Source organism: Arthrobacter sp., assembly GCF_048266065.1.
Lineage (GTDB): Bacteria > Actinomycetota > Actinomycetes > Actinomycetales > Micrococcaceae > Arthrobacter_H.
The window spans coordinates 56,213-169,548 of record NZ_JBLXAH010000008.1; the positions used below are offsets into that span (position 1 = coordinate 56,213).

The 113,336-nt window shown below is 69.0% G+C and carries 105 protein-coding genes, 1 tRNA gene and 2 riboswitches (2 of these 108 running past the window's edge); of the genes, 55 read left to right on the plus strand and 51 right to left on the minus strand.

Going from position 1 to position 113,336, the window contains the following annotated elements; all coding sequences use genetic code 11:
• Positions 1–978 carry the 5' portion of an Nramp family divalent metal transporter gene (locus ACN0TP_RS13655; RefSeq protein WP_417219814.1) on the minus strand. Its footprint begins 267 nt before the window's first position, so 978 of the gene's 1,245 nt are visible here — the first part of the coding sequence; the start codon lies at positions 976–978; its stop codon lies off the left edge, out of view.
• Between the two features lie 106 nt (positions 979–1,084).
• Between ACN0TP_RS13655 and ACN0TP_RS13660 the strand changes: the two genes are divergently transcribed.
• Positions 1,085–2,197 carry a glutathione S-transferase family protein gene (locus ACN0TP_RS13660; protein ID WP_417219815.1) on the plus strand — a complete coding sequence of 371 codons (1,113 nt, stop codon included), beginning with the start codon at positions 1,085–1,087 and terminating at the stop codon, positions 2,195–2,197.
• 4 nt (positions 2,198–2,201) lie between these two features.
• Here the strand turns inward: ACN0TP_RS13660 and ACN0TP_RS13665 are convergent, their stop codons facing one another.
• A complete protein-coding gene (locus ACN0TP_RS13665) occupies positions 2,202–2,666 on the minus strand; it encodes a hypothetical protein (protein WP_417219817.1) in 465 nt (154 codons plus the stop codon).
• A 77-nt stretch (positions 2,667–2,743) separates the two neighbouring features.
• On the opposite strand from ACN0TP_RS13665, the gene ACN0TP_RS13670 reads away from it, so the two are divergent.
• From ACN0TP_RS13670 to ACN0TP_RS13680, 3 genes are read left to right on the plus strand one after another with little or no spacing between them, the layout of a single operon-like run.
• Entirely contained in the window at positions 2,744–3,787 is a 1,044-nt protein-coding gene (locus ACN0TP_RS13670) for an RNase H family protein (protein WP_417219818.1), read from the plus strand.
• A 37-nt stretch (positions 3,788–3,824) separates the two neighbouring features.
• Positions 3,825–4,970: a serine hydrolase domain-containing protein gene (locus tag ACN0TP_RS13675; protein WP_417219819.1), complete on the plus strand. Its 1,146-nt coding sequence runs from the start codon at positions 3,825–3,827 to the stop codon at positions 4,968–4,970.
• A gap of 39 nt (positions 4,971–5,009) precedes the next feature.
• A complete protein-coding gene (locus ACN0TP_RS13680) occupies positions 5,010–6,434 on the plus strand; it encodes an FAD-dependent oxidoreductase (RefSeq protein WP_417219820.1) in 1,425 nt (474 codons plus the stop codon).
• A 7-nt stretch (positions 6,435–6,441) separates the two neighbouring features.
• Here ACN0TP_RS13680 and ACN0TP_RS13685 read toward each other — a convergent pair whose 3' ends face one another.
• On the minus strand, positions 6,442–7,260 hold the full coding sequence (locus ACN0TP_RS13685) for an FAD:protein FMN transferase (RefSeq protein WP_417219822.1): 819 nt from the start codon (positions 7,258–7,260) through the stop codon (positions 6,442–6,444).
• A gap of 5 nt (positions 7,261–7,265) precedes the next feature.
• Positions 7,266–7,574 carry a hypothetical protein gene (locus tag ACN0TP_RS13690; RefSeq protein WP_417219824.1) on the minus strand — a complete coding sequence of 103 codons (309 nt, stop codon included), beginning with the start codon at positions 7,572–7,574 and terminating at the stop codon, positions 7,266–7,268.
• A gap of 166 nt (positions 7,575–7,740) precedes the next feature.
• Here ACN0TP_RS13690 and ACN0TP_RS13695 point away from each other — a divergent pair, with 166 nt between their 5' ends.
• Together ACN0TP_RS13695 and ACN0TP_RS13700 are read left to right on the plus strand one after the other, a co-directional pair.
• Positions 7,741–8,502 (plus strand): SGNH/GDSL hydrolase family protein, encoded by a 762-nt coding sequence (locus tag ACN0TP_RS13695; RefSeq protein ID WP_417219825.1) that lies wholly within the window; start codon positions 7,741–7,743, stop codon positions 8,500–8,502.
• A gap of 50 nt (positions 8,503–8,552) precedes the next feature.
• Positions 8,553–9,287 carry a VIT1/CCC1 transporter family protein gene (locus ACN0TP_RS13700; RefSeq protein WP_417219827.1) on the plus strand — a complete coding sequence of 245 codons (735 nt, stop codon included), beginning with the start codon at positions 8,553–8,555 and terminating at the stop codon, positions 9,285–9,287.
• Here ACN0TP_RS13700 and ACN0TP_RS13705 read toward each other — a convergent pair.
• The gene (locus ACN0TP_RS13705; RefSeq protein ID WP_417219828.1) at positions 9,284–10,765 is read right to left on the minus strand and encodes an amino acid permease; all 1,482 of its coding nucleotides are present in this window, start codon (positions 10,763–10,765) and stop codon (positions 9,284–9,286) included. The genes ACN0TP_RS13700 and ACN0TP_RS13705 overlap by 4 nt on opposite strands.
• Before the next feature lie 198 nt (positions 10,766–10,963).
• Positions 10,964–11,063: riboswitch (glycine riboswitch) on the plus strand.
• 167 nt (positions 11,064–11,230) lie between these two features.
• On the opposite strand from ACN0TP_RS13705, the gene gcvP reads away from it, so the two are divergent.
• From gcvP to ACN0TP_RS13740, 7 genes are all read left to right on the plus strand, one after another.
• Entirely contained in the window at positions 11,231–14,116 is a 2,886-nt protein-coding gene (gene gcvP / locus ACN0TP_RS13710) for an aminomethyl-transferring glycine dehydrogenase (protein WP_417219829.1), read from the plus strand.
• A 37-nt stretch (positions 14,117–14,153) separates the two neighbouring features.
• Positions 14,154–15,278 carry a glycine cleavage system aminomethyltransferase GcvT gene (gene gcvT, locus ACN0TP_RS13715; protein ID WP_417219831.1) on the plus strand — a complete coding sequence of 375 codons (1,125 nt, stop codon included), beginning with the start codon at positions 14,154–14,156 and terminating at the stop codon, positions 15,276–15,278.
• 40 nt (positions 15,279–15,318) lie between these two features.
• Positions 15,319–15,699, plus strand: coding sequence for a glycine cleavage system protein GcvH (gene gcvH, locus ACN0TP_RS13720; RefSeq protein ID WP_417219832.1), 381 nt, complete (start codon positions 15,319–15,321; stop codon positions 15,697–15,699).
• Positions 15,696–17,021, plus strand: a complete 1,326-nt coding sequence (glyA, locus tag ACN0TP_RS13725) for a serine hydroxymethyltransferase (RefSeq protein WP_417219833.1) — start codon at positions 15,696–15,698, stop codon at positions 17,019–17,021. Before gcvH ends, glyA begins: the two co-directional genes overlap by 4 nt.
• Before the next feature lie 167 nt (positions 17,022–17,188).
• Positions 17,189–18,598: an L-serine ammonia-lyase gene (locus ACN0TP_RS13730; RefSeq protein ID WP_417219834.1), complete on the plus strand. Its 1,410-nt coding sequence runs from the start codon at positions 17,189–17,191 to the stop codon at positions 18,596–18,598.
• Positions 18,592–19,128 carry a GNAT family N-acetyltransferase gene (locus tag ACN0TP_RS13735; RefSeq protein ID WP_417219835.1) on the plus strand — a complete coding sequence of 179 codons (537 nt, stop codon included), beginning with the start codon at positions 18,592–18,594 and terminating at the stop codon, positions 19,126–19,128. The genes ACN0TP_RS13730 and ACN0TP_RS13735 overlap by 7 nt, the downstream gene beginning before the upstream one ends.
• Before the next feature lie 233 nt (positions 19,129–19,361).
• Positions 19,362–20,510, plus strand: a complete 1,149-nt coding sequence (locus ACN0TP_RS13740; protein WP_417219837.1) for a hypothetical protein — start codon at positions 19,362–19,364, stop codon at positions 20,508–20,510.
• Positions 20,511–20,585: 75 nt separating this feature from the next.
• Here the strand turns inward: ACN0TP_RS13740 and ACN0TP_RS13745 are convergent, their stop codons facing one another.
• Both ACN0TP_RS13745 and ACN0TP_RS13750 read right to left on the minus strand, forming a co-directional pair.
• Positions 20,586–21,545, minus strand: coding sequence for a metal ABC transporter solute-binding protein, Zn/Mn family (locus ACN0TP_RS13745; protein WP_417219839.1), 960 nt, complete (start codon positions 21,543–21,545; stop codon positions 20,586–20,588).
• A 40-nt stretch (positions 21,546–21,585) separates the two neighbouring features.
• On the minus strand, positions 21,586–22,884 hold the full coding sequence (locus ACN0TP_RS13750) for a YibE/F family protein (protein WP_417219841.1): 1,299 nt from the start codon (positions 22,882–22,884) through the stop codon (positions 21,586–21,588).
• Positions 22,885–22,978: 94 nt separating this feature from the next.
• On the opposite strand from ACN0TP_RS13750, the gene ACN0TP_RS13755 reads away from it, so the two are divergent.
• A complete protein-coding gene (locus ACN0TP_RS13755) occupies positions 22,979–23,740 on the plus strand; it encodes a class I SAM-dependent methyltransferase (protein ID WP_417219842.1) in 762 nt (253 codons plus the stop codon).
• Here the strand turns inward: ACN0TP_RS13755 and ACN0TP_RS13760 are convergent.
• Complete coding sequence (locus tag ACN0TP_RS13760; protein WP_417219844.1) at positions 23,725–25,677, minus strand: acyl-CoA dehydrogenase family protein; 1,953 nt, start codon at positions 25,675–25,677, stop codon at positions 23,725–23,727. The two genes, ACN0TP_RS13755 and ACN0TP_RS13760, sit on opposite strands and share 16 nt — an antisense overlap.
• Before the next feature lie 190 nt (positions 25,678–25,867).
• On the opposite strand from ACN0TP_RS13760, the gene ACN0TP_RS13765 reads away from it, so the two are divergent.
• The 4 genes from ACN0TP_RS13765 (at position 25,868) to rpsN (ending at position 27,465) form a co-directional block, all read left to right on the plus strand.
• Complete coding sequence (locus tag ACN0TP_RS13765) at positions 25,868–26,341, plus strand: MarR family winged helix-turn-helix transcriptional regulator (protein WP_417219846.1); 474 nt, start codon at positions 25,868–25,870, stop codon at positions 26,339–26,341.
• A gap of 408 nt (positions 26,342–26,749) precedes the next feature.
• Positions 26,750–26,986, plus strand: coding sequence for a 50S ribosomal protein L28 (gene rpmB / locus ACN0TP_RS13770; protein WP_372697256.1), 237 nt, complete (start codon positions 26,750–26,752; stop codon positions 26,984–26,986).
• Between the two features lies 1 nt (position 26,987).
• Positions 26,988–27,155: a 50S ribosomal protein L33 gene (gene rpmG, locus ACN0TP_RS13775; protein WP_372697255.1), complete on the plus strand. Its 168-nt coding sequence runs from the start codon at positions 26,988–26,990 to the stop codon at positions 27,153–27,155.
• Between the two features lie 4 nt (positions 27,156–27,159).
• Positions 27,160–27,465 carry a 30S ribosomal protein S14 gene (gene rpsN, locus ACN0TP_RS13780; RefSeq protein WP_372697254.1) on the plus strand — a complete coding sequence of 102 codons (306 nt, stop codon included), beginning with the start codon at positions 27,160–27,162 and terminating at the stop codon, positions 27,463–27,465.
• Between the two features lie 85 nt (positions 27,466–27,550).
• Here the strand turns inward: rpsN and ACN0TP_RS13785 are convergent, their stop codons facing one another.
• Both ACN0TP_RS13785 and aztD read right to left on the minus strand, forming a co-directional pair.
• Positions 27,551–28,285, minus strand: coding sequence for a DUF1992 domain-containing protein (locus ACN0TP_RS13785; protein ID WP_417219847.1), 735 nt, complete (start codon positions 28,283–28,285; stop codon positions 27,551–27,553).
• 27 nt (positions 28,286–28,312) lie between these two features.
• Positions 28,313–29,641, minus strand: coding sequence for a zinc metallochaperone AztD (gene aztD / locus ACN0TP_RS13790; RefSeq protein WP_417219849.1), 1,329 nt, complete (start codon positions 29,639–29,641; stop codon positions 28,313–28,315).
• Positions 29,642–29,889: 248 nt separating this feature from the next.
• On the opposite strand from aztD, the gene ACN0TP_RS13795 reads away from it, so the two are divergent.
• The 7 genes from ACN0TP_RS13795 (at position 29,890) to ACN0TP_RS13825 (ending at position 38,089) form a co-directional block, all read left to right on the plus strand.
• A complete protein-coding gene (locus ACN0TP_RS13795; RefSeq protein WP_343901657.1) occupies positions 29,890–30,174 on the plus strand; it encodes an HU family DNA-binding protein in 285 nt (94 codons plus the stop codon).
• A gap of 169 nt (positions 30,175–30,343) precedes the next feature.
• A complete protein-coding gene (locus tag ACN0TP_RS13800; RefSeq protein WP_417219850.1) occupies positions 30,344–31,042 on the plus strand; it encodes a copper resistance CopC family protein in 699 nt (232 codons plus the stop codon).
• 83 nt (positions 31,043–31,125) lie between these two features.
• Entirely contained in the window at positions 31,126–33,279 is a 2,154-nt protein-coding gene (locus tag ACN0TP_RS13805) for a cytochrome c oxidase assembly protein (RefSeq protein ID WP_417219852.1), read from the plus strand.
• Positions 33,269–34,075 (plus strand): hypothetical protein, encoded by an 807-nt coding sequence (locus ACN0TP_RS13810; RefSeq protein WP_417219853.1) that lies wholly within the window; start codon positions 33,269–33,271, stop codon positions 34,073–34,075. Before ACN0TP_RS13805 ends, ACN0TP_RS13810 begins: the two co-directional genes overlap by 11 nt.
• Positions 34,076–34,177: 102 nt before the next feature.
• Positions 34,178–36,133 carry an NHL domain-containing thioredoxin family protein gene (locus tag ACN0TP_RS13815; RefSeq protein ID WP_417219854.1) on the plus strand — a complete coding sequence of 652 codons (1,956 nt, stop codon included), beginning with the start codon at positions 34,178–34,180 and terminating at the stop codon, positions 36,131–36,133.
• Positions 36,134–36,326: 193 nt separating this feature from the next.
• On the plus strand, positions 36,327–36,764 hold the full coding sequence (locus ACN0TP_RS13820; protein WP_417219856.1) for a MarR family winged helix-turn-helix transcriptional regulator: 438 nt from the start codon (positions 36,327–36,329) through the stop codon (positions 36,762–36,764).
• On the plus strand, positions 36,761–38,089 hold the full coding sequence (locus tag ACN0TP_RS13825) for an MFS transporter (protein WP_417219857.1): 1,329 nt from the start codon (positions 36,761–36,763) through the stop codon (positions 38,087–38,089). Before ACN0TP_RS13820 ends, ACN0TP_RS13825 begins: the two co-directional genes overlap by 4 nt.
• 6 nt (positions 38,090–38,095) lie before the next feature.
• On the opposite strand, the gene ACN0TP_RS13830 is transcribed toward ACN0TP_RS13825, so the two are convergent.
• The 11 genes from ACN0TP_RS13830 to ACN0TP_RS13880 form a co-directional block, all read right to left on the minus strand.
• The gene (locus ACN0TP_RS13830) at positions 38,096–39,088 is read right to left on the minus strand and encodes a hypothetical protein (RefSeq protein WP_417219858.1); all 993 of its coding nucleotides are present in this window, start codon (positions 39,086–39,088) and stop codon (positions 38,096–38,098) included.
• 63 nt (positions 39,089–39,151) lie between these two features.
• Complete coding sequence (locus ACN0TP_RS13835; RefSeq protein WP_417219860.1) at positions 39,152–40,708, minus strand: helicase HerA-like domain-containing protein; 1,557 nt, start codon at positions 40,706–40,708, stop codon at positions 39,152–39,154.
• 89 nt (positions 40,709–40,797) lie between these two features.
• Positions 40,798–41,562, minus strand: a complete 765-nt coding sequence (locus ACN0TP_RS13840; protein WP_417219862.1) for an amino acid ABC transporter ATP-binding protein — start codon at positions 41,560–41,562, stop codon at positions 40,798–40,800.
• Positions 41,549–42,214, minus strand: coding sequence for an amino acid ABC transporter permease (locus ACN0TP_RS13845; protein ID WP_417219864.1), 666 nt, complete (start codon positions 42,212–42,214; stop codon positions 41,549–41,551). Before ACN0TP_RS13845 ends, ACN0TP_RS13840 begins: the two co-directional genes overlap by 14 nt.
• Before the next feature lie 23 nt (positions 42,215–42,237).
• Entirely contained in the window at positions 42,238–43,056 is an 819-nt protein-coding gene (locus ACN0TP_RS13850) for an amino acid ABC transporter substrate-binding protein (protein WP_417219866.1), read from the minus strand.
• Between the two features lie 138 nt (positions 43,057–43,194).
• Positions 43,195–44,124, minus strand: coding sequence for an AEC family transporter (locus ACN0TP_RS13855; RefSeq protein WP_417219868.1), 930 nt, complete (start codon positions 44,122–44,124; stop codon positions 43,195–43,197).
• Between the two features lie 3 nt (positions 44,125–44,127).
• On the minus strand, positions 44,128–44,559 hold the full coding sequence (panD, locus tag ACN0TP_RS13860; RefSeq protein ID WP_417219869.1) for an aspartate 1-decarboxylase: 432 nt from the start codon (positions 44,557–44,559) through the stop codon (positions 44,128–44,130).
• A 58-nt stretch (positions 44,560–44,617) separates the two neighbouring features.
• A tRNA-Gly gene (locus ACN0TP_RS13865) sits at positions 44,618–44,688 on the minus strand.
• 94 nt (positions 44,689–44,782) lie between these two features.
• Positions 44,783–45,976: a cation:proton antiporter gene (locus tag ACN0TP_RS13870; RefSeq protein ID WP_417219871.1), complete on the minus strand. Its 1,194-nt coding sequence runs from the start codon at positions 45,974–45,976 to the stop codon at positions 44,783–44,785.
• A gap of 9 nt (positions 45,977–45,985) precedes the next feature.
• On the minus strand, positions 45,986–46,468 hold the full coding sequence (locus tag ACN0TP_RS13875) for a cation:proton antiporter regulatory subunit (protein ID WP_343901672.1): 483 nt from the start codon (positions 46,466–46,468) through the stop codon (positions 45,986–45,988).
• A gap of 111 nt (positions 46,469–46,579) precedes the next feature.
• The gene (locus tag ACN0TP_RS13880; RefSeq protein ID WP_417219872.1) at positions 46,580–47,065 is read right to left on the minus strand and encodes an SseB family protein; all 486 of its coding nucleotides are present in this window, start codon (positions 47,063–47,065) and stop codon (positions 46,580–46,582) included.
• Positions 47,066–47,196: 131 nt separating this feature from the next.
• Here ACN0TP_RS13880 and ACN0TP_RS13885 point away from each other — a divergent pair, with 131 nt between their 5' ends.
• Complete coding sequence (locus ACN0TP_RS13885) at positions 47,197–48,903, plus strand: fumarate hydratase (protein ID WP_417219873.1); 1,707 nt, start codon at positions 47,197–47,199, stop codon at positions 48,901–48,903.
• Positions 48,904–48,924: 21 nt separating this feature from the next.
• Here the strand turns inward: ACN0TP_RS13885 and ACN0TP_RS13890 are convergent, their stop codons facing one another.
• The gene (locus ACN0TP_RS13890; protein WP_417219875.1) at positions 48,925–49,881 is read right to left on the minus strand and encodes a D-alanyl-D-alanine carboxypeptidase family protein; all 957 of its coding nucleotides are present in this window, start codon (positions 49,879–49,881) and stop codon (positions 48,925–48,927) included.
• Between the two features lie 101 nt (positions 49,882–49,982).
• On the opposite strand from ACN0TP_RS13890, the gene dcd reads away from it, so the two are divergent.
• Positions 49,983–50,564: a dCTP deaminase gene (dcd, locus tag ACN0TP_RS13895; RefSeq protein WP_417219877.1), complete on the plus strand. Its 582-nt coding sequence runs from the start codon at positions 49,983–49,985 to the stop codon at positions 50,562–50,564.
• Positions 50,565–50,592: 28 nt separating this feature from the next.
• Here the strand turns inward: dcd and ACN0TP_RS13900 are convergent, their stop codons facing one another.
• Positions 50,593–51,360, minus strand: a complete 768-nt coding sequence (locus ACN0TP_RS13900; RefSeq protein WP_417219879.1) for an SDR family oxidoreductase — start codon at positions 51,358–51,360, stop codon at positions 50,593–50,595.
• A complete protein-coding gene (locus tag ACN0TP_RS13905) occupies positions 51,357–52,703 on the minus strand; it encodes an MFS transporter (RefSeq protein ID WP_417219881.1) in 1,347 nt (448 codons plus the stop codon). The genes ACN0TP_RS13900 and ACN0TP_RS13905 overlap by 4 nt, the downstream gene beginning before the upstream one ends.
• A gap of 149 nt (positions 52,704–52,852) precedes the next feature.
• On the opposite strand from ACN0TP_RS13905, the gene ACN0TP_RS13910 reads away from it, so the two are divergent.
• The 6 genes from ACN0TP_RS13910 to mnhG are packed head-to-tail and all read left to right on the plus strand — an operon-like array spanning position 52,853 to position 59,345.
• Positions 52,853–55,846: a Na+/H+ antiporter subunit A gene (locus ACN0TP_RS13910; RefSeq protein WP_417219882.1), complete on the plus strand. Its 2,994-nt coding sequence runs from the start codon at positions 52,853–52,855 to the stop codon at positions 55,844–55,846.
• On the plus strand, positions 55,843–56,415 hold the full coding sequence (locus tag ACN0TP_RS13915; RefSeq protein ID WP_417219884.1) for a Na(+)/H(+) antiporter subunit C: 573 nt from the start codon (positions 55,843–55,845) through the stop codon (positions 56,413–56,415). Before ACN0TP_RS13910 ends, ACN0TP_RS13915 begins: the two co-directional genes overlap by 4 nt.
• Positions 56,412–58,040 (plus strand): Na+/H+ antiporter subunit D, encoded by a 1,629-nt coding sequence (locus ACN0TP_RS13920; RefSeq protein ID WP_417219885.1) that lies wholly within the window; start codon positions 56,412–56,414, stop codon positions 58,038–58,040. The genes ACN0TP_RS13915 and ACN0TP_RS13920 overlap by 4 nt, the downstream gene beginning before the upstream one ends.
• Positions 58,037–58,684 carry a Na+/H+ antiporter subunit E gene (locus tag ACN0TP_RS13925; protein ID WP_417219886.1) on the plus strand — a complete coding sequence of 216 codons (648 nt, stop codon included), beginning with the start codon at positions 58,037–58,039 and terminating at the stop codon, positions 58,682–58,684. The genes ACN0TP_RS13920 and ACN0TP_RS13925 overlap by 4 nt, the downstream gene beginning before the upstream one ends.
• Entirely contained in the window at positions 58,681–58,950 is a 270-nt protein-coding gene (locus tag ACN0TP_RS13930) for a monovalent cation/H+ antiporter complex subunit F (RefSeq protein WP_417219887.1), read from the plus strand. The genes ACN0TP_RS13925 and ACN0TP_RS13930 overlap by 4 nt, the downstream gene beginning before the upstream one ends.
• Entirely contained in the window at positions 58,947–59,345 is a 399-nt protein-coding gene (gene mnhG / locus ACN0TP_RS13935) for a monovalent cation/H(+) antiporter subunit G (RefSeq protein ID WP_417219888.1), read from the plus strand. The genes ACN0TP_RS13930 and mnhG overlap by 4 nt, the downstream gene beginning before the upstream one ends.
• 8 nt (positions 59,346–59,353) lie before the next feature.
• Here the strand turns inward: mnhG and ACN0TP_RS13940 are convergent, their stop codons facing one another.
• Positions 59,354–59,623 (minus strand): DUF4235 domain-containing protein, encoded by a 270-nt coding sequence (locus ACN0TP_RS13940; RefSeq protein WP_417219889.1) that lies wholly within the window; start codon positions 59,621–59,623, stop codon positions 59,354–59,356.
• 68 nt (positions 59,624–59,691) lie between these two features.
• A riboswitch (TPP riboswitch) is annotated at positions 59,692–59,818 on the plus strand.
• Positions 59,819–59,872: 54 nt separating this feature from the next.
• Here ACN0TP_RS13940 and ACN0TP_RS13945 point away from each other — a divergent pair.
• Both ACN0TP_RS13945 and ACN0TP_RS13950 read left to right on the plus strand, forming a co-directional pair.
• Positions 59,873–60,493 carry an ECF transporter S component gene (locus tag ACN0TP_RS13945; protein WP_417219890.1) on the plus strand — a complete coding sequence of 207 codons (621 nt, stop codon included), beginning with the start codon at positions 59,873–59,875 and terminating at the stop codon, positions 60,491–60,493.
• 4 nt (positions 60,494–60,497) lie between these two features.
• On the plus strand, positions 60,498–62,936 hold the full coding sequence (locus ACN0TP_RS13950) for an ATP-binding cassette domain-containing protein (protein WP_417219891.1): 2,439 nt from the start codon (positions 60,498–60,500) through the stop codon (positions 62,934–62,936).
• Between the two features lie 15 nt (positions 62,937–62,951).
• Here ACN0TP_RS13950 and ACN0TP_RS13955 read toward each other — a convergent pair whose 3' ends face one another.
• Positions 62,952–64,205 (minus strand): SH3 domain-containing protein, encoded by a 1,254-nt coding sequence (locus ACN0TP_RS13955; RefSeq protein WP_417219892.1) that lies wholly within the window; start codon positions 64,203–64,205, stop codon positions 62,952–62,954.
• A gap of 25 nt (positions 64,206–64,230) precedes the next feature.
• Positions 64,231–65,106: an aminodeoxychorismate lyase gene (locus tag ACN0TP_RS13960; RefSeq protein WP_417219893.1), complete on the minus strand. Its 876-nt coding sequence runs from the start codon at positions 65,104–65,106 to the stop codon at positions 64,231–64,233.
• Positions 65,107–65,175: 69 nt separating this feature from the next.
• Between ACN0TP_RS13960 and cls the strand changes: the two genes are divergently transcribed.
• A complete protein-coding gene (gene cls, locus ACN0TP_RS13965; protein WP_417219894.1) occupies positions 65,176–66,669 on the plus strand; it encodes a cardiolipin synthase in 1,494 nt (497 codons plus the stop codon).
• A gap of 10 nt (positions 66,670–66,679) precedes the next feature.
• On the opposite strand, the gene ACN0TP_RS13970 is transcribed toward cls, so the two are convergent.
• The 6 genes from ACN0TP_RS13970 to ACN0TP_RS13995 form a co-directional block, all read right to left on the minus strand.
• Positions 66,680–67,921, minus strand: a complete 1,242-nt coding sequence (locus ACN0TP_RS13970) for an FAD-dependent monooxygenase (RefSeq protein WP_417219895.1) — start codon at positions 67,919–67,921, stop codon at positions 66,680–66,682.
• Positions 67,918–70,050, minus strand: coding sequence for a chorismate-binding protein (locus ACN0TP_RS13975; protein ID WP_417219896.1), 2,133 nt, complete (start codon positions 70,048–70,050; stop codon positions 67,918–67,920). Before ACN0TP_RS13975 ends, ACN0TP_RS13970 begins: the two co-directional genes overlap by 4 nt.
• Entirely contained in the window at positions 70,040–70,543 is a 504-nt protein-coding gene (locus ACN0TP_RS13980) for a low molecular weight protein-tyrosine-phosphatase (RefSeq protein WP_417219897.1), read from the minus strand. The genes ACN0TP_RS13975 and ACN0TP_RS13980 overlap by 11 nt, the downstream gene beginning before the upstream one ends.
• A 65-nt stretch (positions 70,544–70,608) precedes the next feature.
• Entirely contained in the window at positions 70,609–71,235 is a 627-nt protein-coding gene (locus ACN0TP_RS13985; RefSeq protein ID WP_417219898.1) for a LysE family transporter, read from the minus strand.
• 21 nt (positions 71,236–71,256) lie between these two features.
• Positions 71,257–72,087, minus strand: coding sequence for a methyltransferase domain-containing protein (locus ACN0TP_RS13990; protein WP_417219899.1), 831 nt, complete (start codon positions 72,085–72,087; stop codon positions 71,257–71,259).
• Positions 72,088–72,124: 37 nt separating this feature from the next.
• Complete coding sequence (locus ACN0TP_RS13995; protein ID WP_417219900.1) at positions 72,125–72,586, minus strand: MarR family winged helix-turn-helix transcriptional regulator; 462 nt, start codon at positions 72,584–72,586, stop codon at positions 72,125–72,127.
• Between the two features lie 33 nt (positions 72,587–72,619).
• Here ACN0TP_RS13995 and ACN0TP_RS14000 point away from each other — a divergent pair, with 33 nt between their 5' ends.
• The 7 genes from ACN0TP_RS14000 (at position 72,620) to ACN0TP_RS14030 (ending at position 82,059) form a co-directional block, all read left to right on the plus strand.
• Positions 72,620–74,815 (plus strand): MMPL family transporter, encoded by a 2,196-nt coding sequence (locus ACN0TP_RS14000; RefSeq protein WP_417219901.1) that lies wholly within the window; start codon positions 72,620–72,622, stop codon positions 74,813–74,815.
• A 265-nt stretch (positions 74,816–75,080) separates the two neighbouring features.
• The gene (locus tag ACN0TP_RS14005) at positions 75,081–76,790 is read left to right on the plus strand and encodes a DEAD/DEAH box helicase (RefSeq protein ID WP_417219903.1); all 1,710 of its coding nucleotides are present in this window, start codon (positions 75,081–75,083) and stop codon (positions 76,788–76,790) included.
• Between the two features lie 245 nt (positions 76,791–77,035).
• A complete protein-coding gene (dnaK, locus tag ACN0TP_RS14010; RefSeq protein ID WP_417219905.1) occupies positions 77,036–78,895 on the plus strand; it encodes a molecular chaperone DnaK in 1,860 nt (619 codons plus the stop codon).
• Positions 78,896–78,910: 15 nt separating this feature from the next.
• A complete protein-coding gene (gene grpE / locus ACN0TP_RS14015; RefSeq protein ID WP_417219907.1) occupies positions 78,911–79,540 on the plus strand; it encodes a nucleotide exchange factor GrpE in 630 nt (209 codons plus the stop codon).
• 87 nt (positions 79,541–79,627) lie between these two features.
• Positions 79,628–80,602: a DnaJ C-terminal domain-containing protein gene (locus ACN0TP_RS14020; protein WP_417219909.1), complete on the plus strand. Its 975-nt coding sequence runs from the start codon at positions 79,628–79,630 to the stop codon at positions 80,600–80,602.
• A gap of 61 nt (positions 80,603–80,663) precedes the next feature.
• Entirely contained in the window at positions 80,664–81,110 is a 447-nt protein-coding gene (locus ACN0TP_RS14025) for a heat shock protein transcriptional repressor HspR (RefSeq protein ID WP_417219910.1), read from the plus strand.
• A 10-nt stretch (positions 81,111–81,120) separates the two neighbouring features.
• Entirely contained in the window at positions 81,121–82,059 is a 939-nt protein-coding gene (locus tag ACN0TP_RS14030; RefSeq protein WP_417219911.1) for an alpha/beta hydrolase, read from the plus strand.
• A 62-nt stretch (positions 82,060–82,121) separates the two neighbouring features.
• Here ACN0TP_RS14030 and trmB read toward each other — a convergent pair whose 3' ends face one another.
• Positions 82,122–82,985, minus strand: a complete 864-nt coding sequence (gene trmB, locus ACN0TP_RS14035) for a tRNA (guanosine(46)-N7)-methyltransferase TrmB (protein WP_417219913.1) — start codon at positions 82,983–82,985, stop codon at positions 82,122–82,124.
• A gap of 34 nt (positions 82,986–83,019) precedes the next feature.
• Positions 83,020–84,525 carry a polysaccharide deacetylase family protein gene (locus tag ACN0TP_RS14040; protein WP_417219915.1) on the minus strand — a complete coding sequence of 502 codons (1,506 nt, stop codon included), beginning with the start codon at positions 84,523–84,525 and terminating at the stop codon, positions 83,020–83,022.
• Positions 84,526–84,685: 160 nt separating this feature from the next.
• On the opposite strand from ACN0TP_RS14040, the gene ACN0TP_RS14045 reads away from it, so the two are divergent.
• From ACN0TP_RS14045 to clpB, 3 genes are all read left to right on the plus strand, one after another.
• Positions 84,686–85,102 (plus strand): YccF domain-containing protein, encoded by a 417-nt coding sequence (locus tag ACN0TP_RS14045; protein ID WP_417219917.1) that lies wholly within the window; start codon positions 84,686–84,688, stop codon positions 85,100–85,102.
• 124 nt (positions 85,103–85,226) lie between these two features.
• Positions 85,227–85,682 (plus strand): VOC family protein, encoded by a 456-nt coding sequence (locus ACN0TP_RS14050; protein WP_417219919.1) that lies wholly within the window; start codon positions 85,227–85,229, stop codon positions 85,680–85,682.
• Positions 85,683–85,899: 217 nt separating this feature from the next.
• Positions 85,900–88,524, plus strand: a complete 2,625-nt coding sequence (gene clpB / locus ACN0TP_RS14055) for an ATP-dependent chaperone ClpB (protein WP_417219921.1) — start codon at positions 85,900–85,902, stop codon at positions 88,522–88,524.
• Here clpB and ACN0TP_RS14060 read toward each other — a convergent pair.
• Positions 88,521–89,108, minus strand: a complete 588-nt coding sequence (locus ACN0TP_RS14060; RefSeq protein WP_417219923.1) for a septum formation family protein — start codon at positions 89,106–89,108, stop codon at positions 88,521–88,523. The genes clpB and ACN0TP_RS14060 overlap by 4 nt on opposite strands.
• 196 nt (positions 89,109–89,304) lie before the next feature.
• On the opposite strand from ACN0TP_RS14060, the gene ACN0TP_RS14065 reads away from it, so the two are divergent.
• A complete protein-coding gene (locus tag ACN0TP_RS14065; protein ID WP_417219925.1) occupies positions 89,305–89,529 on the plus strand; it encodes a DUF3073 domain-containing protein in 225 nt (74 codons plus the stop codon).
• 113 nt (positions 89,530–89,642) lie between these two features.
• Complete coding sequence (locus ACN0TP_RS14070; RefSeq protein WP_417219926.1) at positions 89,643–90,569, plus strand: Sir2 family NAD-dependent protein deacetylase; 927 nt, start codon at positions 89,643–89,645, stop codon at positions 90,567–90,569.
• A gap of 61 nt (positions 90,570–90,630) precedes the next feature.
• Here ACN0TP_RS14070 and purM read toward each other — a convergent pair whose 3' ends face one another.
• From purM to ACN0TP_RS14100, 6 genes are read right to left on the minus strand one after another with little or no spacing between them, the layout of a single operon-like run.
• Positions 90,631–91,773, minus strand: coding sequence for a phosphoribosylformylglycinamidine cyclo-ligase (gene purM, locus ACN0TP_RS14075; RefSeq protein ID WP_417219928.1), 1,143 nt, complete (start codon positions 91,771–91,773; stop codon positions 90,631–90,633).
• Between the two features lie 11 nt (positions 91,774–91,784).
• Positions 91,785–93,335: an amidophosphoribosyltransferase gene (gene purF / locus ACN0TP_RS14080; protein WP_417219930.1), complete on the minus strand. Its 1,551-nt coding sequence runs from the start codon at positions 93,333–93,335 to the stop codon at positions 91,785–91,787.
• Positions 93,336–93,382: 47 nt separating this feature from the next.
• A complete protein-coding gene (locus tag ACN0TP_RS14085) occupies positions 93,383–93,712 on the minus strand; it encodes a hypothetical protein (protein WP_417219932.1) in 330 nt (109 codons plus the stop codon).
• Positions 93,713–93,715: 3 nt separating this feature from the next.
• Entirely contained in the window at positions 93,716–94,099 is a 384-nt protein-coding gene (locus tag ACN0TP_RS14090; RefSeq protein WP_417219934.1) for a sterol carrier family protein, read from the minus strand.
• Positions 94,100–94,102: 3 nt separating this feature from the next.
• The gene (locus ACN0TP_RS14095) at positions 94,103–95,101 is read right to left on the minus strand and encodes an asparaginase (protein ID WP_417219935.1); all 999 of its coding nucleotides are present in this window, start codon (positions 95,099–95,101) and stop codon (positions 94,103–94,105) included.
• 40 nt (positions 95,102–95,141) lie between these two features.
• A complete protein-coding gene (locus ACN0TP_RS14100) occupies positions 95,142–95,750 on the minus strand; it encodes a class I SAM-dependent methyltransferase (protein ID WP_417219936.1) in 609 nt (202 codons plus the stop codon).
• Positions 95,751–95,803: 53 nt separating this feature from the next.
• On the opposite strand from ACN0TP_RS14100, the gene purD reads away from it, so the two are divergent.
• Together purD and ACN0TP_RS14110 are read left to right on the plus strand one after the other, a co-directional pair.
• Entirely contained in the window at positions 95,804–97,090 is a 1,287-nt protein-coding gene (gene purD / locus ACN0TP_RS14105; protein WP_417219938.1) for a phosphoribosylamine--glycine ligase, read from the plus strand.
• The gene (locus tag ACN0TP_RS14110) at positions 97,090–97,995 is read left to right on the plus strand and encodes a phosphoribosylaminoimidazolesuccinocarboxamide synthase (RefSeq protein WP_417219940.1); all 906 of its coding nucleotides are present in this window, start codon (positions 97,090–97,092) and stop codon (positions 97,993–97,995) included. Before purD ends, ACN0TP_RS14110 begins: the two co-directional genes overlap by 1 nt.
• Positions 97,996–98,003: 8 nt before the next feature.
• On the opposite strand, the gene ACN0TP_RS14115 is transcribed toward ACN0TP_RS14110, so the two are convergent.
• Positions 98,004–99,248: a helix-turn-helix domain-containing protein gene (locus tag ACN0TP_RS14115; protein WP_417219942.1), complete on the minus strand. Its 1,245-nt coding sequence runs from the start codon at positions 99,246–99,248 to the stop codon at positions 98,004–98,006.
• Between the two features lie 109 nt (positions 99,249–99,357).
• On the opposite strand from ACN0TP_RS14115, the gene ACN0TP_RS14120 reads away from it, so the two are divergent.
• Positions 99,358–99,663, plus strand: a complete 306-nt coding sequence (locus ACN0TP_RS14120; RefSeq protein WP_417219944.1) for a hypothetical protein — start codon at positions 99,358–99,360, stop codon at positions 99,661–99,663.
• Positions 99,664–99,758: 95 nt separating this feature from the next.
• Here ACN0TP_RS14120 and ACN0TP_RS14125 read toward each other — a convergent pair whose 3' ends face one another.
• From ACN0TP_RS14125 to ACN0TP_RS14140, 4 genes are all read right to left on the minus strand, one after another.
• A complete protein-coding gene (locus tag ACN0TP_RS14125; RefSeq protein ID WP_417219946.1) occupies positions 99,759–101,567 on the minus strand; it encodes an ABC transporter ATP-binding protein in 1,809 nt (602 codons plus the stop codon).
• Entirely contained in the window at positions 101,564–103,411 is a 1,848-nt protein-coding gene (locus tag ACN0TP_RS14130; RefSeq protein WP_417219948.1) for an ABC transporter ATP-binding protein, read from the minus strand. The genes ACN0TP_RS14125 and ACN0TP_RS14130 overlap by 4 nt, the downstream gene beginning before the upstream one ends.
• A gap of 97 nt (positions 103,412–103,508) precedes the next feature.
• Positions 103,509–104,462, minus strand: a complete 954-nt coding sequence (locus ACN0TP_RS14135; protein WP_417219949.1) for a metallophosphoesterase — start codon at positions 104,460–104,462, stop codon at positions 103,509–103,511.
• A gap of 29 nt (positions 104,463–104,491) precedes the next feature.
• Positions 104,492–106,663, minus strand: a complete 2,172-nt coding sequence (locus ACN0TP_RS14140) for a transglycosylase domain-containing protein (protein ID WP_417219950.1) — start codon at positions 106,661–106,663, stop codon at positions 104,492–104,494.
• A gap of 37 nt (positions 106,664–106,700) precedes the next feature.
• On the opposite strand from ACN0TP_RS14140, the gene ACN0TP_RS14145 reads away from it, so the two are divergent.
• From ACN0TP_RS14145 to ACN0TP_RS14155, 3 genes are all read left to right on the plus strand, one after another.
• Positions 106,701–106,856 (plus strand): hypothetical protein, encoded by a 156-nt coding sequence (locus ACN0TP_RS14145; RefSeq protein ID WP_417219952.1) that lies wholly within the window; start codon positions 106,701–106,703, stop codon positions 106,854–106,856.
• Between the two features lie 18 nt (positions 106,857–106,874).
• Positions 106,875–107,354, plus strand: a complete 480-nt coding sequence (locus ACN0TP_RS14150) for a RidA family protein (RefSeq protein ID WP_417219954.1) — start codon at positions 106,875–106,877, stop codon at positions 107,352–107,354.
• Between the two features lie 82 nt (positions 107,355–107,436).
• Complete coding sequence (locus tag ACN0TP_RS14155; RefSeq protein WP_417219956.1) at positions 107,437–108,342, plus strand: NUDIX hydrolase; 906 nt, start codon at positions 107,437–107,439, stop codon at positions 108,340–108,342.
• 120 nt (positions 108,343–108,462) lie between these two features.
• On the opposite strand, the gene ACN0TP_RS14160 is transcribed toward ACN0TP_RS14155, so the two are convergent.
• Positions 108,463–109,140 (minus strand): Crp/Fnr family transcriptional regulator, encoded by a 678-nt coding sequence (locus tag ACN0TP_RS14160; protein ID WP_343900293.1) that lies wholly within the window; start codon positions 109,138–109,140, stop codon positions 108,463–108,465.
• A gap of 205 nt (positions 109,141–109,345) precedes the next feature.
• Here ACN0TP_RS14160 and ACN0TP_RS14165 point away from each other — a divergent pair, with 205 nt between their 5' ends.
• Complete coding sequence (locus tag ACN0TP_RS14165) at positions 109,346–110,533, plus strand: MarP family serine protease (protein WP_417219958.1); 1,188 nt, start codon at positions 109,346–109,348, stop codon at positions 110,531–110,533.
• 19 nt (positions 110,534–110,552) lie between these two features.
• Here the strand turns inward: ACN0TP_RS14165 and ACN0TP_RS14170 are convergent, their stop codons facing one another.
• The 3 genes from ACN0TP_RS14170 to acs all read right to left on the minus strand — a co-directional run.
• Positions 110,553–111,539 (minus strand): DUF2332 domain-containing protein, encoded by a 987-nt coding sequence (locus tag ACN0TP_RS14170; RefSeq protein ID WP_417219960.1) that lies wholly within the window; start codon positions 111,537–111,539, stop codon positions 110,553–110,555.
• Positions 111,540–111,546: 7 nt separating this feature from the next.
• Positions 111,547–112,008, minus strand: a complete 462-nt coding sequence (gene aroQ, locus ACN0TP_RS14175) for a type II 3-dehydroquinate dehydratase (protein WP_417219962.1) — start codon at positions 112,006–112,008, stop codon at positions 111,547–111,549.
• Positions 112,009–112,092: 84 nt separating this feature from the next.
• Positions 112,093–113,336 carry the 3' portion of an acetate--CoA ligase gene (gene acs / locus ACN0TP_RS14180; protein ID WP_417219964.1) on the minus strand. 739 nt of this gene lie beyond the right edge of the window, so only the last 1,244 of its 1,983 coding nucleotides appear in the window; its start codon lies off the right edge, out of view; its stop codon occupies positions 112,093–112,095.

Genomic DNA, 113,336 nt, shown 5'->3' on the forward strand with positions numbered 1-113,336 from the left:
CAGCAGGGGGATGCGCCGGTGCAGCAAACCGGACATGATCGCCGATCCGGCATAGCAGCCGACCGAGGTGGAGGCCAGGCCCGAGGCCAGCAGGCCCACGCCGAAGACGACGCCGATGAACGGTCCCAGGGCATCGACGATTGCCGCGTGTGCCCCCTGGATGGTGTCCGTGCCGTCGACTCCGCGCAGGCTGGAGGCCGCCAACAGGAGCATGGCGATGTTGACGGTTCCGGCGACCACCAGGGCCAGGACCACATCCCACCGGTTCGCGCGCAGCAGCCGATTCAGGCCCGACGGCGTGTGGTCGCCTCCGTGGCGGTCGCGGGAGAGCGAGGAGTGCAGGTAGATCGCGTGGGGCATGACAGTGGCCCCGAGCATTCCGGCCGCCAACAACACGGTGCCGGCGCCGTCGAACCGGGGGACGAGCCCGGTCGCTGCCGCGCCCCAGTCGGTGTTGCTGACGAACAGCCCGGCGACGAAGCCGATGGTGATCAGCACCAGCAGCGCCATGATGACCATTTCGAACGGACGCTGCCCGTGGCGGGATTGGACGGCCAACAGGACCATCGAGACGATGCCCACGATCAACCCGCCCAGGGGCAGCGGCAGTCCGAAGAGGATCTGCAGGGCGATGGCCCCGCCGATGACCTCGGCCAGGTCGGTGGCCATGGCGATCAGCTCCGCCTGGCCCCAGAAGGCCAGCCGTCCGGTGCGCGGCAGGCGGTCGCCCAGGACCTCGGGCAGTGACCTGCCGGTGACCAGCCCCAGTTTGGCGGAGAGGTACTGGATCATCACTGCCATGACGTTGGCGACCACCAGGACCCACACGAGCAGGTATCCGTGCTGGGCCCCCGCGGTCAGGTTGGCCGCGACATTGCCCGGGTCGACGTAGGCGATGGCCGCCACGAACGCCGGGCCGAGCAGCCAGATGAGGCGACGATGCGGGCGTCCCTGCCGCTCGATCAGCGTTGCCGTCATGGCCGTCCTCCGCTGTCGCCGTCAAAAAAGTTAAGTTCACTTAACTTAGCTCGACGGAACGTCATCGGGCAACCTCTCCGTGCGGCCACGGGGATACGCTGGGACCATGAGCGAGAACCAGTACTCCACCCGTGGCGCCTACGTGACGCCGGGCGCCGAATTCACCCGGGACACCAACTACATCGACGACCGCATCGTCGCCGATCCGGAGGCCATCCGCGCCTCCACCGCCGAACCCGGCGGATCGATCGGGAACCCCGATGCCGGCCTGGCCGAGGGTGCCCACACCTGGCCCGTGGAGGCCGGCCGCTATCGGCTCGTGGCCGCCCGCGCCTGCCCGTGGGCGAACCGGACATTGATCGTCCGCCGGCTCCTCGGCCTCGAGGACGCGATCAGCGTGGGCCTGCCCGGCCCGACCCACGACGCCCGCTCCTGGACCTTCGACCTGGATCCCGACGGACGCGACCCGGTGCTGGGCACCGAACGTCTGCAGGAGAACTTCTTCGCCCGCTTCCCCGACTACCCGCGCGGCATCACGGTGCCAGCCATCGTGGACATCCCCACCGGCGGCGTCGTCACCAACGACTACCCGCAGATGACCCTGGACTTCTCCACCCAGTGGCGGGAATTCCACCGCGAGGGCGCCCCGGACCTCATTCCGGCCGGTAGTTGGGAGGAGATGGCCCCGGTGATCAAGCGGATCTTCACCGAGGTCAACAATGGTGTCTACCGCTGCGGGTTCGCCGGCTCGCAGGAGGCCTACGACGCCGCGTACGACCGCCTCTGGGTGGCCATGGACTGGTTGGAGGAGCGGCTCACCGGCCAGCGCTACCTCATGGGCGACAGCATCACCGAGGCCGACGTCCGTCTGTTCACCACGCTGGTGCGGTTCGACCCGGTCTACCACGGTCACTTCAAGTGCAACCGAAACAAGCTCGACGAGATGCCGGCCCTGTGGGCGTACGCCCGCGACCTGTTCCAGACACCGGGTTTCGGGGACACCGTCGACTTCGTGCAGATCAAGCGGCACTACTACATCGTGCACGAGGACATCAATCCCACCCGGTTCGTCCCGCAGGGACCCGACCTGTCCAACTGGCTCGAGCCGCACGGCCGCGAGTCCCTGGGCGGTTCGCCCTTCGGCGCCGGGGCCGCCCCCGGCCCCGTGCGCGCCGGCGAAGAGGTCACCCCGGGGCACAACCCGCTCTACCCGGCGTAGGGTCCTACGGAGTCGGCGGGGGAGACGGTGCGGTCTGGAGGTCCTTCGTCCAGACATTTCTGTGAATCTGTTCCCAGCCCGTGGAGCTCAGGGCGGATGAGTCGTAGTTGTCCGGTACCAGCTGGACGGCGCCAAAATCGCCCGACGAATAGACGGGCAGGCCTCCGCAACCGGAGAATTCGGCTTCGACGACGATGATGCAGTCGCGTGGCAGGGTCGAGGGCGCGGCGGCATCCTCATCCTTGGCTTGACGGGCAATATAAAAGGAGAAGCCCTGCGCCCGGGCAGCAAACCTCGCGGTGCCCGGCTCGGCGTTCGGGGCGTTGCTTCCCGGCGGCAACGCATCGGCTTCCGTCGCGGGCTGGTCCAGCAGCTCGATGCCCGACGCGGCACCGGAGGCCGAGCACCCGGCCAGCAACGGCAGCGACAGTGCGGCGATGAGCGGTATGGACAGGCGGTTGACGTGCAAGTTTCCCCCTAGGCTTGTTCGATGACCCTAGCGCCCCGGGCGCCCCGGCAACAGCCCCACGTGGCAGGATGGAAACCATGACGATCACCGCCGCAGCAGACGGCTCAGCGCTCGGAAACCCTGGACCGGCCGGCTGGGCCTGGTACGTCGACGACACCACGTGGCGGGCCGGGGGCTGGCCCCACGGAACCAACAACATGGGCGAGCTCATGGCAGTGCTGGATCTGTTCCGCGCCACGGCCCACGTCCCCGAGGAGCACCTGCGCATCCTCTGCGATTCGCAGTACGTCATCAATTGCGTCACCAAATGGATGCCGGGCTGGAAGCGCAAGGGCTGGAAGAAGGCGGACGGCAAGCCGGTGCTCAACGTCGACCTGCTGAAGCAGATCGACGAGGCCATCCGGGGCCGCGACTACAGCTTCGAATGGGTCAAGGGCCACGCCGGGCACTACCTCAACGAGGCGGCCGACGACCGCGCCCGTGCCGTCGCCACCGCCTACCAGGCAGGACGCGGCAGCGACATGGGGCCCGGCTATCCGGGGGCCTCCGGCGGCACACCCACCCCCGGAACCTCCACCGCGCCCCAGGCGGCAAAACCCGGCACGACGGCGGAGTCCGCCCCCGCGCCCGCGGCACCTCCCGCGCAGGACGACTTGTTCTCCTCCCTGGAGGACCCCGCTGAAACCGGACGGGGCAGCGCCGACATCGACGCCGTCGTCACGCTCGAGCGCGAACTGCTGGACCCCACGGTGCGTTCGGAGGTCAGCCAACTGAATTTCCTGCTGCACCCCGACTACCGGGAAATCGCCGCGGACGGCACCCTGCGCGAACGCGAAACGGCCATCACCGTGCTCGCCTCCACCGCCACCGACCTCCCCGAGGCCGCGGGTGACGGCATCCCCGACGACGACGATGCCCCCTCGGCCAGCTACGCGCCACCGGCAGCGTGGTCCGCCGCCGAACGCACCTTCGAGCTGCTCGAGGCCGTCCAGGCCGGCGATTCCATCCACCTGGCCTACCGGCTCGTCGGCGCCGAGGCGGCCACCGCCGTCGGCTCCCTCTGGCACCGGCAGGACCAGCGCTGGCGATTGCGCTTCCGGCAGGAAACCCCCGAACTGTAGCCACGGTACCCACCATCACCTCCAGGAGATCCGCCCCGTGAACGATCCACGCTTTGCCCCCGTCGTCGACCTGCTGGAGTCCTTCGCCGCCGAGGATCCCGACTACTCGGCGCAACTGTGCGTCTACGCCGGCGGCGTTGAGGTCATCGACCACGTGGTGGGGCCGAACAGCACCGCCGATTCGCTGACCGGCGTCTTCTCCGCCTCCAAGGGGGCGGCCGGGATGGTCATCGCCCTGCTGGTGCAGGACGGACTGCTGGACCCCGGGGAACCGGTGGCGACCTACTGGCCCGAATTCGCGGCCAACGGCAAGGCACGAATCACCGTCGGCCAGCTGCTCAGCCACCAGGGCGGCCTGCCCGGCCTCGACGGCGGCCTGACAGTGGACCAGTACACCGATTCCGCCACCGGCGCCGTCCGCCTGGCGGCGGCCCCGCCGGTCTGGAAGCCGGGAACCACCCACCAGTACCACGCCCTGACGCTGGGCGTCTTCGCCGAGGAACTCGTCCGCCGCATCACCGGCGAGACCCTGCAGCAGGTGTACGAGACCAGGATCCGGGCACCCTTCGGCATCGACTTCCACCTGGGGCTGCCCGATGCCCAGGAGCCCCGCTACCGCGAGGTGCTCAAGCCCCTCCAGTCCCCGCCGATGCCCTTCATCGACCCGTTCGGCCCCATGGGCCTGGCCCTGAACTCCACGGGAGGATTCGACGTCGGCGACGGCCAGGCGTATGAACTGCTGGACCTGCCCAACCTGCGGCAGATCCGCTCCAGCGGCATCGCCGCCGCCGGCGGGGTGGCCAGCGCCCGCGGCCTGGCGCGGCTCTACGCCGCGGCGAGCACCGGCGTCGTCCGGGAGGACGGGGCTGCAGACGGCCCCTTCCTCACCGGCGAGACCATCCGTACGGTCGCCGACGAGCGGGTGTTCGGCATCGACCGGGCCAACGGGCTCACCGGTGCATTCGGGCTGATGTTCATGAAGTCCATTCCGCGCAACGATTTCGGTTCCTGGAGGGCCTTCGGGCACGACGGCGCCAACGCCACGCTGGCCTACGCCGATCCCGCCTACGGGGTCGGCTTCGGCTACGTCCCCGCGCGGGCCGAGGAGAGCGGCACCGCATCCCGGGGCGGACAACTCTCCGCCACCCTGCGCCGGGCGTTGTTGAGCGCCGCGGCCGACTAGATTCATCCGTACACCCCATCCCGACAAAGGAGCAGCATCGTGGAGCAACTCGCAGTGGACACCCTGGTCATCGGTTGGGGCAAGGGCGGCAAGACGCTCGCGGGGCAACTGGCGCGCAGCGGCCGCCAGGTGGCCCTGGTGGAGCGGTCCCCGCAGATGTACGGCGGCACGTGCATCAACGTGGCCTGTGTGCCCACCAAGGCCCTGGTCCACCAGGCCAGCGGCCGCCGCGAGGGGGACGACCCGGTCGAATGGTTCACCGCCTCGGTTGCCGCCCGCGACGGGCTCATCGGAAAGCTGCGCGCCAAGAACCACGAGATGCTCTCGACAGTTTCCACCGTCACGCTCATCGACGGCGACGCCCGCTTCATCGCCCCGGGGCAGCACGGGCAGGACTCCGCCGCCCCCGGCCACCTGGTGGAGGTCACCGGTGGGGCGGAGACGCTGCACATCACCGCCGAACACGTCATCGTCAACACCGGTACCTTCCCGGCCCGTCCGGCACTGGAGGGCCTGGCCGTGCTGGAACCCGCCGACGGGGTGTACGACTCCACCACCATCCAGCATGCCGATCCGTTCCCGCGCCGCCTCACCATCCTGGGCAGCGGCTACGTCGGCCTCGAATTCGCCGGCATGTTCGCCGACTTCGGCTCCGAGGTCACCGTCGTGGGCCGCTCGGAGGCATTGCTGTCCGCGGAGGACGACGACGTCGCCTCGGCAGTGCGCGAGGGGCTCGAAGCGCAGGGGGTCACCTTTCGGCTCGGCACCGCGGCCACCTCCGTTTCAGCCTCCGACGGCACGGTCACCCTGGGAGTCGAGGATTCCTCCGGGGAAGCCTCGCTCGAGGCCGACGCGTTGCTCGTGGCCACCGGCAGGACCCCGGCCACCGCCGCCCTGGGGCTGGAAGCGGCAGGCATCGCCACCGACGAGAAGGGCTTCATCGTCGTCGATGACCATCTGCGCACCACCGTCGACGGCGTGTATGCCGTGGGCGACGTCAACGGCGGGGACCAGTTCACCTACATCTCGCTTGACGATTCGCGGATCCTGGCCGACCAGCTGATGGGGAAGGGCACCCGCAGCCGGGCCGACCGGGTGGCCGTCCCTTCCACCACCTTCCTCACCCCGCCCTTGGCCCGGGTGGGATTGAATGAGAAGCAGGCACGGGAGGCGGGACGCGACGTGCTGGTCGCCTCGAAGAAGGTCGCCGAGATCGCCGCGATGCCGCGACCGAAGATCATGGAACAGACCCGCGGGGTCATCAAGTTCGTCGTCGACCCGGAGACCGATCTGGTCCTGGGGGCGACGCTGAACTGCATCGACGCCCAGGAGCTGGTCAACCTCGTGGCCCTGGCGATGCGCGCCGGCGTCACCGCTTCGGAACTGCGCGACGGCATCTGGACCCACCCCTCCACGACGGAATCCCTCAACGAGGTCCTCGGCGGCCTGGCGCCCCTGGCGTAGCCGGGCCTCAGGCGGCGGGGTGCAGCGGCCAGCCGGGGGAGGCGTGCAAATCGCCGTCGTGCCCGCAGACCAGGACCTCGACGCCCAGTTCGCGGACCGCGGCATCGAGGGTGGCCGGGCCGCCGGCGAGGATCGCCTTGGACAGCACATCGGCGGTGACGATGTCCTCCGCCAGGACGCTGACCTGCAGGTATGCGTTGGAGCGGCCGTAGCCGTGGCCGGATGAGGTGGCCAGTGCCGCGGTGAATCCCGGGGTTCCCGCCAAGGGGACGTCGGCGACCAGGGCGTCGGTGTCGAACGGGTCGGTGATGCCGGCGCGCCAGTGCCGCCCGTAGAACGGGTCGGATCCGGTGGGTTCGGCGGGGAACGGCGAACCGCTGCACAGCACGTCGCCGCCCGCGGTGACCGACCAATGCGGCAGTTCCAGGTCCATCATGGACTGTCCCGCGTGGGCGATGGCCCAGCCCTTGACGAGCCCACGCAGGTCGACCGGACCGGTGGGGGAGTGCGGGCTGAACGCGCCCTCGGTGGCATTGCGCCAATTGATGGCCTGCTCGTACAGGGTCCGCAGCCGGTGGTGGGAGTAGCGCAATTCGATGTCCCCGCGGCGCAGTGACTCCACGGAGCCGCGGCCGCCGACGCCGAAGTACTGCTCCGTCTCGTCGAACACGCGCCGCATCGTCTGCACCGCTGCATCGAGCTCCTCCGGGTCCAGCGGGGCGCTGATGCTGACCATCGTCCCCAGGGCCGGGAAGGAGCGGTTGGCCAGGCGCGGTGCCGCAGGTCCTGCATCGTCGGTGGTGTCACCGGGTGCGTGATCGGCCACGAGGCTCACGCCAGCGACGAGTCGAGGGCGGCCTGCTGCGTCATGGCGTAGGCCGCGGGGGAGTAGCCGGGGCCGCTGAGAAGCTGGACCGGTTCGGGACCGCGCAGCTGCTGGCGCCGGACCATGGACAAGGTCGAGGACCGGGAGCCCGTCCGGACGGCGCTGGACGCCGAGGCCCCTGAGGGGATCGACCCCAGCCGCGGCGGGGTGGGCGTGGAGGCTGCCTGGGCGGCGGGGGCGGTGCCGCCCAACCAGCCGGAGGCCAGGACCCCTGCGGAAGCCACTGAGGCGAAAATGGCCTGGCGGATGTTCACGACGGGGGTCCTTTCGGGGCCGGGGTCCTGCGGGGAATGCTTGTGTTCCACACTGCCCAACCGAACTGTGAAGACCCTGTGCCGTGGCTCGAAAAGCACTGCTGGGCGCCCCGTTTCAGCCGAGGGCGCAACATCGCCCAGGACCGGGCGGACGTAGGGTGGGTTCGTGGAATTCGAGAAACGGTATGTGGCCCTGGGGGATTCATTCACCGAAGGCATGGGCGACGACGACCCGACCCGTCCCAACGGGGTGCGGGGGTGGGCGGACCGGGTGGCCGAACAGCTGTGCGCCGCCGACCCGGCCTGGGGGTACGCGAACCTGGCGATCCGCGGCAAGAAGATCCGCCAGGTCATCGACCAGCAGCTCGACGCGGCGCTGGCGCTGCAACCCACCCTGGTCACGCTCTACGCCGGGGGCAACGACATCCTGCGCCCGCGGGTGGACATCGACGCACTCATGGCGGGGTACGACGACATGGTGGCCCGGCTGCGCGCCACCGGTGCCGCCGTCGTGCTCTTCACCGGCTTTGATTCCTCGGACTCGGCGGTCTTCGGCAAGACCCGCGGCCGGACGGCGATCTACAACGAATGGGTGCGCGAGAGTGCCGACAACCACGGCGCGGTCGTCGCCGACTACTGGCGGTGGCGTGAATTCAGCGACCTGCGCTACTGGGCCCAGGACCGCCTGCACATGGGGACGCCGGGCCACATGCTGATGGCCAAGAAGGTGTTGAAACTGCTGGAGGCCACCGACGCGATCCAGACACCCGAACTGGCGACCGCGGCGACGCAGACCCGTCTGGCCAGGATGCAGCAGGACGCCCGCTGGGCCCGCGAGCACGTGGTGCCGTGGGTCAAGCGGCGGTTGACCGGGACCTCCTCGGGCGACGCCCTGAGTCCGCGCTACCCTGCGTACGTCCGGCTGTAGGCCGGGTTCGTGCCGGGACCGGGCACCCGGACGGTGGTTGACTGGGACGCATGAGCAACCTGCCGGAACCGGCGCCCCATCCGGATGAACCCCACGCGTCGGCCGGACTGGCCGAACGCCTGAATTGGCTGCGCGCCGGCGTGCTCGGGGCCAATGACGGCATCGTCTCCACCGCTGCCGTGGTGGTCGGCGTGGCCGGGGCAACGACCGCCACCGGACCCATCCTGGCCGCGGGCGCCGCGGCCCTGATCGGTGGGGCGGTCTCCATGGCGCTGGGCGAATACGTCTCGGTCTCCAGCTCGGCCGATTCGCAAAAGGCGTTGATCGCCACGGAGCGGCGCGAACTCGAGGAGATGCCCGACGAGGAGCTGGCGGAACTGGCCTACCTCTATGAACAACGCGGGCTCAGTGCCGAGACCGCGGCGACGGTCGCCCGGGAACTGACCGACCACGATGCGTTGGGTGCCCACCTGGACGCCGAATTGAACATCGACCCCGATGACGTGGTCAGTCCCTGGACCGCTGCAACGGCGTCTGCGGTGTCCTTCACCGTCGGTGCCCTGCTGCCCTTTCTCACCGCTGTGCTGTTGCCTGCCGCGTTGAAGATCCCCGTGACCTTCGCCGCGGTGTTGGTGGCGCTGGCATTCACCGGGGGCCTGGGGGCCTATCTGGGGCGGGCGCCGATGCTGCGGCCGATCGTGCGCGTGGTCATCGGCGGCGTGCTGGCCCTGGGTGCCACGTTCCTCATCGGGACCTGGCTCGGCAGCAGCGGAGCCGTGGGCTAGGCGCGGGAGGTGGCTCCGGCGTCGTGCTTCGAGGCCACGGTGGAGCGCCGCCGGCCATAGCCGAGGTAGACCCCGGCGCCGAGCACCATCCAGAGTCCGAACACGATCCACGTGATGCCGCCCAGGTTGACCATCAAGAACACGCAGCCGGCGACGGCCAGGATGGGGGTCACCGGGTAGAACGGGACGCGGAAGGTGCGCGGCAGATCCGGACGGTTCCGGCGCAGGTAGATGACTGACAGGCTGACCAGGCTGAACGCGAAGAGCGTGCCGATGCTGGTGGCATCGGCCAGCTGGCCCAGCGGGACCAGGCCGGCTGTCAGGGCGATGGTGCCTCCGGTGATCAGCGTGTTCAGCACCGGGGTGCCGGTGCGCGGGTGCAATTTGCCGAACACGCGCGGGACCATGCCGTCGCGTGACATGGCCACCAGCACGCGCGTTTGTCCGTAGAGGACGGTGATGACGATGCTGATGATCGCCACCACGGCGCCGATGGAGAAGACCAGCGCGACCCAGGGTTGCCCGGTGATCTCCTCCAGGACCTGCACCAGGGCGGCTTCCTTGCCGATGAACCATTGCCAGTCCTTGGCGCCCACGGCGGCGACGGCGACGAGGATGTACAGCACGGTGACGATGACCATCGAGGCGATGATGGCCCGGGGCAGATCGCGCTGCGGGTTGACCGCCTCCTCGCCGGCCGTGGAGGCGGCGTCGAAGCCGATGTAGGAGAAGAACAGGCGCGACGCCGCAGCCGAAACGCCGGCGGTGCCCATGGGCAGCAGCGGGGCGAAGTTGCCGGTGTGGAAGGCGCTGAAGGCGATGACGACGAAGAAGATGAGCACCGCGATCTTCAGGAACACCAGCACGGTGTTGACCGTGGCGGACTCCCTGGCGCCGCGCATCAGCAGGACCATGGCGAGCACCACCACGACGACTGCGGGGATGTTGAAGACGCCGCCGTCGGCCCCCGGCGGGTTGGTCAGGGCCGCGGGTAGTTCGACGTTGAAGGTCCCGGCCAGCTCGTTGACGTATTCGCCCGCACCCACGGCGATCGCGGCGACCGACACCCCGTATTCGAGGATCAGGCACCAGCCGCAGATCCAGGCCAGGCCCTCGCCCATGGTCGCGTAGGTATAGGAGTAGCTGGACCCCGAGACGGGCACCGCACCGGCCATTTCGGCGTAGGACAGCGCGGCCAGCAGGGCGGCGATCCCGGCGATGGTGAAGGAGATCCAGACGGCGGGACCGGCCAGCGGCACGGAGGAACCGAGGACCACGAAGATGCCGGTGCCCAGGGTGGCTCCGACGCTGATCATGGTCAGCTGCAGCACGCCCAGGGTCCGGCGCATGGTGCCGCCACCGGAGCCGTGCCCGGCTTCGGCGCTGAGCGCCTCGACATCCTTGCGCAGCAGCAGCTGGCGTCCCAGCGGGAGCCTGGGCCGGGAGGCCGGGGCCGGGTGGTTGGCGGAAGCCTGCATGGCGTGTCCTCAACGGGCTGGATGTGCCCGGGTCGGGTGGTGGTTGCCGGATCACGGCAACGGCCGGTGGTGGAAGGGTCGGCTCATATTTTTGCACTGCTATGCATGGTTACAAAACCGGGGGGTTCGCCACCGCAGCTTGTTTGTGGTGTGGATCTCGCCGTATCATGGAGGCGTGTCCGCGAGGACACACGCCAATGACATGCGGCGGGAGAGTCCCGTTCAGATCCACTGGCGGGCGCCGTAGGAGCAATACCCTCCCCGGGAATCTCTCAGGCATCCGTACCGCCGCGCTGAGGCAACTCTGGAAAGAAGCAGCACCCCGCGGGGCCTGCTCACCGACGGTGCAAGCCACGTCCGGGACACCGGGCACGGCGGAATCTCTCAGGTCCAATACAGAGTCGGGGAGGAACCGAAGCTCATTCGGCGTGCACAGCACACCGACCACCCTTGGAGTTCCCCCTGATGACCGAGACCACGGCCCGTCCCACCACCAGCCCCGCCGGCGAGCTTGCCTTCGCCGACCGCCACATCGGACCCCGCGGCGACGCCACCGCGACGATGCTCAAGCACCTGGGCTACGCGACCCTCGATGACCTCGTGAACACAGCGGTCCCCGCGGACATCCGCCAGTCGGCACCGCTGGACCTGCCCGCAGCCCGCTCCGAGGCCGAGGTCCTGTCCGACCTGCGCGCCATCGCCTCCAAGAACGTCATGAAGACGCAGATGATCGGCCAGGGCTTCTACGACACGTTCACCCCGCCGGTCATCCTGCGCAACGTCCTGGAGGACCCGGCCTGGTACACGGCCTACACGCCCTACCAGCCGGAGATCTCCCAGGGCCGCCTCGAGGCACTGCTGAACTTCCAGACCATGGTCTCGGACCTGACCGGGCTGCCGATCGCCAACGCGTCGCTGCTGGACGAGGCCTCCGCCGTCGCCGAGGCGGTCCTGCTGATGCGCCGCGCCAACAAGGCCAAGGCCGACGCCAAGACAGTGCTGGACGCGGACCTCTTCCCGCAGACCATCGCCGTCGTGCGGGGCCGCGCCGAGGCGCTGGGCTTCGAACTCGAGATCGCCGACCTCTCAGCCGGCCTGCCCGAAGGCGAGATCTCCGGCATCGTGCTGCAGCAGCCGGGCAACTCCGGCGCCGTGGTGGACCAGGCGGGGATCATCGCCGCCGCCAAGGAGCGCGGCGCCATGGTCACCGTCGCCGCCGACATCCTCTCGCTGACCCTCATCGTCCCCCCGGGCGAGCAGGGCGCCGACATCGCCGTCGGCAACACCCAGCGCCTGGGCGTCCCGCTGTTCTTCGGCGGCCCGCACGCCGCCTACATGTCGGTCCGCAAGGGCCTGGAGCGCTCGCTGCCCGGCCGCCTGGTCGGGGTCTCCAAGGACGACGCCGGCCTGCCCGCCTACCGCCTGGCGCTGCAGACCCGTGAGCAGCACATCCGCCGCGAGAAGGCCACCTCCAACATCTGCACCGCCCAGGCGCTGCTGGCCATCACCGCCTCGATGTACGGCGTCTACCACGGCCCCGAGGGCCTGCAGGCGATCGCCCGCCGCGCCCACCTGCGCGCCAGCACGCTGGCCACCGTCCTGGGTGATGCGGGCTTCGGTCTCGCCTCCGAGGCGTTCTTCGACACCCTCACGGTCCAGGTCCCCGGCCAGGCGCAGGGGATCGTCACAGCCGCCGAGGAACGCGGGATCAACCTGCGCCGCGTCGACGCCGACACCGTGGGCATCTCCACCGACGAAACCACCACCACGGACCACCTGGTCGCCATCGCCGAGGCCTTCGGCGTCGCCGATGCGGCGACCGCCGTGGAGCGCGCGGAAGCCGGGGCAGGGCAGAAGCTGCCCTCCGCCGTCGTGCGTTCGAGCGGGTTCATGACGCACCCGATCTTCCACTCGGTCCGCTCCGAAACCCAGATGCTGCGCTACCTGCGCAAGCTCTCCGACCGCGACCTGGCGCTGGACCGCACCATGATCCCGCTGGGCTCGTGCACCATGAAGCTCAACGCCACCGCCGAAATGGAATCGATGTCGTGGCCGGAGTTCGCCTCCGTCCACCCCTATGCCCCGGCGCACCAGACCGAGGGCTGGCGCCAGCTGATCACGGACCTCGAGGACCGGCTGAGCACCATCACCGGGTACGCGGGCGTCTCCATCCAGCCCAACGCCGGTTCACAGGGCGAATACGCAGGGCTGCTGGCCATCCGCCAGTTCCACGTCGCCAACGGCGACGATGCCCGCACCGTCTGCCTCATCCCGGCCTCCGCCCACGGCACCAACGCCGCCTCCGCGGTGCTGGCCGGCCTGAAGGTCGTCGTCGTCAAGACCGCGCCGAACGGCACCATCGACGCCGCTGACCTGGACGCGAAGATCGAGGCCCACCGCGACGCGCTGGCAGCGATCATGATCACCTACCCGTCCACGCACGGTGTGTACGACGCCGACGTGCGCGAGGTCTGCGACAAGGTCCACGCGGCCGGCGGGCAGGTCTACATCGACGGCGCCAACATGAACGCCCTGGTCGGGCTCGGCCAGCCGGGCAAGTTCGGCGGCGACGTGTCCCACCTGAACCTGCACAAGACGTTCTGCATCCCGCACGGCGGCGGAGGACCCGGCGTCGGACCGGTGGCCGTGGCCGAGCACCTGCTCCCGTTCCTGCCCGGCGCCCCCGCCGGGGAGGCCACCGAGCGCACCGGCACCGCCGTCGCGGCCACCACCTACGGTTCGGCCGGCGTGCTGCCGATCTCCTGGGCGTACGTGGCGATGATGGGCGCGGAGGGGCTGACCAACGCGACCAAGAACGCCCTGCTGACCGCGAACTACGTGGCCTCCCGGCTCAACGAGTACTTCCCCGTGCTCTACACCGGCAACCAGGGGCTGGTCGCCCACGAGTGCATCCTGGACCTGCGCGATGCCACCGCCAAGACCGGCATCACCGCCGAGGACGTGGCCAAGCGGCTCATCGACTACGGCTTCCACGCCCCGACCCTGGCCTTCCCGGTCGCCGGGACGTTGATGGTCGAGCCGACCGAGTCGGAGGACCTGGCCGAGATCGAGCGCTTCATCGAGGCCATGATCGCCGTGCGCGCCGAGATGGACCAGGTCCTGGCCGGGGACTACACGGCCGAGGAATCCCCGCTGCGCCTGGCACCGCACTCCGCCGCGGCCGTCGTCGCCAGCGAATGGGACCGCAAGTACACCCGCGAACAGGCAGCCTTCCCGGTGCCGGGCCTGCGCCAGGACAAGTACTTCCCGCCGGTGGGGCGCATCGACGGGGCCGGCGGCGACCGGAACCTGATCTGCTCCTGCCCGCCTCCCGAGGCATTCGAGAACTAACCCGGATCCCCGGAACCCGACGAAAGGCAGACTCCCCGTGAGCACCGAAACCACCACGCCGCAGCAGACGCCCCTGCACGGCGAACACGAGAAGCTGGGCGCGAACTTCACCGACTTCGGCGGCTGGGACATGCCGCTGAAGTACGGCTCCGAGCTGGCCGAGCACCAGGCGGTCCGCGAGGCCGCCGGGCTCTTCGACCTCTCCCACATGGGGGAGGTCCGGGTCGAGGGCCCAGACGCTGCCACGTTCCTGAACACCGCACTGGCCGGCAACATGGCGGTCATGAAGGTCGGCAAGGCCAAGTACTCGGTGATCTGCAACGCCGACGGCGGGATCATCGACGACCTGATCACCTACCGCCGGGCCGAGGACCGCTTCCTGGTGGTCCCCAACGCCGGCAACGCCCCCGTGGTCGCCGCGGCACTGGCCGAACGCGCCGCAGGCTTCGACGTCACCGTCACCGACGACTCCGCCGAGACCGCGCTGGTGGCCATCCAGGGCCCGCTCGCCGAGTCGATCCTGCTCGGCCTCGTCGCGGCGGGCGACGCCGAAACGGTCACCGGCATGAAGTACTACGCCGCCGATGACGTCACCGTCGCCGGGATCACCGTGCTGCTGGCCCGCACCGGCTACACCGGCGAGGACGGGTTCGAGCTTTACCTCCCCAACGCCGACGCCGTCGCCCTGTGGAACGCCTTGCTGGAGGCCGGCAGCGGGCGCGGACTCATCCCGGCGGGCCTGGCCTGCCGCGACTCGCTGCGCCTGGAGGCCGGCATGCCGCTCTACGGCAACGAGCTCTCCCTGCAGACGACCCCGTTCGACGCCGGACTGGGACCGATTGTCTCCTTCAAGAAGGAAGAGGACTTCGTCGGCCGTGCCGCCCTGGAGGCCGCCAAGGCCGAGGGGTCTCCCCGCAAGCTCGTGGGCCTGAAGGGGCTCGGACGCCGGGCCGGGCGTTCGCACTACGCTGTGATGAAGGACGGCAACGTCGTCGGCGAGGTCACCTCGGGCCAGCCCAGCCCCACGCTGGGATACCCGATCGCCCTGGCCTACGTCGACGCCGCCCTGGCCGAGGTCGGTACAGCACTGGACGTCGACCTGCGCGGCAAGCCCCAGCCCTTCGAGGTCGTGGCCCTGCCGTTCTACACCCGCAACAAGTAACGCCCACCCGTACTGGATCCCAGAGACAAAGGACAACACCATGAGCAAGGTTCTCTCCACCCTCCGCTACTCCGCCGAGCACGAGTGGGTCGACGGTTCGACCCCGACCAAGGTCGGCATCACCCAGGTTGCCGCCGATGCACTCGGCGACGTCGTCTACGTCGACCTGCCCGAGGCCGGCGCCACCATCACCGCCGGCGAGACCTGCGGCGAAGTCGAATCGACCAAGTCGGTCTCCGACCTCTACGCACCCGTCACCGGCACCGTCGTCGAGATCAACCAGGAGGCCGTGGACAACCCGGCACTGCTGAACGAGGACCCGTACGGCAACGGATGGCTCTTCACCGTCGAGGTCTCCGAGGAGGGCCCGCTGCTCTCCGCGGCGGACTACGCCTCCGCCAACGGTGGTGACGTCGAGTGACCACGACGACGGCACCCGTGGCCGCCCCCTCGTTGACGGCGTCGCTGGCAGAACTCGATCCCGAGGTCGCTGAGCGGATCGATGCCGAGTTGGCCCGCCAGCAGGACGGCCTGGAAATGATCGCGTCGGAGAACCACACGGCGCAGGCCGTGATGGCCGCCCAGGGCTCGGTGCTGACGAACAAGTACGCCGAGGGCTACCCGGGCCGCCGCTACTACGGTGGATGCGAGCACGTGGACGTGATCGAGTCGTTGGCGATCGAGCGGGTCAAGGCCCTGTTCGGTGCCGGCTTCGCCAACGTCCAGCCGCACTCCGGCGCCCAGGCGAACGCGTCGGTGATGCACGCGCTGATCCGTCCCGGTGACACCGTGATGGGGCTGAACCTGGCCCACGGAGGCCACCTGACGCACGGGATGAAGATCAACTTCTCCGGCCGGCTCTACAACATCGTGCCGTACGGGGTCGATGAGGCCTCCCATGAGGTCGACATGGACCAGGTCCAGGCGTTGGCGCGCGAGCACCGCCCGAAGATGATCGTCGCCGGCTGGTCGGCATACCCGCGGCAGCTGGACTTCGCCCGGTTCCGTCAGATTGCCGATGAGGTCGGCGCGTACCTGTTCGTGGACATGGCCCACTTCGCGGGCCTGGTCGCCGCCGGGCTGCACCCCTCACCGGTGCCGCACGCCCATGTGGTCACCTCCACCACGCATAAGACGTTGGCCGGCCCACGTGGCGGGATCATCCTGACCAACGACGCCGAGGTGGCCAAGAAGGTCAATTCCGCGGTGTTCCCCGGCCAGCAGGGCGGACCGTTGGAGCATGTGATCGCCGGCAAGGCCGTTGCGTTCAAGATCGCCGCGTCGCCGGAGTTCGCCGAGCGGCAGGAACGCACCCTGGCCGGTGCCAGGATCCTGGCCGAACGCCTGACCGGTGATGATGTGTCGGCGCGGGGGATCAGCGTGTTGACCGGGGGCACCGATGTGCACCTGGTGCTGGTGGACCTGCGCGATTCGGTCCTCGATGGCCAGCAGGGCGAGGACCTGTTGGCGCGGGTGGGGATCACGGTGAACCGCAACGCGGTTCCCTTCGATCCGCGTCCGCCGATGGTGACGTCGGGGTTGCGGATCGGGACCCCGGCGTTGGCCACGCGTGGTTTCTCGGAGGAGGCGTTCGCCGACGTGGCCGACATCATCGCCGAGGCGTTGGTGGCCGGCACTGCCGAGGGCGGCGCCGACGAGGCAGTGTTGGCATCGCTCACAGAACGGGTTTCCGCCCTCGCTGCAGCCCACCCGCTCTACCCGGAGCTGGCCCCGCTCTCCTGAGCCGCGCACCGTCGTCGTGAGGAGACGGCGGGCACGGGAAGGCAACACCCCCGGGCCCGCCGCGCACCACCCCACGACGCGTCACCGGGGGAGGCCCACCGGCCTCCCCCCACCCGCGGACCCGGCCCCCGCCGGAACCGCACCCCTCGTTCAAAGGAAGTACCAGCATGGCCATCAGTGTCTTCGACCTCTTCTCGGTCGGCATCGGTCCCTCGAGTTCCCACACCGTCGGACCCATGCGGGCCGCCCAGCGCTTCGCCGCAGGACTCGTGAAACAGCAACTGGCTGCCACCACCGCGGACCTGCGCATCGACGTGTACGGCTCCCTCGCCGCGACCGGACGTGGCCACGGCACGTTCACCGCGGTCCTGCTCGGGCTGGAGGGCTTCGAGCCGGAGAACATCCTGCCGGACCAGGTCGAGGAACGCCTGGCCGACATTGCCGAGACCGGGACGTTGCGGTTCTGCGCCGAACTGGGTGCCCAGAACGACCTCAAGTACGCAGTGGAGGACATGGTCCAGCACCCGCTGACCGTGTTGCCGCGCCACACCAACGGCATCCGCTTCCAGGCCCTCGACGCCGACGGCGGCGTCCTGCTGGACGAGACCTATTTCTCCGTCGGCGGCGGATTCATCGTCCGCGAAGGCGACGAGGAGGCGGCCGCCGCAGAACTCGACGAGGTCAACCAGGAACTGCCCTACCCCTTCCGCACCGCAGCGGAACTGCTGGGGCACTGCACCACCAGCTCGATGGGCATCGCCGACGTCATGCTGGCCAACGAACTCACCTACCGCAGCCGCGAGGAGATCCGCGAGGGCCTGCTGCACATCTGGACCGTCATGGAGGAATGCAAGGACTCCGCGATCTCCCGCGAGGGCCTGCTGCCCGGAGGGCTGAAGGTCCGCCGCCGTGCACCCGACTGGCACGAACGCCTCAGCAAGGAGGACAAGGACCGGGACCCGCGCTACTGGCAGGAATGGGTCAACCTCGTTGCCCTGGCCGTGAACGAGGAGAACGCCTCCGGCGGACGCGTCGTCACCGCCCCCACCAACGGGGCGGCGGGCATCATCCCCGCCGTCATGTTCTACGCCACGCACTACCTGCCCGGCATCGAATACGCCACGGGGGAGGACAAGGAGGACATCATCGTCCGCTTCCTGCTCGCGGCCGCCGCCGTCGGCGTGCTCTACAAGGAGCAGGCGTCCATCTCCGGTGCCGAGGTCGGCTGCCAGGGCGAGGTCGGCTCGGCCTCCTCGATGGCCGCCGCGGGGCTCGCCGAGGTCCTGGGCGGCAGCCCCGCCCAGGTGGAGAACGCCGCGGAGATCGCCATGGAGCACAACCTGGGGCTGACCTGCGACCCCATCGGCGGGCTCGTGCAGATCCCCTGCATCGAACGCAATGCCATCGGCGCCTCCAAGGCGGTCAACGCCGCCAAGATGGCGTTGATGGGCGACGGCGAACACCGCGTCTCCCTCGACGAGGTCATCATCACCATGCGCGAGACCGGCAAGGACATGAGCGACAAGTACAAGGAGACCGCCATGGGCGGGCTCGCCGTGAACGTCGTGGAGTGCTAGGGGAACCCCAGGACTCCGGGTGGACGTTGCGCCGCCTGGTTCCCGGCGACGAGGACCAGGCGATGGCCGCCCACGCCGAGCTCGCCGCCGACGGTTTTGATTTCCTGCTCGGGTACGACGACGCAGAAGGCTTCGCGGCGTATGCCACCCGCCTGGCCGCGCAGGAACACGGCAGGGAGCTGGCCGAGGGTTTCGTCCCGCACACGTTCCTGGTCGCCGAGGCCGGCGGCCAGCTCGTGGGCCGGATTTCGCTGCGGCACGAACTGACCCCCTTCCTGGCCTCGATTGGTGGACATGTCGGCTATGCCGTCCGGCCCGGGTTTCGCCGTCGTGGTCATGCCGGCGCGCTCCTGCGCGGGGTGCTGCCCCTCGCGGCCCGGCACGGCCTGGATGCCGTGCTGGTGACCTGCGATGACTCCAACGTCGCATCGCGGCGCGTCATCGAGGGGGCAGGCGGCGTCCCCGACGGCGTCGTCGAGCTGGTTCCCGGCCATTCCAAACTGCGGTACTGGGTTCCCACCGGCGCCTAGCCCCCGTCCTCCGCGGTCCTGCCCCACCGGCCCACCAGCACGTTCGCCGACGCCGCCGGGCCGGGGCCTGATGTCCCCCCTCGTGACGGCCGTGCCACGGCTCTGACTAGGGTCTCGCCCTTCGGCGTCCGGCCCGCGTCCATGCCCTGTTCGCTGCGCCGCCACGATGCTACGGTGGGCTCACGGACCCAGTAGTCACGCGGCGAAGGCGTCGCGTGGGAAGGAGTTTCCCCATGGCCAATAGGGCAGGTTCCAGCGGAATTGATGCCACGTTGTTTCGACAGGAAGGCCCATGGTGCACGGCCTTCGTAGACGCCTCGCTGGGCACGACGGCGGCCCAGGAGGCCGCCGATGCCCTGCCCGATACGGTTTCCCAGCTGCTGAAGAGCCAGCAGGCCAGTGCAGCCGACATCGAGGCGATGCGCTCGGCCCTTCGCCCGGCCGAGGGCCGTCCGGCCCCCGTATCCCGTTTCATCGCCGTCAACGGCGGGAAGGTCGTCCTCGACGAACTGGTCCAGGGGGTGAAGACCGCAGCCCCGCAGGTGGACTGCAGCGAATTCCCGAACCTGGTCCCCTTGGCCCGGGCCCATGGAGGCCAATTCCCCTACCTGGTGGCCGAGGTCGGCCGCGATGGCGGCGAGGTGAGCCTGCGCCACTCGGCGGTGGCCGGGGTGGCCGAGGAATACCGCATCGCCGGGGACCGGGAGGAGGCCCATCATGCGCGGCGGGTCCCCGGGCGGTATGAGGAGTCGAAGAACCAGCACCAGACCAGCGAGATCTGGCGGCGCAATGCCGACGAAATCGCTCGGCTCGTCGACGAGGTCGCCCGGGATACCCGGGCGCGGCTCGTCGTCCTGGCCGGTGACACGAAGGCCCGCGAACTGGTCCTGTCCCAGCTGGCGGAGCCGACCCGCGCGCTGACCGTCACCCTTGGCCAGCACACCCGCACCGGCGGGGCCGATGCCACGGCCGTCGAGAAGGACATCGAAGCCCACGTCGCCGCCCTGCTGGCCGATGACATCCGCGAGCTCTCCGAACGGATCTCCAACCAGGTCAATGCCGCCCAACCCGGCGCAGTGCTGGGTTTCGACGAAGTGGTCTGGGCGCTGCAGCAGGGGCAGGCCTCAACGGTCGTGGTCGCCGAGTTCCAGGACGACCACTCACTGCTGGCCCTGGGCGGTGAACCCTGGCTGGCCTCGGAGGATTCCGACGTCGAAGGAGCCGGGGCGCTGGGTTCCTGGCCGGCCCCCGAGGTGTTGCTGCGGGCCGTGGCCATGACTGATGCCTCGATCCGCTACGTGCCCGCCGGAGTGCTGCCCGACGGGGCCGGCATCGCAGCGCTGTTGCGGTGGCCCAAGGGTGGAGCGGCCGGAGCTGCCTGAGCCCACCCGAAGACGAGGAAGCCGGGCCGAGGTGGTCATGCCACCGCGGTCCGGCTTCCTGTTGCCTCGGGGGGATCAGCCCTTCAGCGCCGCCTGGATGGCGTCGATGTTCGATCCCATCCACTGCAGGTAGCTGGAGCCTTCCGGCAGGGTCTCGGTGAAGTCCACCACCGGGACCCCCGACTTTTCGGCCAGGCCCCGGACGGCTTCCGTTTGCGGGCTGCTGGTCTGGGAGTTGTAGGCCAGCAGCGAGATGTCCCCCGAGGAGAGCTTGTTCTCCAAGTCCCTCAGCATCAGGGGCGAGACGTCGTTGCCCTCTTCGATGGCACTGCTGAAGCCCTCCGGTGTCCCGTCGGACAAGCCGGCGGCCTCGAGGAGGTAAAAGGGGACGGGTTCGGTCATGGCGAACTCATGGCCTGCGGCGTCAGCACCGAGGGAGTGGAGCCGCTTGTCCAGATCGGTGGTGCCCTGGGCGAACTTCTTGGCATTGGCGGTGAAGGTCGAGGCGTCCTCCGGCTTCAGTTCGCCGAGCCGGTGCGCGATTTCCTGGGCCACGGCGGCCGCGGTGGGCAGGTCGTACCAGACGTGTTCGTTGAACGAGGCGTGGTCGTGTCCCTCATGTCCGGCGTCGGAGCCGTGGGAGTGGTCCCCGTCGGCGGACTCCCCGTCGGCATGGGCCGCCTTCGAATAGTCGACGGCGGTGATGATGTCTGCCTTCTTCGTCCCCAGGTCCTGGGTGAGCGTGTCGACGAAGGCATCGTAGCCGCCGCCGTTCTCCACCACGAGGTCGGCGTGGGAGAGGGTGAGCTTGTCCTGCGGGGTGGCCTCATACGAATGGGGATCCTGGGAGGCCTTGCTGATGATCGACTCCACCGTGACGGCGTCCCCGCCGACCTGGCGCACGATGTCGCCGTAGGCGCTGGTGGAGGCCACCACGGTGACGGTGTTGTCCTCCGCTGCTGGGGTGGAGCCCGAACAGCCGGCCATCCCCAGTGCGATCAGGAGGGCGGGAATGACGGCGAAGCGTGATCGCATGGGCTGCCTTTCAGGCATCGGGGGAAGGAACTGTCACAGCCTATAGCAAATGAGAATCGTTTGCATCTTGGGTAGATCGCTGGGGCTCACGCACCGCGGGTGCCGGGGTCGGCCGGGCGGTATCCGGACGGCCCACCGCCTTGACGACGGCAACTGCCACGGAAGTGGTCGCGGGAATGGCCAGGACCAGGCCGATGGAGCCGACGAGGATGTGGACGACCTCCTCGGCCATCTGCCCGCTGGTGAACGTGTCCAGCAGCGGGCGGTCGTACAAGCTGACCAGCACCAGCACGGGCAGCGCGGCCCCCGCATAGGCGAACGCGATCGTGTAGACCGTCGAGGCGATGTGGTCGCGGCCGATCCGCATCGCTGAGGTGAACAGCTCCCGGGCGGAGGAATGCGGTGCCAGCTCCGCGAGTTCCCACACGGCCGAGGACTGGGTGATGGTCACGTCGTTGAGCACACCCAGCCCCGCAATCAACAACCCGCACAGCAGCAGCCCGGACAGGCTCAGTTCCGGGACCGTGGTGGAGAGCGTGAAGCTGCTTTCATCCCCCACCCCGGTCAGGTAGGCCGCATCCGAGGCCCAGACGGCCAGCAGGGCGGTGACCGCCAGCCCGAAGAGCGTGCCCAGCAGCGCCGTCGAGGTCCGGGCCGAGAAGCCGTGTGCGAAATACAGGGCGCCGAACATGATCACCGTGGCACTGACCAGGGCGACCAGCAGGGGTGGCCTGCCATCGACCAGGGCCGGGAGCATGAAGTAGCCGATGAAGGCAAAGCCGCCGGCCAGGCCCAGCAGGGCACGGAAACCCCTCCACCGGGCGACCAGGCAGACGACGAACGCGTAGGCGACGGCCAGCAGCAGCAACGGCACGGTGCGCACGAAGTCGACGAAGACATACGGGGCCGCGATGGCAGTCGATGCCTGGTGCAGGTCCAGGAATCGGATCTGGTCCCCGGGCTGCAACGGGCGGGAGGCCACCGTTTCGGGAGGGACCTCCACGGGAACGGCGGTAGGTGAACCCCGGGGGATGACGTAGGAGACCTGGCAGTCCAGCTCGCGGCCGCCGACCTCGGAGAGGCCCTTCGACGAGGGGCAGGTCTCGGTGACGGTGCGCTCCACCGTCCCGGTCTGCAGGGCGACGCCGCTGGCCACCCCATACGGATCGCCCAACGAGACACGGTCGGCGGCCGGTCCGGGCCACAACAGGAAGGTCCCGATGATGGCGGCCAGGGCCGCAGGGACCAGCAGTGCTGCCAGCACCAGGTGGGCCCGACGCCGCCGCCGGGGGTCGGCCAGGATCTGGACCTCGGACGCGTGGGCATGGCTGCCGCCCATGGGGCTCCTTCAACGTGGATGCGGGAGTGCCGGGGTGGCGACTATCCACCAGTCTAGGCAGTGCCGGGCGGCCGGCCGCCGGTAGGCTGGCGGGATGAACGGACCAGTGCCGCCCGACTTCGCACCCGCCCCCAACCAGGCGGGCAACCCCGGGCTGTATGAGGTGGAGAACCGCGCCATCGACCACGAGGGCACCCTGCGCCGGGCGCTGGGAGAAGCGGCCGGCCTGTCAGGCAAGGTCGTGGTGGACCTGGGGTGCGGCAGCGGATTCTGGCTCCGGGGCTACGCGGCGCAGGCCGCGTCGGTCATCGGGGTCGAACCGGATCCCTCACTGCTCGAACTCGCCCGTGCACGGGTCGCCGCCCAGGGGCTGGACGGCGTCCAGGTGCTGCATGGATCGGCGGAGCACCTGCCCCTGGCCGATGGCAGCGTGGACGTGGTCCACGCGCGGTTCGCCTACTTCTTCCCGACCCCCACCAACGACTGCACCCCCGGTCTGCGGGAGGTCCTGCGGGTGCTGCGGCCCGGGGGAACGCTGGTCGTGATCGACAACGACCAGGACAACGGCCAGTTCGCCGCCATGCTCCGCGCCTGCGACACGGCCCAGCAGTTCCAGGGCACGGGGGACCACGTCCGCAGCTGGTGGGCCCGGCAGGGAGCGGAAACCCGCCAGGTCATGAGCAGCTGGAGCTTCGAGACCGTCGCGGACCGCGACGCGGTGCTGCATCTGGAATTCCCGGCAGACGTCGCCGGGGCGCACCTGGCCGCGCACCCCGGCCAGAGACGGCTGAGCTACGGCTACCTGCTGCACTGCCTCTCCAAGCCATCCACTGCGGCGGATCAGCCGCTGCCGTAGGGGCGGCGGACATCGGGCCGGCGGTCATCGGAGCCGGACCACGCGGCGATCCACGGGCCGGTCCCCTCGGATGCGTCGATGATCCCTTTCTCGGCCCAGGCATGGTCCCCGGCCAGCACGCGGCGTGCCAACGCCGTATCGCCGTCGTCCGTGTTGTCCCAGAGATCGGCGAAGAGCCGCTGAACCCGCCCCCGCGATTGCCGGCAGAACGCCTCGGCCAGCTCCCGCGCGGAGTCGGCGTGTTCCGGCTCGGTGGACCGCAGCAGCTCCACCCGGGACACGCAGGCCGACATGGCAAACAGCTCGGCCCCGATGTCCACCACCCGCCCCAGGAACACCTGGCGGGTTTCCAGGCCCGCCTGCCAGCGCGCCATCCCCGCGAACGTGTGCCGTGCAAGCCGGCGGCTCGCACGCTCGACGAAGCGCAGGTGGGTGCCCAACGACCCGGCACCGGAGTACGACGTCGGCAGCAGGCCCGGTCCCGTGGCCAGCGTGGGCAGCCACTTGGCATAGAAGCCGGAGGCCCCCGCCGCCGCGCGGGCCTTCTCCGCGAGCGTCGCATCCGCCCGGGCCAGGTCGCCGGCTGCCGTGAGGTGGGCATCGACTGCCTCGCGGGCGATGAGCAGGTGCATGATCTCCGTGGACCCCTCGAAGATGCGGTTGATGCGCAGGTCGCGCAGCAGCTGTTCGGCAGCGACGGCCCGTTCGCCGCGCGCGGCCAGGGATGCGGCCGTCTCGTAGCCCCGGCCGCCGCGGATCTGGACGAGCTCGTCGGCCATCTGGCAGGCCATCTCGCTGCAGAAGAGCTTGGCCAATGCCGCCTCGATGCGCACGTCCTTCATCCCCGCGTCGGCCAGGGCCGCCGAGAGCTCGAACACCGACTCCACAGCGAACGACGTGGCGGCGATGAAGGCGATCTTGGAGGCCACCGCCTGGTGCCGGCCGACCGGACGGCCCCATTGGACGCGTTCGGCGGACCACTCGCGGGCGATCTTCAGGCTCCACTTTCCGGCACCGGCGCACAGGGCCGGGATGGAGAGGCGTCCGGTGTTCAGGGTGCTCAGGGCGATCTTCAGTCCCTGGCCCTCGCGTCCCAGCAGGTTCCCGGCAGGGACCCTGACCCCGTGGAACCGGGTCACCCCGTTCTCGATGCCGCGCAGCCCCATGAAGGCGTTGCGGTTCTCCACCACCAGGCCCTCGCTGTCGGCCTCGACGACAAAGGCGCTGATGCCGCCACGCTGCTGTGTCCCGTCCGTCCCGGTGTACGGCAGGACCCGCGCCATGACCACCACCAGGTCCGCCACGGCCCCGTTGGTCGTCCACAACTTGGCGCCCTCGAGGACGTAGGACTCCCCGTCGGCGGAACGCTGTGCCGTTGTCCCCAGCCGGGCGGGGTCCGAACCGACATCGTTCTCGGTGAGCAGGAACGCGGTGATCGCCCCCGCGGCGCAACGCGGCAGGAACCGCTGCTTCTGCTCCGCGCTGCCGAACATCTTCACCGGCTCGGGGACGCCGATGGACTGGTGGGCCGAGACCAGTGCCCCGATGCTCGGGCTGATCGATCCCAGCAGCATCAGCGCCCGCCCGTAGTAGGCCAGCGAGAGGCCGAGCCCTCCATATTCGGTGGGGATCTTCATCCCGAAGACCCCGAGCTCGGCCAGAGCCCGGATGTAGTCGTCGGGAATGCGGGCCTCGCGTTCGATCAGTTGCCCGTCGAACGCGGCCAGGGCGGTGCGCAGCCTGTCCAGGAAGGCCTCCCCCCGCGCCTGTTCGTCGGGGGAGGGGCGGGGATGGGGGTGGATGAGGCCGAAATCGGTGCGGCCCAGGTAGAGCCCCTGGGCGAAACTGGGGCGGGCATCACCGGCATCCCGGGCGGCCTCCGCCACGGCGCGGGCGGTCTTCTCATCGATGGTGGTGCGTGCAGCTGTGGCGTCCATGGATACTCCCCATGTCCTCGGCGTGCCGCGGGCCGCGCGGTATCAGGCACCGGGGCCGGCCGCGGGACGGTGGCCCACACGCTATCCACCAAGGCTACGCCGTGGGGGCAAGCGATGGCCCTGCGGTGGGGTTGCCCCGGCGGCGCGGCCCCCGGATTCACCTGAATGTTCATGTGACATCATGGTTTCCATGACCGAACCCCGCTGGCTGTCAGCCCAGGAACGCGAGTGCTGGTTGGCCCTCATGGCAGTGTCCATGCAATTGCCGAGCCTGCTCGACAGCGAGCTGCACCGGCAGGCACGCATCACCCTCTTCGATTACCACGTGCTGGCCATGCTCTCCGAGACCGAAGACCACCTGTTGCCCATGAGCGAGCTGGCCGGACGGACCAATGCCTCCTTGTCCCGGCTGAGCCACGTGGTCAAGAAGCTCGAGGGCCGCGGCTGGGTGGAACGGTCCCAGAGCCCGGTGGATGCCCGGGTGACGGTGGCCCACCTGTGTGACGCGGGCATGGAGATGCTGGCCGGGCTGGCCCCCGAACACGTCAACTCGGTGCGCGAGCTGATCTTCGACGGGCTCACCGACGACGACGTGGAGGACCTGGCGCGCATTGGCCGCAAGCTGGTCTCCCGTCTGGACCCGGAGCACTGGATCTTCCGCTGACCTGCGCGACGGCGCGTCGACCCCCGCAGGGGGCACCGGCGTCGTACCCTGCGTTTGGCGTTCGGCCCCCCGGCGTTCTAGGATGGTAAGGCGTTAAGTCACGTGCTCGTTGTGGTGTGCTCCGACAGGAGCGGACCAGACCGGGGATGTGGTTGCCCGTAAACCGAATAACGCGGACCAACCGAGTAGGGAAAAATGCTCAACCGGAACGCTGTATTCACCGTTCTTTCGCGCAAGTAAGGCGCTTCGGTTGGTTCTCACCCAGCCTGGTTACCTTCGCACGTCGCAGTAATTCACGGTGTCACAACTGGTGGCGGGACTCTTCAACGCAGGTTCAGAGGCAGCAACACCGCGCTGTGATCTGTTTTATCGAGTACCGCCAATATTTACTACTACTGAGGAGTGATCATGGCAGCTGTATGCCAGGTGACCGGTGCAGTTCCGAACTTCGGACACAGCATCTCCCACTCGCACCGCCGCAACAAGCGTCGGTTCGACCCGAATATCCAGAAGAAGCGCTACTGGGTTCCGTCCCTGCGCCGCAATGTCACGCTGACCCTGTCGGCCAAGGGCATCAAGACCATCGACGTCCGCGGCATCGACCGCGTGGTTGCCGACCTGTTGGCGAAGGGTGTGAAGCTCTAACATGGCAAAAGCACAGGATGTACGCCCCATCATCAAGCTGAAGTCGACTGCCGGGACCGGGTTCACCTATGTGACCCGCAAGAACCGTCGTAACAACCCGGACCGCATGGTCCTGAAGAAGTACGACCCGGTGGTCCGCAAGCACGTCGAATTCCGAGAGGAGCGCTAAACACATGGCTAAGAAGTCCAAGATTGCTCGCAACGAGCAGCGCAAGGTCATCGTGGAGCGCTACGCCGCGAAGCGTGCCGAGCTGAAGAAGACCCTGGTCGACGAGAACGCGACCGACGAGGCACGCGAAGAGGCCCGCCTGGGCCTGCAGAAGCTGCCCCGCAACGCCTCGCCGGTGCGCGTGCGCAACCGCGACTCGATCGACGGCCGCCCCCGCGGCACGTTCCAGAAGTTCGGGATCTCCCGTGTCCGCTTCCGCGACATGGCCCACCGTGGCGAACTTCCGGGCATCACCAAGTCGTCCTGGTAGACACCAGCGATTGACCCCCGAGGGCCCCTTCCGGCAACGGAAGGGGCCCTCGGGCGTTTAACGGGTGGTGTGGCCCTGGACCCGGCTAGCTCGAGGGGGACATCAACCAGGCCCAGGTGCGCCGCCATCGGCCCGGGGAACGCGGCGCCGGGGCATCCGGTGGCGGGGGACCGGCAGCGCCGGTGGTTCCGCGGCGTTCGCGCCACCGCCTGACCTCGGTCTCCGGGTCCCGCAGTGCCGTGATGACGGGCGGGCCACCGAGCAGTTGGCGGCGGGCCTCGCGGATCCGTGCATTGAAGTCGGCGATCGTCTCGCGGACCTGGGTCTCGCCCGGGAGCGCGTCGAGGGCGGCGTCCAGGCCCGCGTCCTCGGTGCGCAGCAGCAGCGCGGGCGGGCCGACGCCGCTGATCTGCTCACGCCGCATCATCGCCTTGAGCCACCAGTCGGGATCGGTGGAGGAGAGCTCGGGCAACGGTTGGCCCGCGTAGGCGAGATGGTCGAAATCGCCGCGGGCGATGGCCCGGTCGATGCTCGGGGTGGCGATCTCCCAGGCCTCGTCGGTGGCGTGGAAGACCGGCGGGTTCTCCAGCGGGCCCTGCGTGGCGATACCCGCTCCGTTGGCCTTCGCCCTGAACGCCGAACCCGAACGCTGCTCGTAGTCGTCAACGGGGAGTGGCTGCCCGTCCGCTTCCCGGGCGTCCTGGTAACGGGCCGCCTGCAGCCGTGCTGCATCGTGGTCGGGGGAGGATGCCTGCCCCATGATGGCCACCGCCTCGATCGTGGATTGTCCTTCCAGCGTACCGAGGCGGCGGCGTGCCACTCAAGACCCGGGGCCCACTCCGGAACTTCAGCCGGGAATCGCCGCCAGCTCATTCGGCGTGTGGGGCAGGCGATAGGACACCAGGGATTCCATCGAGTCCAGATCCACCAGGTGCACCGTGCGCGTGCCGGGTTCGGAGACATAGGCGATGTCATCCTGGACGGCCAGCGAGGGGCGGGGCTGCTGCCACTCGCGTGGCTCCTTCCAGGGGCGGGTCACGGCGACCGACTCCGTGGTCTTCCCGCTGTCCGGATCGATGAGGCGCAGCCGGCCGTCGGTCCCCAGGACCAGCGCCCCGCCCTCGGGGGTGCGGCCGAGGGAGCGGAACGAGTAGCTGGCTCCCGTCTCCACGAGTTCCATGGCCCCGGTCGCGGTGTTGGTCAGGCTGACCCGGGTGGGCCGCTCCAGATCGGCGTCGGGATCGGACTTGTAGTCCCCCAACACCACGGCCGACGCGTCGGATCCGGCCTGGTTGCCCACGCGGCCATAGGCGGTGGGGGCCTGGACCTTGGCGAGCCGGCCCTGGCGGTAGACGAGCATCCCGTCCTCGCACCCGAAGGCGACGGCTTCCCCCGCGGCGATGGCGGCGCCGTGGACGCCCGGGCACTGCCCGGAACGCGCCACCTCGGTGCGCTGGCCCGACGGGCCGGCCGGACCGGAAGCGGTGATGCCGCTCCGGGAGTCCGCGGTACCGGAGGTCATGAGCAGCGTGCCGTCCTCCAGCTCGACGGCGAGGCCGTGGTGGGCCGCGGGGGCCTGGTCCTGCCTCGTGACCGGCATCCCCTCGGCCAACCCCGCGGGGTCGAACCCGGTGGCGCGACCCGTGCCGTCGTCGAACAGGACCGTGTGTCCGCCATGGTGGACCACGTGGCCCGGTTCCGTGGCGGGGAAGAGGTGGTCGGTGAGGGCCGGGGGCGCCGTGTAGTGGTGGTCGTGGTCCCCGTGTGGAACCGACCAGGCGCCGGCATCCAGGGCGCGGAAGCCCCCCGACGTGCTGACGAGTACATGGCGACCGTCGCCTGCCGCGTTGAGGCGGTTGAATCCGGCCAACGGCTCATCGAGCACGATGTCCCCGGTCGCGGCGTCCAGGACCATCACGCCTCCGTCATAGGTGGCCACCAGGCGCGGCGTGGCCGCGGCGGCCTCGGTGGGGACGGCCGGGGGCGTGGCATCGGCGGCGTCGGCGCCCGGGGAGCCGGCGCCGCATCCGGACAGGACCAGCAGCGCCGCGAGCGGCCCGATGATGGCTTGCGGACTGCCGCGAAGGCCGTTCCGGAAGGATCGTATCCGTCGCGGTTGCCGGTCGAAACCGGGAGTCGTGGCCGGGGGGATGGTCTGGGGTGGGGTATCTATCATGCGTCGATCGTAACCTTAATAAGAATCATTCTCATATCTTATGACCGGCGGTCGATGGTCCCGAAAGTGGCTCCTGCGACCAAAAAACCGCCAAATTCCGGGGAAAATCCAAAAAATTCGAGCCAAACGCCCCGAAACTGGGCGTGTCTGTCGGTGAGGACTGGTAGTTTCCTTCTCAGTAGTCCCCGCAACCGCAGGGCAACCCGGCCATTCGTGGACGGGCACGTAACAGTCCAGGAGGAAATACATTGGCTTTGAACCGTAGTGAACTCGTTGCAGTCGTCGCCGAGAAGACCGGCAACTCCCAGGTCGCCGTGAACGCCGTGCTGGATTCGGTGTTCGAGACGTTCGTGGAGCAGGTCTCCAAGGGCGAAAAGGTGTCGATCCCGGGTTGGCTCGCCGTCGAGCGCACCGACCGCGCTGCCCGCACCGGCCGCAACCCGCAGACCGGCGAAACCATCCAGATCCCGGCCGGCCACTCCGTCAAGCTGACCGCCGGCTCGAAGCTGAAGGCCGCCGTCTCCAAGAAGTAGATCCCCCTTCGTGGATCCGAGGGCCCGTTCCGCCATCCGGCGGAACGGGCCCTCGTTCCATGTCGGCGGCCGGGGGTCCCGCGGCTACCACCATTTGTTCTACGTGGCGTAGAATTTATGGTATTCGCCCCGGGCCCGCCCGGGGCATCCCCGGTACCAAAGGACAAGCATGAACCCCACTGCCACCGCCCCGTACGCGGACCGCGTCCCAGCGGTTCCGCACGCCGGCCCCGGAACGGGTATCCGTGCCCTCCTGGTCTCCGCGGCCGCCGCCCTGATGGCCACCGTCGCGCTGGTGTTCGCGCCCTCGGCCTCCGCGCATGATGCACTCATCGGGTCCACGCCCAAGAACGGTGCCAGCGTCGAGGGCGGGCTGGAGTCCATGGAACTGAACTTCAGCGGCGACCTCAAGCGCATCGGCAACCAGGTCAGCCTCAGCGACGCGGATGGCACAAAATTCGAGGCCACCACCACCATCAGCGGTGCGGCGATGAGCGTGGACTTCGGCCAGCCCCTGCCGGCCGGCGACTACACCCTGACGTGGCGAGTGGTCTCCAGCGATGGGCACCCCATCGAAGGCACGAAGGCCAACCAGCAGGCCGTCGCCTTCACCGTCGCACCCGACCCCTCGGCCCCGCCGGCTCCCGCGATGTCCTCGCCGGCAACACCCGCCGCGACGAGCACTGCCCCCGCGGCAACATCCGGGAACCAGTCCCCGACGCCGGCCGCGGCCCCCGATTCCACGCAGGGGGACTCCTCTGGTGGGCTTCCGGCGGCGGTCGTCTGGATCATCCTCGCCGTGGCCGTGGTGGCCGCCGCGGCCATCGTGCTGGCCAAGGCCCGCCGGCAGGGCGGCCCGGGTCGATGACAGGCCGGTGAGCCAGGACACCGGGGCAGCCCACGGCGCGGCCGGGGTGAGAGAATGGAAGGCATGGAAGCAGGGTTGAAGCAGTGAGCCATAGCGTTTTGCCGGGTCGGGGCACGGCTTCCTCGACCCCTCCAGCACCTGGCTCCCCCTCCGGTGGGCGCAAGCCCGCACGGCTCTGGCAGATCCTGCTGCTCCCGGCCATTCCGATCAGCTTGCTGGTCCTGGCGGTCGCCCTCGAATTCTCCGGAGCCGCGCAGGGTACCGAGTTGGCCGATCCCGGGGCGTTCACGCGCTGGTCGTTGCCGGTCGCCACCCTGATCCACCACACCGCCATGGCGGTGACCATTGGCGCGCTGGTCTTTGCGGCCACCGTCCTGCCGCGCTCGACCAAACCACACCGGGCCCGCAAGGGAACCCCGGGAACCGACGGCGGCGACCAGCATCCGGCCTTCGCCCGCGCCATGAACGTCGCCGCCGGGGCCGCGATCGTCTGGACCCTCGCCGCCGTGGCCGTGCTCGTCCTGACGTTCTCCGACGTCGCCGGCCTGCCGCTCTCTGCGGATTCGGCCTACACCGACTCCATGAAGGACTACATCCTCAACATCTCCCTGGGGCAGGCCTGGTCGTGGATGGTCGTCATCGCCGCCGTCGTCAGCTCGCTGGCGTTCGTCGTCCGCTCACCGGTTGGCGTCGGCCTCGGCGCGGTGTTCTCGCTCGTCGGCATCCTGCCGCTCTCGCTCATCGGCCACGCCGCCGGCGGCGACGACCACTGGGGTGCGACCAACGCCATCCTGCTCCACCTCTTCGGCATCTGCATCTGGGTCGGCGGCATCGCCGTGTTGGCCTGTGTTGCCCCGTTGCTTGGTGCGGCAGCGCCCGGAAAGTACCGCTCCACGCGCCCGGTGCTGGCCGGCGTCGTGCTGCAGCGCTTCTCCACCCTGGCCACCCTGGCGTTCTTCCTGGTCTTCGCCTCCGGGGTGGTCAGCGCCTGGGTGCGGATGGACCACTGGTCGCAAATGCTCAGCGGCTACGGCGTGCTGGTCATGGTCAAGGCAGTCCTCACCCTGGCCCTGGGCGCCCTGGGGCTGGCACACCGGCGCTGGGCCATCCCCCGGCTGCTCTCCGGCGCGACGAGCGCCGCGGGAACCGCCTGGCGCATCGTTGCCGGCGAGACCATCATCATGGCCTCCACCATGGCGGTGGCGACCGCCCTGGCCCGCACGGCGCCCCCGGTGCCCGAGGAACTGCCGCCGGAAGCCACCCCGGCACGCATCCTCACCGGATACGACCTGCCGCCTGAACTGGTGCCCTCGAGCTGGCTGACGGTCTGGCGGATCGACTGGCTCTGGCTGGCCATCATCATCTTCCTGGCCTTCGCCTACCTGAAGGGCCGGCACACGCTGCGCCAACGGGGCGACAGCTGGTCGGTGCTGCGGACCGTGTCCTGGTTCGTCGGCCTCGCGGCGCTGTTCTACATCACCTCCGGTGCACCTGCCGTCTATGGCGTGGTGCTCTTCTCCATGCACATGGTCGGGCACATGGCCCTGACGATGGTGGCGCCCTTCTTCCTGGTGCTCGGCACTCCCATGACCCTGGCGCTGAAGGCGCTGCCGTCGCGGACCGATGGGACCCGGGGGGCCCGCGAGTGGCTGTTGGCGGGCATCCACTCGAAGTTCTCGCAACTGGTGACCCACCCGATTTTCGCCGGCATCAACTTCGCCGGGTCGATCGTGCTGTTCTACGCCACCGACCTGTTCTACTTCGCGATGGCCGAGCACACGGGCCACGAACTGATGAACCTGCACTTCCTGCTCACCGGCTACATCTTCGCGTTGAACATGATCGATGGGGATCCGCTGCCCCGCCGGGCAGCGTACCCGATCCGGTTGGTGCTGCTGCTGGCCACGATGAGCTTCCACGCCTTCTACGGGGTGTCCCTGATGGGCAGCAACTCGCTGATCCAGGCCTCCTGGTTCGGGAACATGGGCCGCGACTGGGGTGCCATACCGCTGGAGGACCAGCGGGCCGGCGCAGGCGCCATGTGGGGCATCGGCGAGGTGCCGACGCTGTTGTTGGCCCTGGGCGTGATGATGACGTGGAACAAGGCCGACCGGCGGGAAGCCGCGCGCAGCGACCGCCAGGCAGATCGCGACAACGAGGCCGAGCTGGAGGCCTACAACGCGATGTTCGCCCAGCTGAAGGATGCTGACCGGAGGATCGATCGCGGTGGCCGATAAGCCGAACAGGACCCCACCGCCGGGTGTGAAGGCCCAGAAGACGGCGTTGGCCATCGCCCGGTGGCTGGCCCTGGCCGTCATCATCATCGCCATCATCATCGCCGTGACCAGCTGCTCCTCGGGGGCCGGGGAGGCGCCCGCGTCCGACCCGCACGGGGGCTCCTCCAGCGCCCCCGCGTCGGTCTCGGCACCCGCCGGGCCGGCGGCAGACGCCGTTGCCGCGGGCATCGAGCGGGCCGCCTCCTACAACTTCACGCTCACCGCCGTCGCCACCGCCGCGGATCTGAAGGCCCTGCGCGCCGCACCGCAGGACACGCTGGAAGGCGCCACCGTTGCACCGCAGTCCTGCCGGACCGCCGTCCGCGAACTGAACTGGTCGCCGGCGAGCCTCGGCGAGGACTCCGCCCGCACCGACTTCGCCGCCGACGGAGTGGACGCCACCGGTTCGGTGGAAGTGGCCCGCGTCACCGATGGGACCGCCCTGAAGGCCCACTACGCCACCGTGAAGCAGATGCTCGGGGACTGCTCGGACGTGACCCTCTCGATCTCCGGCACCGAGGTTCCGCTGCGCAGCACCGCTCCGCCGGCCCAGGTGACGGCCACCGCCACGTCGGCACTGCTGTGGAGCCGGGCCGGGAAGGGCAGCGACCTGCGGCAGCAGGCCCTGGTCCTCATCGGGGAGCGCGACGGCTACGTGGCCATGGTCTCCTTCATCGGGACCAGCGGGCTCGAGAATGCGAAATTCTCCAGCATGGCCGGGGGCATCCTCGACGCGACCCTGGACGAGTTGGCCTGATCCGGCGTCGCAAGCCGTCATCCGGATCCGGGGAAGGGAACATTCCCGGCCATAATGGGGTTGAAGCCCTTACGTCAGCCGACAACCACTGGGAGCCCATTCATGAGTGCAGATTCCACCGCCACCGCCGATTCGGTCCGCGCCGCCTACCGGGTGCGGGCATCCGACCTGGTGGGCCGCAACTGGCTGAATACCGGAGGCAGGCAGCTCGGCCTGTCGGACCTGCGCGGCAAGATCGTGATCTTGGATTTCTGGACTTTTTGCTGCATTAACTGCCTGCATGTGCTCGATGAGCTGCGCCCGCTGGAGGAGAAGTATTCGGACCTGCTGGTCATCGTCGGCGTCCACTCCCCGAAGTTCGAGCACGAGGCAGATCCGGTGGCGCTCGCCGCCGCCGTGGAACGCTACGAGATCGCCCACCCCGTGCTGGACGACCCGGAGCTGGAGACCTGGCAGGCCTACTCCGCCCGCGCCTGGCCCACCCTGGTGGTCGTGGATCCCGAAGGCTACGTCGCGGCGCACCTCTCCGGTGAGGGACATGCCGCCGGACTCGAGTCACTCGTCGACGAGCTGGTGGCCGAACACGAGGCCAAGGGCACCCTGAACCGCGGCGACGGCCCCTACGTTGCCCCGCCGGCCCGCGAAGGCGACCTGCGCTTCCCCGGGAAGGTCCTGGCCCTGGCCGACGGCACCTTCTTGGTCGGCGATTCCGGCCACCACCGGCTGGTGCACCTGGACACGGACCTGTCCACCGTCATCCGCACGATCGGCTCGGGGGAGCGCGGCCATGCCGACGGCACCGCCGAGACGGCGGCCTTCAACGAACCCCAGGGACTGGCGCAGCTACCCGCCGACGTCGCGGCAGCGGTCGGTTACGACGTCATCGTCGCCGACACCGTCAACCACCGGCTGCGCGGACTCGAGCTGGCCACGGGGAACGTGGTCACCGTGGCCGGGAACGGCGTCCAGCGCCTCCTCGACGCCGAGACGGCCCGTGCTGCAGGGGATGCCGCCAACGATCCCGACGCCTGGGTTTCCGACCTGGGGGCGGACCCGTTGGAGACCTCGCTCTCCTCACCCTGGGACGTGCTGTGGTCCGCCGCCTCCTCCCGGGTCATCATCGCCATGGCCGGCACCCACCAGGTCTTTGCGTTCGACCCGGTCACCGGCGCGTTGGACGTCTTCGCCGGCACCGGCCTCGAGGGCCTGCAGGACGGTGCCCCGGGCCAGTCCTGGTTTGCGCAGTCCTCCGCCCTGGCCGATGACGCGGCAGGCAACATCTGGGTCGCCGACTCCGAAACGTCGGCCCTTCGCGTGCTGCGCTTGGACGACACGGGATCGGTGGCCGCCGTGGAGACCGCTGTCGGCACCGGGCTCTTCGACTTCGGCTTCCGCGACGGTGGGGCCGGGCAGGCGCGCCTGCAGCACCCGCTGGGTGTCACCGTCCTGCCCGACGGCTCCGTGGCTGTTGCCGACACCTACAACGGGGCGGTACGCCGCTACGATCCGGCCACCGGCGTCGTGTCCACGCTGGCCCGGGACCTGGCCGAACCCTCCGATGTCCTGCTCGACACATCACTGGACGGAGATCCGGTCCTGCTGGTGGTCGAGACGAACCAGCATCGACTGGTCCGGCTGCCGTTGCCGAAGGAAGCACTCACCGTCGACGAGGGCGCTGCCCAGACGCAACGGCCCAAGACCCCCGTGGCACCAGGTGAACACCAGATCACCGTGCGTTTTGCGGCCCCGAAGGGACAGAAGCTCGACGAGCGCTGGGGAGATCCGACCCAATTGAAGATCTCCTCCTCGCCCGAGGAACTGATCCTGGCAGGAGGCGGAACGTCCACCGGCCTGAAGCGCACGCTGGAACTGAACCCGGAGGTGGCCGACGGCGTCCTGCACATCACGGCACGCGCCGCTGCCTGTGACGGCGAACCCGGTGGGGAGATCCCCGACCATGCAGCCTGCCACCTCTACCAGCAGGACTGGGGCATCCCGGTTTCCCTGGAGCCCGGCGCCGACACGGGGCTGACCTTGGACCTGCGCGGCCTGGACTAAGCCGGCCGGGTCCGGTGGGACGGAGGGATGCCCCCTGGGGCGTTCCTCCGTCCCATGTTTCATGCACCAGCGCGGCAGGTGATCCGGACCATGGCGCGGAAGCGACAGCGTGAGTATAGTTAGCAGCGCTAAGCAACTAATTGTCCGCGCGGCGACGAACGAGCGCCGACACGGATGTGAGCCCAGGAGTGCCGTGCCCCCGCAGGAAACCCAGGATTTCGACGATGACCTCGCCGCCAGGCTACGTGTGGCCATCATGCGTGTTTCACGGCGGCTGCGCGTGGAAGTCGGGGGAGGCGTGGTCACCGCCGGGCAGTATTCCGTCCTGGTGGCCCTCTGGCACGAACCACGGACCCTGGGCCAGCTGGCCGCCCGCGAACGCGTCCAGGCCCCGTCGATGACCAGGATCGCCAAGGCACTGGAAGAGGCCGGCTACGTCGAACGCATGGCCCACCCCGATGACAAGCGGCAGGTGCTGATCGGGCTCACGGATCCCGGTCGGGACGTCGTGGACCTGGTGCGCAACCAGCGCACCGCCTGGCTCTCCCGACACGTGGCCGACCTCGACGAGGGCGACCGTGCCACCCTGCGCCGGGCCGCCGAACTGCTGACGGAGATGAACGCCCGATGAGCCAGATGTTCAAGGCCCTCTCCGTGCCCAACTACCGGCTCTGGGTCTCGGGTGCCCTGGTGTCCAACATCGGGACCTGGATGCAGCGCGTGGCCCAGGACTGGCTGGTCCTGACCGTACTGACCCACAACTCGGGCACGGCCACCGGCATCACCACCGGGTTGCAGTTCCTGCCGATCCTTTTCCTGGGCCCCTACGCCGGGTTGGTCGCGGACCGGTACAACAAGCGCAAGCTGCTGCTCGTCACCCAGACGATCATGGGACTCTGCGCCCTGGTCCTGGGCCTGCTGGTGCTCACCGATACCGCGGAACTCTGGCACGTCTACACCCTGGCCTTCGTCCTGGGCCTGGCCAGCGCCTTCGATGCGCCCGCCCGCCAGGCCTTCGTCTCGGAGGTCGTCGGGCCGGACGACGTGCCCAACGCCGTGGCGCTGAACAGCGCGTCCTTCAATCTGGCCCGCCTGGCCGGCCCCGGTGTGGCCGGCCTGGTCATCGCCTGGCTGGGAACCGCTCCCGCGTTCCTGATCAACGCCGCGAGCTTCGCCGCCGTGCTGGTCTCGATCTGGAAGATGAAGCCCGAGCTGCTGTACACGCCCAAGCCGGCGGTGCGGGCCAAGCACCAGATCCGCGAGGGCATGCACTACATCAAGGGCCGACCGGACCTGGTCATGATCCTGGTCCTGACCGCCCTGATTGGTACCTTCGGGCTGAACTTCCAGATCACCAACGCCATGATGGCCACCCAGGCCTACGGCGTCGGCCCGGGCGAGTACGGATTGCTGGGATCCGTGATGGCGGTCGGGACCCTGGGAGGTGCACTGCTGGCCGCACGCCGAGGCAGGTTCCGGTTGCGCTACCTGATTGGCGGCGCGATCCTGTTCGGCGTCTTCAGCGTCGGAGCCTCCGTGATGCCCACGTTCTGGCTCTACGCACTGGCCCTGGTACCGGTGGGCCTGGCCTCGCTGACCTTTCTGAACAGTTGCAACACCTCCATCCAGCTCTCCGTCGAGCCGCGGTTCCGCGGACGCGTGCTGGCGATCTACATGATGGTCATCCAAGGCGGCACGCCCATCGGCGCCCCACTGGTGGGGTGGCTCGGTACGGAGTTCGGGGCCCGCTGGTCCATTGCAGCCGGCGGCATCATCGCGCTGGCCGCCGGTCTCTGGGCGTTGCAATTCGTCCGCCGCGGACACCTGAACCAGCCGGTCTTCGCCACCGGGGAGGGGCAGCCGTCCATCGTCGTGGTCGACGAAGAAGACCCCGGCCCTTCCGTCGACACCGAGGCAGGGGAAGGCCGACCGACTCCGACCCGTCGCGGGGAGTAGCCGGCGTTATTCGCCGACGACGGGGGTCACGGTGACGGATTCCCCCGAGATGTCCAGCTTGGCCGTGAAGCCGAAGTCATGCTCGACGGTGTTCTCGGTCTTGACCCCGGTCATCAGGTCCTGTTCCACCAGGTTCAGCGACGTTCCGACCTCCAACGGCCGCAGCACCCAGCCGCCGTCGTAGGGGCCGATCTCCACCGTGGGGTACCTGGTGATCTTCCAATGGATGGTGTCGGAGGAGACCCTGGCCTCGGTGTCGTAGCTCAGGGGGCAGCCGGCGGGCTTGAGGACCTGTTGCCGGGCGCAGCCGTCCAGGTATTTGTGCAGCTCGGCATCGACATCCTGCACCAGCTTCCGGGTGGGTTTTGTCGTCAGTGCCAGGCCGTCGGTTCCGGCGGTGGAGGCGGAGTCGACGACGAGTTGGCGCTTGGCACCCTGGAAGTACTTGTCCCGGTAGCTGGCATCGACCACTGCGGGCAGGAAGACCGGCAGCCGGGCGGCGCCCTTCGCCAGAGGTGCCGCCTCGCCGTTGACCTGCACCTCGTTGGTGGTGTCTGCGGTGACCGTGATCTGCGGGAGGTCGGTGGCCGCAAAGGCCCACCGGTCGAAGAAGAGCCAGTCCCGTCCCGTCCGCGTCAGATGGAACACGGTGGAGTGCTCCTGGCCGCCGACCTGGTAGGTGGTGGTGACCTCGACCTTGCCGTCGGTGACCTCGCGGGCGTCCTGCACCGTGAAGTCCTCGATCGGTTCGACGGCGGACTGCAGGGCCTTGCCGTCGAGCAGCAGGGCGTTGCCCTTGGGTGCCGCCGGGTCCAGCAGGCCCAGGGCCTGTTCCCCCTCGCCATCCTGGAGCAGGCCGAAGTAGGTGCTGACCTGCCGTTCGGGCCCGAAGACCTTCTGGTTCACCAGCGTGATGGTCACGACGGCTGCGATGGCGAGGACCATCAGAACGGCCAGCCAGAGGGCCAGGACACGGATGGGCGAGGAAGCGTTTTTCACCTGTTACACGTTACCGGGAATGCCGCCGTCCCCGGGAAACGGGGACGGCGGCATTCCTGTGGCCTAACGGCGGCGGCGACGGGTGCCGAACATCCCGCGCATGAGTTCCTTGCCCAGAAGCCCGGCAGCCTGCATGGCGAACTCCATGACGGGATTGTCCTGTTTGGCCGGAGGCCGGCTCGCAGACGGCCGGCGTTCCTGCGGTGCCGGTCCCGTGTCGGCGGTGCCGGACCCCGCGACCGGGGAGGCGGCGGTATCGCGGGCCGTCGTGCGGGCGGCGAGGACCTCGAAGGCGGACTCCCGGTCCACTGCCGTGCCATACTCCTGCATCAGCGGGGAAGCGTCGGCGACCTGCTTGACCGTTTCGGCGGGTGAGGCCCCCATGTTCGAGGTGGGGCTCCACATCCGGGTCCAGGCGACCGGGGTGGGCGCTCCCTTCTCGTTCATGACGACGACGACCGCCTCTCCGGTTCCGGCCTGGGTCAGTGCCTCGTTGAGGTCATAGTCGCTGGTCGGGAAGGTGGAGACCGTGGCCTTCAGTGCCTTGGCATCGTCCGGGGTGAACGCGCGCAGGGCATGCTGGACACGGTTGGCCAGCTGGCCGAGGATCTCACCGGGGACGTCCTTCGGGGTCTGGGTGATGAAGAAGACCCCGACGCCCTTGGAACGGATCAGGCGCACCGTGTTGGTGATCGAGTCCATGAACGCCTTGGAGGCGTCGTTGAAGAGCAGGTGGGCCTCATCGAGGAAGAAAACGAGCTTGGGCTTGTCGGCGTCGCCGACTTCCGGCAGCTCCTCGAACAGATCGGCGAGCAACCAGATGAGGAAGGTGGAGAAGACCAGCGGCTGCTGCAGCAGCGACGGCAGCTCCAGGCAGGAGAGCACCCCGCGGCCGTCGTCGGCGATCCGGAGCAGCTTCGTGGTGTCGAACTCCGGTTCGCCGAAGAACTTCTCCATGCCCTTGGCTTCGAGGGCGACCAGTTCACGCAGCAGGACCCCGGCGGTGGCCGAGGACAGTCCACCGAGTTCGGCCAGGTCGGCCTTGCCCTCGTCGGAGGTCAGATGCTGGATGACGGCCCGGAGGTCCTTCAGGTCGTAGAGCTCCAGGTCCTGCTGGTCCGCATAGTGGAAGACCAGCAGCAAGCTGGATTCCTGCGTCTCGTTCAACTCCATGATGCGCGCCAGCAGCACGGGGCCGAAGGAGGAAACGGTGGCACGCACCGGGATGCCCTCGCCGCTGCCACCCAGGCTGTAGTAGTCGACGGGGAACGAGGCGGCCTTCCACTCCATGCCCACCGACTGGGTCCGGGCGAGCAGCTTCTCGCTGCTGGCACCGGGCGTGGAGAGGCCCGTGAGATCGCCCTTCACGTCGGCCAGGAAGACCGGGACCCCGGCGTTGGAGAGCTGTTCGGCCATGACCTGCAAGGTGATGGTCTTGCCGGTGCCGGTCGCCCCGGCGACCAGGCCATGGCGGTTCATCATCCTCAAGGGCAGCCTGACCTGTGCCTCGGGGTGGACCTCGCCATCGACCAGGGCGGCGCCCAACGTGATCGCCCCGCCTTCGAAGGTGTAGCCGCTGCTGATCTTCTCGACTTGCTGTTCCGGTGTGTTCTTCGCCATGGGCACAGCCTATGCGGACAATGAGCCCATCGCACTGGATTTCCTGGATGGGCGCGCTGCCCCGCGTCCCGACGGGAGGCGGTGGCCGCTCAGAACGGGTTGAGCAGGCGGTGCACGAACTGCCGGGTCCGCTCCTCGCGGGGCGCGCGCAGCACGGTGTCCGGAGGGCCCTGCTCGACGACGACGCCGCCATCCATGAAGACCACATGGTCTGCGACCTCGCGGGCGAAGGCGAGTTCGTGGGTGACCAGGACCATCGTCCAGCCCTCCTGGGCCAGCTCCTTGATGACCGTGAGCACGTCACCGACCAGTTCCGGGTCCAACGCCGAGGTCGGTTCGTCGAAGAGCAGCAGCGAGGGTTTGAGCGCCAGCGCACGGACGATGCCCACCCGCTGCTGCTGGCCGCCGGACAGTTCGTGCGGATACTGTTCGGCCTTGTCGGAGAGGCCGACCCGTTCGAGCAGGGAGGTCGCCGCGGCGGTGGCCTCGGCCTTGGGGCGGCGTTGGACCTGGACGGGCCCCTCGATGACGTTTTCCAGCACCGTCTTGTGCGGGAAGAGGTTGTAGTTCTGGAAGACCATGGCGCTGCGCGTGCGCAGCGACTGGGTTTCCCTGGTGCTGGTGGTGGCGGAGAACTGCACCGCCGGGCCGCCGGCGAACGCGACCGTCCCGGCATCGGGTCTCTCCAGCCCATTCAGGCAACGCAGCACGGTGGTCTTCCCGGAGCCCGACGGGCCGATCAGTGCCAGCACGCCGCCGGCCTCCACGGACAGGTCGATCGAGGTCAACACGTGGTTGGAGCCGAAGGACTTCTGCAGCCCGGAGACCTGCAGCAGCGGTTCAGTGGGCGACATAACGGTCCAGCCTTTCCTCGACACGGGACTGCCCGGCGGAGAGCACCAGGCAGATCACCCAGTAGACCAGCGCGGCCTCCAGGTAGATCACCATGAACTGCTGGCTGAAGGCGGCGACCTCCTGCGCCTGGCGGAACAGCTCGGTCACCAGGATCAGCGAGGCCAGCGAGGAGTCCTTCACCAGCGAGATGAACGTGTTCGACAGCGGGGGGACCGAGACCCGTGCGGCCTGCGGCAGGATGAGCCGGCGCAGCGTCCTGGCCCGTGACATGCCGATCGTGTAGCCGGCCTCCCACTGGCCGCGGGGCACCGAGAGGATGGCCGCGCGGATGACCTCGGCGGCGTACCCGCCGACGTTGAGCGAGAACGCGATGATCGCGCTCGGCCACGGGTTCAGGGTCACCCCGATGGAGGGCAGCCCGTAGAAGATGACGAACAGCTGCACCAGCAGGGGAGTGCCGCGGATGACGGAGATGTAGGCCCGGGCGATCCACGCCAGCACGCGATTGGAGCCGATGCGCATCAGGGCGACCAGCAGCGCGATGACCAGACCCACCGCGAAGCTGGCCAAGGCCAGGGGGATGGTTCCCAGCAGACCGCCGCGGGCGATCGGCCAGAGCGAGTCGAGGAACAGCGACCAGTCGACATTCATGGGCTCAGCCTAGGTCCCGTCCCCTACTTCGAGACGTCTTCGCCGAAGTACTTCTCCGAGATCTTGGCCAGCGTCCCGTCCTTCTGCAGTTCCGCCAGGGCGCCGTCGACGGCCTTGACCAGATCGTCGCTGCCCTTCGGGAAGGCCAGCGCGGCCTCAGACGTGTCCTTCGTTTCGGCGGCGATCTTGATCCCCTGGTCCGGGGTGGACTTCTGGTAGTCCAGGTAGGTCAGCTGGTCGTTGATGGTCGCGTCCACCCGTCCCTGCTTGAGCAGGGTGACGGATTGGGCCCACCCTTCCACTCCCTGGACCTTCGCGCCGGACTTCTCCGCCAGCGACTTCCAGTTGCTCGTCAACGACTGGGCGGTGGTCTTGCCCTCCAGGTCAGCGAAGGAGGTGATGTCGTTGTTGTCGGCCTTGGTGACGATGACACCCTTGCTGATCGTGTAGGGGGTGGAGAAATCGTAGGTCTTCTTCCGCTGCGCATCCATGGTCACCTGGTTGGCGATGACATCGAACCGTCCCGACTCGAGCCCGGCGAAGATCGCATCCCACTGGGTCTCCTTGAATTCGGGCTTGACGCCGAGCTTGTCGGCGACAGCGGTGACGACCTCGACGTCGTAGCCGGTCAGTTCCCCGGCACCGCCCTCGTGGTACGAGAAGGGCTTGTAGGTGCCCTCCGTACCCACGGTGAGAACTCCGGCATCCTTGACCTCCTGCAGGGTCAGGCCATCGGCAGCCTTCGACGAAGCGGTTCCCGGTTCCGGTGATGAGGAGCAGCCTGACACGGCAATGCCCAGGGCGAGGGTGGCGGCGGCCAGCGGCAGGAGACGTCGGTTCATGGGGCAAGGTCCTTCGGTGCGGGCGGACGGTGGTCCGGGATCGGCGGGGCGCCCGGTGGTTACCGGGGGTCATGGAACGCTAGCAGTCCCAGCGCTGGACGCCTTCCGATTATTCCGAAGTGCGACGGCGGGTGACGGTCAGCCGTGGAGGATGATCGGAACGAGCATCATGGCGGGGACTGCGGCGATGGTGGTCAGCAGGACCGTGTCCTTGGCGACGACCAGGCCCTGTTCGTAGCGTGAGGCGGTGACGAAGACGTTCTGGGCCGACGGCAGGGCCCCCATGATCACCACGGCAAACAGATCCGCGCCCTCCAACCGGAAGATCAGCGAGCCGGCCAGCCAGGCCAGGACCGGGTGGACCAGGAGTTTCAGGCCGGTTCCGACCAGCACGTCGGACCGGCGGGCGGAAATCTTTTCCAGGGGTGTGGACCCGACCAGGGAGATCCCGAAAGCGATCAGCATGGCGGGGATCGAGGCCCCGGCGATCAGTTCGATGGGCTCCAGGATGGGTTGGGGCAGCTTCCAACCGAACACGGCGAAGAGCAGGCCCACCAGGGACGCGACGATCATCGGGTTGCGCAAGGTGGTGAGCACCATGGCCGTGGGGGTCGTTCGCCGTCCTGAGCTGCTGGCATCCAGGAAGACCAGGAAAATGGGGCTCCACAAGGCCAGTTGGAAAAGGATCACCGGGGCCGCGTGGGAGGTGTTGCCCAGGACATAGGCGGCAATGGGCAGGCCGAGATTTGCCGAGTTCACCGTGGAGGCGCTCATCGCACCGACCAGGCGCTCGGGACGGTCGCGCCGGAGCCACCAGCCGGTGATGGCGAAGTAGAGGAGGGCGACGCCGGCCGCGCTGATGGCTGCTACCCCGAGGCTGGGTCCGAGCACGGCCGCCGGGTCGGAGTCCGCCACGGTGATGAAGAGCAGTGCCGGACTGGCGACGAAGAATGTCAGGCGGTTCAGGACGTAGCGCGCGTCGGCACCGAGGACGCCGGTGCGGCCGACGAAATAACCGACGATGATGACGGCCCAGACAACGGAGAAACCGGAGAGGACCCCGAGCACGTCCTAGAAGTCCGCGGGTGTCCCGGCGATCGCGTGCGGTGGGCGCACGTCGCCGGTTGAGAGGGACTCGGAGGGGTCTGAACCGAGGGCGGTCATCGCGTTGTCCGCGTCCACGTGGACAACCCGCGGGACGTAGCTGCGCGCCTCGGCGGTCTCCATCTCGGCATAGCTGATGAGGATGACTGTGTCTCCGGGGTGGACCAGGTGTGCCGCGGCACCATTGATGCCCAGGACGCCGCTGCCGCGGTCCCCGGCGATCGTATACGTCTCGAGCCGTGCGCCGTTGGTGACGTCGACGATGCTGACCAGTTCCCCGGGCAGGATGTCGGATGCCTCGAGCAGGTCGAGGTCCACGGTCACGGAGCCGACGTAGTGCAGATCGGCATGCGTCACGGTGGCGCGATGGATCTTTGACTTGAACATTGTGCGTTTCATGGCAAACCTAGTCTACGCGTCGCCCGGCGCCGGGGAGGGTGTTCCCGGAGACAAAGAGAGCGGGCGACGGGAATCGAACCCGCGTGTCCAGCTTGGGAAGCTGGCGCTCTACCATTGAGCTACGCCCGCAAAACACCCGCCGGTCCGTTCGTACCCGCGGGTGCATCTCAGCATATCCCACGCGACGGTGACATGCATCTTGGGTCATGCGGCACCGGCGTCGTCAGCCACTTCCCGCAGGAGACCGGGCGGGGTGAAGCCGGCCCGAGACGACCCGGGTCAGGGGTTCGGCCATGCGGGTGGCCACGGGTCCCAGGACGGCCAGCAGCATGACGTAGGTGGTGGCCAGCGCCGCCAGTTCCGGTGAGGCGCCGCCCCCGGCCACCGCCAGGCCGGCGATGACGATGGAGAACTCGCCGCGGGCGATCAGCACCGTGCCGGCGCGGATCCGGCCCGGCACCCCGATGCCGGCGCGCCGGGCGGCCCACGCGCCGGTGACCACCTTGGTCACGGAGGTCAGGGCCGCCAATCCAAGGGCCAGTGCGAGCACCGGGGGAATCGTGGCCGGGTCGGTGTTGATGCCGAAGACCACGAAGAACATCGCGGCGAACAGATCGCGCAGCGGCGCCAGGACCTTGGCCGCCGAGTGGGCGGTGGACCCGGAAATGGCGATGCCCAACAGGAACGCGCCCACGGCCGCGGACACCTGCAGGGCAGCCGCGACTCCGGCGACCAGCAAGGCCGCACCGATGAGTTTGAGCAGGAAGTTCTCCTGGTCCGGGGAATGGATCAGCCGGGAGATCAGCGGGCCGTAGCGCAAGGCCAGCAGCAGGACGGCGGTGACCGCCAGGAGCGCGATGCCCACGGCCCGCAACCCGCCCAGGAAGCTCACGCCGGCCAACGCCGCGGTGAGGATGGGCAGGTAGACGGCCATCACCAGGTCCTCCAACACCAGGATAGACAAGACGACGGGGGTTTCCCGGTTGCCCAGCCGCCCCAGGTCGGAGAGGACCTTGGCGCAGATGCCCGAGGAGGAAATGTAGGTGACACCGCCCAGGACCAGGGCCCCGATGACCCCCCACCCCAGGATGAGGGCCAACGCAGCACCCGGCAGGAAATTCAGGACCAGGTCGATCAGGCCCGCCACCCAGGACCGGCGCAGTCCGGTCACCAGTTCCTTGGCCGTGTACTCGAGGCCGAGCATCAGCAGCAGCAGGACCACGCCGAGTTCGCTGGCGATGTCCCCGAACGACTCGATGCCGGAGAGCGGAATGATGCCGCCATGCCCGAAGACCAGGCCCCCGAGCAGGTACAACGGGACCGGGGACATGCCGATCCGTGCCGCCACACGCCCGAGCAGCCCGAGGCCGAGGAAAACGGCTCCGAGCTCGATCAGGACGAGGGTGGTGTGGTCCACGGGCGGGCCCTATCCGTTATTGAGCAGGTGGGCGGCCTTGTCCAGGCCCTCCGAGGTGCCCACCACGATGACCACGTCACCCGGGGCCAGCTCGAAGGAAGGCGGGGGCGAAGCGTGGACCTGCCCGGCGCGGGAGACCGCGACGATGGACGCGTGGGTGCGTGTACGCAGATGCGTGTCCCCCAGGGTGCGGTCCGCGTAGGGGCTGTCCTGGCTCAGCACGAACTGCTGGGTGTTCACCCCGGGCAACTCGCGGTGCTCGGCCGTCAGGTCGGCCACCAGCTGCGGGGCGCCGAGCAGCCCGCCGATCGCCGCCGCTTCCTCATTGGTCAGCGGGATGGCCGCCTGGCAGGCGTCGGGGTCCTGGCGCTCGGAGATGATCAGCTCCATCCCGCCATCGCGTTTGACCACGACGCCGACGCGTCGACCCGTCGCCAGCATGACGTCCCGGCGTACGCCAATCCCGGGGAGGGGGGTTTCTTCCAGATTCATGCCTCCAGCGTAGACCCCGGCCCCTGCGGTGGCGTCGCCTGGGCCGGGCCCAGCAAAAGGCCGCCGCCGGAAACCCGGCGGCGCCCAACTGGTGCTGATCGGAGGTGGCGTCTAGAGGCCGGAGGGGGTCCCGCCGTCGTCCGTCGGGGAGGGGGCCCCTCCCGCCGGGGAACCATCCGGGGCGAAATCGCGCTTGATGGCCTCGACGCCGTCGGCAGGGATCTCGAAGCCCAGCTGGTGCCCGGGGTTCAGCACCAGGCCGGCGCCGGAGAGGTTGTCGATGACAGCCGCCCCGACCACGCGCACGGCGAAGGGGGCTTCGGCGATGTACGTCTCCGGGATGCGGTTCACGTGCGTGAACAGGGCGATCACCGGTTCGCCGTCCTTGTTCTGCAGCAGCAGCGGCTGGACGTTGTCGGTCTCCTCGGTCACCTGTTCGCGGCTGAGGAAGAAGACCTCCTCGGACAGGAAGGTCGCGATGACCTGGCCTGCCATGGCCTCATCGGCCTGCCCCTCGTGGAGCACCGTCTCCAGGTGGGTCTGCGGCTCGTCGGGGTCCGGGGTTTCGGACGGGGTCTCGTTTGGCTCTTCGCTCATGCCTTCCAGCCGATCACGCCCGCAGTCGAAGCGCAACCCGCCCCGCCGCAACGAAGCGGCGGCAGTTCGGGGATCGGTGGCGCCCCGAATTAGACTGGGCGCAAACAACCACCGGATGCCAAGGATGCCCCATGACCGAGTTCCAGTACGAGGACCTGCTGCCGATCGGCCAGGACGAGACCACCTACCGCCGCATCGCCACCGAAGGGGTGCGCACCGTCGAGGGCCCCGGCGGACGGACGTTCCTCGAAGTGGATCCGGAGGCGCTCTCCCACCTGGCGCGGACCGCCTTGCACGACATCTCGCACTACCTCCGTCCGGCCCACCTGCAGCAGCTGCGCAACATCCTCGACGACGCCGAGGCCAGCGCCAACGACAAGTTCGTGGCCCTGGACCTGCTGAAGAACGCCAACATCGCCGCCGGCGGCATCCTGCCGATGTGCCAGGACACGGGGACGGCCATCGTCATGGGCAAGCGCGGGCAGCAGGTGCTGACCCAGGGGCCCGACGAGAAGGCCCTGTCGCAGGGGATCTACGATGCCTACACGCAATTGAACCTGCGCTACTCCCAGCTGGCACCGCTGACCACGTGGGAGGAGAAGTCCACGGGCAACAACCTGCCCGCCCAGATCGAGCTCTACGCGGACACCGAGCCGGGACATGAGGAGCAGTACAAGTTCCTGTTCATGGCCAAGGGCGGCGGCTCGGCGAACAAGTCGTTCCTGTACCAGGAGACCAAGGCGATCCTCAACGAGAACGCCATGTTGGCGTTCCTCGACGAGAAGCTGCGCTCGCTGGGTACCGCCGCCTGCCCGCCCTACCATCTCTCGATCGTCATCGGCGGCACCAGTGCCGAATTCGCGCTGAAGACCGCCAAGTACGGTTCCGCGAAGTACCTGGACAACCTGCCGACCACCGGGGCGATGACCGGACGCGGCTTCCGCGACGTGGAGCTGGAGGAGAAGGTGCTGGAGTTGACCCGCCACTTCGGCATCGGCGCCCAGTTCGGTGGCAAGTACTTCTGCCACGACGTGCGCGTGGTGCGCCTGCCCCGCCACGGTGCCTCGCTGCCGGTCGCGATCGCCGTGTCCTGCTCGGCGGACCGGCAGATGCTGGCGAAGATCACCGCCGACGGGGTCTTCGTCGAACAGCTCGAAACCGACCCTGCCCGGTTCATGCCCGACGAGTCACACCCGGCCCTCGCCGCCCACGACCACGAGACCGACGGGGTCACCGGCACCGGCGGCTCCTCGGTGGTCAGGATCGACTTGAACCGGCCCATGGACGAGATCCTCGCGGAACTGTCCAAGCACCCGGTGAAGACCCGCCTGTCGCTGACCGGACCGCTGGTGGTCGCCCGCGACATCGCCCATGCGAAGATCCGTGAACGGCTCGACGCCGGCGAGGAGATGCCGCAGTACCTCAAGGACCACCCGGTCTACTATGCCGGTCCGGCGAAGACCCCCGAGGGCATGGCCTCCGGATCCTTCGGCCCCACCACTGCCGGGCGCATGGACTCCTATGTCGACCAGTTCCAGGCCGCCGGCGGGTCGATGGTCATGCTCGCCAAGGGAAACCGCTCCCGCCAGGTGACCGAGGCCTGCAACAGCCACGGTGGCTTCTACCTGGGCTCCATCGGCGGACCCGCGGCACGCCTGGCCCAGGACTGCATCCGCAAGGTCGAGGTCCTCGAATACGAGGAACTGGGCATGGAGGCCATCTGGAAGATCGAGGTCGAGGACTTCCCGGCCTTCATCGTGGTCGACGACAAGGGCAACGACTTCTTCGCCGAGACGCTCAAGCCGACGTTCACCGGCATCCCGGTCCGCGCCCGGTAGCCACGCGCGCCGGGAGTGCCGTCAGCGCCAGTGCGTGGTGGCGGCCCGGGCCCAGTCGGGCATCCAACGGGTTTCCTCGTCACGGCGTGCCTGGCTGTCGGCGGTGGCCCGGCGGACGGCTTCCTGCACGGCCGCCTGCCGTTTGGCTTCGGCCTGTTTCCGGGCCGTGTCGTCCTTCCGGGCGTTGCGTGCGTCGACGAGCTGCTGCGAATACTGCTCGAAGGTGGCAATGTGCTGCTCGCGCATCGTGCGCGCCGCCGTCGTGCCCACATAGCGCAGGTGCCACGGTTCGAAGTTGTAGCCGGTGGTCTGCTGCTGGTCCTTCGGATAGCGGATGATGAACCCGAAGTCGGCGGCGTGCCGCGCCGTCCACCGTCCGCCCGGCAGGTCCGCCAGGCAGGCACGGAGGGAGCATTGGCCGTTCCCGACGCCGATGTCGGCCGACAGGCCCAGCTGGTGTTCGCTGGTTCCGGGGCGTGCGGAGATCTTCGACGCGTAGGCCTCGCCGTACTGGTTCGTGTAGCGGCGGAACAGGCTCACCTGGTGGTCGTAGGAACGGTAGGCGCTCTCCACGATGAGCCCGTGCCCGTCCCGGCGGGCCGCGGCGATCAGCTTCTCCAGGGCATGGGCCGCGTCCGGCACCATCCGGGCCCCGGAACCATTGACGGCCACGAGTTTCGCGGGGGTGTAGTCACGGGGTTGCAGGGGATGGTGTTCGTTCACCAGCACCAGCGGCGACGTGGGGTCCGTGGTGTACGCCGCGAAGGCCTGTTCGCGGCTGGGGGTCCTGGTCTTCTCCTCGTGGCCTGCATCGCCCGGTGACGGTGCCGGCCCGGTGGAGGGTGTCGCCTGGGCGTCCTGCAGGTCCCCGACGGGGGAGGCCCACGCGGTGTGGGCGGGCAGCAAAAGGGCGGCCGCGAGGGCGACCGAGGTGGCCACCGCGGCCGAACGGCGGTGCAGGCGTGATGATGTCGGCATGATGTCGGCGGTGCGCCGGCGATTCCACGGAGCTCGCGGAACGGCTCAACCCACCGACTTCAGGATAACGCCGTCCGGGCGGCATAGGCTACTTTGGAACCGTGCTGATCTCAGACCACGACATCCGGACAGAACTGGACTCCGGGCGCATCGGGCTTGACCCGTATGACCCCCAGATGATCCAGCCCGCCAGCGTCGACGTCCGCCTGGACCGCTTCTTCAGGCTGTTCGACAACCACAAGTACGCCCACATCGATCCGTCCCAGGACCAGCCGGAACTGACCCGGCTGGTCGAGGTCGACCCAGCCGAACCGTTCATCCTGCACCCGGGGGAATTCGTGCTCGGCTCGACCTACGAACAGGTCACGTTGCCCGATGACATCGCCGCGCGGCTCGAAGGAAAGTCTTCGCTGGGCCGGTTGGGCCTGTTGACCCATTCGACGGCGGGGTTCATCGATCCGGGGTTCTCCGGGCACGTGACCCTGGAGCTCTCGAACATGGCGACCCTGCCGATCAAGCTGTGGCCCGGGTCGAAGATCGGCCAGTTGTGCTTCTTCAAGCTCAGCTCCGCCGCCGAACACCCCTACGGTGATGGAACGTACGGCAACAGGTACCAGGGCCAGCGCGGCCCGACGGCTTCGCGGAGCCACCTGAACTTCCACCGCACCGAGCTCGGGGCCTAGCCTTCCCGGACCCCGGCCGTCCCGCGGTTCAGCCGCGGCCGGTGAAGGGCATGCCCGTCGCGGTCACGACCAGCGAGTCGACGGTGACGTCCAACGGCAGCTCGGCCAGCTGGCGGACCAGGTGTGCTGCATGTGCGACGTCGAAGACCGGTTCGACCCGGGTGCTGCCGTCCGCCTGGAGGGTACCCGTGGTGAAACCGGCGGTGAGCTCGGTGGCGGTATTGCCGATGTCGATCTGCGATGCCGTGACGCCAAACCTTCGCCCGTCCAGCGAGATCGACTTGGTCAGGCCGGTGATGGCGTGTTTCGTCGCCGTGTAGGCCACCGAGGCGGGACGCGGTGCGTGGGCAGACACTGAGCCGTTGTTGATGATGCGTCCGCCCTGCGGCGTCTGGGACTTCATGGCCCGTACCGCCGCCGCGGCGCAGAGCATGCTGCCGGTCAGGTTCACCGCGACGACGTCATTCCAGTCCTGGATGCTGATCTCGTCCACGGTGGCGCGCGGACCGAAGGCCCCGGCGTTGTTGAACAGCACATCCACCCGCCCCCAGGTGCGGGTGACGGTGGAGAAGAGGTCGTCGACCTGGGAGGGGACGGTGATGTCGGTGGGGACCACCAGGGCCCGGGGGCGCCCCTCCACGCTCTGTTCCAACGCCTCGGCCCGGCGCCCGGCCACGGCCACCCGCCAGCCGGCGTCGAGCAGTTCGCGGGCGACGGCCCGGCCGATCCCCGAGCCCGCCCCGGTGACGACGATGATCCCGGCGTCCGGTCCGTGGGGGCCTCCCGTGCCGGTCATCGGGTGCCTCCCGTCGCGGCGGGTGCCCCCGGCTTGTGGACGGGGAGCAACAGGCCCAGGCCGACCAGCAGGACGAGCATGATGCCCAGGATGCCGTAGCGCTGGGCCCCGCCGTCGGCCACATGGGGGGAGGCCAGGGCGATGGAGAGCGAGAACAGGGCCGGGGCCAGGAAGGACACGGCACGCCCGGTGGTCGCATAGAGGCCGAACAGCTCGCCCTCCTTGCCCGTCGTTGCCAGCCGCGCCAGGAAGGCACGCGAGGAGGACTGGGCGGGCCCGACGAACAGGCACAGCAACAGGCCGAACAGCCAGAATCCGGAGGCACCGGGGGAGAGGAACACCCCGGTGGCGGCGATCAGGAGCCCGCACAGGGAACCGACGATGACCGCCTTGGGGCCGACCCGGTCGTCAAGGAAGCCGCCGATCATGGCACCGGCGGCTGCCACGACGTTGCCGACGATGGCGAAGGTGATGACCTGGCTGAGCTCGAAGCCGAACGTCCCGGCGGCGATGACCCCGCCGAACGTGAAGACCGCTGCCAGTCCGTCGCGGAACACTGCGGCGGCAATGAGGAAGAAGACGGTATGCGGCTCGGTGCGCCACAGCGCCTTCACGCTGCGTCCGAGCTGGCGGTAGGACTCCAGGAAGCTCACGCGTGCCATCTTCTGGCGGCGCTTGACCTCCGGGACGGCGAAAAGGACCGGCAGGCCGAACCCGAAGAACCACACGGCGGAGAAGACCGCGACCAGCCGCAGGTTCAGGGAACCGTCGGTGGAGGCCCCGGGCCAGTCCACGATGGGCTGCACGAAGCCGAACAACACCAGAGCCAGGGCCAGGATGCCGCCGAGATAGCCCATGCCCCACCCGAATCCGGAGACCTTCCCGATCGTCGCCGGGGTGGAGATCTGCGGGAGCATCGCGTTGTAGTTCACCGTGGCGAACTCCGAGAAGATGCTGGCCACCGCGATCAGGGTGGCGCCGAGGACGAGGAAACGCGGGTCCGGCAGCACGAAGAAGCAGGCAGCCGTGGCCAGGGCAACCAGCACGGTGTTCACCCCGAGCCAGAACCGGCGTCGTCCTCCGGCATCGGAGCGCTGCCCGGTCACCGGGGCCAACAGGGCGATGACGACGCCGGCGATCGCCAGGGCGTTGCCCAGCACCGCCGAATTCGCGTCGGTGTCCCCGAAGAGCGAACTGGTCAGGTACACGGTGAACACGAAGGTGGTCATCACCGCGTTGATGGCCGCCGACCCCCAGTCCCAGGAGGCCCAGGCGAGGACCTGCTTGGAAATCGTCGCCGTACCGCGGGACGGGAGGGCCGTGGGCGTGGCGTTCGGGCTCATGCCTGCATCGTAACGCCCTGCGCGAAATAACCGGGGGAATTGCCGCCCAGGGAGGAAATGCATTGATGAACTGTTAAACTAAATGGAAAACCTGACCGAATCAGCTGCGGTGTTGACCATGCGTGGCCCCAAGCCCTTCAGGAGACTTCGTGGCAGTGGTACTCATCGCGCTCTTCGCGGTGAGCGCCGTCGCGCCGTTGCTGTTCCGCCGGTTCGGCCGGGCCTCCTTCTACCTGCTCGGGGCCGTCCCGGCAGCGGCCTTCGTCTGGCTGCTGGCCAACTTCAACTCGTTCACCGCAGGTGACCAGGCCGCCTTGGCCGGCGCGCCGAACGCACCGCCTGGCGTCGTGGTCGAATGGATCCCGACCCTGCAACTGGAACTGGCGTTCCGGATGGACGCCCTCTCGGCGGTGCTGAGCCTGCTGATCCTCGGGGTCGGGGCACTGGTGCTGTTCTACTGTGCCCGCTACTTCAAGAACGAAGACGCCAACATCGGCCCGTTCGGTGCCCAGCTGCTGGCCTTCGCCGGCGCCATGTTCGGCCTGGTGATCTCCGATGACGTGATCCTGCTGTTCATCTTCTGGGAAATCACCACGATCCTGTCCTACCTGCTGGTCGGCTTCGCCCGGGCCCGCATCTTCGCGCGCCGTTCGGCCCTGCAGGCCCTGCTGGTCACCACCTTCGGCGGGCTGGCCATGCTGCTCGGGCTGGTCATGATCGGCCAAACCGCAGGAACCTACCGGCTCTCCGAGATCATGGCGCAGGCACCCGAACTGGTCTCCCGGGGCACCCTGGTCGACGTCGCCATCGCCCTGGTCCTGCTCGGTGCGGTCAGCAAATCCGCACTGGTTCCCTTCCACTTCTGGCTTCCCGGCGCCATGGCGGCACCGACTCCCGTGTCCGCCTACCTCCACGCCGCGGCGATGGTGAAGGCCGGGATCTACCTGGTGGCCCGGCTGGCCCCCGGGTTCTCCGACACCACCTGGTGGGACCCGCTGGTCATCGGGCTGGGCCTGGCCACCTTGCTCATCGGCGGCTGGCGGGCCTTGCGGCAGACCGATATCAAACTCATCCTCGCCTACGGCACCGTCTCCCAGCTCGGGTTCCTGATGCTGATCATGGGCCAGGCGAACGCCGACGCGGCCATCGCCGGGCTGGCCATGATGCTGGCCCACGGCTTCTTCAAGGCGGCGCTGTTCCTGGTGGTCGGCATCATCGACCACCAGGCAGGCACCCGTGATGTCCGCCTGCTCTCCGGGCTGTGGCGCACCGCCCCCAAACTGTTCGCCGTCGCCGTGCTTTCGGCGGCTTCCATGGCCGGGATCCCCCCGCTCTACGGGTTCGTGGCCAAGGAATCGGTGCTCGAGGTCCTGCTCGCCGGGGCCGGGAACGGCCCGTGGGGCCCGGTGGTGCTCACCGGCGTCGTCCTCGGTTCAATCCTCACCGTCGCCTACAGCGCCCGGTTCATCTGGGGCGGGTTCGCCGGCAAACAGGGGATGCCGGCCACCCCGTTCAAGGCCGTCCCGTGGCTGTTCCTGGCGGCACCGGCCGTGCTGACCGTGGTGACGCTGGCCGCCGGCTTCTTCCCGGCACCGATCGAACACGCGGTCTCCGCCTTCGGCACGCTCTTCCCGGCGTCGGACCACCCGGTGCATCTGGCCCTGTGGCATGGCCTGACCCCGGTGCTGGGCCTCTCGGCGATCATGGTCGTCGGCGGGCTGCTGCTCTTCCGCTGGAGGACGGGGTTCGGTGCACTGCAGGCCAGGGTCCCGGCGTGGGTGGATGCCGAACGAGTGTACAAGGCGGCACTGAACGTCATCGACGAGATCTCCGTCTGGGTCACCGGACGCACCCAGCGTGGTTCGCTGCCGTTCTACCTGGGCGTGATCCTGCTGGTGGCGCTCATCGTCCCGGCGGTCGCCGCGTTCGCCAACGAGACCCCGCTGCCCACCGCGGTCATCTGGTTCGACACCCCCGCCCAACTGGTCACCGGGTTGTGCATGATCGTCGGTGCACTGGCCGCGGTGCGGGCGAACAAGCGCTTCCTGGCGGTGCTGATGGTTTCCGTCACCGGCTACGGGATGGCGTTCATCTTCGCCCTGCAAGGGGCACCGGACCTGGCACTGACCCAATTGCTGGTGGAGACGATCGTCCTGGTGGCCATGGTGCTGGCCTTGCGCGTGCTCCCGGCGCCACTGTGGACGCAGAACCCCTCGGGCCACCGGCTGGCCCGGGCCGTGCTGGGCATCGGATTCGGGCTGGCCATGATCATCATCGCCGCCACCGCCATGGCCTCGCGCACGGCGGAGCCCATTTCGCTCTCGTTCCCCGACCTGGCCTACTACGGCGGGGCCGGCAAGAACATCGTGAACGTGACCCTGGTGGACATCCGCGTCTGGGACACCTTCGGTGAGATCACCGTGCTCGCCGTGGCGGCGACGGGTGTGGCCTCGCTGATCTTCGTCCGCGGCCGCGGCGACGCCCGCCGCCGGGCCCACGAGGTCGAACCGGGTTCGGTGGGGCGGGCCCGCACCGACGGCGCCGGGGGGTCCCGCGGCGCAGCGGCCCTGGCGACGGCACGGCACTTCGCCCAGTCGGCGAAGGACGCCTGGCTGGTGGCCGGGAAGACCATGGCCCCGGAGAGCCGCTCGATCATCTTCGAGGTCGTTGCGCGCCTGGTCTTCCACACGATCATCCTCTTCTCGATCTACCTGCTGCTCGCCGGGCACAACACGCCCGGCGGCGGATTCGCCGGCGGTCTGCTGGCCGGACTGGCCATGACCATCCGCTACCTGGCCGGCGGCCGGTACGAACTGGTGGAGGCGACCCCGATCAGCGCGGGAACCCTGCTGGGACTGGGGTTGGGCACCGCGGCCCTCTCCGGCGTCGTGCCGTTGCTGCTGGGCGGGGACCTGTTCCAGTCGGCGGTGGTCGAATTCGCCCTGCCCCTTTTCGGGGAGCACAAATTCGTCACCTCGACCTTCTTCGACATCGGCGTCTACCTCGTCGTCGTGGGCCTGGTCGTGGACGTGCTGCGCAGCCTGGGCTCCGAGATCGACGAAAAGACCGAGAAGCGCAGGGTCCGTTCCGGCGGTGCCCGCCGGGGCCCCGAGGCCCGCCAGCGGACGGGGGCCGGACGATGAGCGTGAACGTGACCCTGCTGATCGTGATGGGCGTGCTCTTCGCCACCGGCATCTACCTGCTGCTCGAACGCAGCCTGACCCGTGTGCTGCTGGGCATCATCCTGGTCGGCAATGCGGTGAACCTGCTCATCCTCGCCACCGGCGGACGCAGCGGGCTCGCACCGCTGTATGCGGCAGGCACCCCGGCGGGCGACTACGCCGACCCGTTGCCGCAGGCGCTGATCCTGACCGCCATCGTCATCACCTTCGCGGTGACGGCGTTCCTGCTGGCGATGATCTACCGCTCCTGGGTCATCGCCCGCCGCGATGAGCTCACCGACGACGCCGAGGACCGCCGCGTCGCGGAGAAGAGCGCCTACGACTTCGAGGAGGATTCCGAGGTCGCCGTCGAGACCTCCGAGTTCCCCGCCGACGCCGACGACGACGGTGCCATGGAGGACATCGAGGAGTCGGCCCACGCCGCTGCCGCCCGGGCGGCCGGTGAACGCCTGGCCAACGACTTCCGGCAGGCCTCCTCCGAGGAAAGCGCCGGCACCGGCAACCACCGCAGGAACAGGAAGGCGCGATGATGGGCACGCAGACCGCAATCGACTTCGCACCCCTGGCCGTCCTGCTGCCGATCTTCGGTGCCGCGCTGGCCTTCGTGCTGCGGCGCCACGTCCTGGCCCAACGCAGCGTGACCATCGGTGCGCTCGTCGTGACCCTGGGTCTCGAGGCCTGGATGCTGGTGTCCGCCTGGCAGAACGGGGCACAGGCCGTCATGATCGGCGGCTGGGCGCCACCCTTCGGCATCTCGATGGTGGTCGACGAGTTCTCGGCGCTGATGCTGGTGGTCTCCACCGCCGTCAGCCTCACCGTGTTGCTCTACGCCACCGGCCAGGGCATGGCGGATGGGGATGAGGACGGGCCGATCTCCGTGTTCCACCCCGCCTACCTGATCCTGGTGGCCGGGGTGTCCAACGCCTTCCTGGCCGGGGACCTGTTCAACCTCTACGTCGGCTTCGAGATCCTGCTCACCGCGTCCTACGTGCTGCTGACCCTGGGCGGGACGACCGCGCGCATCCGCGCCGGGGTGACCTACGTGGTCGTCTCCGTGGTGTCCTCCGTGTTGTTCCTCGTGGCGATCGGCATGATCTACGCGGCAACCGGCACCGTGAACATGGCCGATCTGGCGCTCAAGCTCGCCGACATCGACCCCGGCACCCAGATGGTGCTGCACGTGATGCTGCTGGTCGCCTTCGGCGTGAAGGCCGCCGTCTTCCCGCTGTCCTTCTGGCTGCCCGACTCCTACCCCACGGCCCCGGCCCCGGTCACCGCAGTGTTCGCCGGACTGCTGACCAAGGTCGGCGTCTACGCGATGATCCGCACCGAGACGCTGCTGTTCCCGGGGGACCGGCTGAACACCGCACTGATGATCGTGGCCCTGCTGACCATGCTGGTGGGGATCCTCGGTGCGCTCGCGCAGGCTGACTTCAAGCGCATGCTCTCCTTCACGTTGACCAGCCACATCGGCTACATGGTCTTCGGGCTGGCCACCGGCAGCGTCGTCGCCCTGGCGGCCACCGTCTACTACGTGGCCCACCACATCATCGTGCAGACCTCGCTGTTCCTGGTCGCCGGGCTGATGGAACGCCGGGGCGGGACCTCGAACGTGGACCGGCTGGGCTCCCTGGCCAAACTCTCGCCCGTGCTGGCCGTGCTGTTCTTCGTTCCCGCGATGAACCTGGCCGGCATCCCGCCGTTCTCCGGTTTCCTGGGCAAGCTCGGGCTGCTGCGTGGCGGGGTGGACCTGGGCACCCCGCTGGCCTGGGTGCTACTGGCCGGCGCGCTGCTCACCTCGCTGCTCACGCTGCTGGCCGTGGCCCGCGTCTGGAACCGCGCCTTCTGGCGCCGCGCCGACGACGCCGAGGACCCGGACCCGATCCTGTTGATCACCGCCGACGGCGGGACGCATCCGGTGACCGGGAAGGCAGTGGCGGTGGCGGCAACCCGCCCCGCCGGGCGCTCGGAGCACGACCTGCTCCCGCGCACGATGATCCACTCCACCGGGGCGCTGGTGCTCCTGGGCGTCAGCCTGACGATCTTCGCCGGGCCCCTGTTCGACCTCGCCGACCAGGCGGCCCAGCAGATGATGGAACGCACGCCCTACATCGAGGCCGTCCTGGGCGGCACGGATGCCGGAGGCGGATCATGAGCCCGCACCGCCACCACGTCCGTCCGGCCCGGCCCTCCGAGCTGCTCACCGGTTCCCGGGGAGCGCGGGCCCGGGCACGACGGCGTCGTGCACGGTTCTGGATCGAGCTGCCCCTGACGCTGTGGATGGTGCTGGTCTGGGGAGCGTTGTGGCAGGACTTCAGCCCCGGGAACCTGGTGTTCGGGTTCGTGCTCTCGCTGGCCGTCGTCGCGACGTTCAAGCTGCCCCCGGTGGAGTTGAGCGGACGGTTCAACCCCTGGCAGGCGCTGCTGTTCGCCCTGCGGTTCCTGTGGCAGGTCATCAAGGCCAGCATCCACGTCATGTTCGTGGCCATCGTCCGGGGCCCGTCCGTCCGCAATGCCGTGGTGGGCATCCGCATGCGCAGCCACGAGGACCTCATGACCACCGCGTTGGGCCACGTGCTCACGCTCATCCCCGGTTCGTTCGTCGTCGAGGTCGACCGCACCACCTCCACCCTGTACCTGCACGTGCTGGACATCAACGACGAGGAGCAGGCCGAGGACTTCCGGCGGGAGGTCCGGGACATCGAAGCGGCCCTGATCCGGGTCATGGGCAGCCGGGAGGAACTGGCCGGGCTGCGCACCGAGGCGGCCGGGGCCCCGGGGACGGAAGGGACACCATGACCATCATCATTGCCGCCTGGATTTCCGGTGTTGCACTGGCCCTCGGCGGCGTCATGGCCCTCATCCGGCTGGCCCGCGGCCCCTCCATCCTGGACCGGACGCTGGCCCTGGACGTCCTGCTGGTCATCATCATGTGCGGGTTGTGCCTGGACATGGCGGTGAACCGGCACCTGAACCACATCGTGTTCATCGTCGTCGGCTGCCTGGTCGCCTTCATCGGCTCGGTGACGATCGCCCGCTACGTCACGGATCGGAGGAACCCATGACCGTGCTGGCCCTGGTCGACGGGGGAACCGCCGACACCGTCCTGGACTGGATCACCGCGATCTGCATGGTCGGTGGCGCCCTGATGTCGGTGGCCGCGGGGATCGGCCTGCTGCGCTTCCCCGACCTGTTCTCGCGCATGCACGCCGCCACGAAACCCCAGGTGCTGGGGCTGTTCCTGCTGCTGCTCGCCGTCGCCCTGCAGATCAGGGCGTGGGCCGCGGTGCCCGTGCTGCTGCTGGCCTGGTTGTTCCAGCTGCTCACCGCCCCGGTCACCGCGCACATGGTGGGCCGTGCCGCCTACCGCACGAAGCACCTTAAACAAGACACGCTGGTCCTCGATGACCTCAATGAAGTGGTCTCCGAGGCCCAGCGTCGTCTCGACGAAGGCCGGTAGCGGGGTCGCTACACCTCATCCACTGTCTTGTTGAAGTGGCGGATCGTCCGCTGGGTCCCACGGTTGGTCAGGACCTGGATCACGGCAGCCACCACTGCCGAGGTGACCGCGAAACCCAGTGCATGGCGCATCGTCGCCTCCGCCTGGGCCTCGGCATCGCCCGGCTTCGGCGGCTTCTGCCCGGTGGCCTTGGTCCAGATGGCGTCCACGAGCTTGCCGCCGATGAACCCGGCACCGATCGACACAACCGAGCCGAAGACTTTCAGTAATACGTTCACGAACGATTCTCCCGTCGGTAGGTGATTACCCGCCCAGCATAACGCGCTGTAGACTGGGCCCACTGAATCACCAACGACAGGGGAGCGTCGCCGACCGGCCAAGGCCGGAACCGAGGACGCTGAGAGTGCGGATTGCCGCAGACCCTCGAACCTGCTCCGGCTCGTACCGGCGAAGGGAGTCGAGAATCTCAGGACGCGCGGAATCGCCGTGGCGTCCTCCCCTCCTTGAACACCAAGGAGGAAGACCACATGAGCACCACCTTCACGGCGGCATCACCCGTCCGCCACACCTGGCGCGTCGTCGACATCGTCGTCGCATCCGTCATCGCCGTTGCATCCGGCATCATCTTCTGGGGCTGGAACACCACCCACCACCTGCTGGACTTCCTGTTCCTGGCCTTCCCGCCGTCGTCGGCGCTGTTGGCCGGGATGTGGCTTTTCCCGGCGGTGCTCGGCGCCCTGGTCATCCGCAAGCCGGGAGCCGCCCTGTTCTGCGAGATGGTCGCTGCCGTGGTCTCCTCGCTGCTGGGCTCCGAATACGGGTGGACGGTCTGGGTGTCGGGCCTGGTCCAGGGGCTCGGCGCCGAACTGGTCGTGGCCCTGTTCCTCTACCGCCGCTGGTCGCTGCCGGTGGCCCTGCTCGCCGGGCTGCTGACCGGAATCTTCGGCGGCGTCAACGATGCCTTCATCTTCGCGTGGTTTCCCGACTACACCTCGGCCATGAAGCTCGTCTACGTCGTGTCCATGGCCGTCTCCGGGCTGGTCATCGCCGGACTGGGCAGCTGGGCGCTCACAAGGGCACTGTCCCGGACCGGTGCCCTGGCGGCGTTGGCGTCGCGGCGGGCGGCCCAGGAGAGGGCCTTCGGCTGATCCGATGTCCCGAGAGATGCAGGGGCCGCCCGCCGACCCCGTGGAGGTCCGGCCCGCCGCGGGCACGGTGGAGGAACACCGCGCCGTCAGCGTGAGCGCCCGGGGGTGGGGCTTCAAGCACGCCGGACGTGACCGGCCCGCACTGGCCGGCCTCGACCTGGAGATCGCCGCGGGGGAGCGGGTGCTGCTGGTCGGGCCCTCGGGGGCCGGCAAGTCGACGCTGCTGCATGCCCTCGCCGGCGTGCTGCAGGACGACGAGGACTCCGCGTCCGCCGGTGAACTGCTCATCGACGGCCGGCCCGTCGCCGGGGCGGGTGCACCCACCGGGCTGATGCAGCAGGACCCCGAAACGCAGGTGGTCCAGGCACGGGTCGGCGATGATGTGGCCTTCGGCGCGGAAAACCTGTGCGTCCCGCGGGAGTCCATCTGGCTGCGGGTCGCCGAAGGCCTGGACGCGGTGGGCCTCCAGGTGGCGTGGGGGCACCACACCTCCGAACTCTCCGGCGGGCAGAAACAGCGCCTCGCCCTGGCGGGGATCCTGGCGATGCGCCCCGGGCTGGTGCTGCTGGACGAACCAACGGCGAACCTTGACCCCGACGGTGTCCTGGAAGTGCGCGACGCCATCATGGATTCCGTCGCCCGCAGCGGGGCAACGATGGTCATCGTCGAGCATCGGTTGGCCGCCTGGGCCGACGCGGTGGACCGGGTGGTCGTGCTGGAGCCGGGCGGGGGAGTCGCCTGCCAGGGAACCCCGGCCGAGCTCTTCGCCCCGGGCCCGGTCCGCGAACGGCTCATCGCGGCAGGCGTCTGGGTCCCCGGCCACGTCCCCGGCCCGGCACCCAGGACGCCCGGCACCAACGCGGGGCCCCTGCTGCTGGACGCCCGGGAATTGGCGGTGGCCCGGACACCGCGGGGACCCGCGGCACTGTCTGGCATCGACCTGGAGGTCGCCGCGGGGCAGGCCCTGTGCATCACCGGGCCCAACGGGTCCGGGAAGTCGACCCTGGCCCTGACCCTGGGCGGACTGTTGCGCGAACGAGCGGGAACCCTCCAGGCCCTCCCGGCCCTGCGGGGGCGTGCCACCGAAGCGCCCACCGACGGACCCCACCCCCCGGACCGGCCCTTCCTGTGGCGCGCCGGGGAACTGGTCGCCCGCATCGGGACCGTCTTCCAGGAACCCGAACACCAGTTCGTCACCGCCAGCGTGCGGGAGGAACTCGCCTACGGGCCCCGCCACGCCCGAAGCCCCGGAGGCAACGAGCGGCTCTACGACGACGAACAGATCGACCGTCGTGTCGACGAACTCCTGGACCGGCTGGGCCTGCGCCATCTGCAGGACGCCAACCCGTTCACCCTCTCCGGCGGGGAAAAGCGCAGGCTGTCGGTGGCCACCGTGCTGGCGGCCCGCCCCCGCCTGCTGATCCTGGACGAGCCGACCTTCGGCCAGGACGCGCTCACCTGGAGCGGGCTGGCCGAGCTGTTGCGCGAGGAGCTCGACGACGGTGTCGCCGTCATCGCCGTCACCCATGACGCCGCCTTCGCCGCCGCCCTGGGCGCCCACGACTACGCGGTGGACCCCCGACCGCAGAGCCCACCGGCGCAGGCGTCCGCTGCGGAAGAGGCCATCGCACCGGATCGGGCGGGGCCGCCGGCACTCGAACCCGACGTGTCGGCCCGGGCCAGCTTCTTCGGCCGGTGCAACCCCCTGGCCAAGCTGGCCGCGGTGGTCCTGGCCACGACCCCCCTGATTGCCTCGCTGGATGTGGTGAGTTCGACGATCGTCGCCCTGGCCAGCGTCCTGTTCCTGCCCCTGGCCGGCCTGAAGCCGCTGCGTTTCCTCCTCCGCGCCTGGCCGTTGCTGGTGGCGGGCCTCTTCGCCGCCTGGGGGACCGCCCTGGTCGGCAACGACTCCGGGGCAACGCTCCTGGACCTGGGGGTGGCGACCATCAGCGAGGGATCAATGCTGTCCGGGCTGGCCACCGGACTGCGGGTCTTCGCCGTCGCGGTTCCGGCAGTCATCGTCCTGTCCAGCACCGACCCGACCGACCTGGCCAACGCGTTGGCCCAACAGGCCAGGCTTCCCCACCGGTTCGTGCTGGGGGCCCTGGCCGGGATGCGGTTGCTGGGCCTGCTCGCCGAGGAGTGGACCACGTTGGGCATGGCCCGCCGGGCCCGTGGGGTCGGGGCCCAGGGCGGGGCACTGCAACGGCTGCGCGCCAATGCCGGACAGAGCCTGGGGCTGATGGTCCAGGCGATCCGCCGCGCCTCGCGCCTGGCCATGACGATGGAGGCCAAGGGATTCGGCGGCCGGCGGCGCACCTGGGCCAGGATCGCGACCTTTGCCTGGCGCGATGCCGGGCTGGTTGTCGCCGGGCTCCTCCTCGGCGCGGTGGCCACCACGACCGCCCTGGGGGCCGGGACGTGGAACCTCGTCTGGGGTTGAGCCCGGCGGAGGGGATCAGCGCATGTATTCGAAATGCCAGGCCTCGGCGTAGGGTGAGCCCTTCTCATATACCTTGTGGTGCACCCAGCCGTAGGACTTCGAATGTGCCTTGAGCCAGGTGTGGTACCTGCCGCCGAACCCGTAGTCCCGCGTTTCGGGAAAGTCGATCGCCAGGCCCCACCCGTGGTTGGAGGTGCCCGGTGTGGCGGCGATCATCCGGCCCAGTTCCCGGTAGAGGTACTCCTGGGTACCGCGCGTGCGGTAGGTCAGGTCGATTTCGAGATGGCGCCCGAATTTCCTCTTGAACGCCTGGTCCAGTTTCGTCAGGTCACGTAGCGCTGGGCCGGCGATCAGGTTCTGGCCCGGGTCCCAGGAAATCGCCACCAGGTTCGAGGAGGCCAGCTTGCCGTTGGGCATCCTGCGGACCTGGGCCGCCGTGGTGCGCCGTGACCACGTGCTGGTCCTGGGCTGGGAGCGGCGCAGCGCGCTGGCCCGCACCCATCCGGTGGCGCCGGCGGTGCGCACGCAGTACCAGCCCCTCGGGGTGGCATGGGCCCTCTCCATCCGGGTATCGCGCCAGGCGACGGTCCCCGCCGGCAGGTCCCCGATCATGGTGGACCCGTTGGGCAGGTAGGACAGGTCGGAGCCGTTGGCGGAGAAGTAGTAGCGGGCGCTGGTGGGCAGGCCGTTGCGCGTGGAGGTGTAGGCGGGCTCCTTGGACGTGTCGGGCTTGAGGTAGCGGTGTGAAACGTATCCGGTCTTGCCCCGGTAGCTCAGCCGGTACCAGCCGTTCGCCGCGACGCCGGTGGCAGTGAACTTCGCGTTCTGCTTCAACGTACCAAGCCGTTTGCCGCCCGTGGATGCCGTGGAACGCACATTCAAGGCGGCCAGTGTCTGGACCCGCACCCGGATGCGGGTGGACTTCGTCGCGGAGGTCTTTTTGGCCACGGCGACGACCTTCGCATACCGGTTGGACACGTAGCCGGTCCTGCCCCGGTAGGTGATCCGGTACCAGCCGTTGGAGGCCCTGCCGGTGGTCGTGACGGTGCTCCCCTTGGCCAGGGTCCCCAGCCGGCGTCCGGAGGCGGAGGCGCTGGCGCGCACGTTGAGGTTGGCCGTCGTGCGGACCCGGGTGGTGGCCGCGGTGGCGGGTGGAGGGGCGAGCAGCATGCCGGCACCGCCGAGCAGCGACGCTGCGGCCACCGCGGCCACGCCGAAGAGCCGCCTGCGGTCCAACACGGAGCCGGCTGGTGGGGGTGTGATGTCCATGGGGTTCCTTCCCCGTCGGTGGTGCCTAGCGGATGTCCCCGACCATGGCCGAGAGTTCGTCGTGCAGGTCGCGGTCGCGGCCGATCGCCGTGCCGTCGATCGAGGTCACCGGCGCCAGCAGGCGGATGCTGGAGACCAGCCAGACGGCGTCGGCCTCCAGCAGGTGGTGCGGCTCCAACGGGCCATAGCCCAGCGACCAGCCGGCCTCCCGGGCCGCGTTGAAGATCGCCCCCTGGGTGGTTCCGGGCAGGATGCCGGTCTCCAGCCGGGGCGTCACCAGGCGCTTGACCCCGTCCCGATGGGTGGCCAGCAGCACGGTGGACGTCGGGCCCTCCAGGACCCGGCCGTCGCTGGAGGTGAAGATGACGTCGTCGGCACCGACCGAGTGGGCATGGCGCAGCGCTGCCATGTTCACCGCGTAGGAGAGCGTCTTCGCGCCCATGAGCAGCCAGGGCGCCCGATCCGCGAGCGAGGAATCGTAGCCGCGGTCCAACAGGACGACGGCGATGCCCTCCTCGCGCTGACGGCGCCCCACCTGGGGGGCGGGGGAGACGGTGACCCAGGCGGCGCCGTGCGGCTGGCCTTCGGGCCCCCGGGTGAGCACCAGCTTGACCACCGCCTCGTCGGCGTCGTCGGGCTCCCCGTAGGCCGCCACGGCGGTGTCGATCGCCCCCCGCCAAGCGGTCTCGTCGGGCAGGGGGAGCTCGCAGCTGGCCGCGGATGAACGCAGCCGTGCCAGATGGGCGTCGAGCTTGCGCACCACGCCAGCGGTGTACAGCATCGACTCGAACACGCCGTCGCCGCGGACCACACCCTGGTCGGTGACGAGCAGTTGCGGGACGGAGGCGTCTGCCACCCGGCCGGCGGGCGTGGCGGAATCCACGAAAACCAAGACAGTCATGCGCACCAGATTACCCTTGGGCCCCCGGTGGCGGCCGCTAGGCTTATCGGATGATCCTGGGTGGAAGGCATGTCGTTGACTGAGTCGTTGTCGTTGTTCCTCTGGGGCGACCTGCCCGGATGGCTGGTGGCAGTGCTGTGGACCATCGACATCGGCATCCGTGTGGTGATGCTCGGCGTCGTTCCCGGCAACCGGCGCCCCACCACCGCCATGGCCTGGCTGCTCTCGATCTTTTTCCTGCCCGTGGTGGGACTGCTCCTGTTCCTGCTCTTCGGCAACTTCAAGCTCTCCCAACGCCGCATCGACCGCCAGGCCGAGGTCAACGAACGCGTCTTCGCGGCCACCCAGCACCTGGACCTGCACGACGACGACCTCGACGCCCCGGAGTGGGTGCAGTCCGCTGCCCGGTTGAACCGCAACCTCGGGGCCTTTCCCATCCAGCAGGGCAACCGGATCGAGTTCATCACCGACGGCCGCGAAGCCATCCGGCAGATGACCGAGGAGATCCACACCGCCGAAAAATACGTCAACGTCCAGTTCTACATCGTGGGGGACGACCCGGACCTGACGGATCCGTTCCTGCGGGCCCTCGAGGAAGCAGTGAAGCGTGGGGTCAAGGTGAGGTTCCTCTTCGACCACCTCGGCACCATGCGCACCGCCGGCTACCGCCAGCTGCTGCGCCGGCTGCAGGCCAGCGGCATGGAGTGGCGGCGCATGCTCCCGGTGTCGCCGCTGCGTCGGCAGTGGCGCCGGCCGGACCTGCGCAACCACCGCAAGATCCTGGTGATCGACGGTGAGGTCGCCTACAGCGGAAGCCAGAACCTGATCGAACCCGGCTACAAGCGCGCCTCGGCGCACAAGATCGGCCGCGAATGGATCGACTTGATGGCACGGGTGAAGGGGCCGCTGGTCACCGCCCTGGACGTCGTCTTCGCCACCGACTGGTCCCAGGAGACCGACGAGAACCTCTTGCAGCACGTCAACGAGGGCGGCGTGCCGACCGAACGTGGGGATGTCACCGGGCAGCTGGTACCCAGCGGCCCGGGGTTCGATTCGGAGAACAACCTGCGCCTGTTCAACACGCTGATGTATTCGGCCACGGAAAAGCTTACGATCACCAGCCCGTACTTCGTCCCCGACGATTCCATGCTGTATGCGATCACCACAGCGGCCCAGCGCGGGGTCGAGGTGGAACTGCTCGTCTCCGAGCGCGGCGACCAGGCGCTGGTGCACCATGCCCAGCGGTCCTACTACCTGCAGCTGCTGCGGGCCGGGGTGAAGATCTACCTGTACCGCAAACCCTACGTGCTGCACACCAAGTGCTTCACGGTCGACGACGAGGTGGCGGTCTTCGGATCCTCGAACATGGACATGCGCTCGTTCTCGCTGAACCTGGAGGTTTCCGTGATGCTCCTGGGGGTCCGGGCGGTGCGGGAGATCGACAGGATCCAGGCGCAGTACAAGGAGGAGTCCATGTTGTTGACGCTGGAGGACTGGGAGGGCCGCCCGCGGTGGGAACGCTACGTGGACAACGTCGCCCGGCTCACCTCGACGCTGCAGTAGGGCACCGGGCTCAGTCCCCGGTGTGTCCCTTGGACGGGAGGCTGGAGGCGAAGATGCGCCGTGCCGCGACGCCCCCGACGCCGGGCAGGCCCATGATGCGCAGGGCCACCCGGCGCACCACTTGGCCGATCCGACCGCTCGGGACGAAGAACGTGGCATTGCGCCGTCCGGCCGCCTGCTGGGTCTCCGCGACCGGGCGCCACTGCTCCTCGTAGGCGGCCAGCCCGGCACCCAGGTCGCCGTCGTGGGCCCGCAGCGCCCGCGCCAGGGCGAGGGAACCTGCGAGCGCCAGCGAGGCCCCCTGCCCGGCCAGCAGCGACACGGCATAGGCCGCATCGCCGGTGATGACCACCCGGCCACGGCTCCAGTGCGGGCAGGAGGACTGGGCCACGACGTCGTAGTAGATCTCGTCGCCGGCGCGTTCCATCACGGCGGGGATGCGCCAGCCCAGGTCCGCGTAGGCGGTGGCCAGATGTGCCCCCTGGTCCCGCGGCACCGACGGGTTGTCGGTGGCTTCGACGGCAAAGACCGCCACGCGCCCGTCGGGCAGCGCGTAGAGCCCCGCCTGGCGGATCAGCGAGTCGGTCAACGTCACCACCGGCCCCAGGTCGCGGGCCAGCGGCGGGTCCTCGACGATGAATCCGGCGACGTGGTAGCCCAACAGCCGCAGGGTGTCCTCCCCGCGGCCGAAGACCTCGCGGCGGACCGTGGAATGGATCCCGTCGGCGCCGACCACCAGATCGGCCTCGAAACGGGTCCCCTCCCGCAGCACGACGACGGCCGGCTCGCCCGGTGCCCCGCCGCCGGTTCCCGGGGACCCGGGGTCCACGGAAACCACGGGGGCGGATTGATGGACCGTCACCGCGGCGGGCAGCCACTCGCGCAGGCCATCCTCGATGTCGGGGCGCAGGATGCTGAAGAACCTGCCGCGCGAGGCCCGCAGGAAGGCCCCCATGGACAGCCTCGCCGTCGTCCTGCCGGTGGCGTCGACGTAGCGTAGCGAGTCGTACAACACGCCCCGGCGGCGCAGTGCCGGCAGCAGGCCCATGGACTCGGCGGCGTCGAAACCCGGGCCGAAGAAGTCGATCATGTACCCGGCAGGTCGCGGGCCCGGTGCCTGTTCGAGGACGTCGACGGCCCACCCGTCGGCGGCCAGCTGCCCGGCGATCGAAAGGCCGCTGATGCCGGCCCCCACGACGACGGCGCGTCGGGCCGGTACGGGCGGATGCGGCGGGGTGGCAGCTGGGCTCATCCCCCCAGGGTAGGTCCGGGCCCTTGGGAAGGGTAGGGCCCGGACGCCCGGCCCGACGCCTGCGCCCCGGCCGGCCCGGCCTCGAACCGGGTGCCCAGCGCCCGCAGGACACCGCGGGACTTGGTGGCCACCTCATCCCACTCGCCGGCGGGATCCGAATCCGCGGTGATGGCCCCGCCGAGCCCCAACGAGAGCTGCCAGCCGCCGTCGTTCCCGGGGGCACGGCGGGCGACCAGGGTGCGGATGACCACTGCCAGGTCGGCGGCCCCGGTGTGCGAGTAGTAGCCGGCGGCACCGGAGTACACCCCGCGGGCCCTGCCCTCTTCCAGGCCGTCGAGGATCGCCATCGTGGAGATCTTGGGTGCGCCGGTCATCGATCCGGGTGGGAAGGCGACGGCCACGGCCTCGGAGCGGGAGGCATCCGGGAGCAGGCGGGCCTCGATGGTGGAGACGAGCTGGTGCACGGTCGCGTACGTCTCCACCTCGCACAAGCGCGGAACGCGCAGCGTCGCCGGGTCCGCGAAGCGGGACAGGTCGTTGCGCAGCAGGTCCACGATCATGATGTTTTCGGCACGGTCCTTCGGTGCGGTGGCCAGGTCGCGGGCCAGCGCGGCGTCCTCCACCGGGTCGGCGGAGCGGGGGCGGGTGCCCTTGATCGGCTCGGCCCGCAGCAACCCCGCGGCGTCGACCGACAGGAACCGCTCGGGGGAGGAACTGGCGACGGCGACGGGCCCCCACCGGATGAAATGCGCGAACGGTGCCGGGCTCGAGGCCCGCAACGCCAGGTAGGTGCTCCAGGGGTCGAAGCCCGTGGTGCCGTCTTCCGGGGGCGGGACGTCTGCCTGCAGGGAGGTGGTCAGGCAGACCTCGTAGCTGTTCCCGTCGGCGATCTGCTGCTGGGCCTCTCGGATCTTCCGGAGGTACGCGGTGCGGGTGTCGGCGGCGGTGAAGGCTGGCGGCGGCCCGGCCGGTGCCGCAGCGGTCGTCACCGGGAGCCCGCCACGCAGCAGTGCCTCCGTTGCCTCCAGCCACGGCACGGCCTCCGGTGCCGCCAGGGCCAGGAGCCAGGCCTCGGAGCGCTCGTGGTCCAGGACCACCGCGCGCGCCGGTTGGAGCAGGGCCGCGTCGGGTGTGGGGCTCGACGTCCGGTCGACACCCCCGGATTCGCGGCCGAGTTCATAGCCGAGCCAGCCGAGCCAGCCGAGCGCGAAACCACACTCGAGTCCCGCCGGCGCCTCCACCCGGGCCGGACCCCAGTTGCGGTCCAGCCAGGAGAAGAAGCGTCCGGCCAGGCGGGTGCGGGTGCAGCCGATGGCCACCTCGGTGGTGCCGGCCCGGTGTTCGACCCGGGTGGCCGTGCCCCCGCCGTCGTCGGCCAGGATGCTGAAACGGTTGCGCGTGGTGCCCGGGAGGCCGGCGCTGGAGGAGTCCAGGAACACCGCGTGGTCGCCGGGGAAGTGCCGTTCGAACAGCCCGGCTGCGTCGATCGGGCCCCGCGGCAGCCGCAACCGCCGGGAGATCAGTGCCGGGGTGGCGGCCGCCTGGATCTCGGGGCGTAGTGTCTCCTGGAGCCCGGGAAGCTGGGCCAGGGCGCGCAGGGTATCCGCCGGCGCGCTGCCATCGGCCCGGTTGTAGACCAGGACGTCCGCGGTGTCGGGGACGGGATCCGTGTCGAGCCATCCGCGCTCCTGTGCCGCCCAGCGGTCCCAGTGCGGGGCAAACGTTTCGCCATCGCGGGCCAGGGCCCGCCGGCGTCGGGCCGCCTCGTCGACCTCGACCCAGGCGACCGCGTCCAGGTAGGGGCGTGCCGCGCGGCAGCCGGCCCCGACTCCCTCGACGATGACGACGTCGGCCGCCACGGTGCTGCGGCGCTCGCCGTCGGCGTCATGGACCCAGTCCCAGGAGGTCCAACGGGCATCCTCCCCCCAATACAGGGACTCCAGGACCTGGGCGACGTAGCGGTCGCGGCCTTCCGCCAGGCCGTCCCACCCGGTATAGACGTCCTCCAGATGGAAGACCGACACGGTGCGGTGGACGCGCAGGGCGGTCGCCAACTCCAGGGCCAACGTGCTCTTGCCCGCCCCGGATCGACCATCGACGGCGATGATCGCGGGGGATCTACGCGCCACGTGTGTCTGCGGTCTGGTTCTTGATGTGGTGCACCAGCCCCGGAAGCGCAGCGGAGATCAGCTGTGCCGTGGTCTCGAAATCGGCGTCATCGCCATACCAGGGATCGTAGATTCCCTGCTGGGACGGGGCCTCGCGGGAGACCTCGGGATCGAAGGAGCGCAACATGCGGACCTTGGACCGCTGGTCCTCGTCGGTGGCGAGGCGGCGCAGGTGGTTGAAGTGGTCGGTGTCCAGGGCCAGGACCAGATCGGCGGTGGCGAAGTCGTCGGCGGTGAACTGGCGGGCCACGTGGCTCGAGGCCTCGATGCCGCGCCGGGTGAGCAGCCCGGCGGCCCGCGGGTCGATCGGGTTCCCGGTCTCCCAGTCGCTGGTGGCTGCGGAGGCGATCTCCACGTCCTCCAGCCCGGCCGCATCCACTGCCTCCCGGAGCATGTACGCGGCCATCGGCGACCTGCAGATGTTCCCGGTGCAGACTGTCAGGATCCTGTACATGATGCCAGTCTATGCACCCGGCGGCCCGGACGGCAGGACGCACGGCAGCGGGTCTGGCCGCAGGCCTACTGGTGGAGGAACAGCAGCAGGGCGGCGACGAAGATGAACAGCGTCCCGAACACCAGGTTCAGGATGCGCTGGCCGCGGACATTGCGGGTGAAGCGGCGGAACCCCTTGGCCGTCGCGGCAAAGAAGAACCACATGACCAGGATGTCCACGGCCACGATCGTGCCGATGAGCACGAGGTACTGCGGCACCAGCGGCTCCTGCGGGCGGATGAATTGCGGGGTGAACGCCAGGAAGAAGACGATCGCCTTCGGGTTGAGCAGGTTCACCCACAGGCCGCGGCGGAACATGGAGGCCGCCGGTTCGTGGGCCCGGACGTCGACCGCCGCCGTGTCCGGATCGGGCTTGGCCCGCAGCAGCCCGACGCCGAGGTACACCAGGTAGGCCGCACCGAGGTAGCGCACCACGGCGAAGGCGATCGGGGAGTTGGCGACCAGGACGCCGACGCCGGCGGCAACGACGAGCACATGGACCAGCAGTGCCGCCTGCTGGCCCAGGATCCCCCAGAAGGAACGGCGGAACCCGGCGTTCAGTGCGTTGTTCATGGTGTTGATGGCCCCGGCGCCGGGGGTGAAGCTGATGAGGAGGCTGGCACCCAAAAGCGAGAGCCACAGGGAAAAGGTCACCCGAGGATCCTACGGGTTGGCTCAGTCCTGGCCGACGTGCGCGATGAGCTCGACACTGGGCATGATGAACACGGCCGACGGATCCGCGGCCCAGGCGCGCCAGCCCGCGGAGATCTCCTCGAGGGCGGGTTGGTCGGCGATACCGCGTTCGAGCGCCTGCTCGGCGTAGCTGGAGTGCAGCGACCGCTCGGCCCAGCCGAGGCCGAACCCGTTGCGTTGCCCGGCGTTGCCGTGGATCCAGGTCGACGCGGAGATGTCCAGCTCGGCCGCGTCGAAACCGGCGTCGATGGCCCAGGACAGCAGGCGGCGCCCGGCATTGGGTTCGGCGCCGTTGGAGCGCGAAATGGCGTCGTAGACGTCCCGCCATCGGTCCAGTGCCGGGGCCTGGGGGAACCAGGACATGGCCGCATAGTCGGCCTCGCGCAACGACACCAGCCCGCCGGGGGCGGCCACCCGGCGCAGTTCGCGCACCGCGGCCACCGGATCCGCGAGGTGGTGCAGCACCTGGTGGGCGTGCGCGACGTCGAAGGCGCCGTCGTCGTACTGCAGGTCGTAGATGTTGCCCGTCTCGAAGGTGGCGTTGTCGACGCCCTCCGCGGCGGCGCGGGCGCGGGCGGTGGCGAGCACGTCCTCGGAGCGGTCGACGCCGACCGCCCGGCCGGCGCCATCGGGGGAGGCCACCTGGCGTGCCAGGTCCAGGGTGATGGAGCCGGGGCCGCAACCGACATCGAGGATCCGCAGGCCGGGGGCCAGGTGCGGCAGCAGGTGCGGGGCGGAGTCGGCGGCGGTGCGCACCGCATGCGCGCGGACGACGCTCTCGTGGTGGCCGTGGGAGTAAACCTCGTTGTCCATGAACCGAGCCTAGGCGAATGGGGGCGTGGAGGGGCAGCTACATGTCGAGTTTTTTCGTCGCCTCGTCCACCGCGCGTGAGGCGTCGGCCATGAAGCGGGAGACGAGGGCGATGTCTGCCGCGGTGTAGCCGGCGATGGTCTGGCCCAGGGCCCGGGCCAGGGGGCCGAACATGCGCCGGCCCTCGGCCATGGCGTGGTCGGTGACGGCGACGCGCACCACGCGGCGGTCGTCCTCCGAGCGGTGGCGAACCACGTGGCCGCTGCGCTCCAGCCGGTTGACCAGTGCCGAGGTGGCCGGCGGGCTCAGATGCAGTTCGCGGCCGAGCATCGACGTCGTGGGTGGCCTTCCGGCCTGTTCGTGGCGCATGATCACGGAGAGGGCGTTCAGGTCGCTGCGGTGCATCGCGTTGTCGCCGCTGGTGGTGTCCACGAAGCGGTCCGACGCCTGGGTGAATTCCTGGAGGAGCCGGACCAACTGGAAGTTCGCTCCGTTGTCCACCGTTGCAGTGTAGCGCCGATCGGTTATGATTCCATGGTGAAACTATTTCAGGATGGAAGTAAGTCGGGAACCCTTCCCGCGCACCCGCGGGTGCGCCTGCTGGTCTGCGGGGTCCTGGTGCTGGTGTGGCTGGGCATCGCCGGCATCGGCGGCCCGACCTTCGGGAAGCTGGACCAGGTCCAGAGCAACGACCAGTCGAGCTTCCTGCCCGCCTCGGCGGAGGCCACCCGCGCCCTGGAATGGCAGCAGCGGTTCGATGGCAGCGGCACCATTCCCGCCGTCGTCGTGCTCGAGGCAACGGACCGCGCCGCCCTCGGGGACGTGGACCTGAAGGCCCTGGCCGCCCGGGTCGCGGACCTGGACGCCGTCACCGGCGACGTGGCCGGGCCGTTCCCGTCCGAGGACGGCCGCGCGGCCGAGATGATCGTCCCCCTCAACGGTTCGGTGGACACTGACCAGGCCGTCGGGCAGCTGCGCAGCCTGCTGGGAGCCGGGATGGCCCCCGGGGTCAGCGCCTACGTCGCCGGCCCGGCCGGCCTGACGGCTGACCTGATCGGGGCCTTTGCCGGCATCGACGGGATCCTGTTGCTGGCCGCACTCGGTGCGGTGCTGGTGATCCTCCTGCTGGTCTACCGGTCGCTGCTGCTGCCGCTGGCGGTCCTGTTCACCTCGGTGTCGGCGCTCTGCGCGGCGATCCTCGCGGTGTTCTGGATGGCCAAGGCCGGATGGATCGTGCTCGACGGGCAAAGCCAGGGCATCCTGTCCATCCTGGTCATCGGGGCCGCGACGGATTATTCGCTGTTGCTGGTCGCCCGGCACAAGGAGGCCGTCGCCGACGGTGCCCGGAGGCTGCAGGCGGTCCGGGCGGCCCTGCGCGGGGCGGCGGCACCGATCATCGCCTCGGCCGGGACCGTGACCGTGGGCCTGCTGTGCCTGGTCTTCTCCGACCTGAACTCGAACAAGGCGCTGGGCCCGATCGGCGCCTCGGGGATCGTGTTCTCCGTCCTGGCCGCGCTCACCTTGCTGCCCGCGCTGCTGGGCCTGCTCGGGCGGGGCGCCTACTGGCCGCTCATCCCGCGCCACCATGACCACGTCCCGGCGTCGCCGGTGGACGGCGCTGGCCTCTGGGCGCGCACGGCCCGGATGGTGCGCCGCCACCCCCGCCGGCTCTGGATCGCCACCGCCGTCGTCCTGCTGGCCGGCTGCGCCGGGATCACCCAGCTGCAGGCCACCGGCGTGCCGCAAAGCGAGCTGGTCCTCGGCCAGACCGAATCCGCCGACGGGCAGGACGCGCTGGCGCGGCACTTCGACGCCGGGGCCGGCAGCCCGGCCACGGTCATCGTGGAATCGGACCGCGGCGAGGCCGTGCTCGAACGGGTCAAGGGGGTCGACGGGGTGGCCAGCGCCTACCTGCAGGCCCCCGGGGGAGCGCCCGCCGGCGTGGGCGCCCCGGGCGCGGAAACGCGACCGCAGGTCGTGGACGGCCACGTCCTGCTCTCCGTGACGCTGTCCGATGCCGCCGATTCGTCCGCGGCCCAGGAGACGGTCACCGCGCTGCGGACGGCGACCCACGCGGTGGACCCCGGCGCCCTGGTCGGCGGTCCGAGCGCGGTGTCGCTGGACACCAACCTCACGGCGGAGGCAGACCTGGTGAAGATCATCCCGCTGGTCCTGGCCGCGATCCTGGTCATCCTGGTCCTGCTGCTGCGCTCGATCCTGGCCCCCGTGCTGCTGGTGCTCACGACGGTCATCTCCTACGGGACGGCCATGGGCGTCTCCGCGCTGGTCTTCAACGGGGTCTTCGACTTCCCCGGGGCCGACCCGTCGGTGCCGCTCTTCGGGTTCGTCTTCCTCGTGGCCCTGGGGGTGGACTACAACATCTTCCTCATGACCCGTGTGCGCGAGGAATCGCGGGTCCACGGCACCCGGGACGGGGTGTTGCGCGGGTTGGCCGTCACCGGGGGAGTCATCAGTTCCGCCGGCATCGTGTTGGCGGCGACGTTCGCGGCCCTGGGCGTCATCCCGATCATGTTCCTGGTCCAGCTGGCCTTCATCGTCTCCTTCGGCGTCCTGCTCGACACCCTGGTCGTCAGGTCCCTGCTGGTCCCCGCGCTGGCCTATGACCTCGGCGAGCGGATCTGGTGGCCGTGGAAACCCAAGCCGCTCGCCGGAGGCGATGCCGACACCGGTCACACGGCCGACCGGCCCGTGAGATCCGGCACACAATAGGGGCAGGGCGGGAGCCGCTGCTAGACTGGCGGACAGTGGCTCCACGCCTTCCGGCTCCGGTTGGACGCATGCGGGCCCTGCGTCGACAGATTTGACCCTTTTCCCGCCGCCCCGGCATCACGCATGACGAGCCGGCAGCAGCGGCGGAAGACCCATCGCCTCCGGGCGATTGGCGGAGCACCCCACCCGGGGGCCCAGGCCATCCTCTTCTTCGGCGACCTGCGCGCCGAACCCGGTTGCGCATAGCAACGACCGAAAGCAGCCCGTGAGCGTTTCCTTTACTTCCCTCGGTGTGCCCGCACGCCTGGCCGAGATCCTTTCAGCCCAGGGAATCGATTCCGCCTTCCCCATCCAGGAAGCCACCCTTCCCTCCACCCTGGCCGGCAAGGACGTCCTCGGCCGCGGCCAGACCGGGTCCGGCAAGACCCTGGCCTTCTCCCTGCCGCTGGTGGCCCGCCTGGCCGCCGCCCCCAAGCCCCGCAAGGCCCGTTTCCCGCGCGCCCTGATCATGGCACCGACCCGCGAGCTGGCCACCCAGATCAGCCGCGTCGTCATCCCGCTGGCCGAGGGCGCGGACCTGCGCACATCGGTTGTCTTCGGCGGTGTCTCCCAGGTCCGCCAGGAAAAGGACCTCAACGCCGGCGTCGACATCCTCATTGCCTGCCCCGGTCGGCTCGAGGACCTGCTGCGCCAGAAGGTCGCCGACCTCTCCCGCGTGGAGGTCTCCGTCCTGGACGAGGCCGACCACATGGCCGACCTCGGGTTCCTCCCCGTGGTCAAGCGCATCCTGGACCAGACCCCGCGCGGCATCCAGCACATGCTCTTCTCCGCCACCCTGGACAACGGCGTGGACAAGATCGTCCAGCGCTACCTCGACCACCCCGTCGTGCACTCGGTGGACGCCCCGCAGGCCGCCGTGGACACCATGGACCACCACGTGTTCATGGTCGACGCCGACTCCAAGAAGGAACTGGTCCTCGAGCTGGCATCGGGCACCGGGCGGCGCATCATGTTCATGCGCACCAAGCACCACGCCAAGAAGATGGCCGTCTGGCTCTCCAAGTCCGGTGTCCCCGCGGTGGACCTGCACGGCAACCTGAGCCAGAACGCCCGTGACCGCAACCTCGCCGCCTTCTCCGGTGGCGACGCGAAGGTCCTGGTGGCCACCGACGTCGCCGCCCGTGGCGTCCACGTCGACGGCGTCGAGCTGGTCGTGCACATCGATCCGCCGGCCGAGCACAAGGCGTACCTGCATCGTTCCGGGCGCACCGCCCGCGCCGGCTCCTCCGGAACCGTCGTCACGATCGCGACCCCCGACCAGCAGGGCGACGTGAAGTCGCTGATGCGTGCCGCCGGGATCAAGGTCCCGTTGGAGCGGGTCACCCCGCAGGCCGCGGCAGTGGCCGCCGTGCGCGGTGACAAGGCCGAGGCGGTCGCCTATGTGGCGCCGACGCCGCATTCCAGTCCGCGGGCGAAGTCGCTGGCCGATTCCGATGCCGCCGGAGGCCGTGGCCGTCGTCGTGGTGGGCGAGGGAACTCCCGCCCGGGCCGTTCCTCGGGCCGCACGGAGGCTCCCTCCGGCGACCGCCGTCCGGCGCGCGATGGCGCCGATCGTCCGCGCGAGGCCCGCAACAACCGCGGTGAAGGCGTCGGCAGCCCGGCCGTCGACCGCGCAGAGCGCGGTGGACGCAACGGCGGCCAGCGCAGCCAGGCAACCGGAGGCCGCGCAGGCGGCACCCAGCGTGCCGGTGGCCGCAGCCGTTCGGGCCAGCGCCAGGGCGCCCCGCGCTCCGAGGGACGCGGCGAGTCCAGCCGGTCGTTCTCCTCGTCACGGCCCGCCTCCTCGGGCACCCGCGGCTCCAACACCATCGGCGACGCCATCGGCACCAAGGCCCAGGAGGCGCTGGGCGCTGGACGTCCGGGCCGTGGCCGCGGCAGCCGCCGGGCCGGTGCCCCGCAGTCCAACCGCAAGTAGTCCCCGCGCGGCACCCGGCCGCCGTGTCCGGCAGCCGGGTGCGATCAGGCGCCGCTTCCCCTTCTCATCAGGGGGAAGCGGCGCTTTTTTGTCCCCCGCACCACCGCCGAGATCAAAGTTGAGTGAGCTTCGCTCAAGTTTGATTTGACATCAAAACGACGCCGAGTAGACTTGAGTGCAGAACGCTCAACCTCCCGGGTTGGGCGGAGAACCCCAGCATTTCCCATCGGAAAGAAGGATGCATTATGTCCCGTGCCGTAGGTATCGACCTCGGAACCACCAACTCGGTCGTCTCCGTCCTGGAAGGCGGCGAGCCCACCGTCATCGCCAACGCCGAAGGCGCACGCACCACGCCGTCCGTGGTGGCCTTCTCCAAATCCGGCGAGGTCCTGGTCGGCGAAATCGCCAAGCGCCAGGCCGTCAACAACATCGACCGCACGATCGCCTCCGTCAAGCGCCACATGGGCACCGACTGGAGCACCACGATCGACGACAAGAAGTACACGGCGCAGGAGATCTCCGCCCGTACGCTCATGAAGCTCAAGCACGACGCCGAATCGTACCTGGGCGAGAAGGTCACCGACGCCGTCGTCACGGTCCCGGCCTACTTCAACGACGCCGAGCGCCAGGCCACCAAGGAAGCCGGCGAGATTGCTGGACTGAACGTGCTGCGCATCGTCAACGAGCCGACCGCAGCCGCCCTGGCCTACGGCCTGGACAAGGGCAAGGAAGACGAACTCATCCTCGTGTTCGACCTCGGCGGCGGCACCTTCGACGTTTCGCTGCTCGAAGTGGGCAAGGACGAGGACGACTTCTCCACCATCCAGGTCCGCTCCACCGCCGGCGACAACCGCCTCGGCGGCGACGACTGGGACCAGCGCGTCGTCGACTGGCTGCTGGCCCAGGCCAAGTCCAAGGGCGCCGACCTGTCCAAGGACAAGATCGCCCTGCAGCGCCTGAAGGAAGCCGCCGAGCAGGCCAAGAAGGAACTCTCCAGCGCGACGAGCACCAACATCTCGCTGCAGTACCTCTCGGTCACCGCCGACGGCCCGGTCCATCTGGACGAGCACCTGTCCCGCGCCAAGTTCCAGGACCTGACCAAGGACCTGCTCGAGCGCACCCGCAAGCCGTTCAACGACGTGATCAAGGAAGCCGGCATCAAGGTCTCCGACATCGCCCACGTCATCCTCGTCGGCGGCTCCACCCGCATGCCGGCCGTGGCCGAACTGGTCAAGGAACTGGCCGGCAAGGAAGCCAACAAGGGCGTCAACCCGGATGAGGTCGTCGCCGTGGGCGCCGCCCTGCAGGCCGGCGTCCTGAAGGGCGAGCGCAAGGACGTCCTGCTGATCGACGTGACCCCGCTGTCGCTGGGCATCGAGACCAAGGGCGGCGTGATGACCAAGCTCATCGAGCGCAACACGGCCATCCCGACCAAGCGGTCCGAGACCTTCACCACCGCCGATGACAACCAGCCCTCGGTGTCGATCCAGGTCTTCCAGGGCGAGCGCGAGTTCACCCGCGACAACAAGCCGCTGGGCACCTTCGAGCTCACCGGCATCGCACCGGCCCCGCGCGGCGTCCCGCAGGTCGAGGTCACCTTCGACATCGACGCCAACGGCATCGTGCACGTCTCCGCCAAGGACAAGGGCACCGGCACCGAGCAGTCGATGACCATCACCGGCGGCACCTCGCTGGCGAAGGAGGACATCGAGCGCATGGTCCAGGAAGCCGAGGAGCACGCGGCCGAGGACAAGGCCCGCCGCGAGGCAGCCGAGACCCGCAACGCCGCCGAGCAGTCCGCGTACTCCGTGGACAAGCTCATCAAGGACAACGAGGACAAGCTGCCCGAGGAGGTCAAGACCGAGGTCCAGGCCGACGTCGACGCCCTGAAGGCAGCCCTCGAAGGCCAGGACAACGACGACGAGGTCAAGGCCGCCTACGAGAAGCTCCAGGCGTCCCAGACCAAGCTCGGCGAGGCCATCTACGCCCAGGCCCAGGCCGACGGCGCAGCCGGCGAAGCCGGTGGCGAGTCCGATGGCGCCGGTGCCCCGGAGGAGGACATCGTCGACGCCGAGGTTGTCGACGAAGACGACGAGAAGAAGTAAGGCGGTTCGATTCCGATGCCACACCACGGCAACGAAGAAGAGCACGGCGAGGAGCCGGTGCGCTTCACCGACAAGCGCAAGGTCGATCCCGAGACGGGTGAGGTGCGCGATGCCGCAGGGCAGGAGGACGTCACCGCATCCGGGGAAGGCGTCGAGACCGAGGACGCGCTGGCCCAGGCCGAGCAGATCCTCAACGAGGCGGGGCAGCAGGAGCCGCCCGCCGCGGCGACCGACGTCGAGGCCGAGCTGCGCAACGACCTGCTGCGTCTGCAGGCCGAGTACGTCAACTACCGCAAGCGCGTCGAGCGTGACCGGGAGGCGGTACGCGACCTGGCCGTCCAGTCGGTGCTGACCAGCCTGCTGCCGGTGCTCGATGACCTGGACGCCGCGCGCAAGCACGGCGACCTGGACGAGGGCCCGTTCGCGGCGGTGGCGAAGAAATTCGACACCATCCTCGCCGGCCACGGCCTGGAGCGCATCGAGGACGCGGGCGTCGCCTTTGACCCCACCGTCCACGAGGCACTGATGCAGCAGCCCAGCCCCGAGGTCCCCGAGGACCACGTGGCACAGGTGCTGCGCAACGGCTACCGCAAGGGCGAGCGGGTCATCCGCGCCGCCCAGGTCATCGTCTCCACCGGCGAATAGCACCACACCTCCCCGGCCGTCTCCCCTCCAGGAGGCGGCCGGGGACCCCTTGATTTTCCAGAACCACGCAGAAACAGGAGGCGCCCGATGGCCAGTCAGGATTGGGTCAACAAGGATTTCTACGCCATCCTCGGCGTCTCCAAGGATGCCAGCGACGCCGACATCAAGAAGTCCTACCGCAAGATGGCACGCAAGTACCACCCCGACACCAACCCCGGGGATGCCACGGCAGAGAAGAAGTTCAAGGACATCACCGAGGCGCACTCCGTGCTCTCGGATCCGGAAGAACGCGAACAATACGATGCGATCCGCGCCATGGGCTCCGGCGCCCGCTTCTCCGCGGGGGGAGCCGGTGGACCGGCGGGAGGCGGCTCCGGATTCGACGACATGTTCGGCAACCTCTTCAATTCCGGTGGTGCCCGTCGCGGTGGCGGGTTCCCCGGCGGGGGACAGGTTCCCCCCGAATTTGCCGACCTCTTCGGCGGCGGGGGCTTCGGCGGCTTCCAGCAGGCCCCCCAGAAGGGAGCGGACCGCACCGCCTCGACCACCATCTCCTTCGCCGGCTCCATCCGCGGCACCACCATCGGGCTGCGCGAACCGGACGGCGAGGTCATCGACGTGCGCATCCCCGCGGGCATCCGCGACGGGCAGAGCGTGCGCGTGCGCGGCAAGGGCCAACACGGCCCGGCCGGCAACGGGGACCTGATGGTCAAGGTCTCGGTCAAGCCCCATCCCTTCTTCGCACGCGAGGACAACAACATCAGGATCCACCTGCCCGTCGGCTTCGCCGAGGCGGCACTTGGGGCCACCCTGGAAGTCCCGACGCTCACCGGGGAGACCGTGAAGATGAAGGTCCCCGCGGGAACCTCCTCCGGGCGCACGCTGCGCCTGAAGGGCCGCGGCGTGAAGACCTCGAAGGTGACCGGGGACCTGTTGGTGACCATCGACGTCGTCGTGCCGCAGAAGCTCAACGCCGAGGCGCAGGACGCGGTGAAGGCCTTCGCCGAGGCCACCGCCGACGCCGACCCGCGCGCGGGCATCGCGGCGAAAGCCGTAGTCTAGAGCCGCAGCCCCCACCGGGGTGCAGGCACCCGTCACGATCCGAGCAGCAGGAGGGAAGAACATGTCAGAGGGCAAGGCACTGGCCATCAACGACCGGTTCATTCCCGTGTTCGTGATCTCCGTGGCCGCCGAATTGGCGGACATGCACCCGCAGACCCTGCGCCAGTACGACCGCATGGGACTCGTCTCGCCCTCGCGCCAGCGGGGCAAGCAGCGCCGCTACTCCAAGCACGACGTCGAATTGCTGCGCGAGGTGCAGCGCCTCTCCAAGGACGGGGTCTCCCTGGAGGGGATCCGCCGGGTCCTGGAACTGGAGAACCAGGTCGCCGCCCTGCGCGCCCGGGTGGCGGAGCTGAGCCAAGAACTCGAGGACGTCAGCCGCCGCTCCTCCGAACTGCAGCGCGTCTTCGCCGCCGGGGCCGGGGCCGGGGACGTCGTGAGCCTCTCGCGCGGCCAGCGACCGCGCGCCCGGAGCCAGGCAGTCGTCATCTGGCGCCCCCAGGACTAGGCGGCCCCGCATGGTCCCCGCACCGTCGGCGACGGTGGCCGATCTCATCGCCCGTGCCGAACGCGGCTTCGCGGCGGCCAAGCTCCGCCGCGACGGGCTGGACCAGCGCCGCAAGGCGGCCATCGACGGCGTCGCCCACGCACTGCGGCCCACCTCCATGGACCCGGCGATCCCCGCCCGGCGCCTGCTCTTCCTGGACCTGGAGGGCCCCGAGCCGCTGGCCGCCGTCGTCCTCGGGGACCCCGACACCGCGACCCACCTGACTTGGCAGGTCTCCGGTGCGGGCATCCGCCCGGGCACCGCCATGTGGGGCAGCGCCCGCGAGGCCGGGGAACTGCTGCTGGCCCAGCGCGCCGCCGGCGCCGAACGCCCGGCGGTCATCGCGTGGCTCGGCTACCCGGCGCCGGGCCTGCTGCGCGCCGTCTTCAACCGGGCAGCCCGCGGCGCCGTGGAACGCCTGGCCCACGACATCCGGCGGATCGGGGTGCTCCTGCCTGACGACGTGCACACCGGCATCGAGGCCCACTCCTATGGCGCCACGCTCGCGGCCCACGCCCTGGCCCGGCTCGCCGCCGAGGAGGTCCCCACCGGTTCCCGGCGCACCCGGATCGACACGTTCGCCACCACCGGTTCCGCCGGCATCCCCGCCGGGCTGCTGGCCGATCCCCGCACGCTCGGCGTGCCGGTGGACCGCCGGTTCGAGGCAGTGGCCACCCGTGACCACCTGGCCCGGTGGGGGCGGGTGCTCAGCGGTCGCACCGCGGTCGCCGGGCTGCCGTTCGCCGTCGAGGGACACCCCGCCTCGGGCCTGCACACGGTCACCGGGCACAACACCTCCCGGTACGTGCCGGGAACCGTCCCCGCCGAGTACGGCTACCGCGATCCCGGCACGCTGTCTCTGCACAACCTGGCACGGATTCTCAACGGCACAACGCCCGCCTTCACGTAGCATGTTGGCCCGGCAGCCCAGCGGTAACCGGCCGGCGGTGACCTCGTGTTCCCGCCGTCGTCCTAGCCCGTGGTGGTCCGGCGGTAGGCCAGGTCGAAGACCAGGCGCCCTGCAACCCGCGCCTTGCCCTCGAAACTGGTGGGGATCCGGCCCTCGTAGCGCGGTGCCCAACCGCCCAGGTCGTCGGTGAAATCGGGTTCCGGCTCGTGGCCCTCCAGCCCTTCGCGTCGCACCCGGGTCAGGGGCGAGTCCGGACCGGCCTGCCCGCCGGGATGCAGCGAGGTGAAATCCGCCGAGGCGTCGAGGATCCCGCGCATCTGCTCGGCGTAATTGGACCAGTCGGTGGCCAGCCGCCAGATGCCGCCGGGAGCCAGGACGCGCGCCGCCTTGGGCAGGAACGACTCCTTGATCAGCCGGCGCTTGTGGTGCCGGGTCTTGTGCCAGGGGTCGGAGAAGAAGATCCACAGTTCGTCCACGGAGCCCGGTTCGAGCATGACGTCCAGGACCTCGGGTGCGTTGGCCTGCACCGCACGCACGTTCGTGAGGCCCTTGGCATCGATCCGCGCCATCAGCTGGGCCAGACCGGGGAGGTAGACCTCCACTGCGAGGAAGTCGCGCTCGGGGTGGGCCTCGGCCGCGGCGGCGATGGCCTCGCCCAGGCCGGTGCCGATTTCCACCGTCAGCGGGGCCCGGCGGCCGAAGGCCTGCTCGGCGTCGAAGCGGAAGTCCTCGTGCACTGAGGTGTCGGCATGGTGCCGGGGAACCTGGATGACGTAGTCCCCGGAGAGGCGGTCCCAGGAATCCTTGCGCTTGCCATGCAGGCGGGAGCCGCGGCGGACGAAGGACACGGGGTCGGTCCGGTAGAAGCTCAGGTCCTCGACGGCGCGGCCGCGGACCGGGGGCTTGGGTGCTGCGGGATCACTCATTGGACCAACGTTAGTCGCCGCCGCGGCCCCGGCGCTATTTGCCGGCCGGCCCGTGGCTGTAGGTGACCTGGGCCTGGGGCCTGGAGGACGCGAGCAGCTCCGAGACAGTGACGAACTGGTAGCCCCGGGCGGCGAGCCCGTCCAGGATCCGGGGCATGGCCGCCACCGAGGTCGGGTGGATGTCGTGCATCAACACGATCGCCCCGGGATGGGCGTCGCGCAGGGCGGCCCGCGCCACGGTGTCGGCGTTGCGGTGCTTCCAATCGAGGGTGTCCACATCCCAGAGGACCACCGGAGTGTGGACGAGCCGGTTGACCTGGGGGTTCGTCGCCCCGTACGGCGGCCGGGTCAGGGTGGGGGCGGAACCGGTGGCCGCGGAGACGGCATCGTCGGTCCGGGCCAGTTCCCTGCGTCCTTCCTCCGGGGACAGGCTGGCCAGTGAGCGGTGGGACCAGGTGTGGTTGCCGATCTCATGGCCCGCGGCGGCTGCCTGCTTCAGCACGTGGGGATAGCGGCGGGCGTTGGGGCCCACCACGAAGAAGGTTGCCCGGGCATCGTGGGAGGCCAGCGTCGAGAGCAGGCGCCCCGTCGCGGGGCCGGGCCCGTCATCAAACGTCAGGGCGATGCATTTGGCCTTCCGGCAATCCGGTGCCTTGCGCCGCTGCGGGACTGCGGAGGCGGAGGGCTCCGGGGAGGCCGGGCGCGACGACGTCCCGGCGTCGGTGGTCTTCGGGGCCGGTGCAACCGGGGCCGGATCCATGCCGGCCGCGCGGACGGCGAGTCCGCGGGGGCTGAGCAGGGGAAGCAGGTCATCGGTGGCGATCTTCGCGATCACGGGGGAAACGGATCCCGGAGCCACCGAGTAGTCGTCGAATTCCACCAGGGCGTTTCCCGCGGAATCGAAATTCACCGAATCGAGCAACCGCTCGGCGGGGTCCGTGGCCTCCTCGTCGAAGACCTCGGCATTGGCGGAGAGCTGCTGGGCGGTCAGCGCCCGGAATGCTTCCCAGTCGCCGTCCGTGTCGAACAGGTCCCGCGTGGACATGGTCTTGCGGTTCTCGCGGTCGTACCACAAGGTCCGGTAGGCCGAACCGCCGCTGGCACCCATGAACGTGTAGGTGGTCTGCCGGACACCCAGCACCCGGTCCGAGGCACCGGTCAACGCGGAGGTGGTGTTCAACTCCGGTGGGGCAACGCCGCCGAAGGCGCTGGAGGGTATGTCCTTGACGTAGGCGTCGATCTCGGACTGGATCGCCCGTTCCTGACCCTGCCCGAACTCGGGCTCGGTTGGCAGGGTGTACCAGCTGGCATAGATGTTGCGGTCCTCGTCCGAGCGGCTGCCGCGGTCGACTCCCTTGAGCAGCTTGGCATCCAGTCCCGCGTCGGGGTCCGTCCCGTGATCGATGGGGGCCGGGATGCTGGGGGCGCCGTCGCCGGGAACGGGGAGCGAGGCGTGGGGGGACAGCGAGCAGCCGGCCGTCAGGGCAGCCACCAACGCGCCGACGATCCCCCAGTGCGCGGCGCGCTGCGAAGTCCTCATGGCTTCCATCTTCACCCGCGAAAGTTACCGTCTGGTACCAAATGGGGCAGTCGACGGTGGATCGTTAGCAAAACTTAAGCGCCCGAACTCAAGCATCCGACGGCGGAACCAGGGTGATCCCGGATGGCGCGGAACCGGAGACCCGGGCAGACTGGAGGGCATGAACGGACCCGTGAACCTGATCCTGAACATCATCTGGCTGGTCTTCGGCGGACTGTGGCTGGCGCTGGGCTACCTGCTGGCCGGCATCGTGTGCTGCGTGCTGATCGTGACGATTCCCTTCGGCCTGGCATCCTTCCGCATCGCGAGCTACGCGCTGTGGCCCTTCGGGCGCACCATCGTGGACCGCGGCGGACGCACCGGCTTCTTCTCGACCATCGGCAATGTCATCTGGATCGTCGTCGCCGGCATCTGGATTGCCCTCGGCCACGTGCTGACGGCGATCCCGATGTTCGTGAGCATCATCGGCATCCCGCTGGGCATTGCCAATCTCAAGCTCATCCCGGTATCGCTGGTGCCGTTGGGCAAGGTCATTGTCCCCTCGGGGTCGCGTCTGCCCATGGGCCCTGCCGCCTGACGGTTCCCCGGGCGGGAAGGGGCGGCTACATTGGGGGTGGGCCGCGGCGTCCGCGGCATGGCCACCCCGATCCCTTCTCCCCAGCCCCGCCGGTGGTCCGGGCCCGGAACCTGGGAGGTTCCCCATGCAAGACATCGTCAATTGCCTGTGGTTCGAGGACCGGGGCCTGGAAGCCGCCCATTTCTATACGGGGTTATTCCCGAATTCCCGCCTCCTGGGCCAGTCTCCGGGCCCCGACCCCGAGGTACCCATGACCGTGGCCTTCGAACTGGATGGCCGCTCGTTCGTGGCCCTGAACGGTGGGCCGATGTTCACCTTCAACGAGGCCGTCTCGTTCCAGATCATGTGCGATACGCAGGACGAGATCGACCACTATTGGGATGCGCTGACCGCCGGTGGCGAGGAATCACGCTGCGGGTGGCTCAAGGACCGCTTCGGCGTTTCCTGGCAGGTGGTGCCCGTGCGTCTGCCGGAGCTGCTTTCCAGCCAGGACCCCGAGGTCGCCCAACGCGTCACCGAGGCGTTCATGCCCATGAAAAAGCTGGACATCTCGGTCCTGGAGGCGGCAGCCCGCGGGTGATGCCTTGCGCAGGGTTGCGAGCGCCTGGTCGGCCCGCAGTGGAGGGGTGGTCTGCCCGAAAGGCGTGATCGCGGTGGTTGTATTCACTTCCCGGCTTCCCGGCCGTACGACGACCCGGCCTGGGGCCCTACGCCCACGGAATAATCCGAACCTCATGAGACTTGAGCGTAGTAGACTCAAGTATTGAAAAGGGCTGGACTGCCAGGAAAGGATCCACATGGACACCAAATTCACCACCAAGAGCCAGGAAGCGCTCTCTGCCGCAGGCATGAACGCCTCCACCGCAGGAAATGCGCAGGTCGAACCGGCGCACCTGCTCAAGGCGCTGATGGATGAACGGGGGTCACTGGCCGTCGAGCTGTTGAAAAAGGCGGGAGTGGATCCGGACGCCGTCTCCGTCGCGGCCAGCAACGCGATCCACGACCTGCCCGCCTCCTCCGGGACCACCGTGGCCCAAGCCCAATACTCACGCGCTTTCCTGCAGGTCATCAACTCCGCCACCCAGGCCGCCACCGACCTCGGGTTCGGGCGCGTCTCCGCGGAGCACCTGCTGCTCGGGCTGGCTGCCGATGCGGGGACCGCGGGACAGATCCTGCGCAACGCCGGCGCATCATCGGAGGCCCTGAAGGCAGCCGTCGAGGGATTGCGCGGCGACAACCCCCGCGACACCGAGGACCCCGAAAGCACTTTCGAGGCACTGGAGAAGTTCGGCACCGACCTCACCGCCATCGCCCGGTCCGGAAAACTGGACCCGGTCATCGGCCGCGACGCGGAAATCCGCCGTGTCGTCCAGGTGCTCTCGCGGCGCACCAAGAACAACCCGGTGCTCATCGGGGAACCGGGTGTCGGCAAGACGGCAGTCGTCGAGGGCCTAGCCCAGCGCATGGTGGCCGGCGACGTCCCCGAATCCCTGCGCGGCAAGAAGCTCGTGTCCCTGGACCTCGGCTCGATGATCGCCGGGGCGAAATACCGTGGAGAATTCGAGGAACGCTTCAAGGCAGTCCTCGAGGAGATCCGGGATTCCGACGGCGAAGTGGTCACCTTCATCGATGAGATCCACACAGTCGTCGGCGCCGGGGCCTCGGAAGGGGCCATGGACGCCGGGAACATGCTCAAGCCGATGCTCGCCCGCGGGGAACTGCGCCTGATCGGCGCCACCACGCTCGATGAGTATCGCCAGAACATCGAGAAGGACCCCGCGCTGGAACGCCGGTTCGCCCAGGTCTACGTCGGCGAACCGAGCGTGGAGGACACCATTGGCATCCTGCGCGGCCTGAAGGAACGCTATGAGGCCCACCACAAGGTCGAGATCGCCGACTCCGCCCTCGTGGCGGCCGCAACCCTGTCCAACCGCTACATCTCGGGCCGCCAGCTGCCGGACAAGGCCATCGACCTCGTCGACGAGGCAGCCTCCCGGCTGCGCATGGAGATCGACTCCGCTCCCGAGGAGATCGACGAACTCCGCAGGATCGTGGACCGCATGACCATGGAGGAGCTGGCCCTCAAGGGCGAAAACGACCCGGCATCCCGCGAGCGGCTGGAGGCCCTGCGGGCCGACATGGCCGATCGACGCGAACGCCTGGACGCGCTGAACGCGCGGTGGGACGCCGAAAAGGCGGGGTTGAACCGGGTCGGTGACCTCAAGGTCGAACTCGATGGACTGCGCTCCCGCGCCGAACGGCTCCAGCGCGACGGCGACCTGGAGAAGGCCTCTCGGTTGCTGTATGGGGAGATCCCCGAACTCCAGCGCCAACTCGATCAGGCACAGGCGGCCGAGCAGGACGGCCGGCAGGAGTCCATGGTCTCGGAGGAGGTCACCGCCGACGACATCGCCGAGGTCATCTCCGCCTGGACCGGCATTCCCGCAGGCCGCATGCTCCAGGGGGAGAGCCAGAAGCTGCTGGGCATGGAGTCGCTGCTGGGCCAACGGCTGATCGGACAGAAGGCCGCAGTCGCCGCCGTCTCCGACGCGGTGCGCAGGTCACGGGCCGGGATCTCCGACCCCGACCGGCCCACGGGATCCTTCCTGTTCCTCGGCCCGACCGGCGTGGGCAAGACGGAACTTGCGAAGGCGCTGGCCGACTTCCTCTTCGACGACGAACGGGCCATGGTGCGCATCGACATGTCCGAATACGCCGAAAAGCATTCGGTTTCGCGGCTGGTCGGCGCCCCTCCGGGGTACGTCGGATATGAGGAGGGCGGCCAGCTCACCGAAGCCGTCCGCCGCCGCCCCTACTCGGTCATCCTGCTCGACGAGGTGGAGAAGGCCCACCCCGAGGTCTTCGACATCCTGCTGCAGGTGCTCGACGACGGACGCCTCACCGACGGACAGGGCCGCACCGTGGACTTCCGCAACGTCATCCTGGTGCTCACCTCGAATCTCGGCTCGCAGTTCCTGGTCGACCCCGCGTTGGACGAGGCGGCCAAGAAGCAGGCGGTGATGCAGGTTGTGGACGCGTCCTTCAAGCCCGAATTCCTGAACCGGCTCGACGACGTCATCCTCTTCGACCCGCTCTCGCTCGAGGACCTGGGGCGGATCGTCGACATCCAGGTCGCCACCCTGGCGGAGCGGCTCACCACCCGGCGGCTGACGCTGGAGGTCAGAGACGCGGCGCGTGAGTGGTTGGCCCTGACCGGGTACGACCCCGCCTATGGCGCCCGGCCACTGCGTCGCCTGGTGCAACGCGAGATCGGGGACCGGCTCGCCCGGGCCGTGCTCTCCGGGGAGATCGTCGACGGCGATGTCGTCGAGGTCGACGCGCAGGTGGACGAGGGAGGGCTGACGGTCACCCGCTCCGGCACGCAGGAGGATGGGACGCGGGCGGACCTCGAACGCGCCTAGGCGGACGACGTCGGCAGCAGGGATGCCGTCGTCGTGCCCTCCTCCAGGGCGAGGAAGCACGCGACATCCCGGTCCCCGGCGTCCCAGGTGCCGGCCGAGGGGCGGCTGAACGCATAGTTCCAGCTGCCCTCCAGGGCCGTTCCCGGGTCCAAGCGGATGGCGCGGCAGGCCTCTTCGGCCTTCGAGGTCACCCGCGGATCCCCCGGGTAGGGGACGTCGTCCAGTGTCTTGACGCCGATCAGCTGGGCCTGGTGCGGCGTCGAACAAGTGACGATGGTCGCCGGCTCCAAGGGGGAGGTGAAGTCGGTGAGGCAGTCGCCGACCTGGAACTGGTGCGCCGGAGCCTGCTCGGCGATGATCCCGTCGATGCCGGGGGAGGGGTTCCGCGCCACGGACGCCGTCGTTGTGGGGGCCGGCTGCATGGCCTGGACCAGGCGGGTGATGCCGAAAACAAGGATCAGGGTGATGCCGATGGCCCCGATGACCAGCCATCCGGGGGCGATCCCGAACCGGTGGGTCTTCTGTGTTTCGGCCGGTCGTGCAGGCTGGTAGGACGGCTCGTGCCGGTCGCTGGGCTCCTGCACGGACGCTCCATTCGGGGTAAGTACGGCGATGAGAGTATTGCCACCTACTCTAGCGGTCGGAATGGGCCCTGCGGGGACGGCGTCGGGGGTCGAAACATGTTAACCTAGGAATACGAAAGAAACAGCCACATTCTCCGGGGCCTTCCTCTTGGATTGAGGGACCACCTCCGGATCTAGCGATAAAGGGGGTCACGCCATGGGGCGCGGCCGTCAGAAGGCAAAAGCGACACGGCAGGCCAGGGATATCAAGTACTATTCCCCGGCCACTGATTTGTCTGCCCTGCAACAGGAGCTGGGTGGTGGCCGAGGCCACGCGACCCGGACCTCCTCACCTGCCGATGACTCCAACGACGCGGACTACGCGGAGTATGGGGACCGGTATTCCGGCGACGACGACGGCGAAACCCGTCGACTAGGCTGACCTCCGCGCCCGGGCGGCGCGGTGGCGGCGATTTCACCCCCAGTGGTGCCGAGGCGCCGGGCGGCCGACACCGGCCGCCCGCGCTTTTTGTCGTGCCCTGAAACGAGGTTGACGTGGATCTGCCCATCGCCAATGCCCACCGGGCGGCCATCCGGTCCATCGAACGCGTCGTGGCCGAAACGGCGCCGCCCCAGGACCCCGTGGTGGCCCGGGACGGCATCGCCGCCCTGCTCGCCCGCGGATCCGTCCTGGCGTTGACCGGGGCCGGGATGTCCACCGATTCGGGCATCCCCGACTACCGGGGTCCCCGGGGCACGTTGCTCTCCCACCGGCCGATGACCTACCAGGAGTTCAAGCACGACCCCGCGGCCCGGCACCGATACTGGGCGCGCAGCTTCGTCGGCTGGCGCCGCATGGCCGTCGCGGAACCGAACGAGGGGCACCTGCTCGTGGCCGCCCTGCAACGCACCGGCGCCCTGAACGGAGTCGTGACGCAAAACGTGGATGGGCTGCACCGCCGCGCCGGCTCCCGGGACGTGGTCGCCCTGCATGGCGACCTGGACGAGGTGAAGTGCCTGAACTGCGGCGCCGGCGAAGCGCGCCCGAGCCTGGACCGGCGCCTGGCCGCCGCCAATCCCGGCTACCTGGAGCGCATCGTCGTGGATCCGGACGCGGTGAACCCCGACGGCGATGTCACGCTCTCGGGAGAGCAGATCGCCGACTTCAGCATGGTCGGCTGCCTCTCCTGCGGAAGCCCCGAGCTCAAACCGGACGTCGTCTACTTCGGTGAGAACGTGCCAGCGGAGCGCAAGGAGGCGGTACGAAGGCTCGAATCGACCTCGACCGGGCTGCTGGTGATCGGATCCAGCCTGGCCGTGATGAGCGGCTACAAGCTGGTGCTCAATGCCGTGGCCAACGGTCGGCAGGTGGCCATCATCAACGGTGGACCCAGCAGGGGAGATGCCAAGGCGACCTGGCGGTGGCGTACCCGGGTGACCCCGGCCCTTCGGGAGCTCGCCGGGACACGACCCGCAGCCTGACGGCGAACGGCCGCTGCCTCCTGTCCGGGAGGCAGCGGCCGTTGGGCAGTTCCGGGCGGGATCAGCCCGCGTACGCCCCGCGCATCAGGACGGCACCGCCGTCGACGCCCTTGGCTCCCTGGACGAAATCTGCCCCGTGGGAGGCCGCGTCGTCGGTGATCGACCCGACGGTCCCCGCGACCCAGGCCGGCAGGCCGCGCTCGTTCAGCCGCGAGACGGCAGCCTGCGCCGCGTCCCCGTCGACGATGGCGATCATGCCGACACCGAGGTTCAGCGTCCGTTCCAGATCAGCTAGGGGGACCGACCCGAGCCCGCCGATCAGCGAGAAGATCGCGGGCAGGGACCAGGTGGAGCGGTCCACGGTGGCCATCAGGCCCTGCGGCAGCACGCGGGCCAGGTTCGCGGCCAGGCCGCCGCCGGTGACGTGGCTGAAGCCGTGGAGCACCGAGGCGTCACCGGCGTTCAGGTGGTCCATGAGGTCCAGGCAGTCGGCGGTGTAGATCCGGGTCGGGACCAACAGCTCCTCGCCCAGTGTCCGGCCCAGTTCGGAGACCTCGCGGTCCAGGGCCCAGCCGGCATGGTTGATGACCCGGCGCACCAGCGAGTAGCCGTTGGAGTGGATGCCGGAGGAGGCCATGGCGATGACCGCGTCGCCGGAACGCACCCGTTCGGGACCCAACAGCGCATCTGCCTCGACGGCACCGGTGGCGGCACCGGCGACGTCGTACTCGTGTTCGCCCAGCAGCCCGGGGTGTTCCGCCGTTTCCCCGCCGACCAATGCCGTGCCGGCCAGCGAGCACCCTTCGGCGATGCCGCGCACGATGTCGGCGATCCGCTCGGGGACCACCTTGCCGCAGGCGATGTAGTCGGTCATGAACAGCGGCTTGGCGCCGACCACGACGATGTCGTCGACGACCATGCCCACCAGGTCCTGGCCGATGGTGTGGTGGATGTCCATGGCCTGGGCGATCGCGACCTTGGTCCCGACGCCGTCGGTGGACGTGGCCAGCAGCGGCTTCTTGAAGGAGCGCAGCGCGCTGGCATCGAACAGGCCGGCGAACCCGCCGACGCCGCCGATCACCGAGTCGTTGTGGGTCGCCTTGATGGCACCCTTCATGAGCTCGACGGCGCGGTCGCCGGCCTCGACGTCGACACCTGCCGAGGCGTAGGTGATGCCGGTGGATCCGGGCTGGGAGGATGTCATGGGTGGCGTCCTTACTTCGAACTCGGGGTCTTGTCGGCGGGGGTGAGGGAATCCTCGAATTCTGCGTCGGGGCCCGGATCGCAACCGTCGGATCCGGCGTTGGGACGCTCCAGCAGGTTCTTGCCGAGGCGGTCGCTGCCCGGCAATTCGATCGGGTAGACGCCGGAGAAGCAGGCGGTGCACAGGCGTTCGCGCGGCTGCTCCGTGGCGGCGATCATGCCGTCCTGGGAGATGTAGGCCAGGGAGTCGGCGCCCACCGAGGTGGTGATCTCCTCGATGGTCGCGCCATTGGCGATGAGCTCGGCCCGGGAGGCGAAGTCGATGCCGTAGAAGCACGGCCACTTGATGGGCGGTGAGGAGATCTTCACGTGGATCTCGGCGGCGCCTGCCTCGCGCAGCATCCGGACGACGGCGCGCTGCGTGTTGCCACGCACGATCGAGTCGTCCACGACGATGACCCGCTTGCCGCGGATCACCGGTTCGAGGGCGTTGAGCTTGAGTTTGATGCCCAGCTGGCGCAGCGTCTGCGAGGGTTGGATGAACGTGCGCCCCACGTAGGCGTTCTTCACGAAGCCATGGGCGAACGGGATCCCCGACTGCTCGGCGAACCCGATGGCCGCCGGGGTGCCGGACTCGGGCACGGGGATGACGATGTCGGCGTCGGCGGCGTTTTCACGCGCCAGCTGCCGGCCCATCTCCACGCGGGACTCGTAGACGGAGCGGCCGTTGATGGCTGCGTCCGGGCGGGCAAGGTAGACGTACTCGAACACGCAGTGGGCGGGGGTGGCGGGGGCGAAACGCTGTGAGCGGATGCCCTCCTCGTCGATGGCGATGAACTCGCCCGGTTCGATTTCACGGATGAAGCTGGCGCCGACGGTGGCCAGCCCCGACTGCTCGGAGGCAATGACCCAACCGCGTTCCAACCTGCCCAGCACCAGCGGGCGGACGCCGTGCGGATCCCGCGCCCCGTACAGGGTCCCCTCGGTCATGAAGACGAAGCTGAAGGCGCCCTTGAGCCGGGGCAGCAGGTCCAACGCGGTCTCCTCGAAACCGGTGCCCTCCTGCCCGGCCAGCAGCGCGGTGACCAGCGCCGTGTCGGTGGTGTTGCCCTGGGCGAGTTCGCCGCGGAACTTCGCCCCCTGTTCGGCGACGACCATGTCCATCAGCTCGGCGGAGTTGATGAGGTTTCCGTTGTGGGCCAGGGCGACCGTGCCCTCGGCCGTGGCGCCGAGCGTGGGTTGGGCGTTGGCCCAGTGGCTGGCACCGGTGGTGGAGTACCTGCAGTGCCCGACGGCGATGTGCCCGGTCATCGAGTTCAGGGTGTTCTCGTCGAACACCTGGGAGACCAGCCCCATGTCCTTGTAGACGTTGATCCGCTGCCCATCGGAGGTGGCGATGCCCGCCGATTCCTGGCCGCGGTGCTGGATGGCATAGAGGCCGTAGTAGGCCAGTTTGGCCACGTCCTCGCCGGGTGCCCACACCCCGAAGACCCCGCATTCGTCCTGGGGACCCTTTTCCGTGGGCAAAAGGTCATGTGTAAGCATTCCGTCACCGCGCACCATGGTCAACATTCTCTCACGTTGTGGCCGTCCGGTCGGTGCCGGGGCCGCTATCTTGTCACGCCGCCGTCATCCAGCGGAACGGCGTGGGCCCGGCGGGTGCGCCGGCGCAGGATGGCATCGACGACCAGGAAGACGATGCACCCCAACAGGGCCCCCGCCAGGCCGAAGACGACGGCGAAGAACCCGAACACCGAGCCCTGCGTGAACTCCCCTCCCGGATCCCCGGCCAGTGCCGTGAACATCGCGGCGAGCACACCCACCACGGCTCCGGCGCCGGCGAACGGCCAGAACTTGGGGGAACTGGACACCGTGACCTCCACGGACCCCGCGGCGGGGGAACGGTCATCGGGGGTGGCTGCAGAACGGGGGGACTCCATGCCTTAAAGGGTACCGAAGAGCGGCAGGTGTTCGGACAAGTCGGCGCGCAGCCCCGACGCCGAGACGGAACCGGAGGCCAGCGCCTCGGCCCAGCCGATCTCGCCGGTGGCCAGCCCCAGCCAGGTTGCGGCGTCGAGTTCGATCACATTCGGTGGCGTTCCGCGGGTATGCCGGGGGCCCGTCACGCATTGGGCGACCCCGAAGGGAGGGACCCTGACCTCCACGGAATTGCCCTCGGCATTCTCCGAGAGCTCCTCGAGGGCGTAGCGCACGGCCAGGGCAATGGCCGGCCGGGGCAGTGCCGCCCGCCCGGTGGCGTCGGCCCGCCGCCAGGAGGCGATGGCGACCCGCCCCTGCTCGGCGGGGATCCGTCGTCGTACCCCCATGACCTAGTCCAGCAGGTCCAGCACGGGGCGGGCCACGCGGATGCGCCCCACCGGCTGGCCGCCACCGAGGACGGGTTGGCTGATCTTCTCCAACACGGCGGTCATCGCGTCGATTTCGATGGCCCCGACGGAGGCCAGCAGCGTGAGCCCGACCAGGGAGGCGGGCCGGCTGTTGCCGTCCCTGACCTTCACCGCGCAGGAGATCCCCGCAGCGGTGCCCAGGATCAGCACGCCTTCGGCGCCGAGCTTGGCGATCACCTCCAGGTCCTCCATGACCACGGTGTTCTCCTCGCCGTGCCCGTGGACGGCCCAGGGGTAGTCGAGCATGGCGGTGGCGATGGTGGTGGCCCGGGCGTCGGAGGCCTTGTTCCCCGGGGAACCCGCCAGCCGTCCGGTGGCCGCGGCCAACCCGCGCAGCGAGATGGCCGGGACCGGGGCCCCGCAGCCGTCGACTGCCAGATGGGTGATCTTCTCGCCCGCGTAGTCCTCCACGACCTCCACGACATGGCGTTGCAGCGGGTGTCCGGGATCGAGGTAGCTGGCGGTGTCCCACCCGTTTTCGGTGCAGGCCCACAGGAAGGCGGCATGCTTGCCCGAGCAGTTGAAGGCCAGCCGCGACGGGGTGCCGCCGGCGCGGATCTCCGCCAGCCGGGTTGCCTCGTGGCGCGGCCAGGCGGTGGGGCAGCGCAGGTCCTCGGGGCCCAGGCCGGCCTTGGCGAGCATCGTCGCCGCCAGGTCCTGGTGCTCGGTGCTGCCGACGTGGCTGGCGCAGGCCAGGGCCACCTCGGCCCCGCGCAGCGGAACACCGCACTGCATGGAGGCCAACGCCTGGAAGGGCTTCAGCGCCGAACGCGGGAAGACCGGCGCATCGATGTCGCCGAGGGAGCGCAGGACCGATCCGTCCTCTCCCAGCACGACGGCGGTGCCGGCATGGCGGGATTCGATGAAACCGTTGCGGTCCACGACGGCCAGGTCCGCGAAATCGGGGGAAGTCTGGGGCATGTCCCCACTCTATGCCGTCCGCCCGGCCCCGGCTGCTGTCTCAGGTGGCGCGCGGACGGCCCAGCACTGCCACGAGGAACCCGGTGTCCCCCGGGAAGGGGTGCAGCTCCCAACTGGAGAACAGCTGGTCGATGGTGAACCCGGCGGCCCGGGCCTCGGCGTCGAAGACGTCGGGGGCGTAGCCGCGGTCGGTGCCGAAGCCGATGACGGCCCGGCCTCCGGGGACCAGCTGGGCGTGGAAGCGGTGCAGCACCTCGGCGGAGGTCCCCGGGGCGAGGAAGGTCATGACGTTGCCCGCGCACACCAGCAGATCGGCGGCGTCGCCGGCGGCCGGCGCCTCGAGCTCGGCCAGGTCACCAACCCGCCAGTCGACACCAGGATGGTCGGTCCGGGCGGCCTCGATGAGCTCGGGATCGGCGTCCACCCCCGACACCCGGTGGCCGCGGCGGGCCAGTTCGCCTCCGACGCGGCCCGTACCGCACCCGGCATCCAGGATGCGGGCACCCCGCGGGAGCATCGCATCGACCAGGCGTGCCTCCCCGTCGAGGTCCGCGCCCTCGGCGCGCAGGGTCTCGAACCGCTGGATGTACCAGCGCGAATGGCCGGGGTCCTGCTTCCGGCGGGCTTCCCACAGGGTTTCTTTACGCACGTTCACCACACTACCCAAGCCCTGTGGTCGTTGCCCCGGTAGGCTGGGGGATCGTGAAGGTACTCGTCATTGGCCCAGGCGGCCGCGAACACGCACTTGTCCGTTCCCTCCTCGACGATCCGTTCGTCACCGAGGTCCACGCAGCACCCGGCAACGCGGGCATCGCCCGGGACGTTCCGGTCCATGCGGTCAACGCCCAGGACCCCGCGGCCGTCGTGGCCCTGGCCCGGGAGCTGGGGTCCTCGCTGGTCGTGGTCGGCCCCGAGGCGCCGCTGGCCGCCGGTGTCGTCGACGCGCTCCAGGAGGCCGGCATCCCCGCCTTCGGACCCACGCGGGCCGCCGCCCAGCTGGAGGCCTCCAAGGCGTTCGCCAAGGAGATCATGGCCGTCGCCGGGGTGCCCACGGCCATGGCACGGGTGGCGGCCAACGCCACCGAAGCTGCCGACGCGCTCGACGCGTTCGGCGCCCCCTACGTGGTCAAGGACGACGGCCTGGCCGCCGGCAAGGGAGTCGTCGTCACCGATGACCGCGACGCGGCGCTTGCCCACGCCGGGGAGTGCTTCGCCGCCGGGGGGACCGTGGTCATCGAGGAGTTCCTCGACGGGCCCGAGGTCTCCCTCTTCGTCATTTCCGATGGCCACCACGCAGTCCCGTTGGCACCGGCCCAGGACTTCAAGCGCATCTTCGACGGCGACCAGGGCCCCAACACCGGAGGCATGGGCGCCTACAGCCCCCTTCAGTGGTTGCCGGCCGGTTTCGTCGAGGACGTCATGGAGCGGGTGGCGATGCCGACCATCAAGGCCATGGCCGACCGCGGCACCCCGTTCGCCGGGGTCCTGTACTGCGGGCTGGCCCTGACCCGCCGCGGCATCCGGGTCATCGAATTCAACGCACGCTTCGGGGACCCCGAGACCCAGGCGGTCCTCGCACGCCTGAAGACACCGCTCGGGTCGCTGCTGTTGGCAGCGGCCAACGGACAGTTGGACGCCATCGAGGCCCTCGTCTGGCGGCCGGAGACCGCCGTCGGCGTCGTCCTGGCCTCGGCGCGCTACCCGGACAGCCCGGTCACTGGCGACGTGATCACCGGACTGGACGAGGCGTCCGCCCTGGAGCAGGTCAGCGTCCTGCACGCGGGAACGGCATTGGACGACGACGGTGCCACGGTCTCGGCCGGGGGCCGTGTCCTGGCCGTCGTGGGCCTGGGCAGCGACCTGGAAGGCGCCCGCGAGCGCGCCTACGCCGGGCTCGGGAAGATCGAGCTGCCCGGCGGCCAGTACCGCACCGACATCGCGTTGCGTGCCGCCCAGGGCGGCATCACCATCGAGCAGGGAGGCCACTGATGCCCGGATTCGAGACCGAGACCCTCCAGCTTCCCGGCTGGGAGCACCTGTACTCGGGCAAGGTGCGCGACCTGTACACGCCGGCGGGTGTTGCCCCCGACGCCGCGGACCGTGTCCTGGTGGTGGCCAGCGACAGGATCAGCGCCTACGACTTCGTCCTGGAGACCCCGATCCCCGACAAGGGCAAGGTCCTGACCCAACTGAGCCTGTGGTGGTTCGACCAGCTCGACGGCTTCGCCAACCACGTCATCTCCACCGACGTCCCCGAGGCGGTGGCCGGGCGGGCCATGGTCTGCAAGAAGCTGGACATGTACCCGATCGAGTGCATTGCCCGCGGATACCTGACCGGATCCGGCCTGGCCGAATATGCCCGGAGCCGGACCGTCTGCTCGTTGCCGCTGCCCGAGGGCCTGGTTGACGGGTCCGCCCTGCAACCGGCGATCTTCACCCCGTCGGCGAAGGCCGAGGTCGGCGAGCACGATGAGAACATCACCTTCGGCGAGGTGGTGGAACGGGTGGGAGCGAGGGTCGCGGACCAGCTGCGGGAGCTGACCCTGGGCGTCTACACCCGTGCCGAGCAGATCGCCCGGGAACGCGGCATCATCCTGGCGGACACGAAGGTCGAATTCGGGCTTGACCCGGCCGGCGGTGGGATCGTCCTGGGCGACGAGGTCCTCACCCCTGACTCGTCGCGGTTCTGGGACGCCGAGACGTACGAGCCGGGGCACGCCCAGCCGTCCTTCGACAAGCAGTTCGTCCGCGACTGGCTCACCTCCGGGGCCTCCGGCTGGGACCGTGCGGGGAACACCCCGCCGCCGGCCCTGCCGCAGGACGTCGTCGACCGCACCCGGGCCCGGTACATCGAGGCCTACCAGCGCCTGACCGGGCGGGTCTTTTCCGCCTGAGGCACCGCCTATTTGTTGCGGCGGGAGGCCCTGATTTCGGTGGCCAGCTCGATGGCCAGCGACGCCCGGTCCGGTGACCCGGCCAGTGCGAAGGCCTGCTGGGCCCGGGCCAGGTGCTCGACAGCCTCCGTGCCCTTGCCCATGCTGACCATGCAACGCGCGGTGAGCAGGTCGATCTCGCCCTGCAGGTGCTGTGAGAGCATCTCCCGGTCGGCCTCGACCGGGGCGAGCTCCTCCAGGGCCTGTTCGGGCTGGCCGTTGAGGTGGAGCCAACGCGCACGGGTGAGCCGGAGTTCGAGCGCCTCGGCCGGGTTGCCCCCGATCACGCTGATGGCCAGTTCGGCCTTCTCGATGCACTCCAGCGTCTCGGGCTCCACCACGCCGGCGGCCAGGCGCATCGACGCGGATGCCTTGTTGAACCGGGCCCATTGTTCGATGTCGCTGGCCGGCAGCAGCCGCTGGGCTGCCAATTGGTGGTTGCTCAAGCCAGCGGCAATGTCCTGGCGCTTGAACGCCACATTGCCGATGGCCCAATAGGCGTTTCCCGCAGTCTGGCTGGGCGCGCCCTCCGCGACGGCCTCTGCCAGCGCCTCGCACGTGTTCCACGCCGAGTCCAGCTGCCCGGATTCCGCCAGCGAGGCGATCAGGGAAAACAGGGCCCCGATGTAGATCAGGGAATCGCCCGGGAGGTTCTTGCCCTGCTCGACGGCATTGATGGCATGTTCGACGGCGATGTGCAGCTTGCCCAGGCCCAGGTAGGCGTTGGCGACCAGGGTCTCGGCCCTGACCTTCAGGGCCAATGACTCGTCGGTGAGCGGGTGGTTCAGGACCTCTTCGGCGGCGGTGCGGTATTCGTCGTGCCGTCCCTGGTCCCGTAGCGCCTCGGCCCGCAGGAACATCATGTTCCACCAGGCGCTGGAGTTCTTCAGGCGCAGTGCGACGGAAGCCGCCTCGGTGGCCGTCGCCTCGGCATCTGAATATTCACGGGCGGTGAACGACTGCCGGGCACGGTGTTCGAGCAGCACGAACTCTGCCTCGTCGGCGGAGACCGGTGTGTTCCAGGAGTCCATCAGCTCACGGTCCAGGTTCAACCGGGCCGACAATTCGGTGATGATCTCGGCCGTCGGCTCGCGGCTGCCGGTCTCCAGGAGCGATATGTAGCTGGTGGAATACTTGCCGTGTCCCAGTTGGGCCTGGGTCAGCTTCATCTGCTGTCGAGCGTGGCGCAGCTTCTCGCCGAATTTGATTCCCATGAGGACCCCTTTGAACTACTGGAAGTGAACAACCAACTATGCCGCGAAAGCTTTGTGCGCAAAGTCTTGACGAAACATGTTCCGTCTAATTTACAATGAATGTTAAGTGATGCGCCACTCACTGAGTCTTGAACTGCTCGATTCCACGGCGACCCTAAGGAGAAATACATTGAAGAAGCTTGTTGCCGCCCTTGCGGCTACCGCGGTCCTGGCCGGCGGTGCGGTTCTCGCTGTTGGCGATTGGCCGCATGCCACTCCCGCCGTCGGAGACTGGCCCCATTCCTCCGTCGCTGTTGGTGACTGGCCCCATGCAAAAATCAACGTGGGCGACTGGCCGCACGCAAAAATCAATGTGGGCGACTGGCCTCACGCAACGGTGAACGTTGGCGACTGGCCGCATTCGACCGCCCTCTGATCCAGGAGCATTTCAGCCGGCCGCCCTTGGCCCTGACATGAGGCTGGCCCGGAACCGCACACGCGGTTCCGGGCCAGTTTCATGTGGCGCACCGGTCAGGTCAGGCTCTGCTGCCAGGCAGCGTGCAGCGCGGCGAACCGCCCGCCGGCCTCCCGCAATTCGGCAGGGCTGCCGTCTTCGACGATCTTTCCGTCGTGGACCACCAGTACCCGGTCCGCGATCTCCACGGTGGAGAGGCGGTGGGCGATGATCAGCGCGGTGCGTTGGCCCAGCAGGGTCTGCAGGCCACGTTGGACGAGCCGTTCGCTGGGTATGTCCAGAGATGAGGTGGCCTCATCGAGGATCAGCACCGCTGGATCGGCCAAAAAGGCCCGCGCGAACGAAATGAGTTGGCGTTGGCCGGCGGAGACCCGTCCGCCGCGCTTGTTCACGTCGGTGTCGTAGCCGTCGGGGAGGGAACGGATGAACTCGTCGGCGCCGACCGCCCGGGCGGCCAGGACGATCTCATCGGGTGAGGCGCCGGGTTTGCCCAGGGCGATGTTCTCGGCCACGCTTCCGGAGAACAGGAACGCCTCCTGCGTCACCATGACCACTGCGCGGCGCAGGTCATCGTTGGCCAGGCCGGCCAGTTCGATGCCGTCCAATGTGAGGGATCCCTGCGAGAGGTCGTAGAAGCGGGCGATGAGCTTGGCCAACGTCGACTTCCCCGCACCGGTCTGGCCCACCACGGCAACCGTCTGCCCGGCGGGGATGTCCAGGTCGAAGCGGTCCATGACGACCGGTCCGTCCCCGTAGGCGAACACGGCATCGCGGAACTGGATGTGCCCTGCCGGATGTTCCAGCGGGACCGGCTGCGCGGGTTCGACGACGGTGGGCTCCTCCTCGAGCAGCCCGGAGACCTTTTCCAGTGCCGCCGTGGCCGCCTGGAGCGAGCTGTAGAACATCGCGATCTGGTCCACCGGTTGGAAGACGCGCTTTCCGGCCAGCAGCAGCGCCACGAGGATCCCCACGTCCAGCGTGTCGTCGAGGACCCGGAATCCCCCGAGCAGCAACAGCACGGCGACCGTCAGGTTGCCGATGAGCACCAGGGCCGGCTGCAGGACCCCGAACAGGTTGATGGACCTGATGGAATTGTCGCGGTAGTCGTTGGCGACGGAGCCGTAACTGGCGTCGTTGTCCTTTTCCCTGCGGAAGGCCTTGACGGCCCGGATGCCCGTCATCGTTTCCACGAACGAGGTGATCAGGCGCGCCGAGACCACCCGTGACTCGCGGAAGACGATCTCCGAGCGCTTCTGGTACCAGCGGAAGATGATCGAGATCGGAACGACGGCGCACAGCACCACCAGTCCCGAGCGCCAGTCCATGAGGAAAATGCTGGCAGCGGTGAAGATGATGAAGACCACGCCCGAGACCAGTTGCGAGATGCCCTGGTCCAACAGCTCCCGGAGGGTCTCCAGATCGGAGGTCTGCCGCGAGATGACCCGGCCCGAAGTGTATTTCTCGTGGAATTCCAGGCTCAGCAGCTGGGTGTGCCGGAAGACCCGCATGCGCAAGGTCAACAGCATGGCCTGGCTGACCTTGGCGGTGCAGAGGTTGTACCACCCCAGCAGGACGCCGGCCAGGACGGCGGCGACGAGGTAGGCGGTCCCGGTGATGGTGAACGGGGCCGCATTCCCCCCGATGAGTTGGGGCAACGCCCAGTCGATGGCCCACGCGATGATGACGGGAAACGATGCGCGGGCCAGGTTGGAGATGATCACCAGGACGACGGTCAGGGCCAGCATGGGCTTCAGCGGAGAGGCGAGTTGCCCGAGCAGGTTCCACGACCGGGTCCTGACGCGTTTCCTGTCCTCGTGGCTCAGGAGGATCTGGTCTTCGTCCCCCACACCGGGTGTGCTGCTCATGCTCGGTTCCCCTGGCTGTTATCGGATTGGAGGACGTCTTCCACCGTGGGCGGTTCGTCCAGGCTGGCGATGACGTAGCGGTAATGGGCGTTTCGGGCCAGCAGTTCGGTGTGTGTTCCCACGTCGTCGATGTGTCCGTCGCGCAACAGCGCCACACGGTCCGCGAGCATGACAGTGGAGGGACGGTGGGCGACCAGCAGCGTGGTCGTCCCGGAGAGGACGGAACGCAGGCGTTCGGTCACCGCCTCCTCGGTGCGCACGTCCAGGGCGGAGAGCGGGTCATCCAGGACCAGGACGCGCGGTTTGGCTGCGATGGCCCGGGCCAGTGCGATGCGCTGGCGTTGGCCGCCCGAGAGCGAGAGGCCCTCTTCGCCGATGATGGTTTCGACCCCGTCGTCCAATGTGTAGGCGAACTGCGCCTGCGCGACCTCGAGCGCCTCGTCGAGGGCCAGCCGGGGATCCCGTCCGCGGGGCAGGTTGGCACCGAGCAGGACGTTGTCGGCGATGGAGGAGGAGAACAAGGTGGTGTCTTCAAAGGCGACGGAGACAGTGCTGCGCAGCACATCCAGGTCGAGGTGGCGGATGTCGACGCCGTCGATGGCGATGGATCCCCCCGTGACGTCGTAGAGGCGGGGAACCAGCTGCAGCAGGGTCGACTTGCCGCTGCCGGTGATGCCGACCAGGGCCATGGTCTCGCCCGGTTCGACCTCGAGGTCCACGCCGTCCAGGATGGGTGCCGCCCCGGGACGGGTGTCGGGGAAGGCAAACGAGACCCGGCGCAGGCTGAGACGGCCTTCACCACGGGTTGCCGTGACCGGATCCGCGGGGGAGTCGATGGTGTTCTCGGTGTCCATGACGTCGAAATGCCGGTCGAGTGCGGTCTTCGTTGTCAGGGTCATGCCGAGCAGCATGCCGATGCCCTCGACGGGCGCTGCCAGGACTGCCGCCGTGGCAAAGAACGCCACCAGGTCGCCGACGGTCAGGTCGCCGCGGGCCGTCAGCCAGATGCCCACGAGCAGGCCGGCGCCCAGTGTGATTTCGGGGACGGACACCACCAGCATGAGGAAGCCGGAGAGGGAACGTGCCTTTTTGATTTCGGTATCGCGCAGTTGTCGGGCGCGGACACCGAACCCTTCCAAGGCCTGTCCGCCGCGCCCGAAGGCCTTGATGACGCGGATGCCGTGCACTGACTCCTCGACGTTGGTGGCGAGGTCGCCCGCTTGGTCCTGGCTCAGCCGGCTGGCGGCGCGGAAGACGTTGCGGAAGTAGAACGCACGGATCGTGATGGGGATTGCCCCGACCAGGTAGATCAGGCCCAGCAGCCAGCTGCTGGTGAACATGAACCACAGCCCCACGACGACCGTCACCGTGGACACGACGAGCATGATCGAGCCGAAGGCCAGCCAACGCCGGACCAGGCCGAGGTCGGCCATGGAGCGCGAGAGCAGCTGGCCGGACCCCCACTTGTCGTGGAAGGCCACCGGCAGCCGCTGCAGGTGGCGGTACATGCGGATCCGCAGATTGGTTTCGATGCGTGCCGCCGGGGTGATGACGAAGATCCGGCGGAAGAACACCAGGACCGCTTCGGCCAGGCCGAGCGCCGCGACGATCGCCGCGCTGATCCAGACATCGGAGGTGGAGCCTCCAACGTGGAGGACGGAGTTCACCATCGTGCGCAGGACCTGGGGGATGGTCAGTGCCACGATGCCGGCACCGAGGGCGCAGAGGAAGCCGGCGACCAGACGGGGGACGAAGGGACGGATTTGCGGTAGCAGACGGGCGATGGTCTGGCGGAACGATGCGGTTTCGCCAGGGGCCAGCTGGCTGTTTTGGTGTTGCACCACGACGGGCGTCCTCATTCTGTTGTGTTTGCCTGAAGCAATCAAAACATACGGTACCGCTAGCGGTTGGGATCCACCAATCGCCTGGTGTCTTCGGGCGTCAGCTCGTGGCGGTGAGGGTGACGACGACTGCCTCGGGCGGGCAGGCGATGCGCACCGGCGCGAACCGCGACGTGCCGATGCCGGCGGAGACCTGCAGCGGAGTGGTCTTGCCCGCGTGTTCCCACTCGGTCAGGCCCCGTGCCCTCCAGGTGGGCAGGTCGCAGTTGCTGACCACCGCCCCGTAGCCCGGAATGCAGACCTGGCCGCCGTGGGTGTGGCCGGCGAAAATGATGTCGGCGTCCGTATCGGTGAACTGGTCCAGCACGCGCTGGTAGGGGGCATGGGTGACGGCGATCCGCACATGCGGTGCCTCATCGCCGGTGGAGGAACCGCTGGGCCAGCCGGCGAACTCGTCAAGGTTCAGGTGGGGGTCGTCCACACCCGAGAAGTCCAGCCGCAGTCCCTGGTGGGTCCGGGACATGTTGCGGTTGGTGAGGTTGACCCATCCGGCCGCACCGAAGCCGGCATGCATGTCCTGCCAGGGGAGGACGCGTTTGGAGAGGTCGCCGGACTTTCCGCGGTTGCCCGTCAGGTAGCGCAGCGGGTTCTTGAAGCGGGGCGCGTAGTAGCAGTTCGATCCGGGGACGAAGACACCCGGGAAGCCCAACAGGGGGCGGAGCGCCTCGAGCAGTTCCGGGACCGCCCGTCGGTGGCTGAGGTTGTCACCGGTGTTGACGACCAGGTCCGGGCGCAGGTCGGCCAACGATTCCAGCCAGCGCTTCTTGGCCTCCTGGCCCGGGACCAGGTGGATGTCCGAGAGGTGGAGCACCCGCAGATCGGGGAAACCCGGTGGCAGGACCGGAACCGTCTCATGGCGGATGGTGAACGCGTTGCGCTCCATCATGCCGTAGCCGACGGCCAGGCCCCCGAGCGCCGCCACGGCACCGGCTCCGGCCCCCACCAGGGGGGCCGAGCGCTTGATGGACTGCATGATTTCCCGTGTTGCGGCCATGGACGCGCTGCTCTCCTTAGGTGGTGACGTTACTGTCCGTTGTCGCCATTATCGCCGTTGTTGTCCGTCGAGCCATCACCGGAGGTGGAATCGCCCGAGCCAGACGACGATTTTGCCTTGCCGAGGCTCTCTGCCGGGTAGTAGTCGATGACGTCCTTCATGTAGTTCATCCACAGCGGCGAGGCGAAGGTCGAGGAATCGGGATTGTCGTAGCGCTGGCCATTGATCGGCACGTTGAAGATAGCCGCATTGCCGTCGAAGCGCCCGGTCCAGGCGGCGGTCGCCATGCCGGTGGTGTAGCCGACGAACCACGTGGACGAGGCGCCGTTGTTCGTGCCCGTCTTGCCGCCGATCGGCTGGCTGATGCTGCCCTTGGCCACGCGCGTTCCGGCGATTCTCTTCAGCGTCCCGTTGAGGCTGTCGATGACGCTCGGCTCGATGACCTGTTCGCAGGAGATCCCGGGGACCTTGTAGGAATTGCCGGCGGCATCGGTCACGGACTCGAGCGCACGGTTTTCGCAGTATTCGCCCTTGTTCGCGAAGGTCGCGAACGCGGTGGCCTGGGCCAAGGGGGTGATTGGCTGGGATCCGAGGATGAACGAGGGGTTCAATCCGGACATGGGTTTTCCGGTGCTGGCGTCGAGCAGGCCGACACGCTTGGTGACGTCGGCGATCTTGCACAGGTCCAGCTGCGAGGCCTCCTTCGCCGTGGCGCTGTTGATGGACCAGTACAGTCCGTAGTCCACGGTCATGCGCTTGTAGAAGCCCTTGCTGAAGTTCTTCGGGGCGTAACCTTTTCCGTCATGGTCCACCCTGACGTATCCCTTGGGTGAACAGGACGTCTTCCAATGGAAGCTCGTGCTGCCGTAGCTGCGGTCTCCCGCATCCACCACATCGGACATCTTGCGGCCGTCCTCCAGCCACGCGATGGCCGTGTAGGGCTTCATGGTGGACCCGCCCTGGAAGCCATTGGTTCCGCCCATGTCGCGGCCCACATTGAAGTTGTAGGTCGTGTACGACTTGTCCTTCGGGTCCGCGCCGTACTTCTTGTTCTGTGCCATGGCCAGGATGTTGCCCGTTCCCGGCTCGACGGTGACGATGGCGGCGCCCATGTTCGAGGAATCGTTGGCGGGGATGATCTTGGGCGTTTCCTTCTCCGCTTCCTTCTGCAGGCGCGGATCCAGGGTGGTCTTGATCGTCAGGCCGCCACGGTAGAGCAGGTTCTCCCGGTCGGCCTTGGTCTTGCCATAGGCCGGATCCTTCAGGATCAGGTGGGCGACGTAGTCGCAGAAGTAGTTCGCCGACGCCGCGGCCACACAGCCGGACTTCAGGGTCTTGGTGTTCAAGCCAAGGTCGGTCTTGACGGCCTTGTCATACTCGGCCTGGGTGATCGACTTGGTCTTGAGCATGGCAGCCAGAACGGTGTTGCGGCGCTTGAGCGTCAGCTCCGGGTTCTTGAGCGGATCGAAGGTGTTCGGCCGCTGGACCATGCCGGCGAGCATGGCCGACTGCGGGATGTTCAGGTCCTTGGCATGGACCGAGAAGTAGCGTTCCGCAGCTGCCTCGACGCCGTAGGTGGTCCCGGAGAACAACACGAGGTTCAGGTACCCCTGGAGGATCTGCTTCTTGGTGAATTCCTTCTCCACGGAGATCGCCAGCTTCGCTTCGCGCAGCTTGTCGGCCATGTTCTTGGTTCCGGAGTAGGTGATGTCCGACTTGTCCGCACCCTTGAGGAAGGCGGCATTGATGAGCACGTTGTTCACGTATTGCTGCGTCAGCGTGGAGGCACCCTGCTGCGAGGAACTCGTCAGGTTGTGGGCCGCCGCACGGGCGATGCCCCGCAAGTCCACGCCGTTGTGCTGGTAGAAACGCTCGTCCTCGATCGAGACGATGGCGTTCTGCATGTCCTTGGAGATCTTGTCGATCGGGACCGGCGTCCGGTTTTCCGCATAGAACGTCGCCAGCTGCGTCCCGTCCTTGGCCACGACCTTCGAGGGCTGGGACAACGGTTCCTGCTTCAACTCCGCCGGCAGCGCATCGAAGAAGTCCATCCCGATCGCGGCGGAGGAGCCGGCGACGGAGGCCGCGGGGATCAGCATCCCTGCGGCCAGGACGCCGCAGAGCGCACTGACACCAAAGAAGGCCACGATCTTGCCGAGGGTGGTTGCCGTGTTAAAGAAGGGGGACTTTCGAGACGCCATGCCGACCAGTTTAGCCGGAGCGGCTAACGTATCCGGTATGACGAAATGGGAGTACGCGACTTTACCGCTCATAATCCATGCCACGAAGCAGATCCTGGACCAATGGGGTGACGACGGATGGGAACTGGTCACCGTCATCCCCGGACCCGATGGAAATGCTCCCGTGGCCTACCTCAAACGCCCCAAGTCGTAGCCTGAAAGGATCAGGAAAATGGTGGAAAACCAGCCTTCATCGGCCGTCGAGCAGCGACTGGCCGACCTCGGCCTGACGCTGCCCGAGGTAGCCAAACCCGTCGCCGCCTACGTCCCCGCGGTGATCACCGGCAACCTCGTGCACACCTCCGGACAGCTGCCCTTCATTAACGGCGAACTCACAGTCACCGGAAAGGTCGGTGCGCAGGTCAATGCCGAGGAGGCCAAGGACCAGGCCGCCACGGCAGTGCTCAACGCCCTGGCCGTGGTGAAGTCCATGGTCGGGGACCTGGACCGTGTGACCCGGATCGTGAAGGTCGTCGGGTTCGTCGCCTCCGATCCGTCCTTCACGGGACAGCCGGGCGTGGTCAACGGCGCATCGGAGCTGCTGGGAACTGTTTTCGGCGACGCGGGCATCCATGCCCGGTCGGCCGTGGGCGTCGCGGCACTGCCGCTGGACGCTGCCGTGGAAGTTGAACTGATTGCGGAATTCAGCTGATTCGCCCCGCCCGTGCGTCGGAGGCGTGGCGGGCACCGGGGGAGGTCCGCGTCCTGAAGGAGCCGATCTCCCCCGGACCGGCATGCTGCGGCGCCTCTTCCCACTCCCGCCGTCCCAGTCCGGGGCGGCGGAGAGTTGGACCACCTATGGCACCCGCACCCCCCGGGCGGCGCGCAAGGCCTCCTCGGTTGTCTTGCTGCGCGACTCCCCCCGGGGAGTCCAGACCTACCTGGGATACCGTCCCGGCGTGTCTCCCCTGGGCACTGTCGCCTTTCCCGGAGGCAGCTTCGAGGCGGAAGACGACGACCTCACGGGGTGGTTCGGCCCCTCCGTCGGCTGGTGGGCCGAACGCCTGGGCATCCTGGACCACCGGCTGGCCCGCAGCCACATCGTCTGCGCCGTCCGGGAGCTGTTCGAGGAGACCGGCATCCTGCTGGCCGGGGCCGATGAACTCTCGATCGTCGAGAACTGCACGACCGAGGAATGGATGCAGGTCCGCGAGGATGTCGCCGGCCAGGATGTCGCCTTCACGGCCATGTTGGCCAAACGCGGTCTGGGGCTGCGAACCGACCTGCTGCGCCCCCTCTCGCACTGGATCAGCCCCGACTTCGCGCACCGGCGTTTCGACACCCGCTATTTCGCGGCCGCCCTGCCCCCACAACAGGAGGCAACCCTGCTGCGCGGTAAGGGCATCTGGGCCGCCTGGAAGTCAGCGGTCGACGTGCTCGGCGAGCGGAACACGACGGCACTGGGCGACGAGGTCGACCAGGAGGACACCCGCGGCCTGGAGCTGAGCCGGATCACCACGCCCGCCGTGGAATTCATCCTCGAGAAGATCTCCACCACCCGCGGGTGTGTCGCCTACCTCTCGCACCGCCGGCCGGTGAAGTCCTACCACCCCAAACTGGTCACCGTGGACGGCAACTACTACCTCGATGTGAGCATCAGCACCGCCTCCGAGGGCGGCGCCGCGGCGCGCGGTCGGTAGGACGGCCCAGGACCCGCACGGCAAACGACCCCCGCCGCCGGGGAACCCGCAGTGACTGCGGATCCCCGGCAACGGGGGTCGTGTGGCTTCTCCGGGCGGACCCGGATACTGCCGCGAGGCCTAGCGGGAGCGCTGGCGCAGACGCTGGATGTCCAGGATGACCACGGCACGGGCCTCCAGGCGCAGCCAGCCGCGCTGGACGAACTCCGCGAGGGCCTTGTTCACGGTCTCGCGCGAGGCACCGACCAGCTGGGCCAGTTCCTCCTGCGTGAGCTCGTGCGCCACCAGGACCCCGTCGGTGGCCGGACGGCCGAAGCGGTCGGCGAGGTCCAGCAGGGCCTTGGCAACACGACCGGGGACATCGGAGAAGACCAGGTCGGCCAGCGACTCGTTGGTGCGGCGCAGGCGGCGGGCCAGTGCCTGGAGCAGCTGGACCGAGACCTCGGGGGAGGTCTTGAGGACCTTGCGGAGGTTCTCATGGCGCAGTCCCGCCAGGCGCGTCTCGGAGACTGCGGTGGCGGTGGCGTTGCGCGGGCTCGGATCGAACAGGGCCATCTCGCCGAAGAGCTCGCCCGGGCCGAGGACGGCCAGGAGGTTCTCACGACCGTCGGGAGCCGTGCGCCCCAGCTTGATCTTGCCCGAAACGATGAAGTAGAGCTGGTCTCCCTGATCGCCTTCGCGGAACACGGATGCCCCGCGGGAGAGATCGACTTCGGTCAGTTCCTCGGTCAAGGCCGAGAACACCTCGTCGCTGAGCGTCGTAAACAGTGGTGCCCGGCGCAGTACCTCGATGTCCATGAATTCTCCTGTCAAGTGTGTTGGCGCTTGTCTTATTGTGCCGTAGTCAGAGACGATGTGACACCTTCCACAACGATAGTGGCACGTTTTCAGCCCTCAGCACCAAAAGCCGGGCCCCGCGTGCCCGTAGACTGAGGGGGCGGCGCGGGCACCCGGGACACGCCGGTTCCCGGCCGCGTTTTCTCGCGACGGGTTGGAGTTTTTGGTGATTTTCGGGTTCGGTTGGCTCGACATCCTGCTGCTGGTGTCCTTTGTCGCGTTCCTGGTATCGGGGCTCCGCAAGGGGTTCTTCGTCACGTTGGGCGGTGTCGCAGGACTCATCGCCGGCGGTGTCGCCAGCTTCTACGCCATCCCCTTCGTCTCCAGCTGGGTCTCCAGCGCCGGGTGGCGCGTCTTCTGGGTCATTGCCACCGCCGTCGTGCTGGTGATCCTGGGGCACTCGATCGGCGTGGCCATCGGCAACCGGATCCGCATGATGGTGAACTTCCCCGTCATCAAGACCTTCGACCGGTTGCTCGGCGGGATCGTCAACGTTGCAGTGGCCGCCCTGGTGATCTCGGCTATCGCGTTCTCCGCAGCGACCATGGGCCTGCCCTTCCTGTCCCAGCAGATCGCCTCGTCCAAGGTCATCGGGACGATCCGCAACGCCACGCCCGACCCCGTCTCCAGTGCCATGGCCAAGGCCCGCTCGCTGGTCATGGGCCAGAGCATCCCCGACATCATCGAACCGTTCGCCCCCGTGCCCGACGCCACCCCGACACCCCAGGGGCCGCTCAGCGAGGCAGTGCAGAGCAGGGCGGCCTCGGTGGTCAAGATCACCGGGACGGCCTTTGCCTGCGGGGTCAACCAGACCGGCAGCGGATTCACCGCGGCACGGGACCGCATCGTCACCAACGCCCACGTCGTCGCCGGCATCTCCGAACCCGTCGTCAACACCAACGACGGCCGGGCCCTGCCAGCGCGGGTGGTGCACTTCGACGCCTCCCATGACCTGGCGGTGCTCGCCGTGGACGGGCTGGGCCTGGAACCCGTGGCGCTGGGCGCGGACCTGGGCACGGGGGACAACGCCACCTTCATGGGCTATCCCGCCGGCGGGCCCTTCCAGGCCAAGAGCGCCGTCGTGCAGTCCCTGCGCACCGTGTCGGTCCAGAACATCTACGGTGCCGACGCCACCGCCCTGCAGATCTACCAGCTCGGTGCCGACGTCCAACAAGGCAACTCGGGTGGGCCGATGCTCGACGCTGACGGGAAGCTGGTGGGCGTGGTGTTCGCCAAGGCCAAGGGCGACACCCCTGTCGGGTATGCGCTCTCCCTGCAGGAGGTGGGCCCCGTGGTCCAGCACGCCTCCGGCTACACCGATGCGGTCTCCACCGGGGCCTGCTCGGCCCACTGACGGCCCGCCGGCACCAGCGCTAGCGGATCCAGTCCAGCGTGGCGCCGTGCTGCCCGGTGTGGGCCAGCGGGCGCCCGTCCAGGGCCAGCGTGAACCGGTCGCCGTGGGCCGAGGGGACCGTGGCGCCCTCAGCGTCGAGGAAGAAGTTCTCGTTCGAGACCCAGTGGCAGTCCAGGGTGGCCAGGGTGGCAGCGAAACGGGCACGCTGCCCGGGTGGGACGTAGGCCAGCACCGCCGAATGGAAAACGACTGCGGTGTGCGTGGGCGGGACGTCGGCCACGAGCTCGGCGACGCGCTCGTTCAGATCCCCCGCGACCAGCCGGGGGCGCTCGGTTCCCGGGGACGCGAGGGTGGCCAGGGCCGCCCGCAACGTGGCCAGGCGATCGTCCTGGCCGGGCCAGACGAGGGCCTCGAGCCAGCGCACCATCTCCGGGTCGGTTCCGTCCAACGGGTTCAGGTCGACGCCGGCGCGGGAACCGATCCGCGGCATCGCGGCGGGAATCGGCGGGGTGCCGGTGGTGGTGCAGCGCAGCAGGGGAGCACCGGTGCCGAGCCGGGTGACGCCGTCGTACTCATAGGAGTAGAGGTCAGGCAGCAGGCACAGGCCAGCTGAGGGGCCGACCTCGATGAGGGCCAGCGGCCGGCGGGTCCGGGCGGCGATGAGCCCGAAGACGGGCAGCAGGGTGGCGCAGCGGCGCGGCTCGTTGGTCTGCGTGCGGTGGCCGAGCACGACGGTGCGGACCGCCGGCCAGTTCCGGCGCAGGAACGCCTCCCAGGTGGCCGGGTCGGCGTCCGGGCAGCCCAGGAACCGGGTGGCGGCGAAGACGAGGTTGGGTTGGCGTTTGTCCGGCGGCAGGGTGGCGATGAGCGCGGCGAGGGATGCGGTGGCCGCGACGTGGGCTGCCCAGGCGGCATAGACGGGTGAGTGCCCGGCGAACCAGGTGCCGGCGTACTGGCCGTAGGTGGCTGCCGTGTGGGCCGGCGCCCCGGTTCCGCCCTGGTCCACGCCTGGCCTAACCGCGGGTGGCGAGCTGGTCGATGGCGTAGCCGTACCCGTTGATGCCGGCACCGATGATGACCGCCGCGGCCACGGGGGAGATGTAGGAGTGGTGGCGGAACGCCTCGCGGGCGTGCACGTTGGAGATGTGTACCTCGACGGTGGGGACCTCCACGCCGGAGATCGCATCGGCGAGGGCGACGGACGTGTGCGTGAAGGCCCCCGGGTTGATGACGATCCCGGCCGCCGTGCCACGGGCGGCGTGGATCGCGTCGATGAGCACGCCCTCGTGGTTGGACTGCAGGAAATCGACGTCCACGCCGTGGGCCGCTGCCCGGTCGCGGCACAGCGCCTCGACGTCGTCCAGGGTGGCGGTGCCGTAGATGGCCGGCTCACGGGTGCCCAGCAGGTTCAGGTTGGGGCCGTTGAGGACCAGGAGGCGGCGGGGTGCCGCAGTGGTGTCAGTCATGGCCCCCATTAAACCCCCACGCCCCGCCCACACGTGGTGTGTGACGGGGCGTGGCAGGAACCGGGCCGGTGCCGGGGATGTCCCGGCGGCGGGTCAGCGGCGGACGGATTCGGCGATCTGTGCCATCACCGACGCGTCGGCCAGGGTGGTCGAGTCGCCGACCTCGCGGCCCTCGGCGACGTCCTTGAGCAGCCGGCGCATGATCTTGCCCGAACGAGTCTTGGGCAGTTCGGGGACCACGAAGATGCCGCGCGGCTTGGCGATGGCACCGATCTCCTTGGCCACGTGGGCGCGCAGGACCTCCACCACGTCCTCCCCGTCCTCGGGCTCGCGCTGCAGGATGACGAAGGCGTAGACCGCCTCCCCGGTGGTCTCGTCCTTCGCCCCGACCACCGCCGCCTCGGCGACCAGCGGGCTGGCCACCAGCGAGGATTCGATCTCGGTGGTGGACAGGCGGTGCCCTGAGACGTTCATGACATCATCCACCCGGCCCAGCAGCCAGATGTCGCCGTCGTCGTCCTTCTTGGCACCGTCGCCGGCGAAGTACATGTCATCGAACCGCGACCAGTAGGTGTCCTTGTAGCGGTCCATGTCGCCCCAGATGCCGCGCAGCATGGCCGGCCACGGGTCGCGGATGACCAGGTAGCCACCCTCGCCGTTGGGCACCGAGGCGCCGGTCTCGTCCACGACATCCACGGTGATGCCCGGGACCGGGACCTGGGCGGAACCGGGCTTGGTGGCGGTGACGCCGGGCAGCGGGGCGATCATGTGCGCGCCGGTCTCGGTCTGCCACCAGGTGTCCACGATGGGGGTGGGCGCGTCCTTGCGCTCGCCGTTCGCCCCGGCATTGGTGCCGATGACGTCGCGGTACCACATCCACGCCTCGGGGTTGATGGGTTCGCCGACGGAGCCGAGCACGCGCAGCGAGGACAGGTCGTAGCCGTCGGGGATGTCCCGGCCCCACTTCATCATGGTGCGGATCGCCGTGGGGGCGGTGTAGAGGATGGTGACGCCGTACTTCTGCACGATCTCCCACCAGCGGCCCTGGTGCGGGGTGTCGGGGGTGCCCTCGTAGATGACCTGGGTGGCACCGTTGACCAGCGGGCCGTAGGTGACGTAGCTGTGCCCGGTGACCCAGCCGATGTCCGCGGTGCACCAGAACACGTCGGTCTCCGGGTGCAGGTCGAAGGTGTCGCGGTGGGTGACGGCGTTCTGCACCAGGTAGCCGCCGGTGGTGTGGATGATGCCCTTGGGCTTGCCGGTGGTGCCCGAGGTGTAGAGCACGAACAGCGGGTGCTCCGAGTCGTGGCCCTCGGCGGTGTGCTCCGGGTCGGCGG

Excerpts from the sequence above, each read along its gene's own strand:
- ACN0TP_RS13660 (WP_417219815.1), top strand. The coding sequence starts at position 1,085 with ATGAGCGAGAACCAGTACTCCACCCGTGGCGCCTACGTGACGCCGGGC.
- ACN0TP_RS13670 (WP_417219818.1), top strand. The coding sequence starts at position 2,744 with ATGACGATCACCGCCGCAGCAGACGGCTCAGCGCTCGGAAACCCTGGA.
- ACN0TP_RS13700 (WP_417219827.1), top strand. The coding sequence starts at position 8,553 with ATGAGCAACCTGCCGGAACCGGCGCCCCATCCGGATGAACCCCACGCG.
- ACN0TP_RS13705 (WP_417219828.1), bottom strand. The coding sequence starts at position 10,765 with ATGCAGGCTTCCGCCAACCACCCGGCCCCGGCCTCCCGGCCCAGGCTC.
- gcvP (WP_417219829.1), top strand. The coding sequence starts at position 11,231 with ATGACCGAGACCACGGCCCGTCCCACCACCAGCCCCGCCGGCGAGCTT.
- gcvH (WP_417219832.1), top strand. The coding sequence starts at position 15,319 with ATGAGCAAGGTTCTCTCCACCCTCCGCTACTCCGCCGAGCACGAGTGG.
- ACN0TP_RS13730 (WP_417219834.1), top strand. The coding sequence starts at position 17,189 with ATGGCCATCAGTGTCTTCGACCTCTTCTCGGTCGGCATCGGTCCCTCG.
- ACN0TP_RS13740 (WP_417219837.1), top strand. The coding sequence starts at position 19,362 with ATGGCCAATAGGGCAGGTTCCAGCGGAATTGATGCCACGTTGTTTCGA.
- ACN0TP_RS13745 (WP_417219839.1), bottom strand. The coding sequence starts at position 21,545 with ATGCGATCACGCTTCGCCGTCATTCCCGCCCTCCTGATCGCACTGGGG.
- ACN0TP_RS13750 (WP_417219841.1), bottom strand. The coding sequence starts at position 22,884 with ATGGGCGGCAGCCATGCCCACGCGTCCGAGGTCCAGATCCTGGCCGAC.
- ACN0TP_RS13755 (WP_417219842.1), top strand. The coding sequence starts at position 22,979 with ATGAACGGACCAGTGCCGCCCGACTTCGCACCCGCCCCCAACCAGGCG.
- ACN0TP_RS13760 (WP_417219844.1), bottom strand. The coding sequence starts at position 25,677 with ATGGACGCCACAGCTGCACGCACCACCATCGATGAGAAGACCGCCCGC.
- ACN0TP_RS13765 (WP_417219846.1), top strand. The coding sequence starts at position 25,868 with ATGACCGAACCCCGCTGGCTGTCAGCCCAGGAACGCGAGTGCTGGTTG.
- rpmB (WP_372697256.1), top strand. The coding sequence starts at position 26,750 with ATGGCAGCTGTATGCCAGGTGACCGGTGCAGTTCCGAACTTCGGACAC.
- rpmG (WP_372697255.1), top strand. The coding sequence starts at position 26,988 with ATGGCAAAAGCACAGGATGTACGCCCCATCATCAAGCTGAAGTCGACT.
- rpsN (WP_372697254.1), top strand. The coding sequence starts at position 27,160 with ATGGCTAAGAAGTCCAAGATTGCTCGCAACGAGCAGCGCAAGGTCATC.
- aztD (WP_417219849.1), bottom strand. The coding sequence starts at position 29,641 with ATGATAGATACCCCACCCCAGACCATCCCCCCGGCCACGACTCCCGGT.
- ACN0TP_RS13800 (WP_417219850.1), top strand. The coding sequence starts at position 30,344 with ATGAACCCCACTGCCACCGCCCCGTACGCGGACCGCGTCCCAGCGGTT.
- ACN0TP_RS13815 (WP_417219854.1), top strand. The coding sequence starts at position 34,178 with ATGAGTGCAGATTCCACCGCCACCGCCGATTCGGTCCGCGCCGCCTAC.
- ACN0TP_RS13825 (WP_417219857.1), top strand. The coding sequence starts at position 36,761 with ATGAGCCAGATGTTCAAGGCCCTCTCCGTGCCCAACTACCGGCTCTGG.
- ACN0TP_RS13835 (WP_417219860.1), bottom strand. The coding sequence starts at position 40,708 with ATGGCGAAGAACACACCGGAACAGCAAGTCGAGAAGATCAGCAGCGGC.
- ACN0TP_RS13840 (WP_417219862.1), bottom strand. The coding sequence starts at position 41,562 with ATGTCGCCCACTGAACCGCTGCTGCAGGTCTCCGGGCTGCAGAAGTCC.
- ACN0TP_RS13845 (WP_417219864.1), bottom strand. The coding sequence starts at position 42,214 with ATGAATGTCGACTGGTCGCTGTTCCTCGACTCGCTCTGGCCGATCGCC.
- ACN0TP_RS13850 (WP_417219866.1), bottom strand. The coding sequence starts at position 43,056 with ATGAACCGACGTCTCCTGCCGCTGGCCGCCGCCACCCTCGCCCTGGGC.
- panD (WP_417219869.1), bottom strand. The coding sequence starts at position 44,559 with ATGAAACGCACAATGTTCAAGTCAAAGATCCATCGCGCCACCGTGACG.
- ACN0TP_RS13875 (WP_343901672.1), bottom strand. The coding sequence starts at position 46,468 with ATGAATCTGGAAGAAACCCCCCTCCCCGGGATTGGCGTACGCCGGGAC.
- ACN0TP_RS13880 (WP_417219872.1), bottom strand. The coding sequence starts at position 47,065 with ATGAGCGAAGAGCCAAACGAGACCCCGTCCGAAACCCCGGACCCCGAC.
- ACN0TP_RS13885 (WP_417219873.1), top strand. The coding sequence starts at position 47,197 with ATGACCGAGTTCCAGTACGAGGACCTGCTGCCGATCGGCCAGGACGAG.
- ACN0TP_RS13890 (WP_417219875.1), bottom strand. The coding sequence starts at position 49,881 with ATGCCGACATCATCACGCCTGCACCGCCGTTCGGCCGCGGTGGCCACC.
- ACN0TP_RS13900 (WP_417219879.1), bottom strand. The coding sequence starts at position 51,360 with ATGACCGGCACGGGAGGCCCCCACGGACCGGACGCCGGGATCATCGTC.
- ACN0TP_RS13905 (WP_417219881.1), bottom strand. The coding sequence starts at position 52,703 with ATGAGCCCGAACGCCACGCCCACGGCCCTCCCGTCCCGCGGTACGGCG.
- ACN0TP_RS13915 (WP_417219884.1), top strand. The coding sequence starts at position 55,843 with ATGAGCGTGAACGTGACCCTGCTGATCGTGATGGGCGTGCTCTTCGCC.
- ACN0TP_RS13920 (WP_417219885.1), top strand. The coding sequence starts at position 56,412 with ATGATGGGCACGCAGACCGCAATCGACTTCGCACCCCTGGCCGTCCTG.
- ACN0TP_RS13925 (WP_417219886.1), top strand. The coding sequence starts at position 58,037 with ATGAGCCCGCACCGCCACCACGTCCGTCCGGCCCGGCCCTCCGAGCTG.
- ACN0TP_RS13930 (WP_417219887.1), top strand. The coding sequence starts at position 58,681 with ATGACCATCATCATTGCCGCCTGGATTTCCGGTGTTGCACTGGCCCTC.
- mnhG (WP_417219888.1), top strand. The coding sequence starts at position 58,947 with ATGACCGTGCTGGCCCTGGTCGACGGGGGAACCGCCGACACCGTCCTG.
- ACN0TP_RS13945 (WP_417219890.1), top strand. The coding sequence starts at position 59,873 with ATGAGCACCACCTTCACGGCGGCATCACCCGTCCGCCACACCTGGCGC.
- ACN0TP_RS13950 (WP_417219891.1), top strand. The coding sequence starts at position 60,498 with ATGTCCCGAGAGATGCAGGGGCCGCCCGCCGACCCCGTGGAGGTCCGG.
- ACN0TP_RS13955 (WP_417219892.1), bottom strand. The coding sequence starts at position 64,205 with ATGGACATCACACCCCCACCAGCCGGCTCCGTGTTGGACCGCAGGCGG.
- ACN0TP_RS13960 (WP_417219893.1), bottom strand. The coding sequence starts at position 65,106 with ATGACTGTCTTGGTTTTCGTGGATTCCGCCACGCCCGCCGGCCGGGTG.
- cls (WP_417219894.1), top strand. The coding sequence starts at position 65,176 with ATGTCGTTGACTGAGTCGTTGTCGTTGTTCCTCTGGGGCGACCTGCCC.
- ACN0TP_RS13970 (WP_417219895.1), bottom strand. The coding sequence starts at position 67,921 with ATGAGCCCAGCTGCCACCCCGCCGCATCCGCCCGTACCGGCCCGACGC.
- ACN0TP_RS13980 (WP_417219897.1), bottom strand. The coding sequence starts at position 70,543 with ATGTACAGGATCCTGACAGTCTGCACCGGGAACATCTGCAGGTCGCCG.
- ACN0TP_RS13990 (WP_417219899.1), bottom strand. The coding sequence starts at position 72,087 with ATGGACAACGAGGTTTACTCCCACGGCCACCACGAGAGCGTCGTCCGC.
- ACN0TP_RS14000 (WP_417219901.1), top strand. The coding sequence starts at position 72,620 with ATGGTGAAACTATTTCAGGATGGAAGTAAGTCGGGAACCCTTCCCGCG.
- dnaK (WP_417219905.1), top strand. The coding sequence starts at position 77,036 with ATGTCCCGTGCCGTAGGTATCGACCTCGGAACCACCAACTCGGTCGTC.
- grpE (WP_417219907.1), top strand. The coding sequence starts at position 78,911 with ATGCCACACCACGGCAACGAAGAAGAGCACGGCGAGGAGCCGGTGCGC.
- ACN0TP_RS14020 (WP_417219909.1), top strand. The coding sequence starts at position 79,628 with ATGGCCAGTCAGGATTGGGTCAACAAGGATTTCTACGCCATCCTCGGC.
- ACN0TP_RS14025 (WP_417219910.1), top strand. The coding sequence starts at position 80,664 with ATGTCAGAGGGCAAGGCACTGGCCATCAACGACCGGTTCATTCCCGTG.
- ACN0TP_RS14030 (WP_417219911.1), top strand. The coding sequence starts at position 81,121 with ATGGTCCCCGCACCGTCGGCGACGGTGGCCGATCTCATCGCCCGTGCC.
- trmB (WP_417219913.1), bottom strand. The coding sequence starts at position 82,985 with ATGAGTGATCCCGCAGCACCCAAGCCCCCGGTCCGCGGCCGCGCCGTC.
- ACN0TP_RS14040 (WP_417219915.1), bottom strand. The coding sequence starts at position 84,525 with ATGAGGACTTCGCAGCGCGCCGCGCACTGGGGGATCGTCGGCGCGTTG.
- ACN0TP_RS14045 (WP_417219917.1), top strand. The coding sequence starts at position 84,686 with ATGAACGGACCCGTGAACCTGATCCTGAACATCATCTGGCTGGTCTTC.
- ACN0TP_RS14050 (WP_417219919.1), top strand. The coding sequence starts at position 85,227 with ATGCAAGACATCGTCAATTGCCTGTGGTTCGAGGACCGGGGCCTGGAA.
- clpB (WP_417219921.1), top strand. The coding sequence starts at position 85,900 with ATGGACACCAAATTCACCACCAAGAGCCAGGAAGCGCTCTCTGCCGCA.
- ACN0TP_RS14065 (WP_417219925.1), top strand. The coding sequence starts at position 89,305 with ATGGGGCGCGGCCGTCAGAAGGCAAAAGCGACACGGCAGGCCAGGGAT.
- purM (WP_417219928.1), bottom strand. The coding sequence starts at position 91,773 with ATGACATCCTCCCAGCCCGGATCCACCGGCATCACCTACGCCTCGGCA.
- purF (WP_417219930.1), bottom strand. The coding sequence starts at position 93,335 with ATGGTGCGCGGTGACGGAATGCTTACACATGACCTTTTGCCCACGGAA.
- ACN0TP_RS14085 (WP_417219932.1), bottom strand. The coding sequence starts at position 93,712 with ATGGAGTCCCCCCGTTCTGCAGCCACCCCCGATGACCGTTCCCCCGCC.
- ACN0TP_RS14090 (WP_417219934.1), bottom strand. The coding sequence starts at position 94,099 with ATGGGGGTACGACGACGGATCCCCGCCGAGCAGGGGCGGGTCGCCATC.
- ACN0TP_RS14095 (WP_417219935.1), bottom strand. The coding sequence starts at position 95,101 with ATGCCCCAGACTTCCCCCGATTTCGCGGACCTGGCCGTCGTGGACCGC.
- ACN0TP_RS14110 (WP_417219940.1), top strand. The coding sequence starts at position 97,090 with ATGCCCGGATTCGAGACCGAGACCCTCCAGCTTCCCGGCTGGGAGCAC.
- ACN0TP_RS14115 (WP_417219942.1), bottom strand. The coding sequence starts at position 99,248 with ATGGGAATCAAATTCGGCGAGAAGCTGCGCCACGCTCGACAGCAGATG.
- ACN0TP_RS14120 (WP_417219944.1), top strand. The coding sequence starts at position 99,358 with ATGCGCCACTCACTGAGTCTTGAACTGCTCGATTCCACGGCGACCCTA.
- ACN0TP_RS14125 (WP_417219946.1), bottom strand. The coding sequence starts at position 101,567 with ATGAGCAGCACACCCGGTGTGGGGGACGAAGACCAGATCCTCCTGAGC.
- ACN0TP_RS14135 (WP_417219949.1), bottom strand. The coding sequence starts at position 104,462 with ATGGCCGCAACACGGGAAATCATGCAGTCCATCAAGCGCTCGGCCCCC.
- ACN0TP_RS14140 (WP_417219950.1), bottom strand. The coding sequence starts at position 106,663 with ATGGCGTCTCGAAAGTCCCCCTTCTTTAACACGGCAACCACCCTCGGC.
- ACN0TP_RS14145 (WP_417219952.1), top strand. The coding sequence starts at position 106,701 with ATGACGAAATGGGAGTACGCGACTTTACCGCTCATAATCCATGCCACG.
- ACN0TP_RS14150 (WP_417219954.1), top strand. The coding sequence starts at position 106,875 with ATGGTGGAAAACCAGCCTTCATCGGCCGTCGAGCAGCGACTGGCCGAC.
- ACN0TP_RS14155 (WP_417219956.1), top strand. The coding sequence starts at position 107,437 with ATGCTGCGGCGCCTCTTCCCACTCCCGCCGTCCCAGTCCGGGGCGGCG.
- ACN0TP_RS14160 (WP_343900293.1), bottom strand. The coding sequence starts at position 109,140 with ATGGACATCGAGGTACTGCGCCGGGCACCACTGTTTACGACGCTCAGC.
- aroQ (WP_417219962.1), bottom strand. The coding sequence starts at position 112,008 with ATGGGGGCCATGACTGACACCACTGCGGCACCCCGCCGCCTCCTGGTC.